The organism is Pandoraea pneumonica, assembly GCF_049918595.1.
Taxonomy (GTDB): Bacteria; Pseudomonadota; Gammaproteobacteria; order Burkholderiales; family Burkholderiaceae; genus Pandoraea; species Pandoraea pneumonica_A.
The window spans coordinates 115,187-230,529 of sequence record NZ_JBNCRZ010000002.1 but is presented as its reverse complement, the minus strand read 5'-3'; the positions used below and the strand labels follow the sequence as shown (position 1 = coordinate 230,529).

At 62.9% G+C, this 115,343-nt stretch carries 96 protein-coding genes and 1 pseudogene (1 of these 97 cut by a window edge); 39 read left to right on the top strand and 58 right to left on the bottom strand.

The window, feature by feature from the left end; translation table 11 throughout:
- Positions 1–59: the 3' end of an alpha/beta hydrolase gene (locus ACPWR9_RS07570; RefSeq protein ID WP_426297597.1), read on the top strand. 727 nt of this gene lie to the left of the window's left edge; only the last 59 of its 786 coding nucleotides appear in the window; its start codon lies beyond the left edge, outside the window; it ends in the stop codon at positions 57–59.
- A gap of 26 nt (positions 60–85) precedes the next feature.
- Here the strand turns inward: ACPWR9_RS07570 and ACPWR9_RS07565 are convergent, their stop codons facing one another.
- Positions 86–1,411 (bottom strand): MFS transporter, encoded by a 1,326-nt coding sequence (locus tag ACPWR9_RS07565; protein ID WP_426297599.1) that lies wholly within the window; start codon positions 1,409–1,411, stop codon positions 86–88.
- A gap of 24 nt (positions 1,412–1,435) precedes the next feature.
- Positions 1,436–2,839, bottom strand: coding sequence for a dipeptidase (locus tag ACPWR9_RS07560; protein ID WP_426297601.1), 1,404 nt, complete (start codon positions 2,837–2,839; stop codon positions 1,436–1,438).
- A gap of 170 nt (positions 2,840–3,009) precedes the next feature.
- Here ACPWR9_RS07560 and ACPWR9_RS07555 point away from each other — a divergent pair, with 170 nt between their 5' ends.
- Positions 3,010–3,936: a LysR family transcriptional regulator gene (locus ACPWR9_RS07555; RefSeq protein ID WP_426297603.1), complete on the top strand. Its 927-nt coding sequence runs from the start codon at positions 3,010–3,012 to the stop codon at positions 3,934–3,936.
- Between the two features lie 18 nt (positions 3,937–3,954).
- Here the strand turns inward: ACPWR9_RS07555 and ACPWR9_RS07550 are convergent, their stop codons facing one another.
- The 6 genes from ACPWR9_RS07550 to ACPWR9_RS07525 form a co-directional block, all read right to left on the bottom strand.
- The gene (locus ACPWR9_RS07550; RefSeq protein WP_426297605.1) at positions 3,955–5,346 is read right to left on the bottom strand and encodes an FAD-binding oxidoreductase; all 1,392 of its coding nucleotides are present in this window, start codon (positions 5,344–5,346) and stop codon (positions 3,955–3,957) included.
- A gap of 128 nt (positions 5,347–5,474) precedes the next feature.
- Positions 5,475–5,687 carry a DUF1059 domain-containing protein gene (locus ACPWR9_RS07545; protein ID WP_150681237.1) on the bottom strand — a complete coding sequence of 71 codons (213 nt, stop codon included), beginning with the start codon at positions 5,685–5,687 and terminating at the stop codon, positions 5,475–5,477.
- Positions 5,688–5,854: 167 nt separating this feature from the next.
- On the bottom strand, positions 5,855–7,258 hold the full coding sequence (locus tag ACPWR9_RS07540) for a CsgG/HfaB family protein (protein ID WP_426297607.1): 1,404 nt from the start codon (positions 7,256–7,258) through the stop codon (positions 5,855–5,857).
- Between the two features lie 24 nt (positions 7,259–7,282).
- Positions 7,283–7,933 carry a hypothetical protein gene (locus ACPWR9_RS07535; RefSeq protein ID WP_426297609.1) on the bottom strand — a complete coding sequence of 217 codons (651 nt, stop codon included), beginning with the start codon at positions 7,931–7,933 and terminating at the stop codon, positions 7,283–7,285.
- A 39-nt stretch (positions 7,934–7,972) separates the two neighbouring features.
- The gene (locus ACPWR9_RS07530; protein WP_426297611.1) at positions 7,973–9,112 is read right to left on the bottom strand and encodes a hypothetical protein; all 1,140 of its coding nucleotides are present in this window, start codon (positions 9,110–9,112) and stop codon (positions 7,973–7,975) included.
- A complete protein-coding gene (locus ACPWR9_RS07525; RefSeq protein ID WP_426297613.1) occupies positions 9,103–10,065 on the bottom strand; it encodes a hypothetical protein in 963 nt (320 codons plus the stop codon). Before ACPWR9_RS07525 ends, ACPWR9_RS07530 begins: the two co-directional genes overlap by 10 nt.
- 421 nt (positions 10,066–10,486) lie before the next feature.
- On the opposite strand from ACPWR9_RS07525, the gene ACPWR9_RS07520 reads away from it, so the two are divergent.
- Together ACPWR9_RS07520 and acnB are read left to right on the top strand one after the other, a co-directional pair.
- Positions 10,487–11,965, top strand: a complete 1,479-nt coding sequence (locus ACPWR9_RS07520) for an MORN repeat-containing protein (RefSeq protein WP_426297615.1) — start codon at positions 10,487–10,489, stop codon at positions 11,963–11,965.
- Between the two features lie 215 nt (positions 11,966–12,180).
- Positions 12,181–14,766, top strand: coding sequence for a bifunctional aconitate hydratase 2/2-methylisocitrate dehydratase (acnB, locus tag ACPWR9_RS07515; RefSeq protein ID WP_426297616.1), 2,586 nt, complete (start codon positions 12,181–12,183; stop codon positions 14,764–14,766).
- Positions 14,767–14,908: 142 nt separating this feature from the next.
- Here the strand turns inward: acnB and ACPWR9_RS07510 are convergent, their stop codons facing one another.
- The 7 genes from ACPWR9_RS07510 to ACPWR9_RS07480 all read right to left on the bottom strand — a co-directional run bounded on the left by ACPWR9_RS07510 (position 14,909) and on the right by ACPWR9_RS07480 (position 22,343).
- A complete protein-coding gene (locus ACPWR9_RS07510) occupies positions 14,909–15,811 on the bottom strand; it encodes a glutamate/aspartate ABC transporter substrate-binding protein (protein WP_426297619.1) in 903 nt (300 codons plus the stop codon).
- Between the two features lie 83 nt (positions 15,812–15,894).
- Positions 15,895–17,097 carry an aminotransferase class I/II-fold pyridoxal phosphate-dependent enzyme gene (locus ACPWR9_RS07505; RefSeq protein WP_426297621.1) on the bottom strand — a complete coding sequence of 401 codons (1,203 nt, stop codon included), beginning with the start codon at positions 17,095–17,097 and terminating at the stop codon, positions 15,895–15,897.
- Positions 17,098–17,136: 39 nt separating this feature from the next.
- A complete protein-coding gene (locus ACPWR9_RS07500; protein WP_426297623.1) occupies positions 17,137–17,817 on the bottom strand; it encodes an RraA family protein in 681 nt (226 codons plus the stop codon).
- Between the two features lie 30 nt (positions 17,818–17,847).
- Positions 17,848–18,351: an alpha-IPM isomerase gene (locus ACPWR9_RS07495; protein ID WP_426297625.1), complete on the bottom strand. Its 504-nt coding sequence runs from the start codon at positions 18,349–18,351 to the stop codon at positions 17,848–17,850.
- The gene (locus ACPWR9_RS07490; protein ID WP_426297627.1) at positions 18,348–19,640 is read right to left on the bottom strand and encodes a 3-isopropylmalate dehydratase large subunit; all 1,293 of its coding nucleotides are present in this window, start codon (positions 19,638–19,640) and stop codon (positions 18,348–18,350) included. The genes ACPWR9_RS07495 and ACPWR9_RS07490 overlap by 4 nt, the downstream gene beginning before the upstream one ends.
- Before the next feature lie 150 nt (positions 19,641–19,790).
- On the bottom strand, positions 19,791–20,714 hold the full coding sequence (locus ACPWR9_RS07485; protein WP_426297629.1) for a LysR family transcriptional regulator: 924 nt from the start codon (positions 20,712–20,714) through the stop codon (positions 19,791–19,793).
- 75 nt (positions 20,715–20,789) lie between these two features.
- Positions 20,790–22,343, bottom strand: a complete 1,554-nt coding sequence (locus ACPWR9_RS07480; RefSeq protein ID WP_426297631.1) for an MFS transporter — start codon at positions 22,341–22,343, stop codon at positions 20,790–20,792.
- 156 nt (positions 22,344–22,499) lie between these two features.
- Here ACPWR9_RS07480 and ACPWR9_RS07475 point away from each other — a divergent pair, with 156 nt between their 5' ends.
- Complete coding sequence (locus ACPWR9_RS07475; protein ID WP_426297633.1) at positions 22,500–23,405, top strand: LysR family transcriptional regulator; 906 nt, start codon at positions 22,500–22,502, stop codon at positions 23,403–23,405.
- 147 nt (positions 23,406–23,552) lie between these two features.
- The gene (locus ACPWR9_RS07470) at positions 23,553–24,194 is read left to right on the top strand and encodes an HD domain-containing protein (RefSeq protein WP_426297635.1); all 642 of its coding nucleotides are present in this window, start codon (positions 23,553–23,555) and stop codon (positions 24,192–24,194) included.
- 16 nt (positions 24,195–24,210) lie between these two features.
- Here ACPWR9_RS07470 and ACPWR9_RS07465 read toward each other — a convergent pair whose 3' ends face one another.
- Entirely contained in the window at positions 24,211–25,059 is an 849-nt protein-coding gene (locus ACPWR9_RS07465) for a LysR substrate-binding domain-containing protein (RefSeq protein ID WP_426297637.1), read from the bottom strand.
- A 104-nt stretch (positions 25,060–25,163) separates the two neighbouring features.
- Here ACPWR9_RS07465 and ACPWR9_RS07460 point away from each other — a divergent pair, with 104 nt between their 5' ends.
- Positions 25,164–25,805 (top strand): LysE family translocator, encoded by a 642-nt coding sequence (locus ACPWR9_RS07460; protein ID WP_426297639.1) that lies wholly within the window; start codon positions 25,164–25,166, stop codon positions 25,803–25,805.
- 31 nt (positions 25,806–25,836) lie between these two features.
- Here the strand turns inward: ACPWR9_RS07460 and aqpZ are convergent, their stop codons facing one another.
- Positions 25,837–26,529, bottom strand: a complete 693-nt coding sequence (gene aqpZ, locus ACPWR9_RS07455; protein WP_426297641.1) for an aquaporin Z — start codon at positions 26,527–26,529, stop codon at positions 25,837–25,839.
- A 175-nt stretch (positions 26,530–26,704) separates the two neighbouring features.
- Here aqpZ and ACPWR9_RS07450 point away from each other — a divergent pair, with 175 nt between their 5' ends.
- Entirely contained in the window at positions 26,705–27,541 is an 837-nt protein-coding gene (locus ACPWR9_RS07450) for an AraC family transcriptional regulator (RefSeq protein WP_426297643.1), read from the top strand.
- Between the two features lie 36 nt (positions 27,542–27,577).
- Here ACPWR9_RS07450 and mnmH read toward each other — a convergent pair whose 3' ends face one another.
- From mnmH to ACPWR9_RS07430, 4 genes are all read right to left on the bottom strand, one after another.
- Entirely contained in the window at positions 27,578–28,687 is a 1,110-nt protein-coding gene (gene mnmH / locus ACPWR9_RS07445; RefSeq protein ID WP_426298017.1) for a tRNA 2-selenouridine(34) synthase MnmH, read from the bottom strand.
- A 117-nt stretch (positions 28,688–28,804) separates the two neighbouring features.
- Complete coding sequence (locus ACPWR9_RS07440; protein ID WP_426297645.1) at positions 28,805–29,464, bottom strand: hypothetical protein; 660 nt, start codon at positions 29,462–29,464, stop codon at positions 28,805–28,807.
- Between the two features lie 44 nt (positions 29,465–29,508).
- The gene (locus ACPWR9_RS07435; RefSeq protein ID WP_426297647.1) at positions 29,509–31,002 is read right to left on the bottom strand and encodes a glycosyltransferase family 2 protein; all 1,494 of its coding nucleotides are present in this window, start codon (positions 31,000–31,002) and stop codon (positions 29,509–29,511) included.
- A 20-nt stretch (positions 31,003–31,022) separates the two neighbouring features.
- Positions 31,023–31,565 (bottom strand): cytochrome b, encoded by a 543-nt coding sequence (locus ACPWR9_RS07430; RefSeq protein ID WP_426298019.1) that lies wholly within the window; start codon positions 31,563–31,565, stop codon positions 31,023–31,025.
- A 494-nt stretch (positions 31,566–32,059) separates the two neighbouring features.
- Here ACPWR9_RS07430 and ACPWR9_RS07425 point away from each other — a divergent pair, with 494 nt between their 5' ends.
- Together ACPWR9_RS07425 and ACPWR9_RS07420 are read left to right on the top strand one after the other, a co-directional pair.
- Positions 32,060–32,878, top strand: a complete 819-nt coding sequence (locus ACPWR9_RS07425) for an isocitrate lyase/PEP mutase family protein (RefSeq protein WP_426297649.1) — start codon at positions 32,060–32,062, stop codon at positions 32,876–32,878.
- A gap of 126 nt (positions 32,879–33,004) precedes the next feature.
- The gene (locus ACPWR9_RS07420; RefSeq protein ID WP_426297651.1) at positions 33,005–33,838 is read left to right on the top strand and encodes a class II aldolase/adducin family protein; all 834 of its coding nucleotides are present in this window, start codon (positions 33,005–33,007) and stop codon (positions 33,836–33,838) included.
- Here ACPWR9_RS07420 and ACPWR9_RS07415 read toward each other — a convergent pair.
- The 3 genes from ACPWR9_RS07415 to ACPWR9_RS07405 form a co-directional block, all read right to left on the bottom strand.
- Positions 33,793–34,725: a LysR substrate-binding domain-containing protein gene (locus ACPWR9_RS07415; protein ID WP_426297653.1), complete on the bottom strand. Its 933-nt coding sequence runs from the start codon at positions 34,723–34,725 to the stop codon at positions 33,793–33,795. The two genes, ACPWR9_RS07420 and ACPWR9_RS07415, sit on opposite strands and share 46 nt — an antisense overlap.
- A 130-nt stretch (positions 34,726–34,855) precedes the next feature.
- Positions 34,856–36,244, bottom strand: a complete 1,389-nt coding sequence (locus ACPWR9_RS07410; RefSeq protein WP_426297655.1) for an MFS transporter — start codon at positions 36,242–36,244, stop codon at positions 34,856–34,858.
- 364 nt (positions 36,245–36,608) lie between these two features.
- Positions 36,609–37,544, bottom strand: a complete 936-nt coding sequence (locus ACPWR9_RS07405) for a hypothetical protein (RefSeq protein WP_426297657.1) — start codon at positions 37,542–37,544, stop codon at positions 36,609–36,611.
- Between the two features lie 242 nt (positions 37,545–37,786).
- Here ACPWR9_RS07405 and ACPWR9_RS07400 point away from each other — a divergent pair, with 242 nt between their 5' ends.
- The 6 genes from ACPWR9_RS07400 (at position 37,787) to ACPWR9_RS07375 (ending at position 43,901) form a co-directional block, all read left to right on the top strand.
- Positions 37,787–39,631: a CPBP family intramembrane glutamic endopeptidase gene (locus ACPWR9_RS07400; protein WP_426297659.1), complete on the top strand. Its 1,845-nt coding sequence runs from the start codon at positions 37,787–37,789 to the stop codon at positions 39,629–39,631.
- 106 nt (positions 39,632–39,737) lie between these two features.
- A complete protein-coding gene (locus tag ACPWR9_RS07395; protein WP_426297661.1) occupies positions 39,738–40,409 on the top strand; it encodes a DUF1345 domain-containing protein in 672 nt (223 codons plus the stop codon).
- A gap of 243 nt (positions 40,410–40,652) precedes the next feature.
- Positions 40,653–42,026, top strand: a complete 1,374-nt coding sequence (locus ACPWR9_RS07390; RefSeq protein WP_426297663.1) for a cytochrome ubiquinol oxidase subunit I — start codon at positions 40,653–40,655, stop codon at positions 42,024–42,026.
- Between the two features lie 67 nt (positions 42,027–42,093).
- Complete coding sequence (gene cydB / locus ACPWR9_RS07385) at positions 42,094–43,092, top strand: cytochrome d ubiquinol oxidase subunit II (protein ID WP_426297665.1); 999 nt, start codon at positions 42,094–42,096, stop codon at positions 43,090–43,092.
- A complete protein-coding gene (locus ACPWR9_RS07380) occupies positions 43,076–43,279 on the top strand; it encodes a hypothetical protein (protein ID WP_426297667.1) in 204 nt (67 codons plus the stop codon). Before cydB ends, ACPWR9_RS07380 begins: the two co-directional genes overlap by 17 nt.
- Positions 43,280–43,292: 13 nt before the next feature.
- Positions 43,293–43,901 (top strand): YbhB/YbcL family Raf kinase inhibitor-like protein, encoded by a 609-nt coding sequence (locus ACPWR9_RS07375; protein WP_426297669.1) that lies wholly within the window; start codon positions 43,293–43,295, stop codon positions 43,899–43,901.
- 89 nt (positions 43,902–43,990) lie between these two features.
- On the opposite strand, the gene folE is transcribed toward ACPWR9_RS07375, so the two are convergent.
- Positions 43,991–44,557, bottom strand: a complete 567-nt coding sequence (folE, locus tag ACPWR9_RS07370; RefSeq protein ID WP_150681259.1) for a GTP cyclohydrolase I FolE — start codon at positions 44,555–44,557, stop codon at positions 43,991–43,993.
- Positions 44,558–44,763: 206 nt separating this feature from the next.
- Here folE and ACPWR9_RS07365 point away from each other — a divergent pair, with 206 nt between their 5' ends.
- From ACPWR9_RS07365 to ACPWR9_RS07350, 4 genes are read left to right on the top strand one after another with little or no spacing between them, the layout of a single operon-like run.
- Positions 44,764–45,720, top strand: a complete 957-nt coding sequence (locus ACPWR9_RS07365) for an HlyD family secretion protein (RefSeq protein WP_426297670.1) — start codon at positions 44,764–44,766, stop codon at positions 45,718–45,720.
- Complete coding sequence (locus ACPWR9_RS07360) at positions 45,717–46,685, top strand: ABC transporter ATP-binding protein (RefSeq protein WP_426297672.1); 969 nt, start codon at positions 45,717–45,719, stop codon at positions 46,683–46,685. Before ACPWR9_RS07365 ends, ACPWR9_RS07360 begins: the two co-directional genes overlap by 4 nt.
- Entirely contained in the window at positions 46,682–47,824 is a 1,143-nt protein-coding gene (locus ACPWR9_RS07355) for an ABC transporter permease (protein WP_426297674.1), read from the top strand. The genes ACPWR9_RS07360 and ACPWR9_RS07355 overlap by 4 nt, the downstream gene beginning before the upstream one ends.
- Before the next feature lie 7 nt (positions 47,825–47,831).
- On the top strand, positions 47,832–49,319 hold the full coding sequence (locus tag ACPWR9_RS07350; protein WP_426297676.1) for an efflux transporter outer membrane subunit: 1,488 nt from the start codon (positions 47,832–47,834) through the stop codon (positions 49,317–49,319).
- 97 nt (positions 49,320–49,416) lie between these two features.
- Here ACPWR9_RS07350 and ACPWR9_RS07345 read toward each other — a convergent pair whose 3' ends face one another.
- Positions 49,417–50,328 carry a LysR family transcriptional regulator gene (locus tag ACPWR9_RS07345; RefSeq protein WP_426297678.1) on the bottom strand — a complete coding sequence of 304 codons (912 nt, stop codon included), beginning with the start codon at positions 50,326–50,328 and terminating at the stop codon, positions 49,417–49,419.
- A gap of 181 nt (positions 50,329–50,509) precedes the next feature.
- On the opposite strand from ACPWR9_RS07345, the gene ACPWR9_RS07340 reads away from it, so the two are divergent.
- The gene (locus ACPWR9_RS07340; RefSeq protein ID WP_426297680.1) at positions 50,510–50,929 is read left to right on the top strand and encodes a VOC family protein; all 420 of its coding nucleotides are present in this window, start codon (positions 50,510–50,512) and stop codon (positions 50,927–50,929) included.
- Between the two features lie 58 nt (positions 50,930–50,987).
- Positions 50,988–51,692, top strand: coding sequence for a fumarylacetoacetate hydrolase family protein (locus tag ACPWR9_RS07335; protein ID WP_426297682.1), 705 nt, complete (start codon positions 50,988–50,990; stop codon positions 51,690–51,692).
- A gap of 824 nt (positions 51,693–52,516) precedes the next feature.
- Here the strand turns inward: ACPWR9_RS07335 and glpK are convergent.
- The 4 genes from glpK to ACPWR9_RS07315 form a co-directional block, all read right to left on the bottom strand.
- The gene (glpK, locus tag ACPWR9_RS07330; protein ID WP_426297684.1) at positions 52,517–54,016 is read right to left on the bottom strand and encodes a glycerol kinase GlpK; all 1,500 of its coding nucleotides are present in this window, start codon (positions 54,014–54,016) and stop codon (positions 52,517–52,519) included.
- A gap of 111 nt (positions 54,017–54,127) precedes the next feature.
- A complete protein-coding gene (glpD, locus tag ACPWR9_RS07325; protein ID WP_426297685.1) occupies positions 54,128–55,684 on the bottom strand; it encodes a glycerol-3-phosphate dehydrogenase in 1,557 nt (518 codons plus the stop codon).
- Positions 55,685–55,858: 174 nt separating this feature from the next.
- Complete coding sequence (locus ACPWR9_RS07320) at positions 55,859–56,683, bottom strand: DeoR/GlpR family DNA-binding transcription regulator (protein WP_426297687.1); 825 nt, start codon at positions 56,681–56,683, stop codon at positions 55,859–55,861.
- A gap of 168 nt (positions 56,684–56,851) precedes the next feature.
- A complete protein-coding gene (locus ACPWR9_RS07315; RefSeq protein WP_426297689.1) occupies positions 56,852–57,382 on the bottom strand; it encodes a hypothetical protein in 531 nt (176 codons plus the stop codon).
- A gap of 387 nt (positions 57,383–57,769) precedes the next feature.
- On the opposite strand from ACPWR9_RS07315, the gene ACPWR9_RS07310 reads away from it, so the two are divergent.
- Positions 57,770–58,921, top strand: coding sequence for a glycerate kinase (locus tag ACPWR9_RS07310; RefSeq protein WP_426297691.1), 1,152 nt, complete (start codon positions 57,770–57,772; stop codon positions 58,919–58,921).
- Between the two features lie 33 nt (positions 58,922–58,954).
- Here the strand turns inward: ACPWR9_RS07310 and ACPWR9_RS07305 are convergent, their stop codons facing one another.
- The 6 genes from ACPWR9_RS07305 to prpB form a co-directional block, all read right to left on the bottom strand.
- On the bottom strand, positions 58,955–59,341 hold the full coding sequence (locus ACPWR9_RS07305; protein ID WP_426297693.1) for a VOC family protein: 387 nt from the start codon (positions 59,339–59,341) through the stop codon (positions 58,955–58,957).
- Between the two features lie 16 nt (positions 59,342–59,357).
- Positions 59,358–60,806: a bifunctional 2-methylcitrate dehydratase/aconitate hydratase gene (locus ACPWR9_RS07300; protein ID WP_426297695.1), complete on the bottom strand. Its 1,449-nt coding sequence runs from the start codon at positions 60,804–60,806 to the stop codon at positions 59,358–59,360.
- A gap of 144 nt (positions 60,807–60,950) precedes the next feature.
- Positions 60,951–62,144, bottom strand: coding sequence for a 2-methylaconitate cis-trans isomerase PrpF (prpF, locus tag ACPWR9_RS07295; protein WP_426297697.1), 1,194 nt, complete (start codon positions 62,142–62,144; stop codon positions 60,951–60,953).
- Positions 62,145–62,172: 28 nt separating this feature from the next.
- Complete coding sequence (gene acnD / locus ACPWR9_RS07290; RefSeq protein WP_426297699.1) at positions 62,173–64,788, bottom strand: Fe/S-dependent 2-methylisocitrate dehydratase AcnD; 2,616 nt, start codon at positions 64,786–64,788, stop codon at positions 62,173–62,175.
- A 126-nt stretch (positions 64,789–64,914) separates the two neighbouring features.
- Positions 64,915–66,066 (bottom strand): bifunctional 2-methylcitrate synthase/citrate synthase, encoded by a 1,152-nt coding sequence (gene prpC / locus ACPWR9_RS07285; protein ID WP_426297701.1) that lies wholly within the window; start codon positions 66,064–66,066, stop codon positions 64,915–64,917.
- Positions 66,067–66,092: 26 nt separating this feature from the next.
- The gene (gene prpB / locus ACPWR9_RS07280; RefSeq protein ID WP_150681277.1) at positions 66,093–66,983 is read right to left on the bottom strand and encodes a methylisocitrate lyase; all 891 of its coding nucleotides are present in this window, start codon (positions 66,981–66,983) and stop codon (positions 66,093–66,095) included.
- Between the two features lie 337 nt (positions 66,984–67,320).
- On the opposite strand from prpB, the gene prpR reads away from it, so the two are divergent.
- On the top strand, positions 67,321–69,414 hold the full coding sequence (gene prpR, locus ACPWR9_RS07275) for a propionate catabolism operon regulatory protein PrpR (protein ID WP_426297703.1): 2,094 nt from the start codon (positions 67,321–67,323) through the stop codon (positions 69,412–69,414).
- An 18-nt stretch (positions 69,415–69,432) separates the two neighbouring features.
- On the opposite strand, the gene ACPWR9_RS07270 is transcribed toward prpR, so the two are convergent.
- From ACPWR9_RS07270 to ACPWR9_RS07255, 4 genes are all read right to left on the bottom strand, one after another.
- Positions 69,433–69,597, bottom strand: a complete 165-nt coding sequence (locus ACPWR9_RS07270; protein ID WP_426297705.1) for a hypothetical protein — start codon at positions 69,595–69,597, stop codon at positions 69,433–69,435.
- A 183-nt stretch (positions 69,598–69,780) separates the two neighbouring features.
- Positions 69,781–70,584: a MetQ/NlpA family ABC transporter substrate-binding protein gene (locus ACPWR9_RS07265; protein WP_426297707.1), complete on the bottom strand. Its 804-nt coding sequence runs from the start codon at positions 70,582–70,584 to the stop codon at positions 69,781–69,783.
- A gap of 476 nt (positions 70,585–71,060) precedes the next feature.
- Complete coding sequence (locus ACPWR9_RS07260; protein ID WP_426297709.1) at positions 71,061–71,939, bottom strand: hypothetical protein; 879 nt, start codon at positions 71,937–71,939, stop codon at positions 71,061–71,063.
- 433 nt (positions 71,940–72,372) lie between these two features.
- Positions 72,373–73,320, bottom strand: coding sequence for a GlxA family transcriptional regulator (locus tag ACPWR9_RS07255; protein WP_426297711.1), 948 nt, complete (start codon positions 73,318–73,320; stop codon positions 72,373–72,375).
- Positions 73,321–73,543: 223 nt separating this feature from the next.
- Here ACPWR9_RS07255 and ACPWR9_RS07250 point away from each other — a divergent pair, with 223 nt between their 5' ends.
- Positions 73,544–74,389, top strand: coding sequence for an SDR family NAD(P)-dependent oxidoreductase (locus tag ACPWR9_RS07250; protein ID WP_426297713.1), 846 nt, complete (start codon positions 73,544–73,546; stop codon positions 74,387–74,389).
- On the opposite strand, the gene ACPWR9_RS07245 is transcribed toward ACPWR9_RS07250, so the two are convergent.
- Positions 74,386–75,342, bottom strand: coding sequence for a LysR family transcriptional regulator (locus ACPWR9_RS07245; protein WP_426297715.1), 957 nt, complete (start codon positions 75,340–75,342; stop codon positions 74,386–74,388). The two genes, ACPWR9_RS07250 and ACPWR9_RS07245, sit on opposite strands and share 4 nt — an antisense overlap.
- 278 nt (positions 75,343–75,620) lie before the next feature.
- On the opposite strand from ACPWR9_RS07245, the gene ACPWR9_RS07240 reads away from it, so the two are divergent.
- From ACPWR9_RS07240 to ACPWR9_RS07225, 4 genes are read left to right on the top strand one after another with little or no spacing between them, the layout of a single operon-like run.
- Positions 75,621–76,931 (top strand): MFS transporter, encoded by a 1,311-nt coding sequence (locus ACPWR9_RS07240; protein ID WP_426297717.1) that lies wholly within the window; start codon positions 75,621–75,623, stop codon positions 76,929–76,931.
- Positions 76,928–77,707: an SDR family NAD(P)-dependent oxidoreductase gene (locus ACPWR9_RS07235; protein WP_426297719.1), complete on the top strand. Its 780-nt coding sequence runs from the start codon at positions 76,928–76,930 to the stop codon at positions 77,705–77,707. The genes ACPWR9_RS07240 and ACPWR9_RS07235 overlap by 4 nt, the downstream gene beginning before the upstream one ends.
- A 42-nt stretch (positions 77,708–77,749) precedes the next feature.
- The gene (gene ilvD, locus ACPWR9_RS07230) at positions 77,750–79,489 is read left to right on the top strand and encodes a dihydroxy-acid dehydratase (protein WP_426297721.1); all 1,740 of its coding nucleotides are present in this window, start codon (positions 77,750–77,752) and stop codon (positions 79,487–79,489) included.
- 3 nt (positions 79,490–79,492) lie between these two features.
- Positions 79,493–80,392 carry an NAD(P)-dependent oxidoreductase gene (locus ACPWR9_RS07225; protein ID WP_426297723.1) on the top strand — a complete coding sequence of 300 codons (900 nt, stop codon included), beginning with the start codon at positions 79,493–79,495 and terminating at the stop codon, positions 80,390–80,392.
- Positions 80,393–80,500: 108 nt separating this feature from the next.
- On the opposite strand, the gene ACPWR9_RS07220 is transcribed toward ACPWR9_RS07225, so the two are convergent.
- From ACPWR9_RS07220 to ACPWR9_RS07210, 3 genes are all read right to left on the bottom strand, one after another.
- Positions 80,501–82,105, bottom strand: a complete 1,605-nt coding sequence (locus tag ACPWR9_RS07220) for an ABC transporter substrate-binding protein (protein ID WP_426298021.1) — start codon at positions 82,103–82,105, stop codon at positions 80,501–80,503.
- 163 nt (positions 82,106–82,268) lie between these two features.
- Entirely contained in the window at positions 82,269–83,123 is an 855-nt protein-coding gene (locus ACPWR9_RS07215; RefSeq protein ID WP_426297725.1) for a hypothetical protein, read from the bottom strand.
- Between the two features lie 231 nt (positions 83,124–83,354).
- Entirely contained in the window at positions 83,355–84,248 is an 894-nt protein-coding gene (locus ACPWR9_RS07210) for an IclR family transcriptional regulator (protein ID WP_426297727.1), read from the bottom strand.
- A 291-nt stretch (positions 84,249–84,539) separates the two neighbouring features.
- Between ACPWR9_RS07210 and ACPWR9_RS07205 the strand changes: the two genes are divergently transcribed.
- Positions 84,540–86,903: a cytochrome P450/oxidoreductase gene (locus ACPWR9_RS07205; RefSeq protein ID WP_426297729.1), complete on the top strand. Its 2,364-nt coding sequence runs from the start codon at positions 84,540–84,542 to the stop codon at positions 86,901–86,903.
- Positions 86,904–86,961: 58 nt separating this feature from the next.
- Here ACPWR9_RS07205 and ACPWR9_RS07200 read toward each other — a convergent pair whose 3' ends face one another.
- Together ACPWR9_RS07200 and ACPWR9_RS07195 are read right to left on the bottom strand one after the other, a co-directional pair.
- Positions 86,962–87,396, bottom strand: a complete 435-nt coding sequence (locus ACPWR9_RS07200; RefSeq protein ID WP_426297731.1) for a hypothetical protein — start codon at positions 87,394–87,396, stop codon at positions 86,962–86,964.
- Positions 87,397–87,509: 113 nt separating this feature from the next.
- The gene (locus ACPWR9_RS07195; RefSeq protein ID WP_426297733.1) at positions 87,510–88,040 is read right to left on the bottom strand and encodes a GbsR/MarR family transcriptional regulator; all 531 of its coding nucleotides are present in this window, start codon (positions 88,038–88,040) and stop codon (positions 87,510–87,512) included.
- A 131-nt stretch (positions 88,041–88,171) separates the two neighbouring features.
- Between ACPWR9_RS07195 and ACPWR9_RS07190 the strand changes: the two genes are divergently transcribed.
- Complete coding sequence (locus ACPWR9_RS07190) at positions 88,172–88,603, top strand: thiol-disulfide oxidoreductase DCC family protein (RefSeq protein ID WP_426297735.1); 432 nt, start codon at positions 88,172–88,174, stop codon at positions 88,601–88,603.
- Between the two features lie 12 nt (positions 88,604–88,615).
- Here ACPWR9_RS07190 and ACPWR9_RS07185 read toward each other — a convergent pair whose 3' ends face one another.
- The 3 genes from ACPWR9_RS07185 to ACPWR9_RS07175 form a co-directional block, all read right to left on the bottom strand.
- The gene (locus tag ACPWR9_RS07185; protein WP_426297737.1) at positions 88,616–89,830 is read right to left on the bottom strand and encodes a multidrug effflux MFS transporter; all 1,215 of its coding nucleotides are present in this window, start codon (positions 89,828–89,830) and stop codon (positions 88,616–88,618) included.
- A gap of 139 nt (positions 89,831–89,969) precedes the next feature.
- On the bottom strand, positions 89,970–91,325 hold the full coding sequence (locus tag ACPWR9_RS07180; RefSeq protein WP_426297739.1) for an MFS transporter: 1,356 nt from the start codon (positions 91,323–91,325) through the stop codon (positions 89,970–89,972).
- Between the two features lie 231 nt (positions 91,326–91,556).
- Complete coding sequence (locus ACPWR9_RS07175; protein ID WP_426298023.1) at positions 91,557–92,159, bottom strand: cysteine dioxygenase; 603 nt, start codon at positions 92,157–92,159, stop codon at positions 91,557–91,559.
- A gap of 358 nt (positions 92,160–92,517) precedes the next feature.
- On the opposite strand from ACPWR9_RS07175, the gene ACPWR9_RS07170 reads away from it, so the two are divergent.
- Positions 92,518–93,195 carry a hypothetical protein gene (locus tag ACPWR9_RS07170; RefSeq protein ID WP_426297741.1) on the top strand — a complete coding sequence of 226 codons (678 nt, stop codon included), beginning with the start codon at positions 92,518–92,520 and terminating at the stop codon, positions 93,193–93,195.
- Between the two features lie 16 nt (positions 93,196–93,211).
- Here the strand turns inward: ACPWR9_RS07170 and ACPWR9_RS07165 are convergent, their stop codons facing one another.
- Positions 93,212–93,478 carry a hypothetical protein gene (locus tag ACPWR9_RS07165; RefSeq protein ID WP_426297743.1) on the bottom strand — a complete coding sequence of 89 codons (267 nt, stop codon included), beginning with the start codon at positions 93,476–93,478 and terminating at the stop codon, positions 93,212–93,214.
- 338 nt (positions 93,479–93,816) lie between these two features.
- Positions 93,817–95,403, bottom strand: a complete 1,587-nt coding sequence (locus ACPWR9_RS07160) for an EAL domain-containing protein (protein ID WP_426297745.1) — start codon at positions 95,401–95,403, stop codon at positions 93,817–93,819.
- Positions 95,404–95,672: 269 nt separating this feature from the next.
- On the opposite strand from ACPWR9_RS07160, the gene ACPWR9_RS07155 reads away from it, so the two are divergent.
- Entirely contained in the window at positions 95,673–96,146 is a 474-nt protein-coding gene (locus ACPWR9_RS07155; RefSeq protein WP_426297747.1) for a hypothetical protein, read from the top strand.
- 30 nt (positions 96,147–96,176) lie between these two features.
- Here ACPWR9_RS07155 and ACPWR9_RS07150 read toward each other — a convergent pair whose 3' ends face one another.
- Complete coding sequence (locus tag ACPWR9_RS07150; RefSeq protein ID WP_426297749.1) at positions 96,177–97,091, bottom strand: LysR substrate-binding domain-containing protein; 915 nt, start codon at positions 97,089–97,091, stop codon at positions 96,177–96,179.
- A gap of 232 nt (positions 97,092–97,323) precedes the next feature.
- Here ACPWR9_RS07150 and ACPWR9_RS07145 point away from each other — a divergent pair, with 232 nt between their 5' ends.
- Entirely contained in the window at positions 97,324–98,820 is a 1,497-nt protein-coding gene (locus ACPWR9_RS07145) for an acetyl-CoA hydrolase/transferase family protein (protein WP_426297751.1), read from the top strand.
- Between the two features lie 182 nt (positions 98,821–99,002).
- Here ACPWR9_RS07145 and ACPWR9_RS07140 read toward each other — a convergent pair whose 3' ends face one another.
- The 3 genes from ACPWR9_RS07140 to ACPWR9_RS07130 form a co-directional block, all read right to left on the bottom strand.
- Positions 99,003–100,598, bottom strand: a complete 1,596-nt coding sequence (locus ACPWR9_RS07140; protein ID WP_426297753.1) for a methyl-accepting chemotaxis protein — start codon at positions 100,596–100,598, stop codon at positions 99,003–99,005.
- A gap of 241 nt (positions 100,599–100,839) precedes the next feature.
- Positions 100,840–101,196, bottom strand: coding sequence for a GFA family protein (locus ACPWR9_RS07135; RefSeq protein WP_426297755.1), 357 nt, complete (start codon positions 101,194–101,196; stop codon positions 100,840–100,842).
- Positions 101,197–101,336: 140 nt separating this feature from the next.
- Positions 101,337–103,217, bottom strand: coding sequence for a methyl-accepting chemotaxis protein (locus ACPWR9_RS07130; RefSeq protein ID WP_426297757.1), 1,881 nt, complete (start codon positions 103,215–103,217; stop codon positions 101,337–101,339).
- A 372-nt stretch (positions 103,218–103,589) separates the two neighbouring features.
- Here ACPWR9_RS07130 and ACPWR9_RS07125 point away from each other — a divergent pair, with 372 nt between their 5' ends.
- Positions 103,590–104,405 (top strand): hypothetical protein, encoded by an 816-nt coding sequence (locus ACPWR9_RS07125; RefSeq protein ID WP_426297759.1) that lies wholly within the window; start codon positions 103,590–103,592, stop codon positions 104,403–104,405.
- 122 nt (positions 104,406–104,527) lie between these two features.
- On the top strand, positions 104,528–104,860 hold the full coding sequence (locus ACPWR9_RS07120; protein ID WP_426297761.1) for a hypothetical protein: 333 nt from the start codon (positions 104,528–104,530) through the stop codon (positions 104,858–104,860).
- A gap of 60 nt (positions 104,861–104,920) precedes the next feature.
- Here ACPWR9_RS07120 and ACPWR9_RS07115 read toward each other — a convergent pair whose 3' ends face one another.
- Positions 104,921–110,881, bottom strand: a complete 5,961-nt coding sequence (locus tag ACPWR9_RS07115; protein WP_426298025.1) for an IPT/TIG domain-containing protein — start codon at positions 110,879–110,881, stop codon at positions 104,921–104,923.
- 99 nt (positions 110,882–110,980) lie between these two features.
- A pseudogene (locus ACPWR9_RS07110) lies at positions 110,981–111,889 on the bottom strand (IPT/TIG domain-containing protein); the annotation flags it as partial.
- A gap of 710 nt (positions 111,890–112,599) precedes the next feature.
- Between ACPWR9_RS07110 and ACPWR9_RS07105 the strand changes: the two are divergent.
- Genes ACPWR9_RS07105 through ACPWR9_RS07095 form a run of 3 tightly spaced genes read left to right on the top strand, consistent with a single transcriptional unit; the run spans position 112,600 to position 114,231 of the window.
- On the top strand, positions 112,600–113,151 hold the full coding sequence (locus tag ACPWR9_RS07105) for a phage tail protein (RefSeq protein WP_426297763.1): 552 nt from the start codon (positions 112,600–112,602) through the stop codon (positions 113,149–113,151).
- A gap of 9 nt (positions 113,152–113,160) precedes the next feature.
- Entirely contained in the window at positions 113,161–113,697 is a 537-nt protein-coding gene (locus ACPWR9_RS07100; RefSeq protein ID WP_426297765.1) for a phage tail protein, read from the top strand.
- A gap of 12 nt (positions 113,698–113,709) precedes the next feature.
- Positions 113,710–114,231, top strand: a complete 522-nt coding sequence (locus tag ACPWR9_RS07095; protein ID WP_426297767.1) for a phage tail protein — start codon at positions 113,710–113,712, stop codon at positions 114,229–114,231.
- Between the two features lie 93 nt (positions 114,232–114,324).
- Here ACPWR9_RS07095 and ACPWR9_RS07090 read toward each other — a convergent pair whose 3' ends face one another.
- Positions 114,325–115,209 carry a LysR family transcriptional regulator gene (locus tag ACPWR9_RS07090; protein WP_426297769.1) on the bottom strand — a complete coding sequence of 295 codons (885 nt, stop codon included), beginning with the start codon at positions 115,207–115,209 and terminating at the stop codon, positions 114,325–114,327.
- Between the last annotated feature and the right edge of the window lie 134 nt (positions 115,210–115,343).

The window sequence follows — 115,343 nt, the reverse complement described above, 5'->3', positions numbered from 1 at the left end:
ACGTCGAGCCACAAACCGTCCACTTGATCGCCGACTGGATTCGCAACCCCAACAACTGACCAGCCACTGCGGGGCACCGCACGATTCACGCCGCATAGCCCCCAAGTTTTCCGTTCCCCTCCATCTCGGGCGCGGGCCGAATCATTAGCAGCGAGAACGTCGAGAGAATCAGACAAAGCGTCGTGGCCACCGCTGGCGACGATCGATCGCCTGTGACGTGAATCAGCCAAACCGCAACCAGTTGCGTCAGCCCGCCGAAGATAGCGACACCGAAGCTATACACCGCCCCGGTAGCCGTGGCGCGCATCGAGCGGGGAAACAGTTCGGGAATCAGCGTGACGGACGGCGCGCCCTGAAGGGTGTACACGAAGCTCAGTCCGACGATGATCACGAACAGCCGGAAGACGCTCGGCCCGCTGCTGAGCCACATGTACGCCGGATACAAAATCCCGATCAGCACCAGACGCGAGAGCAAGATCGGCTTCATGCGGCCGTAGGCATCGGCAATCTTCCCCGCAATCGGCGACACCACAGCCAGTATCAAGCCCGATGCCATCGCACAGGCATACGACGCCGACTCGTCGAGTTTCAACTCTCGAATGGCGTACGTCGGCAAGAAAAAGATCAGCATGTACGCCGTCACGACGCCGCCCATGACCAGCAAAATCCCGGCAAAGAGATTGCGCCGCTGCGTGCGCAACAAGTCGCCCAGCGGCGAATGCTCGGGCGTGGCTTCACCGTCCGAGGACTGCGGCTCCATCGCTCCCAACTGACGACGAATGACGATGCCCGCGGGCAGAATCAACGCGCCCAGCAGGAACGGTACGCGCCAGCCCCACGAGTACAACGCTTCGGGCGAGAGAAAGTGCGAGAGCGCCGCCGCCATCGCCGCACCGGCGCAGATCCCCATGCCTTGGCTCGCTAGCTGCCAACTCGTATAAAAGGCGCGCGCCCCTTTCGGTGCATGTTCAAGCATCACGGTCGTGGCAGGCCCAACTTCGCCGCCTGCCGAAAACCCTTGGATCAAACGGGCCATGACCATGATGACCGGCGCAGCAATACCGATATCGGCGTAGGTCGGTGCCAGCCCTGCCATGCAAACGCCCAGCGCCATGAGCGAGAGCGTGAGCGTCATCGCAGCGCGCCGTCCAGCCCGATCCGCATAGATGCCGATGACGATGCCACCAATCGGCCGCATCACGAAGCCCACGCCGAACGTGGCCACCGCCGACATCAGTTGCCCGTCGGCGCTCAGCGGTGAAAAGAACAGATGGCCGATCACGATCGAAAAGAATCCGAATACCGTGAAATCGAAAAACTCCATCGCGTTGCCGATCGTCGTCGCGACCAGCAGCCGTGTGCGCGTGACGCGCGCCGGCGGGTGCGCCTCCAACTTCAGTGCATCTCTCATGTGCGTCTCCTGACGTTCTTCTCGTTATCGTGCAATTTCGGCATGGAAGGCCGGGATCTCGTAGCGGCCCAGTTCGTCGAGCAGAAGCGACCAGCCGCGAAGCCCTTCGCCGATCGACCGGATGTGGAAAAATTCATTCGGCGCATGCACGTCTTCGTCGGGCAAGTTGTAGCCGAACATGAGCGTTTCGATCCCCAGCATCTCTTTGAAAATCGCCGTGATCGGCACACTCGCGCCGAGGCGCACCTGAATCGGCTCGCGCCCCGTCTCGTTGCGCAGCACCGTCTGTGTGGCCCGCACCAGCGGATGCCACGACGGCAACGACGACGCAGGCGCGCCGTTATGCTGATGGAGTATTTCGAGCGTCACGCCCTCAGGACATTGGCGATGCAGGTGCTGCACGATGTGCGCAAGGACGTCCTTCGACTGCTGCCCCTCGACCAGCCGCACCGTAAGCTTCGCCGTCGCGACATTCGGAATGATCGTCTTGCCGCCCTGTCCGAGGTAGCCACCCCACATCCCGTTGACGTCGAGCGCGGGACGCAGCGTGACCTGCTCCCGAAGCGAGAAGCCCGGCTCGCCATGATGGCTGGCAGCCACATCGGCAATGAACGCATCGGCATCGAAGGGAAATGCCGCGGTGTCCGATCGTTGAAGCGGCGTCAACGCCTTGGCGTCAGCGTAAAAGCCCTCGACGGCAACGGCACCATCGCGATCGTGAAGTGAGCTCACCAGTCTCGCCATCTCGTGCAGCGCGTTGCGCACGCAGCCGCCATAGCGGCCAGAGTGCAAGTCTTTCGCCGCCGTCTGAATACGAAACTCCAATTGCCCGTTACCGCGCGCACCGGTGTTGATGGTCGGAACCACGGCACTCGCGCGGCCACCGTCGGCGGATAGCACGGCGTCCACGCTGAGTAGTTCGCGATGTCGCGTAATGATTTCCGCGAGCGTCGGGCTTCCCGTTTCTTCCTCGCCTTCAAGGAAAACCTTCACGTTGACCGGACAGCCACCGGCCACTGCCAGAAATGCGGCGACGACTTCCAGCGCGATGCTCGTGGGCCCTTTCACATCGGACGCCCCGCGCGCGAACAAGCAACCGTCGCGCTCGGTCGGCTCGAACGGCGGGCTTTTCCAAAGTTCGATGGGATCTTCGGGCTGCACGTCGTAGTGCCCGTAGATGAGTACCGTCGGCTTGCCGGGTGCGCCGAGCCATTCGCCATAAACGGCGGGCTCGCCGCCGCCATCCAATTCACGAATGTTTGCGAGGCCCATGTCGTTCAGACGCGCGGCGAGATATTGCCGCGCCTGCGCCATATGCGCAGCGAAAGCGGGATCGGGGCTCACGCTGGGGATGCGCAAGTAGGTCTTCAGACGCGACAGAATCGCATCGTGTTCGGCTTCAAGGAATGCCAGTACGCGTTGGACCACGGGTGTCTCCATCGATGAATGATCGGCTTCGCAGGCCGCTTTGTGATGAGTCATCTTAGAAACCCAAAAACCATGTGTCCAATGCATTATTTTTGTAATTTTGATTACATTTTCTGATGCTAATTTGAGAGAATGACGCGACACATCCAGCCCTTGCACAGGAATTGGCGATGAACCTGCATCACCTTGAGCACTTTCTGGCGCTGGTCGAGACGGGCTCCTTCAGCAGAGCGTCGGAGGCTCTCCATCTCACGCAGCCCGCCTTGAGCCGAAGCATCCAGATGCTTGAGCAGGAGCTCGGCGTACGGTTGATCGACCGCATTGGGAAGCGAAACGAACTCACGCCATTTGGCGTACTCGTGGCCGAGCGCGCGCGCAAGATCGTGTCGGACTCGGTCGATCTGAAACACACCGCGCAGTTGCTGATGCGAGGCGATGGCGGAACGGTTCGTCTTGGGTTGGGGTCAGCGCCAAATGCGATGTTCGCTGGGCCGTTGCTGTCGTACATGCTGCGCGAATATCCGCACGTGGGCATTCACCTGTCGACGGGCAGCCCGGAAGCGCAGCTCGCCGCGCTACGCGATCGCACGTTCGACGCCTTGCTCGTGCATTCACGTGCTATCGCGCCGCAGGAGGACCTGCACGTTCAGTTACTCGGGAGTGTGCAATCGGGTTTCTTGTGTCGGCGCGGTCATCCGTTAGCGAAACGCCGCAAGGTCGAGTTTGCGGACCTGGTGCAATACCCCGTCGTCGGGACGATGCTCAGCGACGAGATCACGCGCGAACTGGTGAAGCGTTTCGGAGCCGATGCGCATCCGACGCGTTTGCTTCGCGCGTCGTCTGACTCGGTGGCCGCGCTCATCGAAACGGCACTCGCGACCGACGCCCTCTTCTTCGGCGCCATCGCGACGGCGCGCGCGTGGCTGAATAGCGGCGATATCTCGGTCGTGCGCCTCGATCTGCCAGAGGCGGCCAGCGCGCAGTACGCGTTCATCACATTGGAAGGACGCACGCAGTCGCCCGTGCTCGAGACGGTTCGCCAGTTCTGCTTCGACCTCGCGCTGGGCGAGTCGAAGCAGAACACTGTTTCGCGATAGCGTGCACTACGTCGAGCGCTACGCGCCAGTAGGCTTGATGTTCTGGTTGTGGTGGAACAGGTTATGCGGGTCATACCGGGTTTTCGCCGCAACCAGACGCTCGTAGTTCGGGCCATAGGCTGCGCCGACCCGCTCAGCTTCGTCCTGGGTGAGGAAATTGACGTAAGCACTCCCCAGTGCAAAGGGCGTGGCCGCGTCGAAGAACGCCCGTGCCCACGCGATGCAGCGCGCATCGTCGCCCGGGTCGTCCCAGCGCCCGTGCACGTTCATGACATATTGGGTACTCCGGCTCGGATAAGCCGTGGCCTCCTCCGAATAACGGCTGGCTTGCCCTCCAATCTGTCCGAAGAAGATTTCGCATTGCGGCGACGGTAGCCTGCCAATCGCGTCGATCAATACGTCTAGCAGTCCGTCCGGCAAGTCGGCCAGATTGTGCGACTTCCAGTAATTGCGCGCACCAGGGGTCAACAGCGGATCGAACGCCTGCTGCCACATGGCGTACGGCATCGGGCCGAGGTGCTCGCCGTACGGGGTACCGAAGTGACGCACCGCCTCCAGCGCAGCCGGGCCGTCTTCAACGGCACCCGTGTAACAGCTCGCAAACGCGACCATCGGTTTGCCGTGGACCGCCTCCGGCAGAAACGGCAACGGCGGCGCAAGGCGTAACACGGCCCATACGGAAAGCTCGTCTGGCATATCGCGCGCGGCGACGCGATAGCGTTGGAGCGCATCTTTCGCCTGCGCCAACGGCAACACCACCAGCCCGCCGTACACTTCGGGACCGACACGGTGCAGCGCAAACTCGAACATCGTGACAACGCCGAAATTGCCACCGCCGCCGCGAATCGCCCAGAAGAGGTCCTCATGCGCATCGGCAGCGGTGTGCACCAGTTCCCCGTCGGCAGTCACGACATCTGCCGACACGAGATTATCGACCGTCATTCCGTATTTCCGGGTCAACCAACCGAACCCGCCGCCGAGCGTCAAACCCGACACGCCAGTGGTCGAGTTGATACCGAGCGGTGTCGCGAGGCCGAACGCCTGTGCCTCGTGGTCGAAATCGCGCAGCGTGGCAGCCGGTTCGACAAAGGCTCGACGCGCTGCCGGATCGACGCGCACGGACTTCATTGGCGACAAGTCGATCATCAGCCCGTCGTCGCACGCCGCCGTGCCGGCGATGTTGTGCGCGCCGCCGCGCACGGCGAGCGCAAGATTGTTGTCGCGTGCGAAATTCACGGCGCAGCGAACGTCAGCGACGCCCGCGCACCGCACGATCACGGCCGGATGGCGGTCGATCATCGCATTCCAAAGACGTCGTGACGAATCGAAATCGGGATCGCCGGGCAGCAACACCCGGCCTCTGATGGACGCGCTTAGCGCGCCGATGGCTTCGGTGGAAAACTTAGCCATAAGACACCTCATGCTGTGTGGCCCAGGCCTGAGGCAATTGCAGGGAGACTCGATAAATCTCTAAGGCTTTGCCCGCTCCAAAAGGGGGGCGACTGTGGGTGTCGTCTTGGGTGACTGTGGGACGCGATTTATCCCCGAGGCGGTGCTTCGACGGGTGGGGTGCCGTCGTGGAAAAGTGTCTTCAATTGTGATCGCAACTCCGGCGAATCAGTGTGCTTGTGAACCGTGATCGCATGCTGCACGGCAGCCTCCAGCAGTTCACCTTCAGAATCGGCACACAGGGCGACCGAGCAGTTCGTTTCACTCGGGAATTCCCGGCAATCGATGTATTTTCGGGCCATGACGCTCTCCTCCTTCCTGCGAACAAAGTCGCCTAAAAAGTATAGGTCGCAGGTGCCTGATCTGGCGTCCGAATCCTCGCGACTCACATAACGGTCGCCCAATTCGAAAAAAAAGCCCACATGCGAACATGTGGGCCCCTCTTCCAACCGCACGACAACCTACCGCTTTACCACTTGTCGTCTTGGGCCGGTGCTGGCTGTGCTTGCGCTTGCGTCGCCTGGGCAGTCTTCTTCACTGCCTTAGTCGCGGGCGCGGTTGTGGCCGCAGCGTCCTGCGGAGCAGCCTGTGACGGCCCTCTCGCCAGTTCGCCCCGCACTTGCAACCCGGCCACAGGCAGGTTATCCAGACTGCCGCGCACGTTATCCAGATGCCCGTACGAGAGATTCTGCGTCACGCGCTCGACCACCAGCTCGCAACACGGATTCTCCGAGCGTCCGAGACTCTGCCCCGTCTGCGGGTCCTTGAACTCGTTGCCCATCGTCACGACGGCGTAGCGCGCGCCCTCACGCAGCGCTTGCCCACCCTGACTCACCACCACGTTGGTGCCGTCGCGCGCCACAACCGTAATCGGGAACGTCGATTGCAGAATCGCGCTAACAATCGCTTTCCCGGCCTGATCCGTCATCTCTGCGAGAATTCGGCGGCCGTCGACACCGGTACTGAGCGTCGTCGGTGCCGTCGTCGGCATTGCGGCACTCAACGTGCTCGACGAGGAAACCTGACGAGTCGCGACATTCACCAGTTTCTGCGACAGCGCCCAACCGCCCGAGTAGCTCACGAGCTGCCGGTCGCTGGTGCGCAGTTGGCGCGCGTAGCGGCTGTAGGCGAACGAATTGACGTGCGCACTCCAGACGAGATCGGCACTCGCTGCCTGCGATAGTTTGGCGAGTTCGGCACCCGGCGCCTGACCGGACGCGATCATGTCCAGCTCGCGCTCCAACTCCGGACTCATCTCGCGATCAAGCACGGCAAAGCGGCCTGTCTGCACCAACGCATCGCTCACGCGCTGGCGCAGCGCTTCGGCCACGTCGCGCGACGGCACGGTGATATCGCCCATCGGCAACGTCGGCTGATCGAACAAGACGGGACCGACCACGACCTTGAGCTTCTGCATGTCGGCCGACGGTTTGAACTTGGCGACATCGGCCTCGATGGTCGCCTTGAAGTGCTTGGTCAGCACGCCCGGCTCTTCGAGACTCACGACGCGCAAGTGCTGGATCACGCCGCCCGAGCGCTGCTGCACAACCTCGGCAAACGCGTTGCCGCGCAACGATGCGGAATCCTGATCCAGACTGACATCGAGCCCGAACTTGGCTGCCACACTCTCCGACTGCATCACGGCGCCGTTGACCTGAAGCAGCGCCAGCTTCATGGCTTCGCGCATCGCTTCGCCAGCGGTATTGCCGAAACCGACGGCCGTCGTCTTCTCGGTCTCGAGCTTGCCGACATCGGGCACCGGCGCCGCAGCGCTGGGCGCCGAGGCCGGGGCTTGCACAGACTCCGCCGGCTTCTCGCTACAGCCGGCGACAAAAAAGAGGGCCACAAGGGCCCCCGTGAGCGATTTACGCATCCTGAGTGTCCTGGTGGCCGTGTCTTACAGCGCTGCCAGTGCCTTGGTGGCATCGGCCGGCACTTCGATGCCGTTGTTACGGGCGAAGTCGACTGCGTTCTTCAGTGCCTTGCCCGCTTCCGTCACCGAACCCGGGAAGTTCGACACCACATAGGCGGCGCCGCCCAGCGACGTCAGCGCCATCGGCGATGCGCTCTTCATGCCGTTGCCCATGGCCGTCACGTCGTTGCGCATGCCCGTGTAGTGGACCATGCCCAGCGCCAGGTGACCCAAACCTTGTGCAAACGTCTTCTTGCTCTCGGCATCCAGCACCGGCTTTTCCTTGAGCTTGGCGGCAATCGCACCGCTCGTATCGCCCACCGCATTGACGGCCTTCGAAGCCGCGTCCTTGTCATCGGTCGAACCCGACGACAGTTGCTGTGCGACGGCGGCAGCTTGTTCAGCTTGCGTCTTCAGGCCCAGCGCTTCACCCATCTTGGCGTTGGCGTTGAGCACATCGACGTTGGCGGCAACGTAGTTGCGCACCAGCGTGGTTTGCTGACCGCCCAGGTCAGCCGCGCCTTCGCTCGACGACTTGCCGCCCAGCAGATTGCCCAGACCACCGAGTTGGGCAAACGAGGCGCCCGAAGCACCGACCAGAACCGCCGCAACTGCACACGCGATAACTTTCTTCATGATGTTGTTTTCTACGAGTTGAATGGATGAACTTCGCGATTAACGCAAATTGAGATTGGTGATCTGGCTGGTCAACTCGCGCGCAGCGTTGTTGGCGGCCAGACGCAGCGCGTTGTTGCGCGCTTCGGCTTCTGTCGGACCGGTGCCCGCGTACTGCACAGGCCCCACCGATGCGATGGTGTCGGGAATGGTTTGCCCGATATCGAGCAGCTTGGCGTTGACCGTCACGGCCACACGCATCAAGCCAGAATTCGGATCGCGGTCGGCCAGGCCGACGTCCAGCGTGCCGAGGGCGATATAGGCCATGTGCGCGACGCGCATGCCGGAGACCATCGACGCCAGCGTGGCAGGCTTCAGGTCCATGCCGGTCTGGTAATCGTTCTCGACGTTGGCAACCTTGAATTGACCACCCGTGTACGGCTCGATCAGGGCCGCTTCGTTGACCTTGAACCCTGCCTTCGCGAAGGTCGACGTGAACACCTGCGACAGGTTCGCGCTCGGGATCAGGCGGAACGTCGAGTCAGTCGCGCGACGGGTCTTGCTGCCTCCAGTCTCGACCGACACCGAACGCTGCATCGATCCCGACATCTGCGCGCTCGTCGACGCGCTGGTGCCGATCTGTCCACCACGGATGCTCTCGCCCTCGACGCCCTTCTCCGAGTAGTTCGATTGCGCCTTCACATCGACCTTGCCGTCGACACGCTTATAGACGCGGTCGTCGTACTCGCGCGACGTCGACACCTCGCGCGAGACGAAGATGAACGCCAGCGGCGAGCGCCCAGCCGCACCGCCCTTGGCCACGGCCGAGTTCGCCTTCACGGCATTGCGCAGATTCGCCACGTTGAGCGACAACCGCACGGCCACCGTGTATTGCTTCTTGTCGGAATTCTCTTCCTCGGCCAGGATCGTCGAGTCGAGAATGTAGCGATCCGGGTCGGCGAGAATCTTTTGGCGAATCGCGTCGAAGTTCTCCGACTCGGCTTCGCCCGCGTCGGCGTAGTAGAACTCCACCGCTTTGAGTTGCGCCGCGGACAACGCGCGCGCCTTGTCGTCACGGGAAATCGACCAGCCCTCATAGGTCACGGTCGCCTTGCCGCGCGCCTGTTGCACCTGTGCGAGTGCGCTTGTGGCGAACACCATCGCCGCCAGCAAAAGAAACAGCTTCTTCATTACTTGCATAGCTTCATCAGCCCTGTCGTCTTATCAATCTGAGACGTAATGTCCGACGCCGAAGCGGCAGACTTCACCCAAGCATCGTCTTTACCTGCGATGGTTTCCGCGAGCTTTACGAACAACCCGTTGATCGAGTCGTAGTAAGCCGGAAAATCGTCCACCCACGTTTGCGAGGCCGGCACCGGCTTGACCTCGCCGTTCTTGAGCGACGTATTCAAATACGTCGCGCCAGTCAGCGGTTCGCGAATGCTGATGTCCGCGTAAGAGCCGTAGATGTACGCCGTACCCACCGCGTTCTCGCTGTACTTGATCTTCTTGAAATTCTTGAGCGTGACGTCGATTTCGTAATCGGGCTTGGGCAGCGTTAGGTTGTACACCGTGCCGTCCATCACCTGCATCGACATGACGTTGCCGATGGCGTGGCCCTTCGAGTAAGGAATGACCGGCACGCCGACGCGCGTGGAAATCGCCTCACTGACCATGTCGGCCGCCCAAGTCTGGACACTCGTCGATGTCGTCTTCAGGTAGTCGGGCAGCATGGCAGCGGCTTCCGGCGTCACGTCGACATGGACGACCTGCAAATAGCGCGGGGCCTGATCCGGCAGCTTCGCGTCGCCAATCGCCGATGCAAAACGCCCATACAACCCCGGCTTGCCATTGGCGCCGTCGTAGACGAGACGCACACGGTCGAGAATTTCGGCTTGCGTAGGCTCGTGATCGAGATTGTCGACATAGCCGAAGCTGACCGGATAGGAGCGCAAGACCGTCATCGACTTGAAATCGAAGAACAGGGCTTGGCCACGCAGCATCACGAAGAGCTTGCGCACGGCACCGAAGCGTTCAACGGAAACGGTTTCGGAATTCAGGACGAGCGAGACCACAATTGCCTGATCGCGGCCTTTGAGTTGCTCGATCGGTTCGGTCGTGAGTTTGAAATTTTGTGCCGGATGTTGATTCACGGCAGCGAGAAGTCGCTTGTAGGGCGAATCTCCGGCGGCTTTCAGCCCGTTTTCGTAAGCACGCGAAAAAGGAAATCGTTTAGCAATACTAGCGGCTTCACCACCATATGCCGCACCCGCAAAGGTCACTGTTTTATCAGTGATTTGTGCTGTCGCACACCCCGAAAATGCAATCGCAAATGCAAATGCAAGACGGAAAAACAATCCGCCCACCTTCATATTCTTCGACTCCCCCGTGTGCACCCACAACAATGGGCGCGAGCCGCCGAATACTGTCCGACTATCGTTTTTCAGTCAATCACTTTCGATATGAAATTCCCATTTAATGGGGAATATAAAAATAGATGGTAGTACTCACTATCTGAAAAATTCATTTCACGGAACCGTCTCATGACGTTTAGCGCTGTCAAATAAAAGTCGCGTGAACCGCGTGGTTCAATTGAGACGTTGCATGCAAAAACTATTCAAAATGACAGGTTGCATTGTCGACGTCTTTCGAGGTGGGTCTGAACGTCAATTCCCGCGTGTCGGTGCACCGAGTGCCTACGGCAAATCTCACATGAAAGGCGTACTCCATGTGGAGTATGTAATGCGCCGGAGTGCGGGAGTACGATCCGCAAAGGGAATCGATGCGGGCGAAACGACCACGCGTCGGGAGGTCATTCAAATGAAAATATCTACCGTCACCCGTAGTTGTGGCGCCGCAATTGGCCTGCTAATGCTGCTTCTCTGTCATTCGGCCGCAGCGGCCGACGGCGCCTGGATCAACGACGCCAAGGGTTGCCGCTTCTGGTCTAGCGACCCTCCCATGCCCGCCATCACATGGACGGCCACCTGGACCGGCGCCTGCAAAAGCGGCTTCGGCGACGGCGACGGCACGTTGGTATGGTTCCGCAACGGCGTATTCGACCAGCAGTTCGACGGAGTGCTGACGCAAGGCAAGCGCTCCGGCACCGGCACCTACCGATGGGCGAACGGCAACCGTTACGAAGGCGTCTTCGTCGACGATGCGCGTACGGGCAAAGGGAAATTCTTCTTCAACTTCGGGGTGCGCTACGAGGGGGATTTCGTCGCAGGCAAGATGACTGGCCAAGGCATCATGTATTTCACGAACGGCGATCGCTACGAGGGAGGCCTCGTTGATGGGGCGTATTCCGGGCACGGGACAATCTATCACGCTAACGGCAGCAACTACTCGGGCAACTTCCTGCGAGGCGGCATCGATTCGAACGGCGGTGTGTTGACCGCTGCCGACGGCACCCGCCGATTCATCCCCTCTTACACCCCGCCACGGCCCGCGCCCGCCGTCGCCCCGCCACCCGATACCAGTGCCAATGTGGCACCCGACAATGGCCCGTCCGTCTTATCGACCGTGTTGGGCGCATTGGCGCAGGGTGTCACCCAAGGCGCAGCCATGCGCCCCGCCGCCCCTGCGCGAGTCGCGGCGCCCGCGCTCCCGGCGGCAAGCAATCTGGCGCTTGCCGCCGCACGGCCAGCGCCGGCCCCGGCGCCCAGACCCGTCGTCGCCCCCGTTGCTGTGCCCGTGGCCACGACGCCGCCCGCCATCCGCAACCATCCCGAAAACGATGCCATCAGTTGCATTCACACGCGACGAGGCAATCAGGGCAACTTCGGTTATGGCATGGAGATGGTCAACGACTGCGGATACACCGTCGAAATCGCGTGGTGCGCCATGATCAACGGCAACACCAGCAGTTGCGCACGCGGCTTCGACTCGATGAATACTCTCGGCCCGGGTCAGGCGTGGCCGGTCGATGCGCTGGCAGGTAAAGAAGTCGTCGAGGTGAAGTTCGGCGCCTGCAAAGGGCCAAACGGATTGCAGGAGGTCAACATCAACAATCCGAAAATGACCATCTCCTGCGGCCCCTACCCCAACTGAGTCGGCGCAGCCCGCTGAAAACCCTCTGAACCAGCGCCTGGCCCGCCACCTCGCGGGCTCGCGTTGTTTTTTAGCTCGCATCAACTCTTATATAAGACATAAGACATTTGACCTTATGAGTCGTGGGGACTAAAATCGCGGACAAAGTACTGCCCGGAACACCCTTGGAGGCTCGCAAGGTCTCCCCCCGAAACTCAATACCAGCAGGTCCCCAAATGCTTGAAAACTTTCGTGCTCACGTGGCCGAACGCGCCGCACTCGGTATTCCCCCCCTGCCGCTGTCGGCGCAACAGACCGCCGAACTGGTGGAACTGCTGACGAACCCGCCCGCAGGCGAAGAACAGACGCTGGTCGACCTGATCACGCACCGTGTGCCCGCCGGCGTGGACGAAGCCGCCCGCGTGAAGGCCGGTTTCCTAGCCGCCGTGGCCAAGGGCCAGACCGCCTGCTCGCTGATCTCGCGCGCTCGTGCCACCGAACTGCTCGGCACGATGCTCGGCGGCTATAACATCGCCCCGCTCATCGAATTGCTCGCCGACGCCGAAGTGGGCACCGTCGCCGCCGATGCGCTCAAGAAAACCCTGCTGATGTTCGATCAGTTCCATGACGTCAAGGAACTCGCCGACAAGGGCAACGCCAACGCCCGCGCCGTGCTGCAAAGCTGGGCCGACGCCGAATGGTTCACGAGCCGTCCGGAAGTGCCGGAAAGCCTGACGATCACCGTGTTCAAGGTCACCGGCGAAACCAACACCGACGATCTGTCGCCGGCCCCGGATGCCACCACGCGCCCGGATATCCCGATGCACGCCCTCGCGATGCTCAAGAACGCTCGCCCCGGCATCACCCCGGAAGAAGACGGCAAGCGCGGCCCGATCAAGTTCATCGAATCGCTGAAGGAAAAGGGCCATCTGGTCGCCTACGTGGGCGATGTGGTCGGTACGGGTTCGTCGCGTAAGTCGGCCACCAACTCGGTGCTGTGGTTCACGGGCGAAGACATCCCGTTCGTGCCGAACAAGCGTTTCGGCGGCGTGTGTCTGGGCAGCAAGATCGCCCCGATCTTCTACAACACGATGGAAGACGCCGGCGCCCTGCCGATCGAACTCGACGTGTCGCAAATGGAAATGGGCGACGTGGTCGAACTGCGCCCGTACGACGGCAAGGCGCTGAAGAACGGCGAAGTGATCGCCGAATTCCAGGTCAAGTCCGACGTGCTGTTCGACGAAGTGCGCGCCGGTGGCCGTATTCCCCTGATCATCGGCCGTGGCCTGACCGCCAAGGCACGTGAAGCGCTGGGCCTGGCCCCGTCGACGCTATTCCGCCTGCCGCAGCAGCCGGTCAACAGCGGCCGCGGCTTCTCGCTGGCACAGAAGATGGTGGGCCGTGCTTGCGGTCTGCCGGAAGGTCAAGGCGTGCGCCCGGGTACGTACTGCGAACCGAAGATGACCTCGGTCGGCTCGCAAGACACCACGGGCCCGATGACGCGCGACGAACTGAAGGATCTGGCCTGCCTGGGCTTCTCGGCCGACCTCGTCATGCAGTCGTTCTGCCACACCGCCGCTTATCCGAAGCCGGTCGACGTGAAGACGCACCACACGCTGCCGAACTTCATCAGCAACCGTGGCGGTATCTCGCTGCGTCCGGGCGACGGCGTGATCCACTCGTGGCTCAACCGCATGCTGCTGCCCGACACCGTCGGCACGGGCGGTGACTCGCACACGCGCTTCCCGATCGGCATCAGCTTCCCGGCAGGTTCGGGCCTGGTCGCCTTCGCGGCAGCTACCGGCACGATGCCGCTGGACATGCCGGAATCGGTGCTGGTCCGCTTCAAGGGCAAGATGCAGCCGGGCGTGACGCTGCGCGATCTGGTCAACGCCATTCCGCTGTACGCCATCAAGCAAGGCATGCTGACGGTCGCCAAGCAAGGCAAGAAGAACATCTTCTCGGGCCGCATTCTCGAAATCGAAGGCCTGCCCGATCTGAAGGTCGAGCAAGCGTTCGAACTGTCGGACGCGTCGGCCGAGCGCTCGGCTGCCGGTTGCACGGTGCACCTGAACAAGGACCCGATCATCGAGTACATCAACAGCAATATCACGCTGCTGAAGTGGATGATCGCCGAGGGTTACCAAGACCCGCGCAGCCTGCAACGCCGTATCGCAGGCATGGAGCAATGGCTGGCCGACCCGCAACTGCTGTCGCCGGATGCCGATGCGGAATACGCCGCCGTGATCGAGATCGATCTGGCCGACATCCATGAGCCGATCGTGGCTTGCCCGAACGACCCGGATGACGTGAAGACGCTGTCCGACGTTGCTGGCGCCAAGATCGACGAAGTGTTTATCGGCTCGTGCATGACCAACATCGGTCACTTCCGCGCCGCGTCGAAGTTGCTCGAAGGCAAGCGCGACATCCCGGTCAAGCTGTGGGTGGCCCCGCCGACCAAGATGGACCAGAAGCAACTGACCGAAGAAGGCCACTACGGCGTGTTCGGTACGGCCGGTGCCCGCACCGAAATGCCGGGCTGCTCGCTGTGCATGGGTAACCAGGCACAAGTGCGCGAAGGTGCTACGGTCATGTCGACGTCGACCCGTAACTTCCCGAACCGTCTGGGCAAGAACACGAACGTGTATCTGGGCTCGGCGGAACTGGCCGCCATCTGCTCGCGTCTGGGCAAGATTCCGAGCAAGGAAGAGTACATGGCCGACATGGGCGTGCTCACCGCCAACAGCGACAAGATCTATCAGTACATGAACTTCGATCAGATCGCCGACTTCAAGGAAGTTGCCGACACCGTCAAGGCGTAAGCCCACGGTCGGGTTACGGCAAATCGGTTCCGCCCGATTTTTGCCGTAACGTCGCAAAAAAAGCGCCCCGAGTGAAATACTCGGGGCGCTTTTTTATTGATGCTGCGATTACGTGGAAAAGCTGCGTTTTAGCGACGCACGCTCAGTCGTCCAACGACACATCGTTCGGCGCATCGAACACCGACTTCAGCTTCTGACTCAGCGGCAGATTCAGGTTGATGTTTTGCGGCGGAATCGGCGACATGAACCACTTCTGGTACAGCTTGTACGCCTCGCCACTCGTCTGAAGGCGCGCAATCGTCTTGTCGACGACGGCTTTAAGCGCCGGATCGTTCTTCGGCAGCATGCATGCGATGGCTTCGAATGTCTGCGGCTCGCCGGTGATGATGTACTCGTCCGACTTGGCGGCCTTCGCCTTCTCGGCCGACAACACGTCCGAGTCCATAAAGAACGCTGCGGCACGTCCCTGCTGCACCATCATGAAACCCTGCGCGTGGTCGGTGGCCGCCACGATCATCACGTTCAACTTTGCGTCAGCAACTTTCTTGCGCAGATAGCGCTCGGACGTCGTGCCCGCCGTCACGGCAATCGTCTTGCCTTCGATATCGCTGAACGACTTGATGCCCGACGTGCGCTTCGTCAACAAACGCGTTTCCGTAATCGAGATCGTGTTCGAGAACTCGACTTGCTTGCGGCGCTCTGCGTTGTTCGTGGTACCGCCGCATTCGAAGTTGATCGTGCCGCTTTGCACCAGCGGAATGCGATTCTGCGCAGTAATCGGCATCATGCGCACTTGCAAACCGGGCGCGTCGATCTCTTTCTTGATCGCCTCGACAATCTGCAACGCGATCTCTTGCGAGTAGCCGATCACGTTCTGTCCGTTGTCGTAATACGAATACGGCACCGACGACTCCCGGTTACCCAGCACGATGACGTTGTTCTCCTTGATCTTCTTCAAAGACCCGGTAAGCGGCGTGGCAGCCTGGGTATTCGCCACACCGCTCATCAGCGCCAACAACACAACCCCGTAGCTCATGTACTTCATCTTGTCGTCTCCACCCGCCTTCGAAAGCGGTCGTTTATGGTGATGCAGAAGGGAATGCCAAGGTGCGTCGCAACGCGCGAGCGTCAGGTCAGCGCGGCACACGCGCGTGCAATTCGCGAGCACGCTTCGCGCAGGTTTTCCATCGAGGTCGCGAACGACAACCGGAACGCCGGCGAGATACCGAACGCCTCGCCCTGAATCACCGCCACGTCCTGCGTATCGAGCAGATAGAGGATGAAGTCGGTGTCGTTCTGGATGACCTTCCCTTCCGGCGTGGTCTTGCCGATCACACCGGCGCACGACGGGTAGGCGTAAAACGCGCCGACCGGCTTCGCGCAGTGCAACCCTTCGACCGCATTGAGTTGCTCCACCACCAGATCGCGACGTGCCGTGTATTGCGCCTTCCAGTCCACGAGGAAGTCTCGCGGGCCAGTGAGCGCCGCCAAAGCACCTGCCTGACTGATCGCCGACGGGCTGCTGGTGCTTTGCGACTGGAGCTTGGCAATCGCCTTGATCAGATCGCGCGGACCGCCCGCGAAACCGATGCGCCACCCGGTCATGGCGTAGGCCTTCGAAACGCCATTCACCGTGAGCGTGCGCTCTTGCAGATGCGGATTGACTTGCGCGAACGTGAAGAACTCGGCGCCGTCGTAGATCAGGTATTCGTAGATGTCATCCGTGAGCACCATCACGTTCGGATACTTCGTCACCACGTCGCCCAATGCTTTCAACTCGTCGCGGGTGTACGTCGCACCGGTCGGGTTGCAGGGCGAGTTGAGAATCACCCATTTGGTACGCGGCGTAATGGCGGCTTCGAGTTGTGCGGGTGTCAGCTTGTAGCCGTCTTCGGCGCGGCAATCGACGATCACCGGCGTGCCGCCGTTGAGCAGCGTCATATCGGGATACGACACCCAGTAAGGCGCCGCGATGATGACTTCGTCGCCGTCGTCGACCGTGCTGGTGAGGGCGTTGAAGATGATCTGCTTGCCGCCATTGGCGACCGTCACCTGATCGATGCCGTAATCGAGGCCGTTCTCGAGGCGGAATTTCTCGCAGATGGCCCGCTTGAGCTCCGGCGTGCCATCGACGACCGTGTAGCGTGTCTTGCCCGCCTTCATGGCGGTGTAGGCCGCCTCGACGATGTGCGCGGGGGTATCGAAGTCAGGCTCGCCTGCGGTGAGTCCGATGATGTTCCTGCCTTGCGCGCGCAGTGCTTTGACGCGGCCCGTTGCCATGGAACTGGGCGACGGCTTGATTCGGCCCATACGGGCAGCCAGCAAACTCATGATGTTTCGATTCCGTAGTCGTGGGGGATGTGAGACAGGTCAGGCAATCACGCCGAGCTTGCGCAAACGCTCGTCGATCCATTCGCGCTTGTCTTTGCCAGCGCGAATCGCCGTCTTGCGCTGCTCCTCACGGGCAGCCTGCTCGCGTGCTTTGCCGAGGACGTACGTCCATTGATCGGGCGGCACCGCGACCACGCCGTCTTCATCGCCGACGATCAAGTCGCCCGCATTGATGACGAGTCCGCCAATCGTGACCGGCACGTTGACTTCGCCCGGCCCTTCCTTGAACGGTCCGCGGTGCGTGTTGCCGCGTGCGTAGCAAGGGAAATCGGCCGCGCGAAACGCCCCGATGTCGCGCACGGCGCCGTCGATGACGAAACCGGCAATACCCCGCACTTCGGCGTGAATCTGCATCAATTCGCCAATCAGGGCTTGCGTCACATCGCCGCTCGCATCGACCACGATCACGTCGCCGGGCGCTGCCATGTCCATCGCCTTGTGAATCATCATGTTGTCGCCGGGGCGAACCTTCACGGTGATGGCGCGGCCCACGAGACGCTTGCCTGCGTGATACGGACGCAACCCTTGCACGCCGCAAATGCGCTGCATGCTGTCGCTGATGTGCGAGGTCACGATGTTGGCGTAGGCGTCGAGAATGTCGGCAGGGATCGGGGCTGGCATCGGCAGCACGCGGAACCCCGCTTGGTTGTGTTCGTTCATGGTGTCCTCATCGAAAAAATTGGGCATCGCTCAGAGCGTGCGGTGTTCGCGCAGATACGGCACCAGCCCGCCGGCGTTCAGAATTTGGAGAATTTCCGGCGCAATGGGTGCGCCTTGCAACGGCGTCGTCTCGTCGTTGATCCAGACCTCTGTCTGGTCTCCGAAGACCACGCGAACCGTGTCGCCTTCGCGAATTTGCGACGTATCGCACTCAACCGGATACAGCCCGTTATTGATCGCGTTGCGGAAATAGGTGCGCGCAAACGTCTGCGCCAGCACCACGCGAACGCCCGCACCGACGACAGCGGTGACCGCGACCTCCATCGCCGAACCGCAGCCGAAGTTCTTGCCTGCGACGATCAGATCGCCCACGCGAACGCTCTGGGCAAAGTCGGGGTGTGTGGTCTCGAAGAGGTACTGACGCAGCACCTGTGGGTCGAGTGAGTCGCGCTTGCGGCGCGACGAGATGATGTAGTCGGTATTGACGTCGTCGCCAAAGCAGCGCGCGCGTCCTTCGATGGTCTGTGCGTTCATGAACGATGGCCCAAGCCCAATTGCCCCAATTGCGAGGGCGCTACGAGATAGCCGGCCACGGCGCTGGCGGCGCAGACCTGCGGCGAGGCGAGATAAATGTTGGCGCTCGCGTTACCCATGCGCCCTTTGAAGTTTCGATTGGCGGTGGACACCACGTTGACCCCGTCGCCGGGAATGGCACCGCCCGTGCCGCAACACGACCCGCAGCCTGGCGTGACGACAATCGCGCCGAACGCGAGGAAGTCGGCCAGCTCACCGCCACGCACGAGGTCTTCCATGATTTCGCGCGACGCTGGCGTCACCACCAGTTGCACGCCGGGGGCGGGGCCGCCGTAAGTGCGCAATACGGCAAGCGCCTCTTGAAAGTCTTTCACGCGCCCGCCAGTGCACGTGCCGAGGTACGCCATGTGAATCGGCGTGTGCTCAAGTTCGGAGACCGTGACGACGTTGTCGACCTGATGCGGGCGGGCGACGTTGGGCTCGACCGTGGCAAGATCGAGCGTGATGCGCCGGGTGTATTGGGCGTCGTCGTCAGGCGAAAGCGCTTCGTCTTCGGCCGCGCCTTGCAGTGGGCGCTTTGCGAGGTAGTCACGCACCGTCTGGTCCACCGGGAACAGCGCATTCTTCGCGCCCATCTCGATCACCATGTTGGCGATCACGAGACGATCGTCGAAGTCGAGCGTGGCAATGCCGTCACCGTGGAACTCGAGCGTTTGATAGGCGGCACCGTCGGCACCGAGGATTCGTGCGAGGGCAAGGGCAATGTCCTTGCCACCGACACCGGTGCACAGACGGCCAACCAATTCGACGCGAATGCTCGCGGGCACCTTGAGCCAGACCTTGCCGGTCATCATGACCGCGGCCAGATCGGAGGAGCCAATGCCGGTGGCGAAACATCCGGCCGCGCCGTACATCACCGAATGGCTGTCGGCGCCCACGAGCAAACGGCCCGGGCGCGCATAGCCCTGCTCCACCATGAGCTGGTGGCCGATACCGGCGCCTACGTCGAAGACTTTGACGTCGTGTGCCGACGCGAACTTGCGAATGCGCGCCTGCAACAGTGCCGATTTGGGCGACGGTGCCGGGGCATAGTGATCGAAAGCAAAGACGAGTTGCTCGGGATGCAGCGGCGCGGTGCCGCCCATGGCGTCGAAGTAGTCGAGTGCCATCGGCACCGACGCGTCGGTCCCTAGCGCGAAGTCGACCGTACAAATGGCAATCTCGCCTGCACGTACGACCCTGCCCGCTTTACGGGACAGCAATTTCTCGGAAAGCGTCTGCCCTGCCATTACCCCAACTCCTTGAAGCCATATTGACCGGATGCGATGGGTGCACCCTTGGCGAACAAGTATGGGGACGACGCCTTTTTGAAACTAGCGAATAAAAGGCCTCATTGAGTCGGAAAAAATTTCATGCTTCGCGCGGCTAGCAGTTTGACGTCAGGCCGAGGGACCGCTCGCCGAAGGGACGTACTGCGGCTTGCGAAAGTCGCATAGGCGTTGCGCCAGCGCGGCGATATCGGCACTGAACTCCACCGGGCCATCGTTGCGATAGACGGCGTAGTAGCGCACGGTTGGCAGCGGCTCGTCGACCGGCACACGGTTGAGCAGGCCCTGTTGCACCAGATCGTCGAAGTAGAGGTCGGGCAGATAGCTCACGCCGAAACCCGCGACGGTCAAGGCACTGAGGGCGTTGAGGCTGTTACCGGCATACATCCGGCGAATGGAGAGCCCTTTGGCTTGAAACCAGCGGTCGAACACCGTGTCCACGCCCGAGGTGTCGATCTGCATCAGGATCGGATGCTTTGCGATTTCGGTGAGCGACAGCGGCTTCGACGTATCGGTCAGCGACGGGCTGCACATCCATTGCAGCGCCATTGTGTCGAGCGGCACGGCGGTAAATCCGGGGCCAGTCGCCGTGAGCGGGATGATCGCCAGATCGATATCGGAGCGTTGCAGCTTGGTGGTGAGCGCGGTACTCAAATCGATTTCGGGCTCGATGGAGACGTGCGGATACTTGACCCGCATCTCCTGCACGAGCTTCGGCAGCCACGTCAGGCCGATCAATTCCGTCACGCCGATGCGATAGCGGCGCACCACATCGACTGGCTTGCCCATGCGTTCTAGCAAGCGGTCGCGCAGTTGCAGAATCTCCTCGCCGTACTCAAGCACCTCGCGCCCTTTTGCCGTGAGCTGCATCGTCCGGCCGCTGCGGTCGAACATCGCGGCGCCGAGGAATTCCTCGACTTCCGTAATGCGCTTCGATACGGCCGATTGCGTCGTGTGCAGTCGCTCGGCAGCGGCAGCGTGCGTGCCGAGCTTGTTGGCCCAGTACAAGGCTTCGATTTGCTTGAAGGTGATCATGATGCTCCATCGGCGGGGTACCGCGCGGCTCAGTGCGCGCAATACGATACCCCAACACCTTCATCGATCACACGTTCACGTATTCACCGACTCCTGCACCGGGCGCGGCGATCGCGTGTCGGACCCAAACGCCACCGCACTCAACGCCGCCATCGCCCACGCGCCGATCACGCCGTACCACATCACGACGCCGAAGCCGTGCACCAGCGCCGCATGCACGATGGCACCGTTCGGATCGGCTGCGGCCAACGCCGCGTTGCCCTGCGCGAGTTGATCGAGATTGCCTGCGGCGACCTTCTCCGCAAGCCAGCGCAGCGACAGCGCGTCGCTTGAAGCGGGCAACGCACGGGTGAGATAGGCGCTCACCCCTTCAAGCAACACGAAGCCCATCACCGCGATGTTGATCGCCAGACTGATCAATCGTGCACTCATGTCGATACCCGACGCCATACCGGCGCGATTCGACGACACCGCCCCTGTCGCGGTGTTCGTCACCGGCGTGTTGGTCATTCCCAGTCCCGCCCCGCACAACACGCAGCCCGGCAGCACCGTGAGCCAACTGGCATGTGCCATATCGATACCGAAGCGCATCAACAAGAAACCGAGCCCGATCGTGAACATCCCCAGCGGAATCACGCGGTGGGCGCCAATGCGCAGCGCAAGACGTTCGGCAAATGGCGGCACGACAAGCGTCGGCACGGTGTAGGCCAGTAGCGATAAACCGGTGTTCACGCTGCTGTAGCCAAGCGCGCCTTGGAAGTAGATCGGCAGATAAACAATGAACGGCCAGTAGCTGAAGTTCATCCCCATCGAGCCGAACATCGCCCCGGAAAATGCACGAATGCGGAAGACCGAGAAGTCGAACATCGGCCGGGGATTGCGTTTCTCGACGATGAGAAACGCAATGAAGCTCAATGCCGTTGCCGCGATGATGCTCAAGCCCGTGGCGCTGCCAAAACCAAAATCCGGCCCCTGCGTGATGTAGTAGACGAGGCCGAACGTCGAGAGCGACAACGTGACGATGCCCGGCACATCCAGATGTTCCGCGTGCGGATCGCGCGATTCCTGCACCCCCGCAAAGACGAGGCCGAGCGCCACCATTGCAATCACCACGTGGATGAGAAAGACCCACTGCCAACTCGACACTGCGACGATCATGCCGCCGATGATCGGGCCGAAGCCCAGCCCGCTGCCGAAGACTATCCCCCAAGCGCCGAACGCCCGGCTGCGTTCGCGCCCCTCCCGAAACTGGTGCGACAACACCGCCACCATGCAAATCAACATCGCGCCGCCGCCAACACCTTGCAGAAACCGGCTGACAATCAGCACCGACGCGCTTTGCGCCAACCCGCAGATGAGCGAGGTCACCGCGAACACCACAATGCTGGCCACATAAACACGCCGGCGCCCGAACCGGTCGGCCAGCGTGCCTGTGGCCATCAGCACGGTGGTGCATGCCAGCGTGTAGGCATTCATGATCCATTGCAGAGCCTTGAAATCCGCGTGCAACACGCTCTCAAGGGTGGGGAGTACCGTCGGCACGCTGGATATCTCTAAACCGAACATCAGCGATGTCAGGCATATCGCAGCGAGCGCAAGGTTGTTTTTGGAGGTTAGAGAGGCAGTCATGGGTATCGCGGGAAAAAGTGTTGGTCCGTGGGCGCCATTCGCGACCGGAGCAAAACAACGTAGGCCCAACAGTCGCGTCTTGGCTGTACTATATCGGGAACCGAATTCCCCATTGCTGACAGTTTTTCCCATAAATAGCGACCACAGGGACCGAATATGTCAATCAATCTCGATGGTGTCGCCGTCTTCGTGCAAGTGGTCGAGGCAGGTAGCTTCACGCTTGCCGCCGAACGACTGAACCTTACGCGCTCGGCCATCGGCAAAGTGATTACGCGGCTTGAAGATCGATTGGGGGCACGCCTGCTCAACCGCACCACACGAAGCCAAACCCTCACCGAAGCCGGTCAGGCTTATTACGACCGATGTGTGCGCGCGCTAGCTGAGCTGGAAGCGGGCGAAGCCGAGTTGGACAGTGGACACGGCGAGCCCCGCGGGCGTTTGCGAGTGAGCGCGCCCATTGCCTTCGGTCATCACTGTGTGGCGCCGGTGCTGTTCGATCTCGCCCGCCAGCACCCTGAGCTTCAGATCGACATCTCGTTCACCGACAGAGCGGTCGATCTCGTGGAAGAGAACATCGATCTGGCCGTGCGCATCGGCGAACTGCGCGACAGCACGAGCCTTGCCGCGCGGCGTCTAGGCATTCAGGACGTGAGCATCGGTGGCTCACCGGCCTACTTAGCGAAGCACGGCAGCCCTCACGATATCGACGACTTCGCCGGTCATGCGGGCGTGATGTATTCCCGGGCGGGCGTGGTGAGCACGTGGCGCATGTACGACGCGCAGGGCGTGGAGCGCGAGTTGCAGATCAAGCCGCAACTGAGTCTGGACGACGTGCAGGCGATTGCCGGTGCAGGGGTGGCCGGTCTGGGGCTCGTACAACTGCCCTGCTGGCTGATGGCGCGATATGTCGCCACCGGTGAACTGGTGGCGTTACGGGAGCGTTGCGGTGTGCGGCCACTGGCGATCCATGCCGTTTGGCCGAAAACGCCCTATATGCCGCTGAAAACGCGTTGTGCAATCGATGCGCTCGTGGCCAACCTTCCGAAGATCGATCTCGACTGATGTCGCATAGATTCGCTGTCACCCGCTCGACGCGCTGGCCGACATGAACACGCATCTGGCGGAAATGGGCACCGCAAGCCGGTAGCGATGCGGGGCTTCGCTGTCCAGAATGGAACTGTCCGACTCGTTCCCTTCTGGAGGTTGCTTATGTCTGCCAGCATTGCCGGTATCGCCGTTCCCGATAGTCAGTTCGCTCGTGAAATCACCGAGCTTGTGCGTGACACGGCGTCGCCTTTGCTATTTCACCACTCAAGCCGGGTGTTCTATTTCGCCGCGCTTGCGGGACAGCATCGCGGGCTGAAATTCGACCCCGAACTGCTCTACTGCGGCTGCATGTTTCACGACATGGGGCTCACGCATCAGCACAGCAGCGCATGCGAACGATTCGAAGTCGACGGCGCTAACGCCGCCAGCGACTTTCTCAAGAGCAAGGGGATTTCGCAGCAAGATATCGACCTCGTGTGGACTGCGATTGCGCTGCACACGACACCCGGCATTCCCCAACACATGCATCCGCTGATCGCGCTGGTCACGGCGGGCGTAGAAATGGACGTGTTAGGCCTGACGTATCCCGAGTACAGCGATGTCGAACGCGAAGCTGTCGTGCACGCGCATCCGCGCACGGCGCATTTCAAGGAAGACATCATTCAAGCGTTTTTCGACGGCATCAAGCACAAGCCGGAAACCACGTTCGGCAACGTCAAAGCCGATGTGCTGGCCGACAAAGATCCGCATTTCCATCGCGGTAATTTCTGTAGCGTGATTCGCAATTCCGCGTGGGTCGGTTGACGGTCGAGACGGTCGATCAGGCACGTAGCTCCGTGAGAATCTGCTCCGCCAGAAAGTCGCAAGGCGGTCGGTTCGATGCTGCGCTACGTGCCAGCACCACCTCGAGATCGCCTAGCGGCGGCAGTCCATCGTTCTGCGACAACTGAACAAGATGGGCGGGTGCGCTGCACTTCGCCAGCGGTGCGACGGCTAGCCCGGCCTCCACCATGCTGATGAGCCCGAGCAAGCTCGGGCTTTCGTACGACATGCGGTACTTGATGCCCTCGCGCTGGAGCGCTGCCAGAGCGGCCGCCCGTGACGTGCTGCCAGGTGCGAACAGTGCCAACGGCAGCGGCCGTTCCTTCCAAACGGGGCGCGTGGGCGGGCCGACCCAGACCGATGGCTCGAAGCGGATGAATTCGCTCGGCAGTCCCTTGACCTTGGTCAGGCAGGCAAGGTCCAGCGTGTTGTCCTTGAGCAAGGGAGCGAGTGCACTGCTGGCCAGCCCGATCACCCGAATTTCCACGCGCGGATGCGCCAGCGCGAACTTCCTAAGCACCTGCGGCAGCAACGACGACGCATAGTCGTCCGGCACGCCAATGGTCACCCGACCCTTGACCTCGGGACGCACGATCGACGCCCACGCTTCGCTGCGCATCTCGAGCATGCGCCGTCCATAGTCCACGAGCCGCTCGCCTTCTGCCGTCACGGTCACGCGCCGCGTGTTGCGGATGAAAAGCGGCTTCCCTAGATCGTCTTCCAGTGCCTTGATCTGCATGCTGAGCGCAGACGGCGAACGATGCACCGTCTCCGCGCCTCGAGCAAACGATCCCGCCTCGGCAACCGCCACGACCATTTCGAGCACATCGAGATCGAGCTTTTTCATGACATTCAGAAAACCTGATGAATTGGCTCAGATTATATTACTTTACTGACGTCACTCGCACTTCGATACTGAGGCCAATCACAGCCTTTTTGTCGAGCACGGCTATGCAAGTGACTGCCTCGTTTTACGCGTTTCTCACGATTTGTGCGCTACTGGCCATCACGCCGGGGCCGAATATGATTTATGTGATGTCGCGCTCGATCGCTCAGGGCCGAGCGGCGGGTCTCGTGTCGTTGGCGGGGGTGATGATCGGCTACCTCTTTTACATGCTGAGTGCCGCGTTCGGCATTACGGCGCTGTTCATGAACGTGCCGCACGGGATGCAGGCGCTAAGTGTGGCCGGTGCCACCTACCTGCTCTATCTGGCATGGCAAGCGGTTAAACCGGGGGGCCGTTCGCCGTTCGAAGCCCGTGAGCTTTCGTACGAACCACCCCGGCGCCTTTTCATGATGGGCGCGACGACGAGCCTGCTGAACCCGAAGCTCGCCATGATCTTCCTGACGCTAGTGCCGCAATTCGTCCGCGATCAGGGCGGCAATCTGCTGAAGACGTCGCTCGTCATGGGATCGATCGTGATTCTGGCGTTTGCGCTCGTCAACGGCACCGTGGCGATTGGCGCAGGCAGCACAGCCCGATTTCTCGCTCAGCGCCCCGCCCTGCTGACGCTGCAACGATGGTTCATGGGTGTCGTGCTGGCAGCATTGGCCGCGCGCATGTTGATCGATACGTTCTTAACCAGCGCTTAACGTCCACGCCCGGTGGCTTGACGCAACGAACTCAGTCGGCGGTGCGCAAGCCACGCGAAACCGCGCCGCCAACGATCCCGCCAAGCAACGGCATCAGCCAGAACATCCACAACTGCTCTATCGCCCAGCCGCCCTGAAAAATGGCGACCGCCGTGCTGCGAGCGGGATTCACCGATGTGTTCGTCACAGGAATCGAGATCAGGTGAATCAGCGTAAGCGCCAACCCGATCGCGATCGGGGCAACCGTTGCCAATGACGGCCGAGACACGACGCCGTTAATGATCACCACGAAGAGCGCCGTGAGTATCAGCTCGATCACCAAACACGCAGCCAGCGCATACCCGCCGGGCGAATGAGATCCATAGCCATTCGATGCGAAGCCAGACGCCGCCGCGTCGAATCCGGGCAACCCGCTCGCGATGATGAACAACGCGCCTGCCGCGACGACCCCGCCAATGACCTGGGCAAGCACATAAGGCGCAATACGATTCGCAGGAAACAAGCCGCCCGCCCACTGTCCGAGCGTCACCGCCGGGTTGAAATGCCCGCCAGAAATATGACCGACGGCGTACGCCATGGTCAGCACGCTAAGTCCGAACGCCAGCGCCACGCCGACAAAACCAATGCCCAAATGCGGAAATGCCGCCGCGAGTACGGCACTGCCACAGCCCCCCAATACCAGCCAGAAAGTCCCAACACCCTCTGCCAACATACGTCGCAACATACCGCCTCCCAATCCCTAACGGGTACGCAAAGAGCGGCGATGCTAAGGCAACGCGGGGCGCGTCACCGCGATCCGGCGAAAAACCGTGAAAAAACTCAGGAATTGACGCGTGCTGCCGAAAAAACCGCAAAATCGGCAAACCGCCCGTGGATACATTGCTCGTCAAGGAGCGCATATGAAGAAACCCGAGACCCGCGTCCGGTACGCCCAACGCATGGAGCCCGTGCTGCATTGGCTGGCCAGTCATCCCGACACCGCCCCCGATCTCTATCAACTGGCGGACTTGGCCTGCTTGTCGCCGTACCACTTTCACCGCATCTATCGCGCCTTGATGGGCGAGACGGTGAACGGCACCGTGCAACGTATCCGGATGCACCGCGCAGCTGTCGCGCTGGCGGGGTCGGAGGATTCTGTGCGTGTTGTGGCGTCGCGCGCCGGCTACACCTCGGACGCGGCGTTCAACCGGGCTTTCGGTACGTTTTTCGGCATGCCGCCGGGACGCTACCGCGAGGCTCGCTCCGGACCCCTCGCCCCTAAGGAGCTAAGCATGTATCCCATCAGCATTGAATCGTTTCCCGGCACGACGCTCGCCGTGCTCAAGCACCAAGGCGACTATCAGGAGATCGGCCCAGTTTTCGTGCGCGCGTTCATGCTCGCCGGTGCACTCGGACTGGCCCGCCCGGAAGCGACCGGTTTCGGTGTGTATTTCGACGACCCGGAACAAGTCCCCACCGACCAGTTGCGCTCGCTTGCGGGCATGTCGGTGGCCCCCGACGCCGACATCGGCCGCGACCTCGAGCGCTTCGAAATTCCTGCCGGGCGCTGCGCGATTCTGACCTATACCGGGCCCTACAACGAGATCAGCAAGCCCTACTGCTGGCTCTTCTCCGAATGGCTGCCGAGTAGTGGTCTGGAACCGGCGGACTTCCCGGTGTTCGAGCAGTATCTCAACGACCCGCGCACGACGCCTGCGGCCGAATTGCAGACACGCATTTGCCTGCCGGTGAAGTGAGTCCGTCGCGAAGCGTGAGGGAATCCTCGCCAGGGACTAACGTCTGTCGTTAGTCCCGGCAGTGGCGAGGTGATCGGCGCTGTGTGTGCCGCTCACCAGCTCGCCGCCCACCAGCGAGAGCAATGCCTGCGCCTGGTCGCGCAGGTTTTCCGCCAGCGGCTCGAAGGCAAACGGCATCGCGGGCGGCGGACCGTTCAGCATCTTGCGCGAACTGCGCGAATACGCCGGATCGTAGTGCTTCGTCACGAGGGCTTCGAACAGTTCCCGGCGATGTTGTGCATCGAGTAAGTCGAGCCACTCCCCCACCACCGCATGGCCGTGCAGCGGCACCAGCTTGAGCAACTGTGCGCGGAAATAAGCCGGTTGGGAAAAGAGGTGGCCATAGTCCTCAAGCAGAAGATCCACACGCATTTCGTGCGGCGTGCGGACTTCGACACAGGTCGTGCCGCGCAAGGACGTCATCAGCGACTCCGGCAACGAAATCAACCCGATGCGACGGCTCTCCGCCTCGACAAACACCGGGCGCTGCGGGTCGAACCCTCGCAATGTGCCCACCAACTCGGTGTCGAACGACTTTTGCGACGGCTGCGGTGCATCCGGCATCGCCCCAAGCAACGACCCGCGATGCATCGCCAACCGCTCAAGGTCCAACGTTTGTGCGCCAACATCCGCGAGCGCGTGCAACAAGCGTGTCTTGCCAGTGCCCGTGTGACCCGCTAACACCACGTACTTCAACGTCGGCGGCAACGTTTCGAGCGACGTCACGACATCGCGTCGGTACGACTTGTAGCCGCCGTCGAGTTGTCGCGCGCGCCAGCCGATCAGGTTCATCCAGACAGTCATCGAGCCCGAGCGCTTGCCGCCGCGCCAGCAGTACACGAGCGGGCGCCAGTTGCGAGGCCGGTCGGCGAAGGTGGTTTCCAGATGCGCGGCAATGTTGCGCGCGACCATGGCCGCGCCCACGCGCGTGGCTTCGAACGGCGACACCTGCTTGTACATCGTGCCGACGATCGCGCGTTCTTCATTGCTCAGGACCGGCGCATTGATCGCCCCGGGCATGTGGTCTTCCGCAAACTCCAATGGCGTGCGTACGTCGATGATTTCGTCGAAATCACCAACTTTTTCGAGGGGAACGAGGAGATTGATCAAGGAGGCGGAACCCGGCCGCAATGCAGTAGAAGAGAAGAATTGGGCGAATTATGGCACGCGCGCTATCCCGCTTCCCGGTGCCTGCCCCAATCCGCCCCGCCGCCCTATGCCACCTTATTCTGCCCGGCTCGGCTCCGCAGTCCCGGCCACGAACTTCCCGCATTGGGTGCCGTACGGGGTACGCGACGTCGCCTGTGTGTACTGGCTAGTCAACCCGGCGCGCACCTTCGCCGCGCGGTCGATGACGCGCGTGGCCGCTTCGGCGTCGCCCATGCCACCCAGCGCCAAGGCGTAATCGTCGAGCAATTCCGCATAAGCAAACGGTGCATGGCGCACCGCCTGTGTCCGGTCGAGCGAGCCTAGTGCCCGCGAAAAGTCCTTCGCCGATTGTGCAAACTGACGCTGCGCAAGCGCCAGTCGGCCGAGTTCAACGAGCGCCGGATACCGATATTGCCCGGTGAGAATATCGAGGTCGTAAGCCAGACTCAGCTCGCGCTCGGCTTCGGTGTAGTAGCACGTCACCCCCAGCGCACGGCCGTAGTCGTAATGCATGGCGGCGCGCTGCGAAGCTGGCCAGCCCGACTGATCGGCGACCAGCACCGCCTGCCCGAAGTTACGCCGCGCGCCGTCCCAGTCGCCACGCACTTCGGCAGCGCCGCCGAGCGCCGCGTAATCGGGGCCCGCAGGCCTTGGCACCGATGTGCTGCACCCGGCAAGGCTCAGCACGCCGCCAAGGGCACTCAACATCGCCAGCCACGTCAAGGGTCGCATCATCGGGTCGGGGCGCCGTCAGCAAACGATAGGGACACAAAGGAGCATCAACTGTCTCGCGGCACCGATGCCCCCGGCTTTTCCGAGAGAATACCGCGTCGCACCTGAATTCCCCAATGCTGCCGCCCCGTCAGGAAATGCCCCCAGCCCAGCGCCGCCCCGGCATGTCGCATCAACTGGAACGAGAACGGCTCCAGCACGGCCGCGACGAACGCCAGACCAAGGCTCGTGCCGGTGCGGTGCCCGGTCCAGCGCCGGTACGCATGGACAGACCACAAATGGAAACCCAGATCGATGACGATCTTGCCTAAGATGATGCCCGACACGGGCAGCACCACCCCGTAATGCCCTTCGCAGACGAACGTGACGAGCAGCGCAAACGCGGTGAGTCCGTAGATCGGTTGCAGCGTATCGAACGCCTTGACCGGCAGCATCAGTCGGCCGAGATTCCCATAGCGGCCATTGCCCACCATGTCGCGATACCAATACTGCGTTTGCAGGAAGCCTGCGAACCAGCGGCGACGCTGACGCAGAAAACTCGTGAACGTGCCGGGCGCGTCGGTCAGCGCCTGCGCCCCGCCGATCACACGCACGTCCCAGCCCAGCGAGTGCGTCACGGAATAGCGGCGCAGACGGTGAATGAGTTCGTAGTCTTCGACCAGGCACGCCGGATCGAAACCGCCCACGGCAACGACGGCGTCGCGACGAAAGCAGGCGAACGCGCCGGAGATCAGCAGCAGCCCGTCGGCACGCATCCACGCGAAGCGCGAGATGAAGTTGCGGATGTACTCGTACGTTTGAAAGAACTGCAATACGCGCGCGCTCAGCGTATTGCCGCACACGGGTGTGAGCACCCCCGTGGCCGCGACGAGATTCGGGCGGTGCACAAATGCGTCGTGCATCGCCGCACATGCGCCAGCATCGAGCAGCGTATCGGCATCGACCGTCATCACGATGTCCGTATCGACACCCACTAGCGCCGCATTGAGCGCGCGTGCCTTACCGCCATGCGGCACGCGTAGCCAGCGCAGGTTCGGATGTGTACTGCTTGGCGCGCTAAGACCGCCCTCGCCCGGATCGGTCAAGCCGTAGCGCTCGACCAGCAGCGCCGCCGTACCGTCGCGCGAGCCGTCGTCGGCAATCACGATCAGGTCGGGCACGCGTTGCTGCGTCATGAGCGCTTGCAACGTGACCGGCAACGCCGCCGCTTCGTTGTGAGCGGCGACAACAACGCCCATCGTGAGTGCGGTCGAACGCGCAGTTGCCGAGCCTGCGGCCATGGCAGCAGTGTCTTCCGGATCGGGCCGCATCAACCGCCATGCCTTCCAAAACACGAAAGCCAGCAGCAAGGTGTCGTACACCACATAGGCCACGCCAGTGCCCCACGCAAAGACACCTTTGAGGATGAAGGCTTGGGCGAACAGTAGGCACCAAAGCACCGCCACCACGCCATGCACGAGCCAACTGGCTAGCGGCGTCGCGGGCAGCGTGAAGCGCGGCGAATGCTGTTCGCGCGCCGCATCGAGCCGAATCGTGTTCATGCGTTTTGTGCTTTCCGCGCTCATGGCAGCATCCGGTTCAGCACCGAGTGACGATCGATCCATTGATGTTTGAGCGCACCGCCGATATGCAGCGCGAGCAGCCCATACAGTGCATAGGCGCAGTAGGTATGCACGTTACCGAGTACGTCATGCCAATAGTCTTTGCTCGCGTCGCTCATCGCCATCAGAAAGCCCATGCGCGGAAACGGAAACACCCCGAAGAGCACGAGCGGATGTGTCGACGCGGCCACCCATGCCGAATCGTGCGCCCAACCCGAGAGCGGCAACGCGAAGATCAACACGTAGAGCAGCCAGTGCACGAGATGCGCGCTTGCCCGCTCCCATGACGCAAAGACATGCGACAGCGCTGGCGGCTTGTGCGTTACGCGCCAGAGAATGCGCAAAATGGCCAGACCCAGCACGGTAATGCCGATGGACTTGTGAAGATCGATCCAGAAGCGCACGTCGATCTTCTCGAGCGTGGCGTCGGAGAGCAACGCGATGGTTTGGCCGATAGCGACGTTACCGAGCATCAAGAGCGCAACGGCCCAGTGCAACAGCATGGCGACACGCGTGTATTTGGCGTCTTCGTAAAGCGCAACAGCGCGTGTCTGACGAGACGAGGAAGAAGCGGACGATGGGGGCAGTGAATTCACGACAGGCATCCTGAAAAACTGGGGGAGATGATTGCATAACGCCCGTTGAAGCGCGCTTATTCCCGCGTTGCCGCAAAAAACTTTCCGCCCAATGTAGCCACTGATTCCATGGGCATGTCGAAGTTTCGCCCGAACAGAAATATCGCGCTCGGCAGGCCTGAAAATGAGCGAAATCTGGAAAAACCGACTACGAGCCGCGCATGCGCATCGGCAGATAAAACCAGCACACCGAAATGCCGTGAAAGCGAAGATCGTGAAGACGATCGCCCGCCGCTTGCGAGCATGCGGCAAAACCGCGATGATCGTGCATCCAGACGTGCGCACGAGACGCGCCACCCACTCGCCACCGGCCACCGGCGCGAGGTCTCAAGTGCCGCCGCTATCCGCCCGAGGAGACTGCCATGCCACGCAGCACCGCCGAAAAACGCGCCGCCTTTCGTGAACTGCACCTTGCCGGTTGCTTTGTGATCCCCAACCCGTGGGATGCCGGTAGTGCCCGCTATCTCGAACACGCTGGCTTTCAGGCCATTGCCTCCACCAGCTCAGGCTTCGCGTGGTCGACAGGCCACCCCGACAACGCCGTGACACGCGAGACCGTACTCGCCCACCTGAAAACGCTCGTCGCGGCCACCGACCTGCCGGTCAACGCCGACTTCGAAAGCGGCTTCGGACGCACGCCCGAGGAAGTCGCCGAGAGCGTCAAACTTGCCGTCGCCACCGGCGTTGCCGGGTTGTCGATCGAAGACTCGACCGGCGACATCAACACACCGCTCTTCCCCATCGAGGAAGCGTTCAAACGCATGAAAGCCGCCCGCCGCGCCATCGATGAAACGGGCGGCGACACTTTGCTAGTCGGCCGTGCAGAGAACTTCTTCGCAGGCGTGCCCGATCTTGATGACGCCATCGCACGGTTAAAGGCCTACGCCGAAGCCGGTGCCGACTGCCTCTACGCGCCGGGCATCCAGACACCGGAACAGATCCGAGCCGTGGTCACGGCGGTCGCCCCGAAACCTGTCAACGTGCTGATCGGCAACAACTCCCCATTCACGCTGGAAGACATGCGCAACCTCGGCGTGCGCCGCGTGAGCGTGGGCGGCGCGCTGGCCCGCACCGCATGGGGCAACTTCATGAGCGCCGCCGACGCCCTCGCCGAAGGCCGGTTCGATGGCTTCAATGGCGCGGCGAGCGGCGCGACACTCAACGGCTTGTTCGGTGGGTAAGACCGTGCATACCCCATGACTTTTCGTCGATAGACGCGCGGCAAGCGCCTTCGGACAATGTTCGGCAAGCCGGCGTACCGTGGGTGTTCACGGCGCGACCGGCATCCCTACCCCACGGAGTGCCGAATGAATTTGCCGCAGCCTTCGCAGCGCGAGACCGTCGCCGCGCCAGCCACCGACGCCTTTGCCATCCCCACGCCACTCGGCGCGTCTCTGCCTAAACCTCGTGTGTTCGACAACGTTGCCGACGAGCGCGCCGATCGCAAATTGCGCTTGGCCGTGGCGTTTCGCATCTTCGCGCGCTTCGGGCTTGCCGAGGGAATCGCCGGACATATCACCGTGCGCGACCCCGAGTTTCATGACCGCTTCTGGGTCAATCGCTACGCACAGCACTTTTCATCGATCCATCCTGAAGACCTCATGCTCGTGGACGAAGCCGGCCGCTTGCATGAAGGTGAAGGCCCAGTGAATGCCGCGGCCATGGCGATTCACGCGGGCATTCACGCCACGCTGCCCCACGTCGAGGCCGCAGCCCACACGCACACCACGCACGGACGCGCATTCTCGGCACGCACTCGCCCGCTTGCGCCGATCAATCAGGAAGCGTGTTTGTTCTACGACGACCACGTGCTCTTTCGTGGCGACGTGCTCGTGCTGGGCACCGACGAAGGGCGACGCATTGCCGAGACAATGGGACATAAGCGCGCCGCCGTTTTGCTCAACCACGGACTGCTCACCGTCGGCTCGTCGGTCGATGCCGCCGCCTATCGCTTTCTTGCGATGGAACGTTGCGCGCAAGTGCAATTGATCGCGGAAGCGGCCGGGCCGCTGGAAGTGCTACCCGAATCTGAAGCCCGCGAGGTGCATCGTCTACTCGGCTCGGACTACGTCGCATGGCTCGGCTTCCAAGGGCTCTACGAACAGGTGCTGCGCGAAAGCCCCGATCTCGCCGCGCGATAGTCGTCGACTGCGTGGCGCAGCCACACGTCGAACTGCTGCAACGGTGCCCAGTCACGCCGTTGCGCGGGATACGAGAAGTAGATGGTCTGCGGATTGGCGAGCGTGTGCGGATGCGCCTGTACCAGCGTGCCGCTGGCCAGTTCGCGCTCGATCAGCACACGCGGCAGCAACGCCACCCCAAGACCCGCCACCGCTGCGTTGATCGCCATGATGAACATGTCGTAGCGTTGCGCACTGCGCTGGGGCTTTAGCTGCGCAGCGTCTTGCGAGGCCAGCCAGTCGTCCCATGCACGCGGCAAGTCGCGCACACAAATCCACGACAACGCCGCCAACTGATCGAGCGGGAGCGACGACTGCCCATCGAGCAATCGGGGCGCAGCCACCAGTACGAGCGTGTCGTCGGTAATGAGTGCCGTGCCGGGCATGCCGGGCCACAAGCGTGTGCTGAAGTAGATGGTCGCGTCGAACGCAGAGTCGTCGAAGAACACCGGCTGGTCGCGCCCGATGATGTGCAGGCGCACATCGCGTGTGTTCGCATAAAAGTCGTCGAGCCGGGGAATCAGCCACTGCGCGGCAAATGTGACACCCACGGCGATTTCCAATTCGGTTTCTCGCCCCTGCTGCACGACATCGAGCGTATCGCGGCGAATCTGATCGAGGTGCACGCGAATGCGCTTTGCATACTCGGCCCCGGCGGGGGTGAGCACGAGCCGTTGCTTCACGCGCTCGAACAACGCCACACCTAAGTGACCTTCCAACTCGTTCACACGCTTGCACACGGCGCCATGCGTGAGCGCGAGTTCCTGCGCGGCCTGCGCAAAGTTCTGATGACGGGCGCTGGCCTCGAAAGCCTGCAACGCCGAGAGGCTGGGCACACCCAGACGCATGATGTCTCCTGCGGGATTCCATTCGTGCCCGACAGTCTATTCGATGCGTCACGCGCGCCGTACTGCAAAAACAAACCGACCCGCCGCGCGCATGCGCTGGCGGGCCGGGCCGAAGTGAATATCGCCGAACTTACTCGACGTGCGCGACAGCGCCTGGCAGCACCGCGCCGCCCGCCACTTCCTTGGGCAGCGCCCACGACATCCAATGCGTGCGCAGCACGACCACCAGCACGAAGGCCAACCCCGCCAGCGCGCCAAACGTGGCAAAGCCCATCTGATAGCTGCCGGTCGACTCTTTCGCCATACCCATGATCACCGGCAGATAGAACCCACCGATGCCGCCAGCCGCGCCGATGATGCCCGACATCAGGCCTGTCTTGCCCTGCCAGCGTTGCGGCACCAGTTGGAACGTCGCCCCGTTACCCAGCCCGAAGCACAGATACATGATGACGAGCAGCGCGATACCGGCACCTTGCGGCGGCATCCATGCAGCGAACACGAAGTCGCAGATCGAGATGGCGGCAAGCAGCATGACGAGTGCACGTACTCCGGAAATCTTGTCAGCCACCAACCCGCCGATCGGACGCACCAGTGCACCGAGGAACGCGAGCATCGCCATGAACAGCCCCGCCTCGATGCGTTGCATGCCGTACAGCGAGATCAGCAGCGTGCTCACGTACGACGACATCCCGACGAACCCGCCGAACGTAATGCTGTAGACCAGCATGATGACCCACGTATCGCGCTCGCCCAGCACGCCGCGATAGTGACGCGGCAACACCGCAATCGCGAGCAACGCACCGAGCACCGGCAGCAGCAATACGCCCGCCTTACCTTCACCGAACGCCCCGGCATGGACGCACAGCGCGAGGGCCACGAGGCCGAACACGGTGATGAAGAAACTCGTGAAGGCACGCGGCGCGCTGCCCGACTTCACGCCCTGATCTTTCGCCCAGAACACGAGCGCGAGGGCGGCGAGCGCGAGCAACGGCAGCGCAGCACCGGCAGCACGTGCCCAGCCGAATTGTTCGGCAAGCCCCGGGAACATGAAGCCATCAAGCACGGCGCCGATATTGCCTGCGGCGGCCAGCCCCAACACGAGACCCTGCACCTTCGGCGGATAGTTGCTACCGGCCATCGGCAACGCTACGGCGAAGCTCGCGCCGCCAATGCCGAGGAACACGCCCAACACGAGCAGCAGCGTGTACGACGGTGTGCTTGGCATGAGCAACAACACCACCGACGGAATCGCCGAGAGCGTGAGGCCCATCAACGCGATCTTGCGGCCATCGAACGCCTGATAAAGATTACCCAGCGTCACGCGCAGAATCGCAGCACCGAGCACCGGTACGGCGACGAGAAAGCCGGTCTGCGCCGGTGTCATCGCAATGTCTTTGCCGATGAACGGGGCCAGCGGGCCGAGCATCACCCATACGGTGAAGCCTGTGTCGAAGTAGAGAAAACACGCAACCAGCGCGCGCCAGTTGCCACTTTTCAACGATTGCGTGAGCGTGCTCATGGGAACCCTCGTGTTCGTATGCCAAAAAAAATGGCGTCCCGAAGCCATATGCCTGCGAGCAGGCCTATTGCCTCGGGACGCCGTTGCCCCGAAAGCCTCGCTCTCGCGAGACCGTTCATGCGGTGCAGAAAATTCGCTTGTCACGACTCGGCCGCCATTGGCCTTATGCAAGGATTAGCAAGTGGCGTGCCAAGGAGCGACAACGGGTCGCGCAACTTCACTGGCGAGGCCCGTGGGCATTGGTTTCCGAGTCAACTAAGGGGATAAAAAGATATCGGTAGACGCCGCTTCGCGCACCCAGGCGCTCCGCTCGGCATGACGCCGCAACGGGCACAATGCCGCATCGCGATGCGGCGGCGCACCATTAACGTGCGTCGGCCGGATAGTCGAGGGCGATACGGGGGCAATCGTCCAGCGCCATGCGAGTGGCGGCAAACGGGCGAGGACCTTCTGGCGACTCCATCACGAGTGTTGAATAGTCGTAGCCGGGCGCACGACCATGGGGAGGCACCGTGCGCGTGTACACCGCGCTTCTGACTTGCGGCGACGACCAAAGGTCGCGCTCGTAGTAGCTATCGCTCCCGGGGTCGGAATACCAGCGCACGTGGTCTGGCGGTTGCTGGAGGGTGTTCTGTATCGAGCGCTCCACGTCGCGACGTCGATACTTGGCGACGTGTACGGCGACACCGACGATGTGCCCATCACGTAGGGCGACGCAAACCGGCTGAACGGGGTTAATGACACCAAATCGCGCGAGATCCAGGCGATCCACGGCGACGTTCTCGTCGGCACCTAACGGGGTGGCAATACGCTCGCTGCTCAGATGGCGAAAGCAAGCCGGGCCGTCTGGCCCCGAATAGCTACGCTGAAGTGCCCCCGACGTGCTGGGGCATTCGGGCACATCGAGACGAGCGCCCAACCGGTAGTCGGCTAGCTCCGGGCCCTCTGTGTCCAAGTGAAGCAACGAGACCGCGAGGGGTGGCGTAGCGGCGGTTCGCGGCCGGGGTGCGAAGCTGACGATCAGCACGACAATCAGAACAGCGGCCAGCATCGTCCCCACGAGCAGAACCAGTGTGCGTCCCCAGTTCTCTCGAAACATTCTGGCCAGCATCGACGCGGCAATGGCAAACTTGCCGATCACAGCCATGGCTTGGAGAACGGGCATATCCTTGCTCAAGATCAGCAGCATCGCGAGGCCAATCGCGATCACCATGACCGTGCCGTAGTACACGTAATCCGACACCCCGTTCTCATGCCGCCGCTGCCACCAAGTCAGCAAGGCTTCCCGCTTTTCGCTCATCGTGATCGACCTCGTTTTTATCAACGATCTTGTCGGCCCATCCCCTCGCCTGACGTCAGGCCGTCAGGTGCCGCTTATCATGCGCCGCGCCATAGGTAGCGACAAGCGACCCGCGGTCGCGATTGTCGAGGACTTCCTCCAAGCGGGGCATTACAGTTCAGGGCAGCATCGGTCGTTATGCCAATCAGGCCGACAGTTCACCCACGACGACTGGCAACAACAACACTCAGAGGAAATCTCGCGTGCATCGCTTGTTTCGCCGCCTCCTTTGCCTGACGCTGGCCATGCTCGGCGTCGCGTCGCTTACTCCCCTCGCTCTCCCCAATCCCGTCTTCGCTGCGCCAACCTTGGCGGCTTCGGCCAATCCGCTGCCGAGTCAGGAAGCCATGACGCGGCAGGTCGACGACGCCTCGCTCGCGAAGTATCGCGAGATCATCGCCACGCTTGTCGCATCGGCGCGCGCCCACCCACAAGACTCGGCCCTCGCGATGGCACGCTGTCAGTTCATTCAGAACTACGCGTGGTCGGAGGACTCGCACTGGGCCGAGCAAGCGCAAGCCGACCTGAAGGCGTGCCAGCAAGATCTGAGAGACAAATTCGGCGATATGCCGGAAGTGGCGCTTTACCTGCTGCAAGGCGTCTACGGCAAAGTGGCCGTCGAGCAAGGCACGGCACTGCTGCCCAGCGCCGCACAATGGGCGCCGCAAGATCGCGCACGCCTGCACGCTGCGCTCGCCAACGCCTACGAAGCCGTTCAGGACAAACGCAACGCGGGCTTGCAGGCCGTCGAAGCCGCCAAGCTGTCGCCGGAAACACCGGTGCTACTCATCGCCGTGCGGTATCTCGCCACGACCGGCGCCAAGACGCAGGCCAAGCGTTTGTTGATGGACGCGCCGGTACCGAAGGTGGCGTGGCTCGCCAACGGACGAATCAACACCGCCCATGACGTGCTGCCGGGCACGACGGCGCGCGATCTGCTGGTGCGTATGCAACAGGCCGGTCTCAACGTCGATCCCTACACGCGCGCGCGCGCCTATCTTCAAGCTGGCGACGTCGCCAGTGCCCAACGTGCGCTGTCCGACATCAAACCCGGCGGCACAGAGTCGGCACAGCTTCGTGCGCTGCGCATCTCCGTCGGACTCGCTGCTGGCGACGGTAAGGCGGCTGCGGCAGCCATGCAGTCCTCGCTTCAGCACGACACCAACAACCGCTGGCCACTCGCGCAGTCGTACGCCGTCCTGCTATCGATAGACCCGGGTGCCGCCATGCGTACGGCGTTCGCGCCGCTGATGTTGACTCTGCTGAGCATCGCGCTTGCCATCGTGTTGATACCGGGTCTTCTGATGTTCCCGGCCCACTATGTCGGCACGGTACGCGCGCGCAAGGGCCGTCCGCTTGCAGCAATCTTCGAGGGCATCGGCCTGCGCCATGCCTGGTATGGACTGGCCGTATTCAGCCTGACCACGTGGGCCGTGACCTCGCTCGTCGTCGGACAGTTCATCCACGCGAGCACCGGCATCGACATGCCGCGCCTGTCACCGAAACTCGCCGTCGCCCACTTCGTGACGCTCGGCATCATCATGCTCGCGCTGGCGCATACCGCCTGGCGCTTAGGCTGGCGTCAATGGCTAGGCTCGGGGCCATGGAAGGTGCGCTGGTTCGTTTGGCCCGCCGTGCTGCTGGTCATCGCCTTGCTCAGCGCGTGGGCAAAGTCACGCTATACGCTGCCGACTTCCCCGTCGCCACTGTGGAACGAGTTCGTCGTACGCGGTGCCCAGCAGTTGGGCGGGACGGGGCTGGCGTTGCTGCTGATCGCAGTGGCCGTGCCCATCGTCGAAGAGTTCGTCTTCCGTGGCTGCCTGCTCGGTGGTCTGAGTCGGCACATGAGCTTCGCTGCCGCCAACATTTGGCAAGCGCTCATTTTCGCGTCCGTGCACTTCGACGCGACGCATTTCGTGTTCTTCGTGCTATTCGGCCTCACCACCGGATGGCTCGCCAAAAAGACCCACGGACTCGGCGCATCCATCGCCATGCACGCCCTCAACAACACGATATTCGTCATGCTGACGCTCTCGCGTGTGCAGTGAAGGCGTCGGAAATGTGAGGGGACACTGCCGGGTGCGCCGCAGACGGCAGCGTCGGCGATAATCTGAGCACTTGCGGCCCGCCCGGGCCGCCGTCCGGACATCGCTCATGAACGCCAAGCTTTTCCCGCATCTGGTCCGCTTCCATCCGCGACTGCTCATCGCCATCGTTGTCGGCGTGCTCGCGGGCGGCTTCGTACAACTCTTCGTGAAGGGTGAATTCAGCACCATCACGCGGATACTGATCGGCTGGAACGCAGGCGCGTGGTCGTATCTGGCGATGATCTGGTGGATGATGGTCACCGCGCCGAAGCGCAGCATCGAGCGCTTCGCCGAGCAGGAAGACCAGAGCGCCGCCGTCGTGCTCACCGTGGTCAGCCTGTCGGCCATTGCAAGCGTGGCCGCCATCATCCACATTCTCGCGAGCGCCAAGGCCGGGGCATCGCATCACGCGTCGGAACACGTGATCTTCGCCGCCACCACGCTCATCGGTGGGTGGTTCCTCGTACCGACGATTTACACGCTGCACTACGCGCGCCTGTACTTCACCGATACCGAATCGCCCTACGCGCTGGTGTGGCCGGATCGCGACTGCGATCCGGACTATTGGGACTTCCTGTACTTCTCGTTCACTATCGCCGTCGCCTCGCAAACGGCCGACGTCGGCCTGTCGTCACGCCGCATGCGGCGCGCCACGCTCGCGCAGGCCATCCTCTCGTTCTTCTTCAATCTGGCCGTGCTGGGCCTGTCGATCAATATCGGCGCGAGCTTGCTTAGCTAACGCTGGCGTCCGCCCCCTGCCCCCGTGTGACATGGCGTCGCACGGGACGAAGACATAAATCCCTTATAAAACATACAACTAGCGCCTCCTTCCGTGGGTCGCTATGGCGCGTCATTGCGCCACATGCGACGACTTGTCACGCGTGTTGCAACGCAGCAAGCTCTACTATGTACGCAAACACATGACGAAAAACCGTCAATAAATACGTACAAGACAGGGTTATTTACCTACATAGAGCGCATCATGACAGTCGTTCCCGAAGCTCTCGACCTCGCGCGCATCCAATTCGCGTTCACGGTCTCATTCCATATCGTGTTTCCCGCCGTCTCCATCGGGCTGGCCAGCTTTATCGCGGTGCTCGAAGGGCTCTGGCTCAAGACACGCCAGCCGCATTACCTCGACCTGTGCAAGTTCTGGTCGAAGGCCTTCGCCGTGTGTTTCGGCATGGGCGTGGTCTCCGGCGTCGTCATGGCCTATCAGTTCGGCACTAACTGGTCGGGCTTCTCCAGCTTCGCCGGTGCCGTCACCGGGCCGCTGCTGACTTATGAAGTCATGACCGCCTTCTTCCTCGAAGCGGGCTTCCTCGGCATCATGCTGTTCGGATGGAACCGCGTGAGCCCGCGCGCGCACTTCGGCGCAACGCTGTGTGTGGCGATCGGCACACTCATCTCGACGTTCTGGATTCTCGCCTCGAACAGTTGGATGCAGACGCCGCAGGGCTACGAGATTGTCGACGGGCGCGTGGTCGTGCTGTCTTGGTGGGACGTGATCTTCAATCCGTCATTCCCGTACCGTCTGGCGCACATGAGCATTGCCGCGTTCGTGGTGGCCGCGCTGGTCGTCGCTGGCACCGGCGCGTGGCATCTGCTGCGCGGGCGTCGCGACCCGGCAGTGAAGACCATGTTCTCGATGGCCATGTGGCTGCTGCTGATCTTCGCGCCGCTGCAAGCGTTCGTGGGCGACCTGCACGGCCTGAACACGCGTGAGCATCAACCCGCGAAGCTCGCCGCAATGGAGGGGCTATGGGAAACGAAGTCCGGCGGCACGCCACTCAACCTCTTCGGCTGGCCCGACATGGACGCCGAGACCACCCGCTATGCGCTCGAAGTGCCGCATCTGGGCAGTCTCATCCTCACGCATAGCTGGGACGGCGAAGTTCGCGGTCTGAAGGAATTCCCGAAGGACGAACGCCCCAACGTGCCGCTGGTGTTCTGGAGTTTTCGCGTGATGGTCGGCCTCGGCCTCGCAATGATCGGCGCCGCCCTCGCCGCCGTGTGGCTGCGCCGCCGAGGCACGCTTTTCACGTCGCGTGGGTTTGCCCGCGCCATGTTGTGGCTCTCGCCCACGGGGTTCATCGCGCTGCTCGCAGGCTGGGTCACCACCGAAGCGGGACGCCAGCCGTGGGTGGTCTACGGCGTAATGCGCACAGCCAACGCGCTCTCACCCGTGAGCGCGCAGCAGGTGCAGGTGTCGCTGCTGATTCTGGTGATCGCCTACTTCCTCGTGTTCGGTACCGGCATCTATTACCTGCTGAAAATTCTGCGCGGCGGACCGGAGTCGACGAGCGCCGATAGCCCGCACGGCCCGCATCCCAAGACGCCGCTCGCTATCGCTTGATGACGCACGCCGCCTAAACGCCGCCTAAACGCCTCCTAAACGCTTCCTCGGCACATCGAGAACTCTCATGGATCTGACCTTAGCCTGGGCCGCCATCATTGCGCTCGGCCTGTTTCTCTACGTCGTGCTCGACGGTTTCGACCTCGGCATCGGCATTCTCTTCCCGTTCTTCCCTGACGCCCGCGAGCGCGACGTCATGATGCACTCCGTCGCCCCCGTGTGGGACGGCAACGAGACATGGCTCGTGCTGGGCGGCGCGGGCCTGCTCGCCGCGTTCCCGATGGTGTATTCGGTGCTGCTCTCCGCGTTGTATCTGCCGCTCGTCTTCATGCTCGTGTGTCTGATTTTTCGCGGCGTGGCGTTCGAGATTCGCGGCAAATCGCGTCGCACACGCCAATGGTGGGACCTCGCCTTTATCGGCGGCTCGGCAGGTGCAACGTTTTTCCAAGGCGTGGCCCTCGGCGCGTATCTGTCCGGCATTCCCGTCGAGAACGGCCAGTTCTCGGGCGACGCCTTCGCATGGCTGACCGCGTTCAATCTGTTCACCGGACTTGGCCTGCTCATCACGTACGCGTTGCTGGGTGCCTGCTGGCTCATCGGCAAGACGCAGGACGATTTGCAGCGGCGTCTGCGCACGCTCGCTTGGCCGCTCACGCTTGCGCTGGTCGCCACGATGGTCATCGTCTCGCTCTGGACGCCGCTGCGCCTGCCGCTCGTCGCTGAGCGCTGGTTCGACGGCGAATGGTTCTGGCGCATGCTGCCGGTGCCGTTCCTCGTGGCGGGGGCCACGTTCGTGATGCGTCGTGTCCTGCAACGCGCACACGATGCCACACCGTTCTGGCTCGCGATCGGCCTCGTGTTCCTCGGCTACAGCGGGCTGCTCATCAGCGCGTATCCGTATGCAATTCTGCCGGGCGTCACGTTGTGGGAAGCGGCCGCTCCGGCCTCGAGTCTGTCGTTCACGCTGTGGGGCGCAGCGTTCATCATCCCGGTCATCCTCGCCTACACGATGCTGGCTTACTGGGTCTTTCGCGGCAAGGTGGCACACGATGCGCACTATCACTGATCTCACCCGGCCCGCCGTGCGCCGCGAGCGCGAACACTCGGCGATGTCCCACCAAGCCGTGGACGGCCCGGCGTGGCGGCAAGCGCTCGTGCGCTGGGGATGGTTCATCGCGCTCTGGTGCGCGGGTGTGGCGGGCACTGCACTGCTTGCACTACCATTCAAGCTCATCATTGCTTCCGCCAAATGAGGAGGGAAAGCCCATGAATTCGATGTTCGAAGTCTCCCGACGGTCCACGCGTCAAACGACGGCATTGCGCCGCCGTACCACTGCTGTGGCCTTTGCCGTAACGTTGGGTGCGGTGGCGGGCGGCGCGAGTCTCGCGCAGGCTGCCGAAGGGATGAGCGTGTCGTCGAGCGCCTTTGCCGATAACGCCATGCTGCCTGCGGCCCACGCCGGGCTGGGCGAATGCGGGGGCCAGAATGTCAGTCCGCCCGTCGAGTGGAAGAACCTGCCGCAGGGCACGCACAGCGTCGTCGTGACGATGAAAGACCCGGATGGCGCCAAGGGCGGCGGCGTGGTGCACTGGCTGGCCTACAACATCCCCGCGACGATGAACGGACTCGCCGCTGGTGCGGGCAACGAAACGAGCGCACAGGTTACCGTCGGTAAGAACATTAGCGGTGCGCAGGCGTATCGCGGTGCCTGCCCCCCTGTGGGCGACTCGCCGCACCACTACATCATCAGCGTGACGGCCACCGATCTCGAACCGGGCCGCCTCCCACCGGGGCTCGATGCCAATGGTCTGACAGCCGCGCTCGCAGGCCATACGCTCAACGGCTCGACCATCGTGGCGCGCTACGCACGCTAGGCGAGCGCATCGAAACCGCATGAAAAAAGCGCCGATCCGGTCACCCGGTCGGCGCTTCTTGTTTCGGCGTCGCTTGGCTTCGCCGCGCTTTACTTTTCGCGCGCTAGTGCGAGAAATTCCGTACGCAACGCAAGGTTCGGCTGCAATTCGCCGAGCATCGACGACGTCACCGTCTCCTCGCCCGCCGTGCGAATACCTCGGCTTTCCATGCACATGTGACGGCAAGACACCACCACACCCACGGCCTTCGGTTGCAGATGCGTCATGAGCGCGTCGGCAATTTGCACCGTCAAACGCTCCTGCACTTGCAGGCGGCGTGCGAAGCAATCGACCAGACGCGTGAGCTTCGAGAGACCGACGATCTTGCCGTTCGGCAGATAGCCAATCGTCGCCTTGCCGAAGAACGGCGCGAGGTGATGTTCGCAATGGCTATAGACAGGGATGCCGCGCACGACGATCAGTTCGTTGTATTGCTCTGCGCCGTCTTCGAAGACCTTGAGCACTTCGGCCGGATCTTGCCCGTAGCCAGCCGTCCATTGCTTCCACGCCTTGCTCACGCGGGCGGGCGTTTCGTGCAGACCGGGGCGGTCCGGGTCTTCGCCGAGATGTTTGAGGAATCGCTTCCAGTCGTTTTCGTCGAACGTGTCGTGAGACATAAAAATCAAGCTCCTTGCATGAGGTCCGGTGCGCTGCGCCCTGACGGCACGCGCCCCGTGCGCTACCGGATATGTGCGCACAATAGCAGAGACTCCCCGCACGCGCATCGTCGGCCCCAATTGCCCGAATTGCCGCCACAGGCGCTTTTGCGCTAAGGTGGCAGCGGACCCCACGCACGAGACGCGTCATGCCGGGAGATACCCCCATGAGCACCAACGTGATGACCGTTGCCGCACTGGCCGCCCTGCTGACCCTTACCGGGTGCGGCGACAACGGCAACAAGCCATGGCAGGGCTATGCCGAAGGGGAGTTCGTCAATGTCGCCTCCTCGCAAGCCGGTACCTTGCAGAAACTCTCGGTCTCGCGCGGGCAACAGGTCAAGCCCGGCGACGCCCTCTTCGATCTCGAATCCACCTACGAATTGGCCGCACAGGCCCACGCGCGTGAAACGCTCGCCAGCGCCGAAGCCCAGTTGCGCGACCTCGATACCGGCAAGCGGCCGCCCGAAATTGCGGTCTCGCAGGCCCAACTCACTCAAGCCATTGCCACCCGCGACAAAGCCGTCGCGCAGTTCGATCGCGATCAGGCGCAATACGCCGCCGGGGGTATCTCGCGCGAACAACTCGATGCGAGCCGCGCCGACGCCCGCAGCAGCGTGGCCCACGTGCAAGAGTTGCAAAGCAGTCTGGCTGTCGCGCGCTTGCCGGGTCGCGAAGCGCAACGTCAGGCACAAGCAGCGCAAGTCGATGTCGCGCGGGCTTCCCTCGCACAGGCCGATTGGCAACTCACGCAGAAGCATCCGGTGGCCGTCTCTGCCGGGCGTGTGTACGACACCATGTATCGCGTGGGCGAATGGGTGAACGCGGGTAGTCCGGTCGTGCGACTGCTGCCGCCGCAGAACATCAAAGTGCGCTTCTTCGTGCCGGAATCGGCGTTAGGCAGCTTGCAGGCCGGTCAGACCGTGCACATCGCTTGCGACGGTTGCGGCACGGGTGTCGATGCGCGCATCACCTATGTCGCAAGCGAAGCGGAATACACCCCGCCGGTGATCTACAGCAACGATACGCGCGACAAGCTGGTGTACATGATCGAGGCCCATCCGGCACCGGCCGATGCCATCAAACTCAATCCGGGGCAGCCGGTGCAAGTGAGCCGCCCATGAGCGCCGCCACGGCACCGCAGGCCCCCGCGAGAGATGACGCGCTTGCCATCGACGTGAATGGTCTGAACAAACACTTCGGCGATAAACACGTCGTGAAAGACGTCTCACTGCAAGTGCGGCGCGGCGAGATCTTCGGCTTTCTCGGCCCGAACGGCAGCGGCAAAACCACCTGCATTCGGATGATGTGCGGGCTGCTCACGCCCGACTCGGGCAGCGGCACCTGTCTGGGCTACGACATCGTGAAAGAAAGCGCACAGATCAAGCGCGAAGTCGGTTACATGACGCAGCGCTTTTCCTATTGGGAAGACCTCACGATTCGCGAGAATCTCGATTTCGTAGCACGCGTGTACGGCATGCCGAACCGTCGTGAGGCCGTCGACCGGTCCATTGAAAGTCTGGGATTAAAGGGGCGCGCGAATCAACTGACCGGCTCGCTCTCCGGCGGCTGGAAGCAACGCCTGGCGCTGGCCGCATGCATGCTGCACGAACCGCGCGTGCTGCTGCTCGACGAACCGACCGCAGGCGTCGATCCGACCGCCCGGCGCGACTTCTGGGAAGAACTGCACGAGCTGGCGGCGAAAGGCATATCCGTGCTCGTGAGCACGCACTACATGGACGAGGCCGAGCGCTGCCACAAGCTCGCCTACATCTCGTACGGCGAGTTGCTTGCGCAAGGCACAGCGGCCGAGGTGATCGAGAGCCAGCATCTGTCCACGTGGACCGTGCACGGCGACAACCTTGTCGACTTGGCGCGCGAACTTCGCGAACAGCCCGGCGTGGCGCAAACGGTGGCGTTCGGCAGCGCGCTGCACGTAAGCGGACAAGACGCCGCAGCGTTGGAGAAAACACTCCGCGCGCAAGCCGACGCCAAGGGGCTTACCGTCACCCCCATCGATACCAGCCTTGAAGACGTGTTCATCTACCTGATGGGCCACGCGAAAGACAACTTCGGAGACGACGCATGAACGCGCGGTTCGGGTTCTCGCTGTCGCGCTGGTGGAGCATCGTGTGCAAGGAGTTTTTGCAGTTGCGACGCGACCGGGTGACGTTCGCCATGATTGTCGGTGTGCCGCTCGTGCAACTCACGCTCTTCGGTTTCGCGATCAATACCGATCCGAAACACATGCCCACCGCCGCGCTGATTCACGACAACAGTGAGTTCACGCGCAGCTTCGTGGCCGCGATGGAGCACTCCGAATACTTCCGCTTCACCGAGACGCTCGACAGCGAAGCAGCCGGGCGCACAGCGCTCGCGCAGGGCCGCGTGCAATTCGTGCTGAACATTCCGACCGACTTCACGAAGCGCTTGCTGCGCGGCGAGCGCCCTGCCCTGCTCGTCGAAGCCGATGCGACCGACCCGATGGCGATGGCCTCCGCGCTGGGGGCTTTGCCTGCCATTGCACAATCGGTCGCTCAAAAGGACCTGACCGGCGCACTCGCGCCGCTCGCGGGCAATCAAAGTGCTTTCGATGTGCAGGTGCACCGGCTCTATAACGCAGAAGGCATCACGCAATACAACATCATCCCCGGGCTCATGGGCGTGATTCTGACCATGACGCTCGCGATGATGACCGGCCTCGCCATCGTGCGCGAACGTGAACGCGGCACCATGGAAAACCTGCTCGCGACACCGGTGCTGCCCATCGAAGTGATGCTGGGCAAGATCGTCCCTTACATCGCCATCGGCTTGATTCAGGCCACCATCATCTTGGTCGCGGCAAGGTTCGTGTTTCATGTGCCGTTCGTGGGTAGCGTGATTGCGATCTATTTGTCAGCGCTCGTGTTCATCGCGGCGAATCTGACGGTGGGCATCACCGTCTCGTCGTTCGCGCAAAACCAGTTGCAGGCGATGCAGCTCACCGTGTTCTACTTCCTGCCCAACATGCTGCTCTCCGGCTTCATGTTTCCGTTTCGCGGCATGCCCGAGTGGGCACAGGCCATCGGGAACGTGCTGCCGCTCACGTATTTCAACCGGCTCATTCGCGGCATTCTGCTCAAGGGCAACGGCTGGGGCGACGCGTGGCATGACCTCTGGCCGTTGCTGGTCTTCTCCGCCGTGCTGATGACCGTCGCGGTGAAGTTCTACAAACGAACGCTCGACTGAGGCGGCCATGCGTGTCATCCCCACCGGACTGCGCAAGACCTTGAGCGCCACCGTCATGGCAGCAGGGGCGTGTCTGCTGAACGCCTGCGCGGTCGGTCCGGACTTCACGACGCCGCCGTCGCCCGAGACGGCCCAATACACCACCGGCGACGCGCCGCTAGCCACCGCCAGCGCACCGGGTTTGCAGGGTGAGACCCAGACCTTTGCATCCGACGATAACCTGCCGCTCGACTGGTGGACTCGCTTCGGCTCCCCCACGCTCGATGCGCTTGTCGCGCAGGCCTTTGCGGACAGCCCGACGTTGAAGCAGGCCCAGGCGAAGTTGCGCCAAGCGCAGGAGGACTACCGCGCACAGGCTGGTGCTCGGCTGCTGCCGTCGGCGGACCTCAAGCTTTCCGGGACACGCGAACAAGTCGATCTGCAATCGTTCGGCATCACCAGCGTGCCCAACCCGGGGCCGTTCACGCTGTACAACGCCAGCATCGATATCTCGTACACGTTGGACGTGTTCGGCGGCAACCGTCGTGCGCTCGAAGGGCTGGCCGCACAAGTCGATTACCAGCGCTATGAACTCGAAGCCGCACGGCTCACGTTGGCGGGCAACGTGGTCACCGCCGCGCTGCGGCAAGCGACATTGCGCGCGCAGCGCTCTGCACTCGAAGGGATGGTCAGCGCGCAACGGGCGCAACTCGACATCACGCGAGCACGGCAGCGCGCCGGTGGCGTGGCGACGCTCGACGTGGAGAATCAGGCCGCCCTCGTAGCGCAGTCGGAAGCCCAGTTGCCGCCGCTTCGTTTGCAAATCGCTCAATACGATCACCAATTGGCGCGCTGGCTTGGCAAGGCACCGGGGGCATTCACGTCGCCGGCGATCGATCTTGCCTCGTTGCAACTGCCGCAGCGCGTGCCGGTGTCGCTGCCCTCGACACTGGCGCAGCGCCGCCCCGACATTCGGGCTTCCGAAGCGATGCTGCATAAGGCGAGCGCGGATGTCGGCGTCGCTACGGCGAACCTGTATCCACAGTTCACGCTGTCGGGCAGCTTCGGCACGCAGCGCATGCGCACCGCCGATCTCGGCGACGGGATCAACATCTGGAATATCGGCATGAACCTGTTGCAGCCGATTTTTCGGGGCGGGGAATTGAGAGCGCAACGGCGCTCGGCGGTGGCCGCCTACGATGCAGCGCTCGCGTCGTATCAGGACACCGTGCTGCTCGGCCTCGCGCAAGTCGCCGACGCCATGCGCGCGCTCGAAGCCGACGCCAATACGCTCACGGCAAGGGCCAACGCCGCCGCGCGCACCGAGGCGGCCTACCGCATTGCAAGCGACCGGTATCGCGTGGGCGGCATCAGTCACCTGTCGTTGCTCGATGCCCAGCGGCAGGCGCTCGATGCCACGCGGGCGCAGTTGGAAACTCAAGGGGCGCGGCTCGTAGATACGGCAGCCCTTTGGCAAGCGCTGGGCGGTGGCACGCCCGAACCGGACGCCAAGTAGCGCCAGGTTGGCCGGGTTGGCCGGGTTGGCCGGGTTGGCCGGGTTGGCCGGGTTGACCGGGTTGACCGGGTTAGTCGGGTTAGTCGGGCGAGTCGGGCTAGTCGCGCGACTTCGCCTCGTCGGCCAGACACTTCATCAGCGCGGCCACCGGCTCGCGTTTGAGCGCCGACTGACGCGCCAGCACACCCAGTTCGCGCGTGAGCGGCACGCCACTGAGCGGCAAGACCTGCACACCGGCAGCCCCAGCCTTTCCAGTCGCGATGCCATCCACCGGCAGCCCGATCAACGTCGCGGGCACCATCGCCCACCCTAGTCGCGCGCGCACCATGCGCAGGATGACCTCCGGTTCGTCCAATTCCACGCCCTCGCGCACCCACAACCGGTGGCGGCGCAGGTAACGCTCGACCAGATCGCCCCCGTACGAGCGCCTGTTGTAGCGCACAAACGGCAGCGCAGCCGCCCAGTCGGCGACCGTCCCTCGCGTGCCTTTCGGGGCGATGGCGACATACGGTTCGTGCATCAGCGTGACCCACTTCATATCGGCGGGTACCCCGATGCGCGGGCGGATCATGACCGCTAAGTCCAGTTCGCGCGCATCGATCTGCGCGAGCAACTGCACCGACATGCCGGGCACGATGTTCAGATGCGGCATCGATGCCGGGGCCGCCGACCAGCGCTGAATTGCGCCGGGCAGCAGCCCCAGTTGCACGGTGAGAATCGCCCCAATATGGATCGGCGCCAGCGCCGCCTGCGCGCCATGCGCACCAGCCTCGCCGCGCATCGACTGATACGCCGACACCACGCCTTGCGCCTGCGCGAGCAGCCGTCGCCCGTCGTCGGAGAGCGACACCGCGCGGCCGGTGCGCTCGAAGAGCTGCACGCCAAGATCGTCTTCCAGACGCTGGATCTGCGCACTGACGGCGGACTGCGTCAAACCGAGACGGGCCCCTGCGGCCGAGAACGAGGCGGTTTCGGCTGCCGTGACAAAGGTTTTGAGGTATCGGATCATCTATCGAATATTTTTGTGCTGAGTCGTCGAATTATTCGTTTCTTATTATTTTTATCGATGGATAGAATTTAGCGCAAATAGGCCGACGCCGTTCGGCAGGCCAATTTCGACGCATGGCGCGGCATTTTCTGCTCCGCGCCGACGCAGCGCCGTTCAACCCCACATTGCACCGGAGACCTCCATGGCCACGCCCCTGTTCCACCTCGCTTTCCCCGTCGACAACCTCGAAGCCGCCCGCCGCTTCTACGGCGGCGTGATGGGCTGCCCCGAAGGCCGTAGCTCGGATCATTGGATCGACTTCGATTTCTTCGGCCATCAACTCGTCGCCCACCTCTCGCCCGAAGAAGCCGGCAAGCGCATCACGAACCCTGTCGATGGCGATGAAGTTCCTGTCCCGCATTTCGGCGTTATCCTTGACATGCCCGCGTGGCACGTGCTTGCCGATCGCCTGCGCGCCGCTGGCACCCGCTTCGTGATCGAGCCGCATGTGCGCTTTGCCGGACAGGTGGGCGAACAAGCCACACTGTTCTTCTACGACCCGGCTGGCAACGCGCTGGAGTTCAAAGCGTTTGCCGACATGTCGCAGGTGTTTGCCAAGTAACGTTGCCGGGTACCGTTTCCAGAGTTTTCCAAGCTTCACTAACGCCACGAGTTTTCTCATGAGCCAATTCGTCATTTCGCCGGCGCCGCAGGCGTCGGTCGCAGTTGCCGGCAGCGATGCCCGCTTCCCCGTGCGCCGCGTGTTCTGCGTGGGCCGTAACTACGCCGCGCATGCGCGTGAGATGGGCAGCAACCCGGATCGCGAACCACCGTTCTTCTTCATGAAGCCCGCTGACGCCGTCGTGGCTGCCGAGGGCACGCTGCCCTACCCGCCGCTCACCAGCGAGCTGCATCACGAGATCGAACTGGTCGTGGCCATTGGTGCCGACGGCGAGAACGTGGACGCTTCGCAAGCACTGTCGCTCGTCTGGGGCTATGGCGTGGGCGTCGATCTGACGCGCCGCGATCTGCAACAGCAGGCGAAAGACACGCGTCGTCCGTGGGACTGGGGCAAGGCGTTCGATGCGTCGGCACCGTGCGGCCCGCTGCACGCCGTGGCGGAAGTCGGACATCCGAAGGATGGCCGCGTTTGGCTCGACGTGAACGGCGAGAACCGTCAAGTCGGCGATCTGAATGAGCTGATCTGGTCGGTGCCCGATCTCATCGCCGAAATCTCGCGCAGCGTGAAGCTGGTTGCAGGCGATTTGATCTTCACCGGCACGCCGGCAGGGGTCGGTCCGCTCGAACCGGGCGACAAGGTCACCGCAGGCGTGGCCGGTGTGGGCGAGATCGCCTTCACGGTCGGCAAGAAACCGGCAGCCTAATTCTCAACGACGATCGTCTGAGATACGCGCAGGGACGCTGGCACCCGTCAGCGTTCCCTGCGTCGGGTCCGATGCAGGACGCTCGCTCGGATTGCCGCCCAAGGATATCCACAGCAACTGTTGATAACCCTTTGCATAACTACCTATGCGACGGCGCAGACGCCCGCCAGCATTAGGTGTCAAGTGCCTTGCCTAATTTGCCGTCACCTGAACCCATGAAAGTGACGCGCCTCCCCGGCTTTCATTCCTGAAACGTTTTTCATCGGACACCTCGAAACACCCTGTTTCGCCCGATGAACTTCTCATTAAATTCAATGGGTTGCAGCGTATGGCACGCTTCTCGCGTCGTTTAGGGGGCAAGCCGTCCGCCTCCGGAGAAGTCTCTTCGCCAGGGCATATCGCTTCGGGAACATCGCCATGCACGCCACATGGCCCCGGCACGCCCGACGCCGAGCTCTCGCCGGGAGCGCCCCGGAGGCGGGCGGATTGCACCTAGATTGCACCTGGGAAGTGGAACCGATGGGTCGCGTCATGCGACGGCAACTGTCAGGGAGGGGATCATGCAAATGCGCCGCACCGGGCCTTGCGCCCTGAGTCCCTGCACCCGGTCGCTCGCGCCAGCGAGCCCGGCCAAGTCAGCGCGTCATCACCCACGCGAGCGATGCGCCAGTTGGCGGCACCGCCGCCACGAAGCTGCGGGAGATCGCCGCCAGGTCGCCCCCGGGCGGGCAATGCGCTAGCGCCCGCAGCGCATTCCGGGCACGCGCTCCCGGGGGCGTGCCCTAGGCGACTTAGGGCGAAGTGTCCGGCCCTCGCTAGGCCATTCAGCCTTCCTCAGCCCACACCTTCGCGGCACGTACCGCGCGCTGCCAACCCTTCACGGCACGAGTCACATCGTCTTCGGAAAGCTTGCGCGAGAAGCGTCGCTGCAACTGCCATTGACGTTGCAGCGTGTCGATGTCCGGCCAGAAACCCACGGCAAGACCCGCGAGATAGGCGGCACCGGCGGCCGTCGTCTCGATGACGTGCGGGCGCACGACATCCGCGCCCAGCAAATCGGCCTGCCACTGCATCAACAGATCGTTGGCCGCTGCGCCACCGTCAACGCGCAACTCCGAGACATGCATCCCGGCGTCGGCTTCCATCGCGCGCAACACGTCGAGCGTCTGGAACGCAATGCTGTCGAGCGCGGCACGTGCGACGTGCGCTGCCGTCGTCCCGCGTGTCGCGCCGAATAGCGTGCCACGCGCATGCGGCTGCCAGTGCGGGGCGCCCAGGCCCGCGAAGGCGGGCACGAGCACCACACCATCGGCATCGGGCACGCTCGTCGCCAACGCCTCAACGTCGCGCGAATGGCGAATGATCCCTAGCCCGTCGCGCAGCCATTGCACCACCGCGCCGCCGATGAAGATGCTGCCTTCGAGCGCGTAGTCCACTCGGTCGCCGATTTTCCAGGCCACCGTTGTGAGCAAGTTGTGGCTCGACGCCTGCGGCTTGTCGCCGGTGTTCATCACCATGAAGCAGCCGGTGCCGTAGGTGTTCTTCACCATGCCCGGGCGCAAGCACATCTGCCCGAACAACGCCGCCTGCTGATCGCCCGCAATACCTGCGATCGGCACCGGCTTCGAGAGCAGCGACGCCGTGGTATGGCCGTAGACCTCGCTCGACGAACGCACCTCGGGCAACATCTGACGCGGCACGCCGAGCAGTGCGAGCAACTCGTCGTCCCATTCGAGCCGGTGAATGTTGAAGAGCATCGTGCGCGACGCATTCGACACGTCGGTCACGTGCAGCTTGCCGCCGGTCAGATGCCAGACGAGCCAGCTATCGACGGTGCCGAATGCGAGATGCCCCGCCTCGGCAGCTTCGCGTGCGCCTGCGACGTTATCGAGAATCCATCGAATCTTGCTGCCGGAGAAATAAGCATCGATGCGCAGCCCGGTGCGGCTGGCCACCAGGTCTTGCGCGCCGTCGGCACGCAGGCGCTCGCAGAAGTCGGCCGTGCGGCGATCCTGCCAGACGATGGCGTTGTACACCGGCTCGCCCGTGCGACGATCCCAGACGATGGTCGTCTCGCGTTGGTTGGTAATGCCGATGGCCGCGATGTCTACACCGCCGACGCCCGCGTGCGTGAGCGCTTCGGCCGTCACGCCTGCCTGCGTCGACCAGATTTCCCGCGGGTCGTGCTCGACCCAGCCCGGATGCGGATAGATCTGACGAAATTCCTTTTGCGCGGTCGACACGACACGCCCATCACGATCGAACAACAATGCACGCGAACTGGTCGTGCCCTGATCGAACGCGAGGATGTAGGGTCCTGACATGTAGGTCGTCTCCTGAATACAGTCCGCCGGGCGGCGGATAGCTGGCTTGCCGCCCGCGCAATCACACGTATGACGTGCGCCGCAGGGGCAAACCTATCGTTATCTTCGAACTCAGCGTGCGGCGAATGCAGGCGCTTGTTCCGACTGGCGTTCGAACCAGCGCGCGACGCTCGCTTCGCCGTCGCGGCCGACATGCAGACCCAGCTTCGTACGGCGCCAGAGCACGTCTTGCGCGGTGCGTGCCCACTCGTACTGCACAAGGTAGCGCAACTCGGCCTCGAAAAGGTCGCCGCAAATGCGCTCGCCCAAATCGTCGAGCGAATGTGCGTCGGCCAGCAGCACGTGCGTGCGGGTGCCGTAAGTGCGCGCATAGCGGTAGGCCAGTGCGTCCGGTAGCCACGGCACCTGCGCGCGCAGCGACACCTCGAAGGCGCCCGCGTCCGGCTGGGGCATATCGCCGCCCGGCAACGCTGCGCCTGCCGTCCAGTCACCTTGCTTGAAACCGAGCGGCCCGTGCAGTCGGGCGAGCGCCTCTTCCGCGAGACGGCGATACGTCGTGATCTTGCCGCCGAACACCGACAACAGCGGCGCACGTGTGGCCGGTGCGTCGAGTTCAAGCGTGTAGTCGCGCGTAACGGCCGACGGGTTCGCCACTTCTTCTTCGAGCAGCGGACGCACTCCCGCGTAAGTCCACACGACATCCGTGGGCACGATGGGCTTGGTGAAATAGTCGCTGGCCGATTTGCACAGGTACGCGATCTCGTCGTCGTTGATCGCCACCTGAGCCGGATCGCCGTGATACTCGATATCGGTCGTGCCGATCAACGTGAAATCGCGCTCGTAGGGAATCGCGAAGATGATGCGCTTGTCGGGGTTCTGGAAGATGTAAGCGTGATCGTGATCGAACAGCTTGCGCGTGACGATGTGGCTGCCCTTCACCATGCGCACCGAGTGCGTCGCCGGCTGACGCAACACGTCGCCCAGCAAATGACCCACCCACGGTCCGGCCGCATTGACGATGGCACGCGCACGCACCTGCTGCGTTTGTCCCGACTCGGTCGACAGCAACTCCGCCGTCCACATGTGCTCGCCACGCTCGGCCCCGACGAGGCGCGTTCGCGTGAGAATCGTCGCCCCGCGCTCGGCCGCATCTTGCGCGTTGAGCACTACCAGCCGTGCGTCCTGCACCCACCCATCCGAATAGACAAAGCCGCGCTGAATGTCGCGGCGTAGCGGCGCACCGGCCGCATGCTGACGCAGGTCGATGCCACGCGAGCCCGGCAAGATTTCACGCCGCGCCAAATGATCGTAGAGGAACAACCCGGCGCGGATCAGCCATGCCGGGCGCAAGTTCGGCATGTGCGGCATGACGAAACGCAACGGCCACATGATGTGCGGCGCGGCGCGCAACAACACTTCACGTTCCTGCAACGCTTTGCGCACCAGCCCGAACTCGTAGTACTCGAGATAACGCAAGCCGCCGTGAATGAGTTTGGTGCTGGCCGATGACGTGTGCGAGGCCAGATCGTCCTGCTCGACGAGCATCACGCGCAAGCCACGTCCGGCAGCGTCGCGTGCGATACCCGCGCCGTTGATGCCGCCACCCACGACCAGCAAGTCGTAAGGGGCTAGCGTTGGGTCCGTTGGCGTTTGGGCGGATGGTTGCACGTCTTCACTCCCGGGTGATTGGCGTCAAATCGACAAATAAGGCGAAAATGTTCGTTTTCGAATATTGATTTTCGAATTTTAACAGATGTCGTTATCAAAGGTTCGAAATCGCACATTTCAACGGGGGATTGTTGGATTTCGCGCATCGTGGCCGCCGCTCAGTGCCCACTGCCCTCAATCGGCGACGTGGATTTGCGTGCCAGCGTCGGCGATCACCTGCGCCATCGCTGGCGGCACGGCACGGTCGGTGAATAGCGCATCGATTTGCGACAGATGGCCGAGCCGCACCAGCGCAGGGCGCCCGAACTTGCTGTGATCGGCGGCAAGAAACACCGTGCGCGAGTGCGCGATGATGGCTTCGGCCACGCGCACTTCCCGGTAATCGAAGTCACGCAGTGTGCCGTCGGCATCGATCGCCGAAATGCCGATGATGCCGAAATCGACTTTGAATTGACGAATGAAGTCGAGCGTCGCCTCGCCCGTCACGCCTTGATCGCGGGCCCGCACCACGCCACCGGCAATGATGACTTCGGCATCGGGATAGCCGCTCATCATGGCCGCGACGTGCAGGTTGTTGGTAATCACACGCAACCCGCGATGCCGCGACAACGCGCGTGCCACGGCTTCTGTGGTCGTCCCTAGATTGATGAAAAGCGACGCATGATCGGGAATCTGTTCGGCAAGGCGCGCGGCGATGCGGTGCTTCTCGTCGGCGAGCTGTGACTGACGGGCATCGTAGGCGTCGTTCTCGGCGCCGCCCGGCAAGCCCACGCCGCCGTGGTAGCGGCGCACCCATTTGAGTTCGGCCAGAAAGTTGATATCGCGCCGGATCGTCTGCGGCGTGACGTCGAAGCGCACGGCCAGTTCGTCGACGGTGAGAAAGCCGTCACGACGCACGGCATCGAAGAGCGCCTGCTGACGCGGGTTCAGCGACGCTTGTCCGGCGTCCTGCGCCACGGCAACAACATCGGGAACATCGACGGATTCGGTAGGAGACATCGGCACGCGCGAAGAAAAAGCCCTCGTGCGCCCGGGGCGGACGCACGTTTGCCGCCATCATACCGCGCCGTACTGTGACACCACAGTGACGGACGCATGACGTCTGGGCACTGTGGTGGAACTGACTAGTTGGTCGGAGGTGCGGTCAAACGCGCGGCCACGAGCGGATCAGAGGCACTGCCGTACAGCGTCGGCGAGCGACTGCGAGGCGGTCGAACCAAGATAAAGCGAGCCTTCGCTGCCCGGTTTGTGCGGTGCAAGATCGAGAATAGCGAGCACGCCGTCGTCCTTCGACGAGAGTTGCAGCGTCTGACCCGTGCCAGCTTTCGCGCGATCGAGACGTGCGTAAGGCAGTTGCTTTTTCCAGAGCTTGGCGGTGCAGGCACTCACGCGGGTGAGGGTCTTCTTCGACGAACCTTGCCAGACGGCACCGTTGTTTCTGGCATCGGCGACGGTGTCGCGATAGGCCGGCAACGTCTCGACTTTTACATTTTCCGGTGCAACGTCGGCGACGCTGCCAATGGGCGGATCGTTCGGTGACGGCACCGGCGCCGTCTGCGCGCAGGCGGCGAGCAGTGCCGACGCGACCAACATGGCGCATGCCGTCAAGGGTGACGAGATGCCTTGTTCTGACGCGCGCACTTCGCGACGAGGCGCGACGGGCGTCACGCCGGAATTGGTTTCAGTGCCCCACTTCATGCCCCGCTCCACGCTGGCCGTGCCATCGCACACGTAGCGCCGGCAATGCACAACAGGCAAGGCCGCAGGCGGGCGTGGCGACAGCTTTGTATCTGGTCTCGGCGCCGAGGGCCTACGCGCACGTGACGCTTTGCATCCGTGCCGGGCCGTGGCTTGCGCCGTTTATGGTCGTTGATCGTTCTCTGGACTACCCGGAACGCGTGCGTGCACGTCCGGAATCTTCGGCAATGCGACGTATTGTGCGGCACACCGCCGGTTGGCGCTCATCTTACTCGTGTTATTCATAGCATGGCAATTCGCGCAATGCGCGCTGACCCGAATCGCGTATATTGCTGGTTTCTGTCACAAAGTGACTCCGTCCAACCTATTCCAACCATTCCGATTGCCATGTCCAGCAATGCGCAAGCCCCGATCATCGTCATCGCCCCCGATTCGTTCAAAGGTTCGCTGAGCGCGCCCGAAGTTGCGCACGCGATTGCCGCCGGTATTGCCCGCGTGCTACCGCAGGCCGAAATCCGGATGCGTCCGATGGCGGATGGCGGCGAAGGCACGCTCGAAGCGCTGCTCTCGGCGGGCGGGCGTCGCGTGCCGTTGTCGGTGCGTGGGGCGGGTCAGGCGTCGGTGACCGCCGAATACGGCGTGATGCCCGACGGCACCGGCGTGCTGGAGAGCGCAAACGTCGTGAGCATTACCGACCCGGTCGGCATGCAAACGCCGGTTGCTGAGCGCACCACGGTCGGTCTGGGCGAAGTGCTGCGGGCGCTGCTCGATACCGGCGCGCGCCGCGTGCTGATCGGTTTGGGCGGCAGCAGCACGAACGATGGCGGTGCCGGTCTGCTGGTGGGGCTGGGTGCACGCCTGCTCGATGAAGCCGGTGAAGTCGTGCCGCCGGTGCCGGCCGCGCTGCATCGTGTGGCGTCCATCGATTTGAACGGACTCGACGGTCGTCTGAAGGACTGCGAATTGATCGCGATGTCCGACGTGAACAATCCGCTCAATGGCGCACAAGGCGCGACCGCCATTTTCGGGCCGCAGAAAGGCGTGAGCGAATCGCAGGTCGAACCGCTCGACCGCGCGATTGCGCACTTCGCCGGGCATGCGCATCGCGCATTCAACGCCAACGAGGCAGCGAGCCGTGCGGGTGCGGGCGCCGCAGGCGGTTTGGGCTTCGCACTGCATCTGCTGGGCGCGCAATTCCGCTCGGGTGCTGAAGTGGTTGCTGAGCGCGTGGGCCTGCCGCAAGCCGTGGAAGGTGCCGATTGGCTGATTACCGGCGAAGGCCGCAGCGATGGTCAGACGCTCTCGGGCAAGACGCCGATGATCGCCGCGCAAGTCGCGATCAAGGCAGGCGCAACGGCGTCGTTGCTCTCAGGTGCGATCGATCGCAGCGCGTTGGAAAGTCTCTCGCGTGTGTTCTCGGGTTGCTTCTCGCTGACTTTCGGCCCGACCACGCTGGAGAAGGCGATTGCCGACGCCGCCGGTCTGCTGACCGATAGCGCCGAGCAGATGGCTCGCCTGCGCTACACGCACAAGGGCTGAGCCCAGCGCCAGCGATCCGGCGCGCGCCTGCGATCAGTCAGGCGCGTAGCAGACCGCCTCGATGTTGTGACCGTCCGGGTCAATCACAAAGGCGGCGTAGTAGTTGGGGCCATAGCGCTCACGCAAGCCGGGGCCACCGTTATCGGTGCCACCGGCAGCAATGGCCGCGCGATGGAAGGCCTCGACGATGCGACGCTCGGGCACACGAAACGCCACATGCAATATGGGGCGATTGGGTGTACCGCGGCTGATCCAGAAATCGGGGTGGCCGTTTTCGCCAAACCCCGCGATGTCGGTGTTCCCCGTCACTTCCGCTGACTTCTCTGCAATCAACGAATACCCGATGGCCGCCAGGGCATCGCGATAGAACGCTCGGCTCTTCGCGAAATCGGAAACCGTCACTTCCATGTGATCGATCATTCGTTAGCTCCGCGTCTCACACCACCAAATCCACAAACTTATGCACGGGCATCGCTTCGAGCCGCTGTTGATCGAGTGCGACGTCGAGAATCGATGCCTGTGCGCGCGCCGCGAATCGGCGCGCGAGATTCGTTTTGAATTTTTCCACCAGCAACGGAATGCCCTCGTCACGGCGTCGCTTGTGGCCAATGGGATATTCGACGAGCACTTCATCGAGCACCGTGCCGTCGTTTAGTGTGACCGTCAGGCCGTTCGCAATCGAACGCTGCTCCGGATCGTGATAGTCACGCGTGAATTGCGGATCTTCCTCGCACACGATCTTCGCGCGCAAGGCGTCGATGCGTGGGTCGGCCGCCACCGCATCTTCATAGTCGTTCGCGGTCAGACGCCCGAACAACAGTGGCACCGCCACCATGTACTGAATGCAGTGATCGCGGTCTGCCGGGTTCGCCAATGGCCCCTGCTTGTCGATGATGCGAATCGCTGCCGCGTGCGTGCGAATTTTCACCGACTTGATGTCTTGCGCACTGCGCCCTGCGTCCTGCAATTGCCGGTGCAACGTCATCGCCGCTTCCGCCGCGGTCTGCGCGTGAAACTCCGCCGGGAACGAGATTTTGAATAGCACGTTCTCCATCACGTACGACCCATAGGGCCGTTGAAACGCGAACGGCTTGCCTTTGAACAAGACGTCGTAGAAGCCCCACGTCTTGGCCGTCAGCACCGACGGGTAACCCATCTCACCCGTACGTGCCATCAACGCGAGCCGCACCGCGCGGCTAGTGGCGTCCCCCGCCGCCCACGACTTACGGCTGCCGGTGTTCGGCGCATGCCGGTACGTGCGCAGACTTTGCCCGTCGACGAACGCCAGCGAGACCGCATTGATCAGCTCATCGCGCGTGAGGCCGAGCATCTCGCCGACCACTGCCGTCGACGCCACTTTCACCAACACCACGTGATCGAGCCCGACTTGATTGAAGGAATTCTCAAGCGCCAAGCAGCCCTGAATCTCGTGCGCTTTGATCATCGCCGCCAGCACATGGCGCATGGTCAGTGGATTGCCGCCTTCCGCCACGGCCGAGCGCGAGAGCCAATCGGCCGTCATGAGAATGCCGCCGAGATTGTCCGAGGGGTGGCCCCATTCGGCAGCCAGCCACGTGTCGTTGAAGTCGAGCCACCGGATCATCGCGCCCAGACTGAATGCCGCCTGCACGGGGTCGAGTTGATAAGGCGTGCCGGGCACCTTCGCGCCGTTCGGCACCACCGTGCCGGGCACAATCGGCCCTAGCAGCTTGGTGCACGCCGGGTACGACAGCGCTTCGAAGCCGCAGCCGAGCGTGTCGATCAGGCAATTGCGCGCAGTGTCGAAGGCGAGATCGCTGCGGATCTCGTAGGTGAGGACGTAATCGACAATGTCGGTGAGTACCTTGTCGGGCGCGGGACGCACATTCGAAATGCCAGCGGACATCGCTTGCCTCCTGTGACGTTTGACGAAAACCGCCCGGCATTGAAACGTCCGCGACGCTTTTCCGTGAGCCCCAATGATAAGCGGCTGGCAAGCGCGATGCTTGCCAGCCGCTTAAGTCCTGCCTGCGATCAATCGCCGTGAGCGTTAAAACGCGTCGCCCGGAATCCGAACCCAACCTTCCATCAGCACGCGTGCACTGCGGCTCATGATCGCCTTGGTGACCGTCCATTCGCCGTCGACCTGCCCGGCTTCGGCGCCCACGCGCAGCGTGCCGGACGGATGCCCGAACCGCACCGCATTGCGCTCGCCGCCACCCGCAGCCAGGTTGACCAGCGTGCCCGGAATCGACGCCGCCGCGCCGATGCACACGGCAGCTGTGCCCATCATCGCGTGGTGCAGCTTGCCCATCGACAACGCGCGCACTAGCAGGTCGACATCGGCCGCCTTCACGGCCTTGCCGCTCGACGCCGTGTAATCGGCTGGCTTTGCGACAAACGCCACCTTCGGCGTGTGCTGACGCTTGGCGGCTTCCGACACGTCCTTGATCAGCCCCATGCGAATCGCCCCGTGCGCACGAATCGTCTCGAACATGGCGAGCGCTTTCGGGTCGCTGTTGATGGCGTCCTGCAACTCGGTGCCCCGGTAGCCGAGGTCCTCGGCATTGAGGAAGATCGTCGGAATGCCCGCGTTGATCATCGTCGCCTTGAACGTGCCGACACCCGGCACTTCGAGGTCATCGATGAGATTCCCGGTCGGGAACATGGCACCGCCGCCGTCACCCTCTTCTTCCGCGGCCGGGTCGAGAAATTCGAGTTGCACTTCGGCGGCCGGGAACGTCACGCCGTCGAGTTCGAAGTCGCCCGTCTCCTGCACCGCACCGGCCGTCATCGGCACGTGCGCCACGATCGTTTTGCCGATGTTGGCTTGCCAGATGCGCACGACTGCCACGCCATCGTTCGGCACGCGCGCCGCATCGATCAGCCCGGCGCTGATGGCAAACGGGCCAACGGCGGCCGACAAATTGCCGCAGTTGCCGCTCCAGTCGACGAACTGCTGATCGATCGACACCTGCCCGAACAGGTAGTCCACATCGTGACCGGGACGCTCGCTCTTCGCGATAATCACCGTCTTGCTGGTGCTCGACGTGGCGCCGCCCATGCCGTCGATCTGCTTGCCATACGGATCGGGGCTGCCGATCACACGCATGAGCAACGCGTCGCGCGCGGCACCCGGCACTTGTGCGGCGGCGGGCAGGTCTTGCAGGCGAAAGAACACGCCCTTGCTGGTACCGCCACGCATATACGTGGCGGGAATGCGAATTTGCGGCTGATGCGCCATTACGCTTCTCCTCGGTGCTTCGCTTGATTCAGGCCGAAGCGCCTGCTTGCGACGATTCCAGAAAGTCTTGCGCGAAACGTTGCAGCACCCCGCCCGCTTCGTAAATCGAAACTTCTTCTGCGGTGTCCAGACGGCAAGTCACCGGCACTTCGATGCGCTCGTCACGGCCGTTCCGATGGCGATGAATCACCAGCGTGAGATCGGCGCGCGGCGTGCGCTCGCCAATCACGTCGAACGTCTCGGTGCCGTCGATGCCCAGCGTTTTGCGGTCCGTGCCCGGCTTGAACTCCAGCGGCAATACGCCCATGCCGACCAGATTGGTACGGTGAATGCGCTCGAAGCCCTCGGCCACAATCGCCTCCGTGCCCGCCAGACGCACGCCCTTGGCCGCCCAGTCGCGCGACGAACCCTGACCGTAGTCGGCCCCGGCGATCACGATCAGCGGCTGCTTGCGCGCCATGTACGTCTCGATGGCTTCCCACATCCGCGTGACCTTGCCTTCCGGTTCGATGCGCGCGAGCGAGCCTGCCTTCACTTGGCCGTCGACCACCACCATCTCGTTCTTCAACGTCGGGTTGGCGAACGTCGCACGCTGCGCAGTCAGGTGATCGCCACGGTGCGTTGCATACGAGTTGAAGTCTTCTTCGGGCAAGCCCATCTTCGCCAGATACTCGCCCGCGGCGCTGTCGGCCATGATGGCATTCGACGGCGAGAGGTGATCGGTGGTGATGTTGTCGCCCAGCACGGCCAACGCGCGCATGCCCTTGAGCGAACGCTCACCGGCGAGTGCCCCTTCCCAATACGGCGGACGGCGGATGTACGTGCTCATCTCGCGCCAGTCGTACAGCGGATCGGCGCGCTCGCCGTTATCGACCGTCGCGGCAAACATCGGCTCGTACACGCGGCGGAATTGCTCCGGCTTCACGCTCTGCGCGATGATCGCGTCGATTTCTTCGTCGCTCGGCCACAAGTCGGCGAGCTTCACCGGCTTGCCATTGCCATCGACACCCAGCACATCCTTCTCGATATCGAAGCGGATCGTACCCGCGATGGCGTAAGCCACCACGAGCGACGGCGAGGCCAGGAACGCCTGCTTCGCATACGGGTGAATCCGGCCATCGAAGTTGCGGTTGCCCGAGAGCACCGCCGTGGCGTACAGATCGCGATCGATGATCTCTTGCTGAATCACCGGATCGAGTGCACCCGACATGCCGTTGCACGACGTGCACGCGTACGCCACCACGCCGAAGCCGAGTTGTTCCAGCTCGGGCAGCAGCCCTGCCGCTTCCAGATACAACGTGACGGCCTTCGAGCCGGGGGCGAGCGAGCTCTTGACCCACGGCTTGCGCGCGAGTCCCGCGCGGTTGGCGTTACGCGCGAACAAGCCCGCCGCAATCATGTTGCGCGGGTTGTTGGTGTTCGTGCAGCTCGTGATAGCGGCAATGATGACGGCGCCATCGGGCATCAGGCCCGGCTCGTTCTCCACCTTGCCGCTGATACCGCGCTCGGCCAGTTCGCTCGTCGGCACGCGCTTGTGCGGGTTCGACGGCCCAGCGATGTTACGCACCACGCTCGACAAATCGAACGTGAGCACGCGCTCGTATTGCGCGCCCGCCAGCGTGTCGGCCCACAGGCCGGTTTGCTTGGCATACGTCTCGACCAGATCGACGAGCGCGTCGTCGCGGCCGGTGAGCTTCAGATACTTGATGGTTTGCGCATCGATGTAGAACATCGCCGCGGTCGCACCGAACTCGGGGGCCATGTTCGAAATCGTGGCGCGATCGCCCAGCGTCAGATTCGCGGCACCTTCGCCGTAGAACTCCAGATACGCCGACACCACTTTCGACTTGCGCAGGAACTCGGTCAGCGCCAGCACGATGTCGGTGGCAGTGATACCCGGCTGCGGCTTGCCCGTCAGTTCGACACCGACGATATCGGGCAGACGCATCCACGACGCCCGCCCCAGCATGACGCTCTCGGCTTCAAGGCCGCCCACGCCGATGGCGATCACGCCCAGCGCATCGACCATCGGGGTGTGCGAGTCGGTGCCCACGAGCGTGTCGGGATACGCGACGCCGTTCGTCACTTGAACCACGGGGCTCATGCGCTCCAGATTGATCTGGTGCAGGATGCCGTTGCCCGGCGGAATCACATCGACGTTCTTGAACGCTTTCTTCGTCCAGTTGATGAAGTCGAAACGGTCTTCGTTGCGACGGTCTTCAATGGCGCGGTTCTTCGCGAAGGCGTCCGGATCGAAGCCGCCACACTCCACGGCCAGCGAGTGATCGACCACGAGTTGCGTCGGCACGACCGGGTTGACCAGCGCGGGGTCGCCGCCTTGCGCCGCAATGGCGTCGCGCAGACCGGCGAGATCGACCAGCGCCGTCTGCCCGAGAATGTCGTGACACACCACGCGCGCGGGGAACCACGGGAAATCGAGATCGCGGCGTCGCTCGATCAACTGTTTGAGCGAATCGGTGAGCGCCGCCGGATCGCAGCGGCGCACCAGATTCTCGGCGAGCACGCGCGAGGTATAAGGCAGCGTGTCGTACGCCCCCGGGGCAATGGCCTCGACGGCAGCGCGGGCGTCGAAGTAGTCGAGCGACGTCCCAGGCAGGGATTTACGGTATTCGGTGTTCATCATGTGAGGACGATATCGGCCCGGCGTAGACCATGCAGGCAATGAAGGCAGCCAATGTCGCGGGGCAGCTGCGGCGATCCTGCCGCGGCCGCCCCGCGTTGCGCTTACGGTGCTGACGCGAAACAGCGCTTAGCGCTTTTCGATCGGCACGAACTTCTGATCTTCCGGACCGGTGTAGTTGGCGCTCGGACGAATGATCTTGTTATCGATACGCTGCTCGATGATGTGAGCGCTCCAGCCCGACGTACGTGCAATCACGAAGAGCGGCGTGAACATCGCGGTGGGCACGCCCATCATGTGATAGCTCACGGCGCTGAACCAGTCGAGATTCGGGAACATCTTCTTGACGTCCCACATCACCGTCTCGAGACGCTCGGCAATGTCGTACATCTTCGTGTTCTGCTGGTCTCTCGACAGCTCGTGCGCCACTTCCTTGATGACCTTGTTACGCGGGTCGCTCACGGTGTAGACCGGGTGACCGAAACCGATGATCACTTCCTTGTTTTCCACGCGGGCACGGATGTCGGCTTCCGCTTCGTCGGGCGAGTCGTAGCGCTTTTGAATTTCGAACGCCACTTCGTTCGCGCCGCCGTGCTTCGGGCCACGCAGCGCGCCGATCGCGCCGGTGATGGCCGAATGCATGTCCGAGCCCGTACCGGCGATCACACGCGCGGTAAACGTCGACGCGTTGAACTCGTGCTCGGCGTACAGAATCAGCGAGGTGTGCATCGCGCGCACCCACAGATCCGACGGCTTCTCTCCATGCAGCAGATGCAGGAAGTGGCCGCCGATGCTGTCGTCGTCGGTCTCGACGTCGATACGCACGCCGTTGTGGCTGAAGTGATACCAGTACAGCAGCATCGAGCCGAAGCTGGCCATCAGGCGGTCGGCGATATCGCGTGCGCCCGGAATGTTGTGATCGTCCTTCTCCGGCAGCACGGTGCCGAGCACCGACACGCCGGTGCGCATCACGTCCATCGGATGGGCGGCGGCCGGCACGGTTTCCAGCGCATCTTTCACTGCTGCGGGCAGCCCGCGCAGCGACTTCAGCTTGGCCTTGTAGCCCTTAAGTTCAGCCACCGTCGGCAGCTTGCCGTAGACCAGCAGGTAGGCGATCTCTTCGAATTCCGAGGTCTGGGCCAGATCCAGAATGTCGTAGCCGCGATAGTGCAGGTCGTTACCCGAACGGCCCACCGTACACAGCGCGGTGTTGCCAGCGGTCACGCCCGACAGGGCCACGGACTTCTTGGGCTTGAAACCGGTTGCAGTCGTCTCGCTCATGCTTTTCCTCCAGATCAGGGATTCAGTTATTTCTGTTGAGCGAACAGAGCGTCGAGCTTCTGTTCGTAAGCGTGGTAGCCGATGCTCTCATAGAGCTCGGCGCGCGTTTGCATCGTGTCGAGCACGGCCTTTTGCGTGCCGTCGCGACGAATCGTGTGATAGACGTTCTCCGCCGCTTTGTTCATCGCGCGGAAGGCCGAGAGCGGGTACAGCACGAGGCCGACCTGTGCGCTCTTGAGTTCTTCGACGGTGAATAGCGGCGTGGAACCGAATTCGGTGATGTTCGCGAGCACCGGCACCTTCACGGCGTCGGAGAACTGGCGGTACATCGGCAGCTCGGTCATGGCTTCCGGGAAGATCATGTCGGCACCGGCTTCGACGCACGCGCAAGCGCGGTCGATGGCGGCTTGCAGACCTTCGACGGCGAGTGCATCGGTGCGCGCCATGATGACGAAGTTTTCATCCGTGCGGGCATCGACGGCGGCCTTGATACGGTCGACCATTTCCTGCTGGGTCACGATGGCCTTGCCGGGCCGGTGGCCGCAACGCTTGGCACCGACCTGATCTTCGATGTGCATGGCGCCCGCACCGAACTTGATAAGCGATTGCACGGTGCGCGCGATGTTGAACGCCGACGGGCCGAAGCCGGTGTCGACGTCGACGAGCAGCGGCAGATCGCACACGTCGGTGATACGGCGCACGTCGGTGAGCACGTCGTCGAGCGTGGAGATGCCCAGATCGGGCAAGCCGAGCGAGCCAGCAGCCACGCCCCCACCCGACAGATAGATCGCCTTGAAGCCAGCGGCTTTCGCCAGCAAGGCGTGATTGGCGTTGATTGCGCCGACAACCTGCAACGGTTGCTCGGTCTTGACGGCCTCGCGGAAGGCGGCGCCGGCCGAACGAATGGTATGCGTCACTTGAATCCCTCGGTCGTGTCGCGCCTGATCGCTTTGGACACCGGCATCGGTGATCCGCAAGGCAGGCGCAGGTTGGTATGTGGGTGTAGAGATAGCAATGGCCGTGCCAGCGTGGCGCGGTGCGTCGTTCACGTTGCGTCGGTCGACGCCGAGAGCCCGCTAACGCATTCATTTATCAGCGGAAATTTGGCGCGCTTGTGACGTTTACGTCAAGTGCCGTGAGTTTCCGTCTCGGCGCCGAATCGTCAAAATGTCGCATTACGTTTCATTTTGAAACGTTAAACGAAACATTTGAGACGGCATGCTACGATACCGCGACACCGTATCGAGTCCAATCATGCCCGCCTCATCGTCCAGCACCACCCTGCCTATCGCCCTCTCCCGCTCAGGTATTGCGCTACCCGCCACGGCGGTTCGCAAGCCGGTGATCTGGGCCGTCGGCATCAGCAAGCTCGGCGAGTTGTACCGCGACATCGTCCCCGATTACGCAGCGCAGGCGGATGTCGAAATCATCGACAAGGGGTATGAAGCGGTGATCGAAGCGCTTGAGCGGCTGCCCGCCGGGAGTGTCGATGGCATCGTTGCCGCTGGCTCGAATGGCGCATTTCTGCGCGAGCGCGTGGCGTTGCCCGTGGTACTCGTCAAAGTCACCGGCTTCGATGTGATGCATGCACTGGCACGCGCACGCCGAGCGTTACCGTCGACCTCGCCCGCTTCGCGTATCGCCCTAGTGTCGTACGCGCGGCCTGCCCCGGAATTCGAGCGCTTCAAGAGCGCGTTCGGCCTCGACGTTTCGCAACATGCCTACTTCGATGCGCATGACGCCGACGATCTGGTACACCGCCTGCGCGACGAAGGCACGGAAGTCATCGTCGGCCCGGGTCTCGTGACCGAACTGGCCGAGCGCGCCGGAATGACGGGCGTATTTCTCTACTCACAGGACTCCGTGCGCGCCGCGTTCGATACGGCGCTGGAAGTCGCGCGCTTTGGGCGGATCGAAGCGCAACGACGTGAGCGCCTCGATACCGTGTTGCGCCATCTGCGCGAAGGCGTGGCAGCGGTCGATCTGAACGGACGCGTCGAAGCGATGAACGCCTCAATGGCCGGGATGCTCGGCGTGACCGTGGCCGATGTCGTCGGCCGCCCGCTCGATTCGATCGCCCCCGGACTCGATATCTCCCGAACGCTGGAAAGCGCGAGCGCCGAGTTGGAAGCCATCGTCACCATGGCGGGCAAAACGTGGGTGGTCAACCGCATCCCGCTGCTCGATCAGGGCACGCTCACGGGCGCGTTGCTCACGTGCCAGGACTCACAGGCGTTCGCACGGGTGGACCGCTCGCTGCGCTCGCGGCATCGCCCTCGCCATCTGGTCGCACGCTACCGCCTGGACGATCTGATTGGCGACTCGGCCGCGATGACGCAAGTGCGCGCGCTCGCACGACGCTACGCGCAAACCGACTCGACGGTGCTCGTGCACGGTGAGAGCGGCACCGGCAAGGAGCTCCTGGCGCAAGGCATTCATAACGCCAGCCGACGACGCGACTACCCGTTCGTCGCCATCAACTGCGCGGCGTTTCCCGAGACGTTGCTTGAGAGCGAGTTGTTCGGTTATGAGGACGGCGCGTTCTCCGGTGCGCGACGTGGCGGCAAAGCGGGGTTGTTCGAAACCGCCCACAACGGCACGATTTTTCTCGATGAAATCGGCGAGATGCCGATGCCATTGCAGACGCGTTTGCTGCGCGTCTTGCAGGAACGGGAAGTCCTGCGCTTGGGCGCTAACGAACCGATTCCTTGCGACGTCCGAGTCATTGCTGCGACCCACCGGGACTTGCGTCAGCAAGTGGCCGCCGGGGTGTTTCGCGAAGATTTGTATTACCGACTGAACATCCTGCGCATGGTGCTGCCGCCGCTGCGCGAGCGCATGGAAGACTTGCCGCGACTTACACCGCTGTTTCTAGAACGGGCGCTCGCGAGAGCGGGTGCGCGCATGAGCGTCGATGCGCTGCAAGCGTCACTGCTGCCGCTGCTCGCGATGTATCGCTGGCCGGGCAATGTGCGCGAATTGGAGAATTTGTTGGAGCGCATCGCGGTGGTGTGTGCCGACGTGGTCAACGCACGGGAAATCAGCCGGGCGAGATTGATCGAAATTGCGCCCGAGTTGGGCTGCTCGCCGGGAACGGTGGCACCCGATGTTGCAAAAACGAACGATGGCCGGGAAACAGGGGCTGAGAACCATCAGCGGAACGAAAGCGCTGGGGCGCCGGGGACAGCATTAAACGGCCGCGCCCGCCGCGCCGCCGCCGAACTTGCGCGCATTCGCACGACGCTCGCCGCCTGCCGTGGAGACCGCATGGCGGCGTGCGAAGCCCTCGGAATAAGCCGCTCGACGCTATGGCGCAAGCTGCGCGACGCGGGCGACATCGACCACTGACCTAGGGCAGTTCGGGCCCTAATGCTGGTGACGGATACGCTCCCACATGTCGTGCCAGTCGAGGCGCTTGTGCTCGGGGCTGGCCTCGTCGTGGTGCGTCACCCAGAAATGATCCACGAGCATACCGATCGCGAACCCCACCAGCAGTGCTACCAGCATCATCGAGACATTGATCATGGACATGGCAACCTCCTGTCGATCGGAATGTCGATTTCATTCTAGTCAAGGCAATGCACGGCCGCGATCTCATTTATTTGACCCGCGCCCATAAAAAAACGGGCTCAGTTCAGCACTGAGCCCGCGTTTCTTTCATGTTCACCGGACGCGCATTTCACGCAGCGCACGCCCGTTAATCCCTCAAGCCACTTACCAAGTCGCGATCAGCGCGCCCTTGAATTGCGTCTTGATGAACTCCTTCACTTCGTCCGAGTGGTACGCGTCGACCAGTTGCTTGACCCACGGCGCATTCAAGTCTTTCGTGCGCACAGCGATCAGGTTGGCGTACGGGCCCTTCAGGTCTTCGATGGCGATCGCGTCACGTTGCGGCACCAGACCGGCTTGCGCGGCGAAGTTCGTGTTGATCGATGCGGCATCCAGGTCCGGCAAAGCGCGCGGCAGTTGGGCAGCTTCGAGTTCGACGATCTTCAGCTTCTTCGGGTTTTCGGCGATGTCCAGCGGCGTGGCGTTCTTGCCATCCAGACCAGCGCGCAGCTTGATCAGGCCTTCCTTCTGGAGCAGCAGCAACGCGCGGTTACCGTTCGACGGGTCATTCTGAATACCGACCTTCGCGCCGTTCGGCAGGTCCTTCAACGACTTGAACTTCTTCGAGTAGAAGCCCAGCGGCGAGACGTACGTCAGACCGGCGCTCGCGATCTTGTAACCGCGGTCCTTGATCTGGCTGTCCAGGAACGGCTTGTGCTGGAAGCCGTTCGCGTCGAGGTCACCGGCGTCGAGTGCGGCGTTCGGCTGAGCGTAGTCGCTGAATTCGATGATCTTGATCTCGAGGCCACGTTGATGGGCCACCTTCTTCACGACTTCGAAGATCTGCGCATCCGAACCGGCCATCGTGCCGACCTTGAGCGGCTTGTCAGCGGTTTGCGCCGAAGCGCCGAGCGAGGCCAGCGCAAACGTTGCGCCGATGAATGCGTTGATCAGTTGACGGGACAGCATGTTCGATTTCTCCTTCAATGCTTGTTTGACTTATTGGAACCTGTTGGGTCGCAAGGGTCGTCTGCGCGGTGTGACGGCTGCGAGGTGCCGTCCATTGCCAGCGCGCGGTTCGCGGCCAGCCCGCAGCGACCCAGACCCCGGATGCTGCCATAGATAGGGGTTAACGCGAAATACATTATCGGCATTTCGATATCCCCCAGACAGTTTCGATAGCCCACGCAAATGGCATTAGCCGTGCGCGCGGGCATAAAAAAACGCCCCTTCGGATCACCGAAGGGGCGCTTCGCCGGGAGAACAGCCTGATCACGGGCCGGGGGGGGGTGGCACGGCTGACGGCAGCGCCGCCAGCCGGTCGCGTCAGGAACCGACGAACAACCTGCGAGACTCGTTCACGCTATCGATCTGCACCATCCGATGCGGGGCCAGATCCCGCACGCGCTGTGCCGAGCGCGTGCGGGCCAGCCACCGCCACTGGCTCAGGGGCACGGCTCTTCGCCGTTCTGGCCATTCATCGAACATCCACCACCTGCGCCGACATTGCCCGGGCCACCAAACGCGGAGAGCCCGCCGCCGCCCGCCGCACCACCCAAGCCGCGCCCGCCAGGACCGGAAACCCCGCCGCCGCCACTTGAGCTAGCCGCACCAATGCCGCCGCTGGAACTGCCACCGCTTGAGCCGCCACTAGAGCCGCCGATACCTGAGCTGCTGCCGCCGGAGCTGCTGCCACCCAAACCGGAACTGCTGCCGCCCGAGCTGCTGCCGCCCAAACCGGAACTGCTACCGCCCGAGCTGCTGCCGCCCAGACCGGAACTGCTACCGGAACCGCTACTGCCCGAGCTGCTGCCGGAGCCGCTGCTGCCCGAACTGCTCCCCGATCCACTACTACCGGAGCTGCTACCCGAGCCGCTACTACCAGAACTGCTACCGGAACCGCTGCTGCCCGAGCTACTTCCTGAGCTGCTACTGCCCGAGCTACTGCCCGAACTGCTGCTGCCGGAACTGCTCCCAGAGCTGCTGCTGCCCGAGCTACTGCCGGAGCTGCTGCTACCGGAACTACTGCCAGAGCTGCTACTGCCGGAGCTGCTGCCGTGGCTTCCGCACCCGCAGCCGATACCGACGCCAACACCGACACCTACGCCAGTGCCCGCCCCATTGCCGGTGCCCGAGCCACCGAACCCACCGAGTCCGGCGAAGCCGCCGCTACCGATGCCGCCAACGCCGCCACCGAAGCCGATACCACCACCCCCACCACGCCCACCGCCACCACCACCGGCAGCCTGGGTTGCATTGATCGCCACACCGCAGAGCATTAACGCTGCTGCTGTCCCAATTAATGTCGCCTTGAACCGGTTCATGGTCCCCTCCCCGCGCACGCGCACGACTCACTTCGGAACACACCGGACCCCGCCAAAAGGTCCGGCATTACGGCGTGAGCGCATCGTCGAAAAACGCGGGCAATAGTGGGCCGCCCCGAGCACGCATGCACAGGAACCCCTTGCCAACTGTCTGCGGAAATCCGGGTTGGCGCTTCGCCATACACGATTCATGTACGCGAATTCCGTGCCAGCGCACTCAACCCATTGATTTATAAGGAACTAATAATTCGATTTGCGAGACATCGAGGGTCGGGGTGCGGAAAATGTATCGTTCATGAAACGCTTACAACCGACGCCACGCCCAATTCGACGGGTTTTGCGGCCATGTTTTTGCATGAAGTCCGCATGAACACTGCATTAGCGCCGCATGACGGCCAGATGGCGCCGCCTCGCAGCAAGCGATACGTCAGACTCAAGCCCGCACGCGTTCCCTGGCTTCACGCAACAACGCCTGTGGCGGCTTGCCAAGCGTGCGCACGAAGGCGCGGCGCATGCGTTCTTCGTCACCGAAGCCGGTCACATCGGCCACCCGCGCAATCGACGCTTCGCCGTCTTCCAGCAATGCCTGGGCAGCTTCAAGCCGAAGCTTCTCGATAGCCTTAGCGGGCGTGAGCCCAGTTTGCAACGTAAATTCACGACTGAAATGGCGCGGACTCCAATGCACATGTGCCGCCAGTTGCTCCACCGAGAGCGGCTCGCGCAAATGCTCACGGGCATAGGCGAGCGCGGTGCGCACACGGTCGGAGTTCGGCTCTAAGGTCGATAGCGTCGAGAACTGCGACTGCCCGCCCGTACGACGGTAATGCACGACCAGTTGACGCGATGCCTCGCGCGCGACGTCACCGCCAAAATCCGCCTCGACCAACGCCAGCGCCAGATCGACACCCGCCGTCATACCCGCAGACGTCCAGACCTCGCCGTCATTGATGAAAATGCGGTCCTCTTCGACGATCACCTCGGGGTACGTCTGCTGCAACGCATGCGCCTGCCCCCAATGCGTCGTCGCGCGGCGGCCATCGAGCAACCCGGTTTCCGCCAGCACGACCGCGCCGGAGCAAATGCTCGCCATACGGCGCATACGCGGTGCGATACGTCGCAACGCCGTGACGAGTTCAGGCGCCGTCGGCATCACGACGGTCGCGCCCGCCACCAGCAGCGTGTCGAAGCGCCGCCGCCCGATGGCTTCGGTCGCCACCGAAATGCCTGCCGAATCGCGCACCAGCCCGCCAGCCACCGACACGATGCTCACGTCGTACAGCGGCTCGGCCCGCCCGATACTCGCAATTTCGAAGACCGACATCGCGGCGAGCGAAATCATCTGGAAACCCGGATACACCACCAACCCGATACGTAACGCCATGGCTGAAAAGGCGCCGGACGTGCGCCGGCAACGGAAATTGCGATGCTTTCGATTCTAGTCGGCGCAGCGAATCGGCGCCGGACAAGAATGTCCTGAAAAGTGGTTTTCGTGTCATTTGAGACAAACGTGATCGCGTCCACACTGAAGGCATTGATCCGGACCCTCAACGTACCGAATCAACGCACTCATCTGATTGCCTTCTCATTTACACAGGAAATTCGCCATGTCATCCACTTCGACTCAAGCCACCGTTCAAACGACGTCGCACACGTCAGGCACCGCATTGATTACCGGCGCCTCGTCGGGGATCGGTGCGATCTACGCCGACCGGCTCGCGCGTCGCGGTCACGATCTGATTCTCGTTGCCCGTAGCACCGATCGCTTACAAGCCGTCGCGCAACGCATTCGTACCGAGACCGGCCGACGCGTCGACATCGTCACAGCCGATCTCGGCACCCATGAAGGACAGGCGCAAGTCGAAGCCCGTCTGCGTGAAGACGCCCGTATCGATACGCTCGTCAACAACGCTGGCTTCGGGGCTGTGGCACCGCTGCTCCAAGCCGACGTCGAGCAAATGAACGCCATGATCGACCTCAACGTCACCGCGCTGACCCGTCTGACCTATGCCGCCGTGCCGGGCTTCGTCGCACGCGGGCACGGCACGATCATCAACATTTCGTCGATCGTGGCGATTGCGCCGGAATTGCTTAACGGGGTCTACGGCGCGAGCAAGGCGTTCGTGCTGACGCTGTCGCAATCGTTGCATCACGAACTTGCCGATAAGGGCGTGCGCGTGCAAGCCGTCCTGCCGGGCGCGACGGTCACCGAGTTCTGGGATGTGGCGGGCAAGCCGCATGGCGAATTGCCGCAGGAATGGCTGATGTCGTCACAAGACATGGTCGACGCCGCACTCGCCGGGCTGGACCAAGGTGAAATCGTCACCATCCCGCCGTTGCAAGACGGCGAACAGTGGGACGCCCATGAAGCCTCGCGCCAAAAACTCTCGCAGCAATTGGGTCATGGCACGCCGGGGGCACGGTATGGTGTGAAAATCGCTGCGGCCGCTTAAGCCGCCTCGATCAGCTCCGCCGACGACTCTCGCAGGCAAGCTGCGAAGAGTTGTGCGGCGGGTGTCGTGGTGTCTTCGCGCCAGTAAAGGATGGCTTCGCCCAAGGGGGCCAACGGGGGCAGCGGCAATACCCGCATGCTGCCCCGTTGCACATAGCGCCGGGCGAGCGAGAGCGGCAGGATCGACACAAAGTCTCCACCGCGCAATAACGACAGATTCAGCGCCAGCGAACTCGACTCGATGGCCGGATGCTGCAACGTCACACCGTGCTCGCCCAGAATCTCCACCATCGTCGCAAACGCCGGTGAGCCGCGCATTGGCGTAATCCAGCGCACGTCATGCAGGTCGTCCCAGCTCACGGAAGTATCGGGGCCACCCAAAGCGTGACGCGCGCCGACGACAAACACAAACGGCTCGTGATGCAGCGACTCATGGCGCATCACCGGCAGGTGTCCGGTCACGCGATTGCGTCCCAGCGCAAGATCGAGATTGCCCTCGTCCATCATCTTGAGCAGCCGGTCGAGGGTGGCTTCGACGAAGGAAAACGACGCCGTGGGCGCGCGACGCGTGAACAATTCCACCGCGTGGGCGATCAGCGGCTGCGGAATCGTCACCACCGCACCGAAGCGCACATGACCGGCCGTGCCTGCCGTGAGCGCACTCACGTCACGGCGCGCGAGTTCGATCTGCCGCAGAATTTCCGTGCCGCGCTCCACCAGCACACGTCCGATCCCCGTCAGTTCCACCGCATTTCCGACGCGCTGCACGACGGGCGCACCTAGCGCCTCTTCCACTTCCGCAATCTGTTTGGAGATCGCTGGCTGCGTGACGTGAAACGCCGCCGCGACCCTTGTCACCTGTCGCAACTCGCCCAGCGCAACCAGAATGCGCAAGTGGCCAAGCTTCAAACCACTGCGAAAGAAGCGTTCGATGGTGTTGTCGGTCGTTGCCATGCCACATGCCTCGCAAGATTGGTGAGCGCCGACATCATAACCAAACGGTAATGCCGCAGGGTGAAAGTGTGATTTGCGGCAACGCCGCTGCTGACATTACCCTTTGACCGAGCAGCGTTGTCGTATCTGGCGTTCGATGGAATTTAGGGAAGAAAAGCCATTCTCCGGTGCCTCCCGGCGCCTCGATAAGCCCCTACCCCGCATAACCGAACACCCTCGCACTGCGCTGCCGAATAATTCGACGTGCCCTACGGCACGCATCCACGGAGACAACATCCATGAGCACGTCCCTCACCGGCGGCGCGAGCGCGGCCGTCGACCCGCTGCAACGCGACGCGTTGTATCGCAAGCTGACGTTACACATCATCCCGTTCCTTTTCCTCTCGTTCATCGTGGCCTATATCGACCGCGTGAACGTGAGCTTCGCGAAGCTGCAAATGCTCGCCGACCTGTCGCTGTCGGAAACGGTCTATGGCGCGGGCGCGGGGGTGTTCTTCCTCGGGTATTTCATTTTTGAAGTGCCGAGCAACCTGATCATGCATCGGGTCGGCGCACGTATGTGGATCGCCCGCATCATGGTTACGTGGTCGATCATCTCGTGCCTGACGATGTTCACGCAGGGGCCGGTGTCCTTCTATGTACTGCGCTTCCTGCTCGGCGTGGCCGAAGCGGGCTTCTTCCCCGGCATCGTGCTCTATCTGTCGAAGTGGTTCCCGTCGAGCAAGCGCTCGCAGATCATTGCGCTGTTCATGGTGGCGATTCCGGTGTCGGGTGCCATTGGCGGCCCGCTCTCGGGATGGATCATGCAGCAGTTCGGCGGCATGCACGATCTGGCCGGCTGGCAGTGGCTGTTTCTGATCGAAGGCCTCGCCTCGCTCGTGGTTGGCATCGCGGCGTTCTTCGTGCTGCAAGACCGCATCGAAACCGTGAAGTGGCTGTCGGCCGACGAGAAACGCCTGCTCGCGGCCGACCTCGCCGCCGACGATCGCACGCGCGCGCATCACAGTGTGAAGCAAGTGTTCGGTAGCGGCAAAGTCTGGATGCTCGGCTTGCTGTACTTCTGCATCGCCATGGGCAACTACGGGCTGGTGTTCTGGCTGCCGACGATGATTCGCGCGGCTGGCGTCGCTAACGTCGGCAATATCGGCCTGCTCTCTGCCGTGCCGTCGCTCATCAGTGCGGTCGCGATGATTCTGATCGCCCGCCATGCCGACCGACGCAACGAACGCCGCATTCACGTGGCCGTGTGCTGCCTGCTCGGCGCTGCGGGCATGCTCGCCTCGGTGCTGCTGGCGCAACATCTGTGGTGGTCGATGGCCGCGCTCGTCGTCGCCGCGATTGGTATCAACTCGATTGCGCCCGTGTTCTGGGGCATTCCCACGGCAATGATGGGTGGCGCAGGCGCTGCGGCGGCCATCGCGCTCATCAATTCGACCGGCAATCTCGCGGGCTTCGTCAGCCCCTACGTCATCGGTTTTCTCAAAGACAGTACCGGCCAGTTGCTGCCGGGCATGATCGTGCTGGCGTGTGCGCTGGTGGCCGGTGCCATCCTCGTGCTGACGCTGAAGCCACAACGGAGTCACGCATGAGTTTTCCCGTATGTCTCGTCACCGGTGGCGCCACCGGCATCGGTGCCGCCACCGCCCTGCGCTTCGCGCGTGACGGCTGGGCCGTGGCGATCAACAACTTCGACGACAGCACCCGCGCCGATGCCGAGCGCGTGGCCGCGCAATGCCGTGAAGCGGGCGCACAAACGCTCGTTGTCGACGCCGATGTCGGCGACGACAATGCGTGCCGCCGGATGGTGGAACAGGTTGCCGCACAGTGGGCGCGTCTCGACGCGCTCATCAACAGCGCGGGCACGACGCGCGTGATCCCGCATAGCGATCTCGAGGCCATCGACGCCAACGAGTTCGAGCGGATCTATCGCGTGAATCTCATCGGCATGTTTCAGATGACACGTGCGGCCACGCCGCTGTTGCGTGAGAGCGCCAATGCTGATCGCTCGGCATCCGTCATCAACATTTCGTCGCTCGCCTCCCTCAATGGCACCGGCTCGTCGATTGCATATGCGGCATCGAAAGGCGCGGTCAATTCGCTCACGCTGTCGCTCGCCCGCAACCTCGCACCGCTGGTGCGCGTGAACGCGATCGCACCGGGCATGGTCGACGACGGCCTGCTGCGCCGCGTGCTGGGCGACGAGGCCTACGGGCGCGTGGTCGACGGCATGCGCGAGAACGCGCCGCTCAAACGCGTTTCGCAGCCCGCAGAAATTGCCGAACTGGCGTGGTTCCTCGCCGCACACGCCCCGGCGATGACCGGGCAAGTGCTCGCCATCGAGAACGGGCTGCTGCTCAACACCTAACGCCGCACGAGCGCCGCCCCTACAGAACAACAGGACTCCCCCATGACTGATCTGCACAAACACCGCTCGCGCACGGTCACCGAAGGCATTACGCGCACGCCACACCGCGCCTTTCTGCGCGCCACCGGTCTCGACGACGAAGCCATCGACAAACCGTTCGTCGCCATCGTCGACACCTTCGGCGAGAACACGCCCTGCTCGATGTCGCTCGGCCAGATTTCCGACAACGTGCGTCTGGGTGTCGCCGCTGGCGGCGGTGTGCCGATTCGCGGCTCTGCGATCTCGGTCTCCGACGGCACCTCGATGAACCACTCGGGCATGCGCTTCTCGCTGGTCTCGCGCGAGACCATTGCGGACAGCGTGGAATTGTTCGTGCGTGCCCATTGCTACGACGCCCTCGTCGGCGTGGCAGGCTGCGACAAGACATTGCCGGGCATTCTGATGGGCATGGTACGAGTCAACGTTCCCGGCGTCTTCCTTTTCGGCGGCGCGATGCTGCCGGGCGTCGCGCCCGATGGCTCACAGGCGACGATTCTTACCGCTATTGAAGCCGTAGGTGCGGCGCAGCGCGGCGACATGTCGCTCGATACCTTGCGAGGCATCGAGAAGCGCTGCACGCCGACGGCGGGGTCGTGCCCGGGGCAATTCACTGCGAACACGATGGCGATGGTCGCCGAAGTGCTTGGGCTTGCCCCGCTCGGCTCGGCCATGGTGCCTGCCGTCTATAGCGAACGCATTGCCATTGCCCGCCGTGCAGGCGAGAACGTGATGCGCGCGCTGCGCAACGGCGGTCCGCTACCGCGCGATCTGGTGACCCGCAAGAGTCTCGAGAACGCCTGTGCCGCCGTCGCGGCGACGGGCGGCTCGACCAACGCCATGCTGCATATCCCGGCCATTGCGCATGAAGCCGGGATTCAATTCACGCTCGACGACGTTTCCGAAGTGCTGGCGCGCACGCCGCTCATCGGCGATATGCAACCGGGTGGCCGATATCTCGCCGTCGATTTGCATCACGTGGGCGGCGTGCCTGCGGTGCTCAACGCGCTGCTCGCAGGCGGCCATATCCATGGCGACACGCTCACGCAAAGCGGCGAGACGCTGGCAGACGCTTTGCGCGCGTTCCCCGGCCCCGACGGCCGTGTGGTCATGCCGCATACCGAACCGCTCTCGCCGAACGCCGGGCTGGTCGTGCTGCGCGGCAATCTCGCCCCCGACGGCGCGGCACTGAAGACCGCCGGGCTCAAGCAGTTGGTGTTCTCGGGCACCGCACGTGTGTTCGAAACAGAAGAAGACTGCATGGCCGTGGTGGCAGCGGGCACGTACCGCGAAGGCGACGTGCTGGTCATTCGTAACGAAGGGCCGAAGGGTGGCCCGGGCATGCGCGAGATGCTGAGCGTGACGGCGGCCATCTACGGGCAAGGCATGGGCGAAAAGGTGGCGCTGCTCACCGACGGCCGCTTCTCGGGTGCCACGCGCGGCATGTGCATCGGCTATGTCGGCCCGGAAGCGGCGGCAGGTGGCCCGATCCGTTTGCTGCGCGACGGCGACCGCATCCACATCGACGCGATCAAGGGTAAGCTCGACGTCGAACTCTCCGATGACGAACTGGCCGCCCGCGCCGCCACCACCAAGCCGTTTGTACGCGGGCGCCTTGGGGGCGTGCTCGAAAAATACGAAGCGCTGGTGCGCCCCGCCAAACTGGGCGCTGTCACGCATTCAGGCGCAGTGGATTGGCCTTACGAAGCGTCGATCGGGGAGACGCCAACCAACGCCAAGGACTAACGTATGGAATCGAAATCCCCCCTCCGAGTCGGGTTTTGCGGCATCGGCCGCATGGGTGAACCGATGGTGCAGCGGCTGCTCGCCGCCGGGCACCACGCAGCGATCTGGAATCGCTCGGCATCGAAGCTCGCGCCGCTGACCAGCGCAGGTGCACATGCCTGCGATACGCCGCAGGCGCTCGGTGAGCGTGTCGATATCGCCCTGCTGTGTCTCGGCGACGGGTACGCGGTCGAAGACGTGGTGTTCGGCGAGCACGGCCTCGTGCACGCCGCGAAGCCGCCGCGCTATCTCGTCGATCACTCGACGCTGTCGCCCGCGCTCACGCGCTCGCTGGCAGCACGCTGGACGCAAGCCACGGGGAACGCCTGGATCGACGCGCCCGTCTCCGGTGGCACGGGTGGTGCTGAAGCGGGCACGTTGGCGATCATGGCTGGCGGCGCGGCAGATGCCATCGAAGCCGTGACGCCGGTGTTGCGCGCGTTCTCGGCGCGCGTCACGCGCATGGGCGACGTGGGTGCAGGACAAACCACCAAGCTCGCCAATCAGGCCATTGTTGCGACGACATTGGCCGGGCTGGCGGAGGCGTTCGTGCTGGCCAAGCGCAGTGGCATCGATACCGGCGCGGTGCCGTCGGCGCTGTTCGGCGGCTGGGCCGACTCGGTGCTGATGCAAACCTTGTGGCCGCGCATGGTCACGCCGCCCGATCATGCGACGGGTACGGTGCGGGTGATGCTCAAAGACTTGAATGCGATTGCCGAATTGGCAGAGACGAGCGCGACGGTGCAACGGGTGCTGCCCGAAGTCCGCCGACTGCTGCAAGACGCCGCCGATCGTGGCATGGCCGACGCCGATCTGTCGCAAATCTTCCGCATCGGTGAAGAAGAGAGTCAGGGCGCCAAGTAATGTGCGCGTCGTAGTGAGCGCTGCCTGAAATGACTTGCGCCGCGCCGATTCGAAGGAATTCGAACCGGCGCGGCGCAAGGGTGGGCCAGCATAGCTGGCTATGGCAAATTACTTCGCCTCGACCGTCGCGAAATATTGACGGCCAAACGGGCTGACTTGATACCCCGTGACGCCTGCCCGCGTGATGACCGCGGCGTTCGGATGCGCCAGCGGAATCCACAGCGCATCGTCCTTGATCAGCTTCTGTGCGGCCTGATACTTGGCCGTACGTGCCGCAATATCAGGCGTGCGCTTGCCGTCGGCGATCAGCTTATCCAGATTGCTGTCGCAAAAGCGTGCGAAGTTCGTGCCCGACGTCACTGCGGCGCAGCTGAATTGCGGCGTCAGGAAGTTGTCCGGGTCGCCGTTATCGCCCGACCAGCCCATGAACAGCAAGTCGTGTTCGCCCGCTTTGCCGCGACGAATCAGCTCACCCCACTCCACCGTACGAATCTGCGCACGCACACCGATCTTTGCCAGATCGGCCTGCAACATTTCCGCGCCGACCTTCGGATTCGGGTTCAGCAGACTGCCGGCCGGACGCGTCCAGATCGTTGTGTCGAAACCGTTGGGGAAACCCGCTTCGGCGAGCAACTGCTTCGCCTTCTCGATGTTGTGCGGATAGTCGGCGACGTTCTTGGCGTAGCTCCACGTGTTCGGCGGATAGACATTCACGGCGGGTGTCGCCGTGCCTTCGAACACCTGCTTGACGTAGCTCGGCTTATCAAACGCCATGTTCAGCGCCTGACGCACGCGCTTGTCGTCGAGCGGCTTGTGCTGCGTGTTGATGGCGACGAACGCCGTCATGAACGCCGGCGTTTCCACCACCTTCAACGCCTTGTCGCTACGCGCGGCTTGCACATCGAGCGGCTTGGGCGACAGCGCAATCTGGCACTCGCCGACCTTGACCTTCTGCGCACGCACGGCGGCGTCCGGCACGATGGTGTAGATCAACTGGTCCGACGCCGGTTTGCCCGCAAAGTACGTCTTGTTCGCATCGAAACGCACGATGCTGTCTTTCTGATAGCTGCGGAAAACGAATGGCCCCGTGCCGATCGGACGCGCATTGAGGTCATCCGTCTTGTTGCTCGCGATCAGCTTATCGGCGTACTCGGCCGAATAGATCGACGCAAAGCCCATCGACAACATCGACAGGAACGTGGCGTCCGGCTCGGAGAGCGTGAAGCGCACCGTGTTGGCATCGACCTTCTGCACCGACTTGATCAGCTTCGGCAGCGAGAGCGACTGCGCGTGCGGGAAGCCCGACGGCGTGAGCTTGTGCCACGGGGCGTCCGGGTTGAGCATGCGATCGAACGTGAAGACCACGTCATCGGCGTTGAACGCGCGGGTCGGCTTGAAATCGGCGTTGCTATGGAAGCTGACGTTCGGGCGCAGCGTGAAGGTGTAGGTGAGGCCATCGGGGCTCACCTCCCACTTGGTGGCGAGGCTCGGCACGACCTTGGCCTGTGCGGCATCGAATTCGACGAGACGGTTGAACACCGTGTCGGCGGAAGCGTTGGTCGTCGTGAGCGAGTTGTATCGCACCACGTCGAAGCCTTCAGGGCTGGCTTCGGTACAGACGGTCAGGGCTTTGGCGTGCGCAGCAAGCGGAATCAGCGGCAGGGAAAGAACCGTTAGGACAGCAGCGAGAGTGGGACGAAAGCGACGGCGCATGAGCTTCTTCTCCAGGAAGTCGATGACGGGATGGCACAGCAACGGGGCAGAATAGCGCAAATTCCCGGCGTCTGCCGACGCTGGCATCGCCAGCCTCCGATGCCTTTTCGTCTTGTCCTAGGCGTCAGCTGTTGTGCTCGCGCAAACCGCGCCCCGCCAACCCTCAGTTCTGCCAACCAAAACCACGCATGCGGTGCACGATGGTGTCGCGTGCGGCGACCACAGTCAGACGCGAGCCGACGGAGATGTCGTAGAGATACCGTGTGCGGCCTGCGTACGGCACGCTCACGTAGGGGTGCGCGAGCAGCGGCACGTTAGCCCCGGCGGCGAGCGAGTCGCCCTCGCCTGCCAGCCGCGCCAGACACATACGGTGCGCAGCGTCGCGAGACACCGCGAACGGATCTTGCGCGGCGGATGGCTCGCCGTCTTCGGCAACTTCTGCCGCAACGCCAACGGGCGCGTGCGCCGCGAGGGCCAGCGGTCCGTGTCCAAGCGCGACGAATAGCCACAGGCCCGCGTGCGCCATATCGATCCACACCTTGCCGTGCGGGCTGTCGCATTCGAAGGCGGAGACGCCGGGGGTTGCAGCGGGTACGGGCGCGTCGCCGGGGGCGCAACGGAACCAGCGGCCGAAGATCCAGCGCAGCGCGATGCGCTCCGACATGAAGCGGTGCCGCATTTGCGTGCGTGGCAGACGGCGCGCGAGGGCGTGCTCAGTGGGCGAAAGCCAGGTGGCGCCGTCGTCCGCACCGCCGACTGCGGCGCCGGTAGCCCCGAACGGACGGCCCGCGAGCAGGAAACGCCAGAGCCAGAGTTCGTCGGCGTCACATTGCGGCGATTGCCTATTGGCAGGCCCCAGGCTCCCGTCGATTGCGTCGCTGCTGGCGAGTGCACGGTGGCGCGCGCCGCCGGAAACCTTGCGCGCGCCCTGCCCGAACTGACCGAGCGGAACGTAGGTTAGCGCGGGCGAAGGGATCGAGAGCACACGCGGCGTGAGATCGACGGTACGTTTCAACATGAGCATTTGCGACCTCCGCAGGCGAGGTCTCCGATGCGCGCAAAACACGGCGTCATCGTCGGCCATTCATTTGTTAATGAGAATCATTATCAAATGATAGCACGCGCGTCCCCGCGATGCGGGTCACATCCCAGTCAAAAGTCATAGGAAACGGCGCAGATTCGCCTCCCCCGGGGTCTGGCCCGAAGGATGGCGTCTCTGAGAAGGCGCGAATCTGGTGCGAAGGGGTGCTTAGGCGCTGGCGGGCAGCGGCGGACGGTACCCGAGTGCGTGACTGGCAGAGAGCGCTTCGCGGCGAACCGCTTCCCCGATCGGGCTGTCGAGGCGGGCGTCGAAACCGCCGGTAGCACCGAGCGCAGTGATGACGCCGACCAGCCGGCCGTCGTAGTTGAATACCGGGGCGGCGAGTGCGCTAATGCCGGTCAGGTTGGTATCGCGAACGCTGGCACCTTGGGCATCGCGCACCGACTGGCGCAGCACGCCGATGGGATCGGTGGCATCGAGCTGCGCCCGGTGCTCCGGCGTGGCATTGGCGAGTTCGGCCTCGGCCATCGCCAGCACTTGCGGGTCGTCGAGCAAGCCAAGGAACACGCGGCCCGCCGCCGACCAAAGCACCGACATGACCGAGCCGATGCGCACATTGATCGTCACCGGCAGCCCGGGCTCTTCGAAACGCACGATGGTCGGCCCCTTGTTCCCCATCACCGCGATGAAGCACGTGACTTCGAACGCCTCGCGCAAGCGCACCAGTGCTGGCTCCGCCGCGCGGACGGGGTCGGCTTGACGCATCGCCGCGACGCCAATGAGCATCGCTTCGAGACCAAGGTGGTAATGCTGGGAATCCGTGTCCTGTGCGACGAGTCCCTCTTCCACCAGACTCATCAGATATCGGTGCACCTTGGCCGGACTTTGCTGCACGAACTGCGCCAGTACCGTGAGGCTTGCGCGGCCGCCCAAGCGAGCTAGCCCCTTGAGCACCACCATGCCGGTCTCGGCCGATTGCACACGCTGACGCCGGCCGCGCTCGCGCGGGGTGTCGCCGTCGGCGTCCGAGGAAGCGGAAGCACTGGAGAGCGAGGCCGCGCTACGCGGTCGGCCTGCGGTGGGTCGTTTGTTTGTCGTCATCGGCGAGATTTTAAGATGCAATGCCATGTCGTCCGACGTCATGAGACGTAGAGGTTAACCCCAGTCTACGAAATTACGCAATGCGTATTATATTTACGCTTAACAGATTTAGAGAATGCGAACGTCCACCTGCCGACGTACTGACATGCCGGCACGGCGGGAACGATATCGCATCGAGCTGAGGAGACGTCCCCGCATCGCGCCGGTGCTCCTCTACACTTGTTTGATTGCGTGTGACGCTGCGACGATTCATCGCGGCGACCACACCGGATCCAGAGAGAGCGTGAACGGATGAGCCAAACCCCCTCCCCAACTTCAGCCACTTCACCTGCGAGCGGCGGTTGCCCGTTCCATCAAGCACCGGCAGCGGCCACTGTGGCCCCGAATGGCTGCCCGGTCAGCGCACGCGCCGCGGACTTCGATCCGTTTGAAGACGGCTACCAGCAAGATCCGCCCGAGTACGTGCGCTGGGCCCGTGAGCAGGAACCCGTGTTCTACAGCCCGAAGCTCGGCTATTGGGTCGTCACCCGCTACGACGATATCAAGGCGATCTTCCGCGACAACCTGACGTTCAGCCCGTCCATTGCGCTCGAGAAGATCACCCCGACGGGCCCCGAAGCGAATGCCGTGCTCGCGTCCTACGGGTTCGCACTCAATCGCACGCTCGTGAACGAAGACGAACCCGCGCACATGCCGCGCCGTCGCGTACTCATGGAGCCGTTCACGCCCGAACATTTGAAGCACCATGAGCCGCTCGTGCGCGAGCTGGCGCGCGAATACGTCGACCGCTTTATCAACGACGGACGCGCCGACCTTGTCGACCAGATGCTGTGGGAAGTGCCGCTCACCGTCGCCCTGCACTTCCTCGGCGTGCCCGAAGAAGATATGGACAAGCTGCGCGAGTACTCCATTGCGCACACGGTCAACACGTGGGGGCGTCCGAAGCCTGAAGAACAAGTCGCCGTGGCGCACGCCGTGGGCAACTTCTGGCAACTCGCCGGGAAGATTCTCGACAAGATGCGCCAGCAGCCGGACGGCCCGGGCTGGATGCAATACGGTATTCGCAAGCAGAAGGACTACCCGGAAGTCGTCACTGACTCCTACCTGCATTCGATGATGATGGCGGGGATCGTCGCGGCGCACGAAACCACCGCGAACGCCACCGCCAACGCGATGAAGCTGCTGTTGCAGCACCCGGACGTCTGGCGCGAGATCTGCGAAGACCCGTCGTTGATTCCCAATGCCGTCGAAGAATGTCTGCGCCACAACGGCTCGGTAGCCGCGTGGCGCCGTCTGGCGACTAAGGATGTGACCATCGGCGGTATCGATATTGCCGCTGGCTCGAAGCTGCTGATCGTGACGTCGTCCGCCAATCACGACGAAGCGCACTTCGCCGACGCCGACCTGTTCGACATTCGCCGCGAAAACGCCAGCGATCAGTTGACCTTCGGCTACGGCTCGCATCAGTGCATGGGCAAGAACCTCGCGCGCATGGAGATGCAAATCTTCCTCGAAGAATTCACGCGCCGCCTGCCGCACATGAAGTTGGCCGAGCAGCAGTTCTCGTACGTGCCGAATACGTCGTTCCGTGGCCCCGAACACGTGTGGGTCGAGTGGGATCCGGCGATGAACCCGGAACGCGCCGATCCTGCGGTGCTGACAACCCAGTCGCCGGTGCGCATCGGCGAGCCGTCGGGCCATAGCGTGACGCGCCCTGTCGTGGTCGAGTCGATCACACCGGTGGCCGAAGGCATCGTGAAGTTGCGCCTGGTCGCGCCCGATGGCCGCGCCCTGCCGCGCTGGGCGCCTGGCTCGCACATCGATATCGAATGCGGCGACACGGGCCTTTCGCGTCAATACTCGCTGTGCGGCGACCCGGCCGACAGCGGCGCGCTGGAGATTGCCGTGCTGCATGAGCCAGACGGCCGTGGCGGCTCGAACTGGGTTCACACCGAACTGAAAACCGGCGACCGTCTGCGCATTCGCGGCCCACGCAACCACTTCCGTCTCGACGAAACCACGCCGCGCGCCGTCTTTGTCGCAGGCGGTATCGGCGTGACACCGGTGGCGGCCATGGCACGCCGTGCCAAAACACTGGGCATCGATTACGAAATTCACTACAGCGGGCGTAGCCGCCGCACGATGGCGCTGCTCGACGAGCTTCAGGCGCTGCACGGTGAGCGCCTGCATCTGTGGGTGAAGGACGAAGGCCAGCGCGCTGATTACGCACAACTGCTCGCCACGCCGCGTGCCGACACGCAGGTGTATGCCTGCGGCCCGGTGCGCATGCTCGACGGCCTGGCCGCATGTTGCGCGCATTGGCCGGAAGACACGCTGCGCGTCGAACACTTCCAGTCGCAACTGGGCACGCTCGATCCTGAGAAAGAGCATGCGTTCGAAGTCACGCTGAAAGACTCGGGCATTACGGTATTGGTGCCAGCCGATCAGACGCTGCTCACGGCGCTACGTGCGGCCAATATCGATGTGCAGAGCGACTGCGAAGAAGGCCTGTGCGGCTCATGCGAAGTGCAGGTGCTGGAAGGCGACGTCGATCACCGCGACGTGGTGCTCACCCGTACCGAGCGCGACGCCAACACAAAGATGATGTCGTGCTGCTCGCGCGCTTGCGGGAAGAAGCTGGTGCTGGCGCTGTAATGAAAAAACGCTGGCGGTTTTCCGCCAGCGTGCTGCGTTTCAGTGGTGCCCGGCCACCTCATGGCTGGGCACGTTGCGACATCGGCACCGGCACCGCGTTTTCGACCGAGGGCGCCTTCGGCAACGCCTTGGGCGCGTCTTTCGGCGGGTTGGCGACCGGCTTCGGCACGAACCGGCGCACCACCGAGGCGATGATCCACACGCCCACCAGCAAGCCAATGACCGTAAAGAAGCTCGCGCGACGCATCACGGAGACCGAGCATTCCACGGCCTCCGCCGTGCAAGTGCGCATTGGTGCGGTCAGCAAGACCAATACGAGCGGCAGCGCCATCAACATCACCATGCAAATGCGCACCCAGAAGTCGGCCCGGTCACGTGTGCCGCACAAATCCGTGAGCATCTTGCCCAGCACCGGCCCGAGATAGCGCGTCACCAACAGCCCGCTCGCCACGGGAATCAGCAGATATAAGGCGAAAAAGAGTAGCGATTGCATCTCACACCTCCTACAGTAATTTCTGTATAAACAGAAATATTATTCGAAAAAAATGCGGACGATCCACGGGTCAATCCACGGGTACTTCGTCCGCAGCTTCTCTACCCACTGCTTTACGACTTCTTGCGCCGCACTGTGCGGCTGATCTTCGCGCCCATGCCCAGCGTTTTCATCAACGTTTCGGGCTTGAGTCGCAGCATTTCATCCGACCACGTCGTGAGCGTTTCCAGAAAGTCCAGCGTATCGCGCATGCGCTGCTCGGTCTCGCGGCTTTCTGCCGACATCTCGGGGCTCATCAGGGTGTCGCGCAACATCGTCATCGTCGGGTCGATCTCGCGCTGACGCCGCCCTTCCACGATCAGCTTGAACAACTCCCAGATGTCGGTCGACGTTTCGAAATGCTCGCGGCGGTCGCCCAACACATGCACCGTGCGCACGAGACGCCACGACTGTAGCTCCTTGAGGCTCGTGCTCACGTTCGAGCGCGCCACCTGAAGCGTGTCGGTGATTTCGTCCGCCGGTACGGGCCGTCCCGCCAGATAAAGCAGCGCATGAATTTGCGCGACCGTCCGGTTGACGCCCCAGCGCGAGCCCATCTCGCCCCAGTGGAGGATGAATCGTTCAGTGATCGGTGTGAGTTCCATGTGTGCAAATCTAGTCATTACGGAAATTTCTGTCAAGACAGAAATTTCATCTTGACGACGGTGCGCGTCCGACCTAATTTCGTTAATGACAGAAATTAATGAAACCGACCAATCCGCTGGGAGCGTTTGCCATGAGCACCGCCGCACTGACCTTGTACGTCGACGGCAATTGTCCGATCTGCATGATGGAAGTTCGACAGTTGCGCGCCAGAGACGCGGACGAAAAACTGGCGTTCGTCGACATTGCCCTGCCCTCGTTCGACCCTGCCCCGCTTGGGGTGAGTCTCGCCGCGCTCAACGCGCAGATGCATGCATGGACGGCCGAGGGCGAGTGTCTGATCGGGATCGATGCCCTGATCGCGGCCTATACGTTGACCGGGCGAGGCTGGCTGGTGGCACCGCTGCGCGTGCCCGCGCTACGCCCGGCAGCGCGCGTGCTCTACCGCACATTCGCGCGCAATCGCCTTCGCGTATCTCGCTGGCTGCGGGTGCGTGCGGCGCCCGATTGTGTCGACGGCGCCTGTGCCACGAAAACCTATGGCGACCCGCGCAGCAAGCCCTAAACGTGTTGTGGTTCAGCCCGCCGCACGCTTCGTCGGCAGCATCGTCAACATCGACACCAGCGCCAGCAGCGCGAACCCGCACATGACAGTCGCCAGCGGTCGCGGCGAGCCATCGTTGAGCACGCCGAGCAGTGCGCCCGCGGCAAACCCGAAGCCGTATTGCACACTGCCGACCAGCGCCGCCGCCGCGCCTGCGCGGGTCGGGTGATTCGCCATCGCCCCGGCCACTGAATTCGCAGTGATGATGCCGCGCAGCGACATGAACAGGAACAGCAGCGCCACCATCAACGGCAGAATGGCGATGCCCAGCCAAGCCGTCGCGAACAGCACCGACGTGACCACCGCACAGCCGATGATGCCCATGCGCATCAGACGATATGAGCCGATCTGTCCGACGCGGCGCGAGTTGAACATCGTCATCGAGGCCATGCCGACGATATTGATCCCGAACAGCACGCCGAAGAACTGCGGCGACACATGGAAGTACTCCATGTACACGAGCGGCGTGCCCGTGATGTACGTGAACGACGCGCCGAACACCGCACCGCCCGCGACCATATAGCCGACGAATTGCTTGTCGCGCAGCAAATGCCAATACGACATCACGATGGCACGCGGGCCACCTACCGTGCGCGCATGCACCGCGCCCGTCTCCGGCAGACGCCACAACGCGAGCATGGCCACCACACCGAACGCTGCGAGAATGCCGAAGATCACGCGCCACGTCGTGAAACGCAGCAGTTGACCACCGAGCAACGGCGCGACAATCGGCGCCACGCTCATCACCAGCAACATGATCGAGAACGCGCGCGCACTGTTACGTGCGCCATAGACATCGCGCACGATCGCTTGCGCAATGACCGGCATGGCGCAGCCGCCGAGCGCTTGCACGAAGCGCCACATCATCATGTGATCGATGGTGTCCGAGAACGCGCACCCGACGCTGCCGAAGATATAGAGCGCGATACCCGCCGCCATCGGCCAGCGCCGCCCGAAACGGTCTGCCAGCGGGCCCCACAGCAGTTGCCCGAACGCGAACCCCAGAAAGAAGTACGACAGCGTGAGTTGTGCCGCCGCGGCACTCGCCCCCAACTCGTGGCGCATGGTCACCAGCCCCGGCAAATACATGTCCGTGGACGCGGGCGCAATCATCATGAACAGGCCAAGAATGCCCAGCAATACACGCTCGGTCGGCAAGGCAGGAGAGAGTTCGGACGTCTGTGTCATTTGTCGTTTTAATTATCGAATGCTGAAGATGCCGTGCGAAAAGCACAACGCCCGCCATCATACCGCTGGCGGGCGTCGGACCTCACTGCCATGCGCTTAACTGCGGGCGCATGGGCGAGTCGAGAAAACAATCACAACATCAGTTCGCGGTCGCGGCGCGCAGGTTGCCGCCGTCGCCACGTTGCATGCGAGCAATTGCCAGCACACCGATGAGCGAGATACCTGCGGGCACGGCGGCCGCCAGGAACAGCGACGACGACGACCATTGCAGATGCATCAGCGCGCCGCCCAGCACCGGGCCCAGCACCGAGCCGATACGGCCGATGCCGAGGCTCCAGCCGATGCCCGTCGAGCGCAGCGACGTCGGGTAGTACGTCGCGGCCAGCGCGTTGAGCGCCGGTTGACCGCCGATGATCGAAAAGCCTGCAAAGAAGATCGCCGCGAACACCGCCACCATCGACACCATCACCGCCGGGTTGCCGATCGCCGCCGTTGCGGCAATGGCGATCAGGAACGTGACGGCCAGCACACTCGTGAAGCCCAGACGGTCGATCACGCGGCCCAGCAACAGTGTGCCGATCACGCCGCCCGTCCACAGCGCAGTGCCCGCCATCACGGCCACTTGCGTCGAATAACCGGCGTCGCGAATCACCGTCGGCAACCAGTTCGACAGGAAGTACATATCGAGCAGGTTGGCGAAGTTGATCACCCAAAGCAGCAGCGTCATACGCGCACGGCCATCCTTGAACAACTCGATGAACGGCACGCCCTTGGCCTTTTGCTCGTCAAGCACGAAGCGAGCGTCGGCAGGCAGATTCGCCGCCGGTGCCACGCGCTGCAATTGCTTGCGGATGCGCGCGGTGTCGCTCTTCTTGAACATCAGGAACTGAATCGACTCGGGCAACGACGCCCACATCAGGAAGCCGAGCACCAGCGGAATCGCGCCGCCAATGAAGAAGACCGCACGCCACCCCAGACTCGGGATAATCGCCGCCGTAATCAGGCCGCCGACCACGCCGCCCAGCGTAAAGCCGCACGACACCATCATCATCAGCGAGACACGGATGCGACGCGGGCTGTATTCGCCAGCGAGCGCCATCGCGTTGGGCATGATGCAACCCAGACCGAGGCCCGCAGCAAAGCGCCACACGACGAGTTCGGTAATCGAATTGGCAAAGCCGGTCACGATCATGCACACAGCGAAAAACAGCGTCGCGCCAATCAGCACCGGACGGCGGCCCAGCTTATCGGCCAACGCCGAGAACGTGAGCGAGCCCACCAACATACCGAACAAGCCTGCACCAAACACCGGCGAGAGCGTTTCCTTCGCAATGCCCCACTCGCGAATCACCACCGGGGCGACGTAGCCCATCGCCTGCACATCGAAACCGTCGACGACCAGACACATCGCGCACAGCGCAATCACCCACCACTGGTAGCCGCCCAGACGGCTCTCGTCGATCAATGCGCCGACATTCACTTCTGCTGCTTTCATCCTGTCTCCAAACGTTCTTGTTACTGCGTCCCGGTCTATGCGCCAGACGGAATTACGCTTTGCGGAAGTTTATATCGCCGAACGTAATTCGATGCTTGGTGTTAACACTTAGATTCCCATCACGAATGGCAATAGGCATCACCGGCCAAAAGTGGCCGGTGACAGGAAGAAATGCGGGGAAGAAAACCGGAGGGAAACGCTGAAACGACGCGGGAAAGCTGAGGAAGGTGTTTAGCCGTCAACGAGGTTGGGCGCGCCAGGATTGGCGTAACCCGAGACGAAGTGACGGCGTGTGCCGTCTGGCAGATATACGGAGCGCCCCACCTGACCGATGTCGGCACCATAAACGTGGATGCTGATCGACACACGGTCGTCGAAGGCATTGCGCACCTGATGGATATCGCCGAGCGAGGGAGAGACGGCTTCGACGCTGCCAGGTAACAAGCGAATCGGGTCGCCCGCAGTAACGAGTTGTCCGTCGTCGGTGCGGGCAAACGGCAGTGAGTCTTCAGCGCCGCGCAGCATACCGATCAGCCCCCAGACGGTGTGATCGTGTACGGGCGTGGACTGCCCCGGGCCCCACACAAAGCTCACCACGCTGAAGCGGGCCTGCGGGTCCACATAAAGCCGGTATTGCGTGTAACGCGCCGGGTCGGGCTGCGCGTACGCCTCGGGCAACCACGTGTCGTCGGCCACCAGCGCCGCCAACGCCGCGCGGCCCTCGGTCACGATCGTGGCTTCGTCGGGGGCGCGATCGAGCAACGCTCCCATCGTGGTAACGAAAGTCCGCAGCGGTGAGTCAGGGTGTGCGTCCACTTTGTGGTTTTTCTCCATATGCATCGAAGGAAGTCGCCCTGTCGACGCACCTCAGAGGTATATCAGGCGGCGAATTGGGCGATTTCCATCCAAAAAAGCGACGAAATGTCGCAGTTGTGGTTTTTCTACATATTTTTTCGTCGCAGGTTTACCCGTTCAGGGATTTCCCTGATATAGTTGCACCTGTCTCCTCCACCTCCTCCTGGTGGATTTCACGGCCAGCAACGCGCTGGCCGTTTTTTTTGCCTGTCGATTTCGCATCGGTGCAACTCGCACTGCGCGCGAACCGCACGGCTAACGGATCGTAATGCAAACGCGGTCCGATATCGTGGCGCACGCCCATGGCGCTGCGATTTCCTGCGTTACACTCCTCGCCATGAAAATCGCTCCGCTCGCTACCCTGCTCTGTGTCTTGCCGCTCGCCGGTTGCTACGTCGTGCAATATCCGGGCGGTGCGCTGACTTTCTCGCAAGATCCCAATGCGCCGCAAGCGTTGCGTGCAGCGCCCGGCTCGCCCGGCGCTACTGGCGATGTTTCGACCGCGCCCGTGCCGACGCCGACCATTTCGGCAGCCCCCGTGCAGGCACCTCCTGCACCCAGTGCCAGCATGCCGCCTCCGCCGCCGGGCATTAGCGCGCGACCCGCGTATCCGAACGGATCGCCGGTGCCGCCGGACTATCGACCTGGCAATGGCGCAACGCCGCCTGTCTATCCGAATGGTTCGCCAGTGCCGCCTGATTACCGGCCTTCGCAGCAGAGCGCGCCGGTGTACCCGAACGGTTCGCCGGTGCCACCCGATTATGTGCCGCCGCAATCGCAGCAAATGCCGCCGGGCGGCCCGGTATACGCCACCTATCCGGCGTATTCGGCGTACCCGGCATATGCCGCCTATCCGACGTACGCGACCTACCCCACTTACGCGCCTTATCCAGCGTATGCGGCTTACCCGGGCTTCGCCCCGTCGCCATGGCTCAGCAACGTATCGCTCTCGTTTTCATGGGGACGCGGTTGGGGCGGCGGCTGGGGTGGGCACTGTTGCCGACGCTGGCGCTAGGCGCGCCAGCTAACCCTCAATGGGTGACTTGATGCTCTCGAGCGACGCGATCTTCGATGCGTCGCTCGATGCGTTTACGGATTTGTTCGGCGGCCAGCGACGCATCGTCGGCCTCGATGCTCGAATACTCGCATCGCCCGATGTAATGCCCATCTGAGTAAGCATCGACGGCGCCATCGAAGCGGTCGTCGGCGCGCGGCGTGACCGCGCCCTCAAGGTCGAACGGCACGCCCGGGGCCGTGTCGCTCACGTAATGCCAAGAAAAACGAAATGATTTATCCATATGTCCCCCATCTGCAATCGACAGCTATGGCAAGGCGAGACCAATGCTGTTTTTTGATGAATCCTAACATGTTCATAAAACACGGCGCAGTAGCGGAAAAAAAAGCGGCCCGCCAAATCGGCGAGCCGGATAGTCCGTGGAGGTCGGGGGCACATCAGGACCACGGTCACTCCAATCTAGCGCCGAATGCTTGTCGTTATTCTCGGTAATTCGCCGGATATAACGAAAATAACCGTTTCGAATTCTTGCAAACGATTTCTCTCACTGCACGTGTGCACCGATCAAAGTGTCGACAATAAATCGTATACGGTTTGTCGTAAATTCACGCTCACGCAGATTTAAGTGACAGGCAGTGCATCGTCTTCCATGACTTTTACCAGCATTTCCGCCGACGGCAATTCATCGGCCGGCACGGCTTTGCCGAAAAGCCAGCCCTGTCCCACCGCCTCCGGGCAATGCGAGAGCATGTAATCGGCCTGCAAGCGCGTTTCCACCCCTTCCACGATCACCCCCACATTCAGCAGCGCCGCCATTTTGCATATCTGATCGACGATCGCACTGCCCACGGCATCGGCGCCAATCGCCTGCGTGAACATCCGGTCGATCTTCAAGGTATCGACGTGCAGTGTCGACAAATAGGCCAGATTCGAGAAACCGGTGCCGAAATCGTCGATATGAATCTGATAGCCGTCCACTCGCAAGCGGTCTAGCGCATCGCCAAGCCGTTTCATGCTGTCGGTCGAACGCTCGGTAATTTCAAGGGCAATTTGCGTGCGCGGCACACGCAATGACGCTGCAATGTGATTCAGAAACGTATGAAATGACTTGTCGACAACATCTTCGGCGGCGAGATTAATGCTGATGTGAAATTCGGGGTCCGCGAGCGCACGCCCATGCATATCGATCAGCGCGCGCCGTGCCACCTGACGCGTCACCAGTCCGATCACCCCTTGGCGCTCGGCGATCGGGATAAACATCTCGGGCGAGATTGGCCGGCCGGCACTGTCGCTCAGGCGGGCGAGCGCCTCCACACCGACCATCTTGCGATCGCGCAGGCGAACCAGCGGCTGATACACCACGTTGATGCCCCCGTTTTCTGCCGCATGCTGGGTCACCCAGTCGACAGACATCCGATAGCGTTTGCGCGAGCGCCACGACATGCCCACCGAGCCACCCAGTGCAGCCCCGATGGCGAAGGCCAGTGCCAGACCAATCGGGTTGCGCAACACGCTCGACGAGGTGTAGACCGCCGACGCGCACACATCCACCACATCGGAGCAGGTGGAATAACGGCGTAACGGCCCGATGTCGAACCAACGCGACGTGACACCTAACTCGATCTTGCGCTGATCGTCGAACATCCCTGCGCGCCAGAACTGAAACCGCTTGTCGTTCGTCGACGCGATGGAGGCGAAGCCCGGGTCAGGCGTGGCGAGGCGAGGCGGCAAGACCGGTGAGCTGAACACCACGATATCGCCCCACCCCGTGGCATCGACCTGCACGCCTGGCGTCACCACCCCGGTGATCGTGTGCCAGAGCTTCACGCCGTTGAGTGTTTCGTGAACCGGTTCCGGCAAGACGGGGGCGGGATCGATCTTGCCGAGCATGGCCGAGCACAGCAACTTGCCATCATGCACGCGCCCGATGTCATGGAAATACGGGCTGCGCATCGCCACGCGTCGCAGGTCGAGAATGTCGGCATCGGTACAGGGGACTTCGACGTTCTGGGGGGCTTGAAACAGGGCGTTGCGGCGCGCGAGCGACGCGTCGTTCATGTAGCCCATGATGTCGCGCACGAACGCACGCAGACGAAAATCGTCGACACGGGTCTGCACCACCTGTGCCGCGATCAAGATGACGATCATGCCGACGACCGCCCCGACAAGCACGGGCAGCCAACGGGTCAGCCTTTGAAGAGTCTGCATGTCGTGGGTGTGTCCCCAGAGCGCCCCGGATCCCAACGGGCATGGCCGCAGTGTAGCGTACCTGCCCGGACGCAACGCGAGCGTCGCCTATATCCATCGGATTGCCACACGATGGCCGGTGACCAGAGCCGCCAGGGGCTTCTCTGCCCCCTCCAGACGCCCCGGCGCGGCCCGCCACACGGGGCTCGGCAGGTGCAATGCAGTGGGACGAAATGGGGTCGGCTCAGGTGTAACGTGCAGCTTTCCATCACACCGTTCCCGAGCTCGCTATGGCACTCAAATTTCGCAATCCGGCGAGCGGGGACATCATGGAAATTTCGCAATTGTCGTGCATCGCGGCCTTCTTCCTGGGCCCGCTCTATTTGCTGGCCTACGGCTTCACTTGGCATGCTCTCGTCTGGCTCGCCCTCGCCCTCGGCCCGGCGCTCGTTTGGCACGAATCGGCGCTCGTTGTGTCGCTGCCTTTCACCTGCTTGCTCTATTCGCTGATGATCCATCCGCTGCTGGTGAATCAGCTGCGCGCACAGGGTTGGTTGCCAACCGGTGGGGATGGGCTGCCGAGCCGGAGTCAACGCGACTATGGCGACTATGCCGACGGCGGCAAGTCGAGCAGCACAGGCCGGTCGCTCAACGGCATGGTGCTCGCGCCCACACGACTCTCGCCCACGACATTGGCCGTAGGTCCGGTTTCGATCGGTTCCCCTAGCGCGCACGCGGCCAACGAAACGCCGGTCAACGAGTAAGTCCCCGTCGCACTGCGTCGCTAGCGCCAATCAGTCGATGGGTGCGAGGTCGTCACTGCTGCGCCCGCCCGCCGGGCGCATCGCAATGAAGCGATCCAGCGCCGCCGAGCCATGCGCAGCGCGGTACGCCAGACTAATCGGCGCGCGCGGCACGTCGCCATCGATCGGCCAGAAGCCCATGCCGGGCGTGCGAATCTGACTCACCGACGCAGGCACCAGCGACACACCAAAGCCCGCCGCCACCATCGGCACGATGGAAGTAATCTGCGGCGCCTCCTGCCCTAGCTTCGGCCGGAACCCCGCCGCCTCGCACGCCGCCACTGTGCGGTCGTACAGCGCCGGACTGATCTCGCGCGGCAGCAAAATGAACTCGTCCTGCGCGAGCGCCGCCAGCGGCACGCGCTCACGCGCGCACATCGGATGCCCCAGCGGCAGCACCAGCACCATCGCTTCATCGACCACCGGCACGCTCACGATGCCCGGCGGCGCATCGACGGGCGTGCGCACGAACGCGGCATCGACCTCCTCGTTCACCAGCGCCGCCAGCAGACTCGCCGTATTGCTCTGCTGCGGATGAAGCTGCACATCGGGATGCCGCGCGCGGAAATCGCGAATCCACGCTGGAATGGTCGGCTCGAAGTACGTCGCCCCGGCGAAACCGATGCGGATGTGTCCGGCATCGCCGCGCGAGATCTGCTGCATCTGCCGCTTCACGCGCTCGACGCGCTCCAGAATATGGCGTGCCTCCGGCAGGAACGCCTCGCCCAGCTCGGTGAGCACCACGTCGCGTGGCAAGCGCACGAAAAGCGGTCCACCCAGTTCCTCTTCCAACTGCCGAATCTGAAGGCTGAGCGGCGGCTGCTGAATACCGACGCGCGCCGCCGCCCTCGTGAAATGCCGCTCTTCGGCCACTGCAATGAAATATTGCAAATGCCGCAATTCCATATCCGCTCCCGCGTCAGGCTTGCCCGGTATAGGGGCGAGCCACCAATACATAAAAAGTATTCAACAAGCACTTTCAATATATTGGAAATGTAGCCGATGGGTCAATACACTTCGAGTCAAGCGTGACCGGTGTACCCACGACCGTCGCGGCAAAGCGATCGGATGGCCAGATTTCGCCTGATACGGCGGGGTCGCGACCGGCGATCGAATAAGAGAGACGAGGAGCATCACGATGTATGAAGACCGCATCCGCCTGGCGTCGCTACGCGACCGGGTGATGAGCGCCGACGAAGCCGCCCGGCTGGTTGGCGACGGCATGGTGGTCGGCATGAGCGGGTTCACCCGCGCCGGCGACGCCAAGGACATGCCCATTGCGCTTGCCAAGCGCGCCAAGTCGCACCCGATGAAGCTCACGCTCATCACCGGCGCGTCGCTCGGACACGATTCCGACAAGACGCTAACCGAAGCGGGTGTGCTCGCCAAACGTTTGCCCTTCCAAGTCGACACCACACTGCGCAGCGCGATCAATCGCGGCGAAGTCATGTTTGTCGATCAGCATTTGTCGGAAACGGTCGAATTCCTGCGCACCGGTCAGTTCGGCAAGCTCGACGTTGCCGTGATCGAAGCGGTGGCCATTACCGAAGACGGCGGCCTCGTGCCGAGCTCGTCGGTCGGCAACTCCGCAAGCTTTGCGATTCTCGCCGACAAGGTCATCGTCGAAATCAACCTCGCGCAGCCGCTCGCGTTCGAGGGCATGCACGATATCTGGATTCCGGGGCAACGCCCACACCGCGCACCGCTGCCGATCGTGGACGTGCGCGATCGCGTCGGCACGAACGTCGTGAAGATCGCGCCCGAGAAGATCGCCGCGATCGTCATTACCGACACGCCCGACAGCGCCTCGAACGCCCTGCCCGCCGATGCCGATACGCAGCGCATCGCCGGTCACCTCATCGAATTCTTCCAGCACGAAGTCTCGCGCGGCCGCCTGCCTCGCACGCTGCCCGCGATTCAGTCGGGCATCGGCACCATTGCGAACGCCGTGCTCACGGGCTTTATCGACTCGCCGTTCGAGCATCTGACGATGTACTCGGAAGTGCTGCAAGACTCGACGTTCGAACTGATGGATGCGGGCAAGATGGACTTCGCGTCGGGCTCGTCGATCACCGTCTCGCAGGCCGTGCAGGACCGCGTCTTCGGCAATCTTGCGCACTATCGCGACAAGCTCGTGTTGCGTCCGCAGGAAGTGAGCAACCATCCGGAAGTCATTCGCCGACTGGGGCTCATTGCGCTGAACACCGCACTTGAGGCCGACATCTACGGCAACGTGAACTCCACGCACGTCGGCGGCACGCACATGATGAATGGCATCGGCGGTTCGGGAGACTTTGCACGCAATGCGCGCATGGCGATCTTCGCGACGAAGTCGGTGGCCAAGGACGGCAAGATTTCCAGCATCGTGCCGATGGTGCCGCACGTCGACCATAACGAGCACGACGTGGACATCATCGTGACCGAACAAGGGCTGGCCGACCTGCGCACGCTGGCCCCGCGCGAGCGCGTGAATCTCGTCATCGACCGTTGCGCGCATCCGTCCTACCGCGACGTGCTGCGCGATTACTACCGCGATGCCCAGCGATATGGCGGTCACACGCCGCACGCGCTGGAACGCGCCTTCGAGATGCACATCAACCTGCGCGATCGCGGGTCGATGCTCGCTGCGCGGTAATTCCATCGCAGCAGAAAGAACATGGGACGCATGCGGTCCCGTGGGCCGGACGCTGGTGAGAGTGTCCTGGCATTCGCGGCTCGCCAGCCTTACGCCGGCGGGCCGCTTTTTATTGGCCGGTGAGTGCCCAGTGATTGCCCGGCGATTGCCTGACGAGTGCCCGACAATTGCCCGGGCACCGATCACGCCGACAAGCGGTGCGGCTGCCCCGATTGGTTGGCTGCGCCGTCCAGCTTGAAGATCGACACCAGTTCGCGCAGGCCGCTCGACTGAGCAGCCATCGACTGCGCGGCGGCGGACGCTTCTTCCACCAGCGCAGCGTTCTGCTGCGTCACGGTATCCATCTGCATCACGGCCTGATTCACCTGCTCGATACCTGTGCGCTGTTCCGTCGATGCGGCGGCAATCTCAGCCATCAGATCGGTCACACGCTTCACCGCTTGCACCACCTCATCCATCGTGGTGCCAGCTTCCGAGACGAGCTTCGCGCCTTCGTTCACCTGACGCGTCGACGCGTCGATCAATTCCTTGATCTCCTTCGCGGCGTTGGCACTGCGCTGCGCCAGCGTGCGAACTTCACCGGCGACCACCGCAAAGCCGCGGCCCTGCTCACCGGCGCGCGCCGCTTCCACGGCGGCATTCAGCGCGAGGATGTTGGTCTGGAACGCGATCCCTTCGATCACGCTGGTGATGTCGCCCACACGCGACGATCCCTCGGAAATTTCTCGCATCGTCTCGACGACCTGCCGCACCACTGCACCGCCTCGCTGGGCGATTTGCGACGCATTCGATGCCAGCACGTTGCCCTGTTCGGCATTGTCGGCGTTCTGCTTGACCGTGGTCGTGAGCTCTTCCATGCTCGCGGCCGTCTCTTCGAGCGACGCCGCCTGTTGCTCGGTGCGCGACGACAAGTCGGTATTGCCCGCAGCGATCTGCGCCGATCCCGTGGCAATGCTCTCGCTGGTGTTGCGCACTTGGCCGACCACCTGCGCCAGCTTGCCGTTCATGTCCCGCAGCGAGCCGAGCAACTTCGCCAGTTCGTCTTGCCCATGCACGTCGATGCGCGAGCTCAAGTCACCGCGGGCCACCGTTTCGGCGATATCCACGCAACGACCGATCGGCACCGTGATCGAGCGGGTGATCAGCAACGCGATGAAGATATTCACGCCCAGCGCCAACACGATCAGGACGATCGTGGCGACGAATGCTGCGTGGTAGTTGGCGGCGGCGGCTTCGGCGGCCGACACCGAGCCTGCACGGTTGACGGCAACGTGCTCCGTCAGCTTTTGGCTGAGGACGGCGAAGGTTTGCACCTCATCGGTCATGGCAAGCGTGCGCGCCTGCACTTGCGCGCTGTCGTCGCCCTTGGCCAGTTCGGCGATGCGATTGTCGACGGCCAGATAGGCGGCCCATGCCTCGCGCACCGCCTCGTAAGCCCGGCGGTCTTCATTGGAGGCGACGAGACTGCCGTAAGCGGTCAGCGTCTTGTTCATCAGGTCGATGGACGCCGTGCGCTTGTTCACTTCGTCGAGACGCGTTTGCTCCACCGTGGTCAACAGCGAGGCGAGCGTGGCGCGGCGCGCGGCGTTCGCGGCAACCTGCGCGGTGCCGAGTGTCTGCACACTGGGCAGCCAGTTATCGGCGAGATCGCGCGTACCGCCATAAATGCGCGAAGCCTGAAACACCGCCATGCCGCCCACGATACACAGCAGCACCAGCGTCACAGCAAACCCGAGGGTCAGGCGCGTGCCGATTTTGAGACTACCCAAGAACTTCATGCCAACTCCAGAATGCGACAAAACACGAACAATCGCATGGCATAACGGAAGTTCATTTGAGAATCTTGAGCCAATAATCCCTCGATTCTCACGCAATGACTTTCACAATCTTTCTGCCAATAAAAAAACGGCGCAATGGATGCGCCGTTTTGTTTTTCTGGTTTTGCATGGCAAACCGAAATTTAGAGACATCAATAATATCCGTTTAAATATACGGCTTCATCTATTCTCCGCAATGCCGCTATCGGCTGGCACCGTCGAACGGCGTGGGGTGCACGGCGTCGAGATCGATGCCATCGAGGCAGCGCACGTTGACCGCCGCCATTTTCGTACCGTCGGGCATCTCGCCAAAAGCAAACGCTTCGACACCGCATTTTGCGCAGAACTGGTGATGAATCATATGCTTGTTGAAAAGATATTCCCGATTCGAATCGGCACCCGCTGTCTGCGTTAATTCACCTAATGGCGTGAACGTGAGAATCAGCCCGCGCTTGCTGCAAATAGAACAATTGCACGCAATTGATTTGGACAAATCAAGATTCGCAGTAAAGCGCAATTCACCGCAATGACAGCCGCCCTGGTAGTGCTGAGTTGCCATGTCGTGTCTCCTGAATTCGAATTGAAAAAGCCCGCCCGCCGGAGGCTGTCCTATTGTGCGACAGAATCCAGCGGGCGGGCGATGCAATTGCAGCCTTCAGTGCGCGGCCGCTTTAGGCGCGGCTTGCCAGCGAGTTTGGCTTATGCGGCAAGTGCCGGTTCATCACGATGCGAACCCGCCCCCGTGCGCGTGTTCATGACCGTCACGCCGTGACGGCTGTGCTCGCGCAGTTGGAACAACGCCACCGTGTCGGCAAGATTACGGGCCTGTTCGCTCAGCATGGCCGACGCGGCGGCCGATTCCTCAACCAGTGCGGCGTTCTGCTGCGTCGACTGGTCCATTTCCGCCACGCTGCGATCGATCTGACTGATGCCGGTGCTTTGCTCGGTCATCGCGCTGTGAATTTCGCCGATGAGACGACGCACACGCCCGATACCATCGACGATCTCGCCCATCGTGTTGCCCGCGGCCTGCACGCGCTGCGTGCCGCTCTTGACGTTTTGCACCGAGGCTTCGATCAGCGTCTTGATTTCCTGCGCGGCAGCGGCACTGCGTTGCGCCAGCGTGCGCACTTCGCCTGCGACGACCGCAAAGCCGCGGCCCTGCTCGCCCGCCCGCGCGGCTTCCACCGCAGCGTTGAGCGCCAGAATGTTCGTCTGGAACGCAATCCCGTCGATCACGCTGATGATTTCGGTGATGCGCTCGGACGACTGCGCAATTTCGCTCATCGTGGTGACGGCGCCTGTGACGACGTCGCCACCGCGGGCGGCCGCTTCGCTGGCGTCGTTCGCCAGACGCGTGGCGTGTTCGGCGGCTTCGGCGGTCTGCTTCACGCTCGCGGTCAACTCGGTGAGCGCGGCGGACGTCTCCTGCAACGTCCCTGCCGACGACTCGGTGCGGTGCGACAAATCGCGGTTGCCCATCTCGATTTCGCTAGTGGCCGACGTCATGCCGTGCACGCCAGAACGCACATCGAGCATGACCGTGCTGATCTTGTCGACGAACGCGTTGAACGAGCGCGAGATCTGCGCCACTTCGTCGTTGCCGACGACATCCAGACGGCGCGTCAGATCGCCACCGCCCGAGCCGATGGTGTCCATCGCGTCGCGCACTTGCGACAAGCGGCGGAACGCCTGCGACGTGAAGAAGCTGGCGATACCGATCGCGCACAACGTGAGCACGATCAGTGTGATGACCGTGGCGCTGAGCACCTGCGAAAGGCCTGCGGTGGCTTCGGCCTTATCGAGTGCGACCACGAAGAGCCAGTCGGTGCCCGGCACCGGCTGCACCTTGAGCAGCTTGGCGTCGCCGCCGAGTTGCACTTCCATCGGGTCTTTCGCACGCTCAAGACTCGCGAGCGCATCCGGGGTGAGCGTTTGAGCGAGATCGCTCGATTGCTTGAGCATCAGCTTCTCGTCGGGGTGCGCAATCACGAGGCCGTCACGCGACACGACGAAAGCGAGGCTCGACGGCGTGGGATGCACAGCCTTCACCACGTCCTGCACGGCATCGAGGGGCACGGCACCGCTCACGGCACCCAGCGTCTGGCCGTCGCGCAGAATCGGCGCGGCGAACGACACGTACAGCTTGCCCGACGCAATGTCCGCGTACGGCTTGACGACGGTCAGCTTGCCTGCGGCGGTGGCGCCCTTGTACCACGGGCGCGCGGTCGGGTCGTAATCGGGCGGCGTGGGGCCGCTCGAGAAGTAGGACTTGTCGCTCCAGCCGATGCTCGAAATCGGGAAGCCGTTGGTCGCACCGAGCAACTTGGTGAGCGCGACGCCCTGCTCGCCCTTTTCGACGGCGGCGGCCGTGCCGACTACCGACTGCCCTTTGGCGGCGGCCCAGCGCTCGACGGCGAGGGTGTTGCCGCGCGCGACGGCGTCGAGCGTGTTGGAAATGGTCGACATCATGCTGCTGCGCACGATGAGGTAGGTGGTAATGCCGGAGAGAATCAGCGCCCCGATGACGGTGGCACATGCGATCAGAATGATGCGTGTTCTAAGCGAAGATACTGTCATGCTGTCTGGACTGGCAGGCCTGTGGCTGGAGGAGAGAAACAAGAACCGGCGCCCCAGGCCACCGGCTCCACGCAGTGGATGATTCCACCTCATGACTTACGGCCACCGAACGCGAAACTTTAGGTGTTAACCCGAAACGACCGCCGAAAGGTGCAACCGCATCGTTACGGATAGCGAAACGTCAGGCATGCGAAACAGGCGAGTATCTGAGTGGCCAGTTGCCACGTCCTGTAAGGACTGACAGGATGACAACGCCTGTCACTGTGTTGAAGATGGTTCGCTGGCATAATCGTGCGCGCCTTCGCGGCCACCTCTCGCATGGGTTCGCCGGGCATGGATTGCAACGTCAATACACCACGCTTCTCGATAACAATGAAAACGCAAACGTACGTGGAAGGGGGACGGTGGGTCACCGATCACATCGGGCCGATCAACGCCGTCATGACAATTTCCACCGCCATTCTGATTCCGGTACTCGACTTCATCCGGCCCTTCTTCCCGTATATCAACTACGTGGCCGGGTGTGCGGTACTGGTGTTCTTCGTGTTGCTCGCTATGCGCCTGTTCGGCGGGCGGCGTCGTATTCACGGCAGCCTGGTCGTCTGTGCAGGCCTGTGCGCGGGCGCGTTCAGTTTTGGCGCGATTGCGAGCAGCAAACACGCCGAGCAAGGCGGCGTGGGAGCCGCCAACTTGCAGTGGGTGGCCAACGTGCAGAAGCTGCTGGTCGACATCAAGAACGGCAAGAGCGACGACCCGCGCGTCGAGCTCAACAACATCGGCATGAAGTGGGACCCGTACGAATTCGCCAAGGCGAGCCGGATGGGGGATTTGCGCGCCGTCGAACTGTTCCTGCGCGGCGGCATGCCGGTCACCATGCCCGGCACCGGGATGGATGTGAGCCTGCCCTATCTCGTGGTGAAGGACGACTACCCGAACGCGCCCGAACAACTGGCGTTGTTCAAGAAGTACGGCGTCGACCTGAATGAGCCGAGTCTGATCTCACGCCGCCACCCGGGCGCGCCGGATACGCCGCCCAATCTGTACGCGGTCGCGAAGGACGCGAAGAACGAAAAGGCGGCCGGGGCGCTGATCTCGCTGGGCGTTGCCACCGACAGTTACCCGGGCTGGCACGCCGGTGCGGAAGAGCGCCGCAAACGCGGTGGCGTGCCTGCCGCCTGGTTGCAATAGCCCCCGTAGCCCCTTGAATCGAGGGGCTTGAGCGCCCTCCGGAACGATGCGAGCGACGCCCATGTGGCGGTGCTATGCTGGCGAAGCATCCCTTCGCAAAACATCGTTCATCGGGGGTACTCATGACTGAAAATGACGTACTGGCCATGGAACAGCGGGCCACCGAACTCGTACACGCGCAGGTGTTGGGCATGCTGCTCGCCCACGTCAATCATCTCGATGGGCAACCGGACGCCTCGTTCGGCGCCATCAAACGTGGCGTGATCGGCGAGATCGCGAAACAACTTGCGATGCAAGCGCGCACCACCCGTTGCGATACCGACAGCCGCGCGCTTCTCAACGCTGCCGTGCTACGCGCCGCCGACGCCGTCTTCGACACGGCCGACGTGCACAACGCCGCTTTCTTTCGCCGCTTGCGCGAGCGCAAAGTTGCCGACGAACCAGCATTGGACTAAACGAAAAGGCCAGCCCCGTGGGCTGGCCTTTTGCGCTTCTACGCCATCACACTCACCGCATCAGAACGGCGCGGAGAGGGTCAGTCGCACACCCTGCTGCAAGCCACCCATGCCGGTCGTCACGCTGTAATCCAGCCCGAAGATCAGCACGCCCGTGCGCAGCTTCGAACCGAACCCGACTTGCACGCGATCGCTGCCGTACGGGCTGCCCGGCACGAAGTACACCGGCCCGCTCCCCGCAATGTCGGCATATGCCAGACCGGCCATGCTCTGGCCATTGAAGTCGTGCTGCAACTCCACCCGGATATACGGCGAGATCGTCCCGATCGGCGTGGCCTTGGCGAAGCCCGCGCGCACACCGAGGGTTCCCGACAACGTATTCACGTTCTGCTTGAAGTACGTGAGTGCATTTAGCCCGGCGCCGGTTTCGCTGTACTGATCCAACGTGGAGCGCGACGCCGTCAAGCGCCCGTACGGCGAGAACAACCAGTCGTCGTTACGGAACTCGTAACCCGCCGACAGCGAACCGAAGAACTGCTGACCGGTGCGCTTGCCGCTCGCGAAGTCGTTCGAATCGATGACCCAGCGGCGCGAGCTGAAGTTCAGCGTGCCGAAGCCCGCCACTGCGTCGACGAACAACGTCGGAATCGGACGGAAGCTTGCATACAGCGCGCCGCTGTAGCTATCGCCCGTGCTTCGCGTGCCCGAGCTGCCGATGTCCGTCGAATCGTGCCCGTAGCCCAAGCCCGCCCCCAACGACAACTGGTCGGACAGGCGGTAATCCGCGCCGAGCGTGACACCGCCCGTCGTGAATTTGAAGCCCGAGCGCTGCGCTGCCGAATTGGCCGCCATGTTGGCGAAACCGAAGTCCACCGTCCCCGCCGTCCAGTAAGCGAAGCGCTGATCGTCGTTGGCGCCCTCACCCGGCAAGTCGGGCGCATTGGCATCGCCTGTACTCACGCCGCTGCCCCCCTTGTTCGCCGGGTCGCGCACGTCGAGGCTCTTCGCTTTGCTCATCGCTGTCGGGCTGACTTCGCCCCGCAGACACGCATCGCGCTCGGAGATACCCACAACGTCCTGACAGCGCGACACATTGCGATCGCGATCCGGTGACGGCAGCACCACATTCAGCCCGTTGCTCGACGGGGCGCGCCCCTTGCCGTGCAGCATTTCAAGGCGCTGGTTGTAGTTGCCGATCTGGGTGGTCGCAAATCGCCGCGCCGCTTCGACCTGCGCACCGATCAGGCCGGAAACATCCGGATCGGTCGACGGATCTTTACGGGCCGCCACGCTCACTTGCAGCGTGCCGGGCACCGATGTCGCGTTCTCGTTGGACAGTGTGTACGTAATCACCGCCATGCCTGCGAAGGCCGCCGCCGGCACAAAGCGCACGCTGTACTGCGTGGTGGGCGCTGCGACCGCCGCTCGCATCAGACGCACACCCGCCGCCGCAGCCGGCGCCGGGGCAGTGACCGACACGATGGTCGCCGTCCCCGCATTTGCCGGTGACACCGACAAGATGTTGGCGCCGGTAAACGGTCCGCCGCTCGCGGCGGTCGTAATGTCGATGGTCGCCGTGCCGTTCGCGTCCACATTCGCTTGCAGGCCCGGCGCCGTGATCGGCACCGCCTCCACCGTCACCGACACCGGAATCGGTGCCGACGTGCCGACGGCATTCGTGAGCGCGTACGTGAACGTGACCACGCCGTTGGTGTTGCCTGCGGGCGTGTACACGATGTCTTCACCATTCACGACTGCCGTGCCGCTTGCAGGCGGCGTCACGATAGCCACCCGCGTGAACGGACCGCCTACCGCATTCGCCGTCGCGTGAATCGTGAGCGGCGAGTTCGCCAGCACCTTGGTCTGAATCGCCGGCGCCGAGGCCACCTGACTCGAGATGTTGAACGTGTAGTTCTTCGACACGGTCATCGGCGTGCCCGGCCCGGTGCTGGCGTCGGTGGCCGTCACCGTGAACGTGCTGGTGCCGGTGGCACTCGGCGTGCCGGTGAGTGCGCCCGATGCCGCATCGAGTGCAAGACCCGCGGGCAACGCGCCGCTCGTCACGGTGAACCGGTAAGGCGCGGTGCCGCCCGATGCCGTCATCGTTTGGCTGTAGACCTGCCCTGCCACCGGTGTGGGCAGCGTCGTCGGCGCAAGCGTCAACGCAGCCGCGCCCACGGTAAGCGTCAACGTCTTGGTCGTGGAAAACGGTGCGCCAGTGCCCGTCGTGCTGTCGGTCATTTTGATCGCCAGGCTGAACGGGCCCGTTTGCGTCGGCGTACCGCTGATCGTCCCGTTCGCAAACGTCAGTCCGGCAGGCAGCGCACTGGTCGTCGAGTACGTGTACGGCGAAACACCGCCGCTGCCCGTTAGTGCCTGCGAATAGGCGACGCCTACGGTTGCGTTCGGCAGCGCGGCCGTATCGATCGATAACACCGGCGCTGTGATCTGCACGGTGAACGATTGCGTCCCCGCCAGATTGTTCGCGTCTTTGGCCTGCACCACGAACGTGAAGCTGCCCACCGCCGTCGGCTTACCCGTGAGGGCGCCCGTCGCCGGGTCGAACGCCAGACCGGTCGGCACCGCACCGGACGTGATCGAGAACACATACGGCGCCACACCACCGGTCACCTGAATCGACTGGTTGTAGCCAGCGGTGCCTGCGACCGAACCGGGCAGCGTCGTCGTCACGAAATTGATCGACGGCGGCGCGTTGTAGGTGAACTGATTGCCCGCGCCCGTCGCGCTGGTGCCGCCGGGCGTGGTGACGGTGACGTTGGTCGCGCCAACACTGCCCGCCGGAGACGTCGCGGTAATTTGCGTCGGACTCACGACGGTCACTGTGCTCGCGTTATTCGTGCCGAATTTGACTGCCGTCGCCCCAGTGAACCCCGTCCCGGTGATTGTCACAGCGGTGCCGCCCGTGGTCAGCCCGTTATTCGGCGTGACACTTGTCACCGTCGGTGTGCCCGCGTAGGTGAATTGATCGGCCGAGACAGTGGCACTCGTGCCGCCAAGGGTCGTCACGCGCACGTCGACCGCGCCTGTCCCTGCGGGCGAGGTCGCGGTGATCTGCGTGGTGCTATTCACCGTGAAGCCGGTTGCCGCCGTACCGCCGAACGACACAGCGGTCACATTGCTGAAGCCTGTGCCCGTAATCACGACGGAAGTCCCGCCCGCCGTTGGGCCGGTTGTCGGCGAAATGGCACTCACAGCAGGCACGGCGTAGTACGTAAAACCATTGGCCAGCGGGCGACTCCCCCCGGGCGTCGTGACAACGACGTCGACTGCGCCCGCCGTTCCCGCAGGCGTCGTGGCCGTCAACGATGTCGCACTACTGACGGTAACGCCCGTCGCCGCGACGCCGCCGAAAGTCACTGTCGTCGACCCGACAACGAAGTTCGCGCCGGTGAGCGTTACCGTCGTACCGCCGGAGGCCGGTCCACCGCTCGGTGTCGCCAATGTCAACAGCGGCCCGGCGACGTAGGTGTACTTGTCAGCTGCCGCAATCGCGCTCGTGCCGCCTGGCGTCGTCACGCGCACATCGACGATCCCGGCGCTGCCCACCGGTGTGGTCGCCGTGATCTGGGTGTCGCTATCGACATTGAAAGCCGTTGCGACCGCGGCGCCGAACGACACCGCGTTCGTGCCCGTAAACCCGGTACCCGAAATCTTCAGGATCGTCCCGCCACCGAGCGGCCCTGCGGTGACGGAAAGCCCGGTCACCGCGGGTGGGCCGACGTAGGTGAATTTACTGGCACTGCCCGACGCGCTGACGCCGCCCGGCGTCGTAACGTTCACGTCGACCGTGCCGGCGCCGGCGGGTGAGACCGCCGTAATTTGTGTGTCGCTGATGAAGTTGACCGCTGTCCCCGCCACACCGCCGAAGGTGACCGCCGTGACACCGGTGAATCCGCTGCCGGTGATCGTCACCGTTGTGCCGCCCGCCGATGGGCCGCCAGTGGCCGAGAGCCCGGTGACGACAGGGGGCGCAATGAAGGTGTAGCGAACGCTCGGATTCGGCGGGCTCGTCCCGCCCGGCGTCATCACGGTCACATCAGCCGTGCTGCCCGCGGTGCCACTGGGTGCTTTCACCGTAAGCTGCGTGTCGCTGACGACGTTCAGATTCGTCCCAAATCCTGTGGCGAACATCACGGCGGTCGCATTGGTGAATCCGGTCCCGCTGATCGTCACCGTGGTGCCACCGGCAGCCGGGCCACTCGCCGGCGCTATCGTCGTCGTGGCCGGTACCGCCGCGTAAGTGAACTTGGCGTTGAGGTTGGTCGCGCTGGTGCCGCCTCCCGGCACCGTGACGGTGACGTCTACCGTACCGGCACCGGTCTTGCTGGGCGCGGTCACCGTGATCTGAGAATCGCTATTGACGGTTGGTGTTACCGTCGTCGCGCCGAAGCTCACCGACGAGGCACCGGTGAAACCGCTACCCAGGATCGTCACGGTGGCGCCGCCAGCGAGTGGCCCTGTCGTCGGGGAAAGCGAAGTCACGACAGGGACGGCGGTGTAAGTGAAACTGCCGGATTGCGTGGCGGTTCCGCCGGGCGCATTGACAGTGATCGTTGCCGGACCGGGTGTCCCCGCTGGCGCCGTGACGGTCATCGAGGTCTGAGTCACGACAGAGGGGGTGACGAACGCGCCGCCAAACGACACTGTCGTACTGCCCGAGACAAAATTCGTGCCGGAGATCACCACAGCTGTGCCACCGGTCGCAGGTGCCGAATTGGGGAAGACCCCCGCTATCGTCGGCGTCGGGTAATACGTGAACTTGCTCGACGCACTGGTTGCGCTCGTTCCGTTTGGCGTCGTCACGACGACATCGACGGTGCCCGAAGGCCCACTGGGCGAATACACCGTAAGCTGCGTGTCACTGTCGATATTGAAGCTCGACGCTGGCGATCCGCCGAACGTCACACCGACGGTGCCGGTAAATCCGGTCCCCGTAATGATGGTCTTCGTGTTGCCCGTCATCCCCCCAGACGTCACCGAGAGGCCGGTCACCACCGGGACCGGCTTATAGGTGAACTGGTCGCTCGCGTTGGTCGCACTGGTGCCGCCCGTTGTCGTCACGGTCACATCGACCGTGCCCGTGCCAGGGGGTGAGCGAACCGCTAGCTGATTGGAGCTATTGAACACGACGTTCGTCGCCGAAACCCCGCCGAATTTCACCGTTGACGCGCTGGTGAAACCGCTGCCGGAGATCACCACGGCGTCGCTCCCTGCGGCCAAGCCCGAAGTTGGCGAAACGCCCGTTACGGTGGGCACGGCTCGGTAATTGAACTGATCGGCGCTGCTGGTCGGACTCGTCCCCCCAATCGTCGTGACCGTCACGTCGACGAGGCCAGCGCTTGAGCCAGCCGGCGCTGTCGCGGTAATTTGCCCGTCGCTATTGACCGTGAAGGATGTCGCGTTGACCGTGCCGAACTTCACCGCACTCGCGGTCTTGAGGCCGCTCCCGTTAATCGTCACAGACGTGCCGCCAGCGAGCGGGCCTTCCGTCGTCCCGAGCGATGTAATACTCGGGACGCCCACGAACGTGAATTGATCGTTGGCACTGGTCGCGCTGGTGCCATTCGTGTTGGTCACCGTCACGTCGACGGTACTCGCAGCCCCGAAGGGCGATGTGGCGACCATCGTCGTGTCGTTGAGGGCAGTGACACCCGTCGCCTGTGTCGCCCCGAACTTAACCGTCGGCGCCCCGCCGGTGCTAAAGCCCGTGCCACGGATCGTGACAGTCGTTCCGACGCCGGCCTGCCCTACGTTTGGCGCCACTGAAGTTACGGTCGGCGCCGCCAGATAGGTGTATTGATCGCTCGCGTTGATGGCGCTGATTCCGGCGCTGTTCGTCACTTTGACGTCGATGGTGCCAGTACCGCCGGGTACGCTCGGCACCGTAATCGTGGTGTCGTTCACGATCGTATAGGGCAACGCGGCGTTCGGACCGAAGGTCACCGAGGTGGCATTGGTAAAGCCGGTTCCGGTGATCGTCGCCGCTCCGCCACCACTCATGGCACCCGACGACGGTGATACACCCGTCACTGTCGGGGCGTACGTGAACCTATCGTTCGGGGCATTGACTGCGCTGGTGCCTGCACTCGTGGTGACGGTGACATCGACTGGCGCCGTCCCAGCAGGGGATGTCGCAGTGATCGTCGTATTGCTCACCACCACGACATTTGTCGCGGGGGTCGCGCCGAAGTTAACCCCCGTTGCGCCGGTGAAATTTGTCCCGGTGATTGTCACGCTCGTACCACCGGCGTTTGAACCGCCCGTCGGAAAAAGTGAGGTGACCGTTGGCAGCGGTGCGATGAAGGTGAAGCCGTTCGTCAGCGTCGCCGAGCCGCCCCCGCCGCCGCCGGTACCCGACGTATTGACGACAACGTTCACTGTTCCGCCGACATGCGCTGGGGTGGTCGCCGTGATCGTCGTCGGGTTATTCACAACGACGCTTGGTGACAGCGTCCCCCCGAACGACACGGTCGCGCCGGAAACGAAGTTCGTACCGGTAAGCGTGACCGGCTCACCACCGGTCGTCGACCCGCTGTTCGTCGACAAACGGGCGAGCGTTGGCACGCCCGCCGGGATTTTGACGGCGATGTACACCGGCGTGTCGTCGTTTCTGTACAGCTTGTACGTCCACGAGGTCTCTACCGTGTTAGCGGTTGGCGTGAAGACCAGAATGTCGTACGGAAAGGTACCCAGGTCGACGGCAAACGACGAACTATCGTTGGGGTCGTAGAGCGTACCAACGTTCTGACCAGGTGATGTGTACAAACCGTCGTTCGTAGGATCGCACGCGCTGTTTTGTGGCAGTTGGTAGCGATAGGATCCGCTGGAGAGCTGCCCTGCCGTCGGCGTCCACGTCACGCAAGGTGTTTGCGCCCAAGCCGACGACGACACCGTGAACAACACCAACAGGGTCAGCAGCGCACGCAGCCAATGAAACCAGGTGACAGGCGCGAGGGGTGAGCGCCGACGGCGTGCGGACTCGATAGAGCGTTGGAGACTAGGCAGCATGGCGAACCGGGAGAGATGCAAATGACTTGGCTGGAGACGACCGCGTGCACGGGGCACGACGCTCACGCGAGTCACGCAAACGCATGACAAGCGAGCACGCACGCGAACGCCGCGAGCTAGCCCGTAGGCTCGGCTCGCGGCGTTCGCTGACTCAGATCAATCGGAAATAATTTGTCGCGTGTCTAAAGAAGACAGGCCGGGCAATTCACTCGTATTGCCACCGACAGATAGGCGCGATGCCCATCGTATGAATACCGACTCGCCCCGTTGGTATTGCGTTTTCATTTGACTTCCCCCGAAATCCTTGCCCATTCGTCGACAAAGACCAATTTGTAATTTTGCTGGCGCGTTCCGGGCATTTCCGAAACATCGCTTCCGGTGCATTTTCCCCATGCATTCCGGCATATATCGGTGCACGTCTAACGCGAACTGACGGACACCTGACTAATTTCTGCGCAAGGGTAGGCACCATTGCCTTCCGCGTCAAGCCCGATTCTCGGTAAACCGAAGTTACCGCAACGAGCCAAGGGTATTCACCAATATTTAGATGTCTCTTTTGTTAATAAGCGAACAATTTCAAACAATCGTTTTACCCATCGAAATTTAATACGGGTAACGAAATTTATTTGAATTGAAATATGGTGGTGGCAAAATGCGCGCCTATAAGAATTCAAAGATCGTGGCGTCGCCACTTAACCAGGAAGAAACGGATGGACTCCTATCTCGGGGAAATACGTTTGTGCGCTTTTCCGGTCATACCCAGGGGCTGGCTACCGTGTGACGGGCGCCTGCTCAACGTCAATATCAATCAGGTGCTGTTCGCGTTGCTCGGCACGCAATACGGTGGCGATGGCCGAAGCACCTTCGGGCTGCCCGACCTACGCGGGCGCGTCGCGATGCATCGGCTGCCTGGGACATACAACCAAGGCGCGCCCGGGGGTACCGAAACGGTGGCGCTCAATGCGCAGCAGGTGCCCGCACACACGCATGAATTTCGTGCAACGACGAACGATGCGACGCAGCCGATCGCTGGCGCCGGCAAAGACCGTTTGCTTGCCAAGAGTGTGATCGCGCCGTCGGGCGGACCGGCCGGCAATGGCACCGCGCTCTATGGTCCGGTAACGGCGCAGACGTTGACGGCGGAATCGCCCGAAGCGAGCAGCGCGACGAGCGACGCCACCGCTCACAACAACATGCAGTCCTCGCTGGTCCTGAACTACATCATTTGCGTTCAGGGCGGCCTTTACCCGCCACGCCCCTAGGAGCCGGACATGGAAGCCTACATTGGTGAAATTCGCATGTTCGCTGGCAACTACGCCCCGCAGGGGTGGAAGTTTTGCAACGGGGAACTCCTCAACATCGCCTCCGATTACGAAGTGCTGTTCTCGCTGATCGGCACGACGTACGGCGGCGATGGCAGAACCAACTTTCGACTGCCCGACCTGCGACTGCGGGTGCCGATCGGCATGGGACAAGTGCCGGGATCCGGGCAGCGGCTGCTGGGTCAGCAGATCGGCAGCGACACGGTCACGCTCCAGCCTTCGGACATGCCGGGCCACTCGCATACGATCAACGCCTCGACGGAAGACGCCACGACGCCCACGCCCGGCCCGGATGTGACGCTGGCGAAAACCAGTGCGGTGTTTTATGACTCGGGGGCACGTTCCGCGCCCACCAAGTCGGCACTGGCGGCGCCCGCCATTGCACCCGCCGGTAATGTTCAGCCTACCGCGCACCCCAACCTCATGCCCACGGCGTCGATGAACTACATCATCTGCGTCAACGGCCTCTACCCATCGCAAGGCTGACCAGAGAGCTCCATGGACGATTACTTCATTGGTGAAATTCGGCTCTACGCCTTCAACTATGCGCCGATCGACTGGGTCACTTGCGACGGCACGATCCTTCAGATTCGCGCCTTCCCCGAGCTCTATGCGGTGATTGGCACGACGTACGGCGGGGACGGCCGGACGACGTTTGCGGTGCCGGATCTGCGCGGTTTGGTATCGCGGGGAACCACGGATGCGGCCCAGATGGGCAAGGTGGAGGGGAGCCCGACAGTGACGCTCCAAGAGCAGCACATGCCGCTGCACACGCATTCGGCATTCGCCAACTCCACGCGCCCGGCGGGTGAGTCGGCTGGCGACAAGTTGCCCGCCCGGTTTGTTGTCACCGGCAACAACGTCTATCGCGAGAGCACGTCGGATCTGTCGCTCGTATCGCTCTCGCCGTGGACGGTAGGCCCCGCCTGCACCAGCGGTGCGCACAACAACATGCAACCGTATCTGCCGTTGGCTTTCTGTATCGCGATTAAAAACGGCTGGTTCCCGCCGCGTCCCTAACGCGCGCGTCAAGGTCGTCGTTGTTTTAGAACCGGCACATCCGCTATTCGTTGGCGGTGTGCCGGTTTTTTATTTGATGTCAGGCGTAAGGTGTCAGGCCGCCTGCGCGATGAGCCAGTCGAAGACTTCCGACACGAACACCGAGCGCGGCTCGCCCGCCACGCGCGACACCCACCACGTGCGCCCTTCGATGCGGGGATAGTCGGGAAGAATGCGCAAGCGATCCTGCTTCACGCTTTCATCGGCCAGCAATCGTGAAATGCATGCGATGCCCTGCCCGCGCAACGCGGCATCGAGCAACAGTCGTTCGTCGTCATAGATCGCCCGTTTGCGAAACGGGTCCAGTGCATCACGAAACAGCGCCGCCGTTTCGTCGCGCGTAAAGCTCTCTTCGAGACAAATCAGCGAGGCATGCGCGGGATGCAGCTCGCGAGGTACGCCTTCCAGCCGTGCCGCCAATGTTGGCTCGGCGGCAATGACCCACTCGTCTTTCAGGAATGGCACTTCCAAGAGCCCCGTCTGCGACAAGGGCCGGTCGCTGATGACGATGTCGATGTCAGTCTCGTCGATAAACCTGGCGGCATCGTCGGTCGAGAGCATCGGGCACAGTGCGGGGTTGCGTGCCTGAAGTTGCTCGATGCGAGGGCTTACCCAACCGTGCAGCAACGTTGCCGGGCCCGCGATGGCGACGAGGCCCGGGTCAAGATACGTGGCGATGCGCCCGAGACCGTTTTGCAGCGTGTCCACCGAGCGCTGCACACTTCGTTGGAGCACCTCACCTGCGACCGTCAGCTCCACTCCCCGCCCGACGCGGCGAAACAACGGCTGGCCGATTTCCGACTCCAGTTGCTGCACCTGATGGCTAATCGCCGATTGCGAGATATGCAACTCGTCGGCCGCGCGGGAGAAATTGCCGTGACGGGCCGCCGCCTCGAAACCCATGAGCAATTTGAGAGAGGGAATCCGTTGCCGACGCATCGTTAGTCACCAAGATATGAGAAAACTTGATTAATCATAGCAATAAACGTCGCTTTTCATTATCGATTGGATACCCCAAACTGCGTCAACTGCCCGATTGGCCGACGCACCGGCAATCTCCCGATGGCGTAATC

Excerpts from the sequence above, each read along its gene's own strand:
- ACPWR9_RS07565 (WP_426297599.1), bottom strand. The coding sequence starts at position 1,411 with ATGAGAGATGCACTGAAGTTGGAGGCGCACCCGCCGGCGCGCGTCACG.
- ACPWR9_RS07555 (WP_426297603.1), top strand. The coding sequence starts at position 3,010 with ATGAACCTGCATCACCTTGAGCACTTTCTGGCGCTGGTCGAGACGGGC.
- ACPWR9_RS07550 (WP_426297605.1), bottom strand. The coding sequence starts at position 5,346 with ATGGCTAAGTTTTCCACCGAAGCCATCGGCGCGCTAAGCGCGTCCATC.
- ACPWR9_RS07545 (WP_150681237.1), bottom strand. The coding sequence starts at position 5,687 with ATGGCCCGAAAATACATCGATTGCCGGGAATTCCCGAGTGAAACGAAC.
- ACPWR9_RS07540 (WP_426297607.1), bottom strand. The coding sequence starts at position 7,258 with ATGCGTAAATCGCTCACGGGGGCCCTTGTGGCCCTCTTTTTTGTCGCC.
- ACPWR9_RS07535 (WP_426297609.1), bottom strand. The coding sequence starts at position 7,933 with ATGAAGAAAGTTATCGCGTGTGCAGTTGCGGCGGTTCTGGTCGGTGCT.
- ACPWR9_RS07530 (WP_426297611.1), bottom strand. The coding sequence starts at position 9,112 with ATGCAAGTAATGAAGAAGCTGTTTCTTTTGCTGGCGGCGATGGTGTTC.
- acnB (WP_426297616.1), top strand. The coding sequence starts at position 12,181 with ATGCTTGAAAACTTTCGTGCTCACGTGGCCGAACGCGCCGCACTCGGT.
- ACPWR9_RS07510 (WP_426297619.1), bottom strand. The coding sequence starts at position 15,811 with ATGAAGTACATGAGCTACGGGGTTGTGTTGTTGGCGCTGATGAGCGGT.
- ACPWR9_RS07505 (WP_426297621.1), bottom strand. The coding sequence starts at position 17,097 with ATGAGTTTGCTGGCTGCCCGTATGGGCCGAATCAAGCCGTCGCCCAGT.
- ACPWR9_RS07500 (WP_426297623.1), bottom strand. The coding sequence starts at position 17,817 with ATGAACGAACACAACCAAGCGGGGTTCCGCGTGCTGCCGATGCCAGCC.
- ACPWR9_RS07495 (WP_426297625.1), bottom strand. The coding sequence starts at position 18,351 with ATGAACGCACAGACCATCGAAGGACGCGCGCGCTGCTTTGGCGACGAC.
- ACPWR9_RS07490 (WP_426297627.1), bottom strand. The coding sequence starts at position 19,640 with ATGGCAGGGCAGACGCTTTCCGAGAAATTGCTGTCCCGTAAAGCGGGC.
- ACPWR9_RS07485 (WP_426297629.1), bottom strand. The coding sequence starts at position 20,714 with ATGATCACCTTCAAGCAAATCGAAGCCTTGTACTGGGCCAACAAGCTC.
- ACPWR9_RS07480 (WP_426297631.1), bottom strand. The coding sequence starts at position 22,343 with ATGACTGCCTCTCTAACCTCCAAAAACAACCTTGCGCTCGCTGCGATA.
- ACPWR9_RS07475 (WP_426297633.1), top strand. The coding sequence starts at position 22,500 with ATGTCAATCAATCTCGATGGTGTCGCCGTCTTCGTGCAAGTGGTCGAG.
- ACPWR9_RS07470 (WP_426297635.1), top strand. The coding sequence starts at position 23,553 with ATGTCTGCCAGCATTGCCGGTATCGCCGTTCCCGATAGTCAGTTCGCT.
- ACPWR9_RS07465 (WP_426297637.1), bottom strand. The coding sequence starts at position 25,059 with ATGAAAAAGCTCGATCTCGATGTGCTCGAAATGGTCGTGGCGGTTGCC.
- ACPWR9_RS07460 (WP_426297639.1), top strand. The coding sequence starts at position 25,164 with ATGCAAGTGACTGCCTCGTTTTACGCGTTTCTCACGATTTGTGCGCTA.
- aqpZ (WP_426297641.1), bottom strand. The coding sequence starts at position 26,529 with ATGTTGCGACGTATGTTGGCAGAGGGTGTTGGGACTTTCTGGCTGGTA.
- ACPWR9_RS07450 (WP_426297643.1), top strand. The coding sequence starts at position 26,705 with ATGAAGAAACCCGAGACCCGCGTCCGGTACGCCCAACGCATGGAGCCC.
- ACPWR9_RS07440 (WP_426297645.1), bottom strand. The coding sequence starts at position 29,464 with ATGATGCGACCCTTGACGTGGCTGGCGATGTTGAGTGCCCTTGGCGGC.
- ACPWR9_RS07435 (WP_426297647.1), bottom strand. The coding sequence starts at position 31,002 with ATGAACACGATTCGGCTCGATGCGGCGCGCGAACAGCATTCGCCGCGC.
- ACPWR9_RS07430 (WP_426298019.1), bottom strand. The coding sequence starts at position 31,565 with ATGCTGTTGCACTGGGCCGTTGCGCTCTTGATGCTCGGTAACGTCGCT.
- ACPWR9_RS07425 (WP_426297649.1), top strand. The coding sequence starts at position 32,060 with ATGCCACGCAGCACCGCCGAAAAACGCGCCGCCTTTCGTGAACTGCAC.
- ACPWR9_RS07420 (WP_426297651.1), top strand. The coding sequence starts at position 33,005 with ATGAATTTGCCGCAGCCTTCGCAGCGCGAGACCGTCGCCGCGCCAGCC.
- ACPWR9_RS07415 (WP_426297653.1), bottom strand. The coding sequence starts at position 34,725 with ATGCGTCTGGGTGTGCCCAGCCTCTCGGCGTTGCAGGCTTTCGAGGCC.
- ACPWR9_RS07410 (WP_426297655.1), bottom strand. The coding sequence starts at position 36,244 with ATGAGCACGCTCACGCAATCGTTGAAAAGTGGCAACTGGCGCGCGCTG.
- ACPWR9_RS07405 (WP_426297657.1), bottom strand. The coding sequence starts at position 37,544 with ATGAGCGAAAAGCGGGAAGCCTTGCTGACTTGGTGGCAGCGGCGGCAT.
- ACPWR9_RS07395 (WP_426297661.1), top strand. The coding sequence starts at position 39,738 with ATGAACGCCAAGCTTTTCCCGCATCTGGTCCGCTTCCATCCGCGACTG.
- ACPWR9_RS07390 (WP_426297663.1), top strand. The coding sequence starts at position 40,653 with ATGACAGTCGTTCCCGAAGCTCTCGACCTCGCGCGCATCCAATTCGCG.
- cydB (WP_426297665.1), top strand. The coding sequence starts at position 42,094 with ATGGATCTGACCTTAGCCTGGGCCGCCATCATTGCGCTCGGCCTGTTT.
- ACPWR9_RS07380 (WP_426297667.1), top strand. The coding sequence starts at position 43,076 with ATGCGCACTATCACTGATCTCACCCGGCCCGCCGTGCGCCGCGAGCGC.
- ACPWR9_RS07375 (WP_426297669.1), top strand. The coding sequence starts at position 43,293 with ATGAATTCGATGTTCGAAGTCTCCCGACGGTCCACGCGTCAAACGACG.
- folE (WP_150681259.1), bottom strand. The coding sequence starts at position 44,557 with ATGTCTCACGACACGTTCGACGAAAACGACTGGAAGCGATTCCTCAAA.
- ACPWR9_RS07365 (WP_426297670.1), top strand. The coding sequence starts at position 44,764 with ATGAGCACCAACGTGATGACCGTTGCCGCACTGGCCGCCCTGCTGACC.
- ACPWR9_RS07360 (WP_426297672.1), top strand. The coding sequence starts at position 45,717 with ATGAGCGCCGCCACGGCACCGCAGGCCCCCGCGAGAGATGACGCGCTT.
- ACPWR9_RS07355 (WP_426297674.1), top strand. The coding sequence starts at position 46,682 with ATGAACGCGCGGTTCGGGTTCTCGCTGTCGCGCTGGTGGAGCATCGTG.
- ACPWR9_RS07350 (WP_426297676.1), top strand. The coding sequence starts at position 47,832 with ATGCGTGTCATCCCCACCGGACTGCGCAAGACCTTGAGCGCCACCGTC.
- ACPWR9_RS07345 (WP_426297678.1), bottom strand. The coding sequence starts at position 50,328 with ATGATCCGATACCTCAAAACCTTTGTCACGGCAGCCGAAACCGCCTCG.
- ACPWR9_RS07340 (WP_426297680.1), top strand. The coding sequence starts at position 50,510 with ATGGCCACGCCCCTGTTCCACCTCGCTTTCCCCGTCGACAACCTCGAA.
- ACPWR9_RS07335 (WP_426297682.1), top strand. The coding sequence starts at position 50,988 with ATGAGCCAATTCGTCATTTCGCCGGCGCCGCAGGCGTCGGTCGCAGTT.
- glpK (WP_426297684.1), bottom strand. The coding sequence starts at position 54,016 with ATGTCAGGACCCTACATCCTCGCGTTCGATCAGGGCACGACCAGTTCG.
- ACPWR9_RS07320 (WP_426297687.1), bottom strand. The coding sequence starts at position 56,683 with ATGTCTCCTACCGAATCCGTCGATGTTCCCGATGTTGTTGCCGTGGCG.
- ACPWR9_RS07315 (WP_426297689.1), bottom strand. The coding sequence starts at position 57,382 with ATGAAGTGGGGCACTGAAACCAATTCCGGCGTGACGCCCGTCGCGCCT.
- ACPWR9_RS07310 (WP_426297691.1), top strand. The coding sequence starts at position 57,770 with ATGTCCAGCAATGCGCAAGCCCCGATCATCGTCATCGCCCCCGATTCG.
- ACPWR9_RS07305 (WP_426297693.1), bottom strand. The coding sequence starts at position 59,341 with ATGATCGATCACATGGAAGTGACGGTTTCCGATTTCGCGAAGAGCCGA.
- ACPWR9_RS07300 (WP_426297695.1), bottom strand. The coding sequence starts at position 60,806 with ATGTCCGCTGGCATTTCGAATGTGCGTCCCGCGCCCGACAAGGTACTC.
- prpF (WP_426297697.1), bottom strand. The coding sequence starts at position 62,144 with ATGGCGCATCAGCCGCAAATTCGCATTCCCGCCACGTATATGCGTGGC.
- acnD (WP_426297699.1), bottom strand. The coding sequence starts at position 64,788 with ATGATGAACACCGAATACCGTAAATCCCTGCCTGGGACGTCGCTCGAC.
- prpC (WP_426297701.1), bottom strand. The coding sequence starts at position 66,066 with ATGAGCGAGACGACTGCAACCGGTTTCAAGCCCAAGAAGTCCGTGGCC.
- prpR (WP_426297703.1), top strand. The coding sequence starts at position 67,321 with ATGCCCGCCTCATCGTCCAGCACCACCCTGCCTATCGCCCTCTCCCGC.
- ACPWR9_RS07270 (WP_426297705.1), bottom strand. The coding sequence starts at position 69,597 with ATGTCCATGATCAATGTCTCGATGATGCTGGTAGCACTGCTGGTGGGG.
- ACPWR9_RS07265 (WP_426297707.1), bottom strand. The coding sequence starts at position 70,584 with ATGCTGTCCCGTCAACTGATCAACGCATTCATCGGCGCAACGTTTGCG.
- ACPWR9_RS07260 (WP_426297709.1), bottom strand. The coding sequence starts at position 71,939 with ATGAACCGGTTCAAGGCGACATTAATTGGGACAGCAGCAGCGTTAATG.
- ACPWR9_RS07255 (WP_426297711.1), bottom strand. The coding sequence starts at position 73,320 with ATGGCGTTACGTATCGGGTTGGTGGTGTATCCGGGTTTCCAGATGATT.
- ACPWR9_RS07250 (WP_426297713.1), top strand. The coding sequence starts at position 73,544 with ATGTCATCCACTTCGACTCAAGCCACCGTTCAAACGACGTCGCACACG.
- ACPWR9_RS07245 (WP_426297715.1), bottom strand. The coding sequence starts at position 75,342 with ATGGCAACGACCGACAACACCATCGAACGCTTCTTTCGCAGTGGTTTG.
- ACPWR9_RS07240 (WP_426297717.1), top strand. The coding sequence starts at position 75,621 with ATGAGCACGTCCCTCACCGGCGGCGCGAGCGCGGCCGTCGACCCGCTG.
- ACPWR9_RS07235 (WP_426297719.1), top strand. The coding sequence starts at position 76,928 with ATGAGTTTTCCCGTATGTCTCGTCACCGGTGGCGCCACCGGCATCGGT.
- ilvD (WP_426297721.1), top strand. The coding sequence starts at position 77,750 with ATGACTGATCTGCACAAACACCGCTCGCGCACGGTCACCGAAGGCATT.
- ACPWR9_RS07225 (WP_426297723.1), top strand. The coding sequence starts at position 79,493 with ATGGAATCGAAATCCCCCCTCCGAGTCGGGTTTTGCGGCATCGGCCGC.
- ACPWR9_RS07220 (WP_426298021.1), bottom strand. The coding sequence starts at position 82,105 with ATGCGCCGTCGCTTTCGTCCCACTCTCGCTGCTGTCCTAACGGTTCTT.
- ACPWR9_RS07215 (WP_426297725.1), bottom strand. The coding sequence starts at position 83,123 with ATGTTGAAACGTACCGTCGATCTCACGCCGCGTGTGCTCTCGATCCCT.
- ACPWR9_RS07210 (WP_426297727.1), bottom strand. The coding sequence starts at position 84,248 with ATGACGACAAACAAACGACCCACCGCAGGCCGACCGCGTAGCGCGGCC.
- ACPWR9_RS07205 (WP_426297729.1), top strand. The coding sequence starts at position 84,540 with ATGAGCCAAACCCCCTCCCCAACTTCAGCCACTTCACCTGCGAGCGGC.
- ACPWR9_RS07200 (WP_426297731.1), bottom strand. The coding sequence starts at position 87,396 with ATGCAATCGCTACTCTTTTTCGCCTTATATCTGCTGATTCCCGTGGCG.
- ACPWR9_RS07195 (WP_426297733.1), bottom strand. The coding sequence starts at position 88,040 with ATGGAACTCACACCGATCACTGAACGATTCATCCTCCACTGGGGCGAG.
- ACPWR9_RS07190 (WP_426297735.1), top strand. The coding sequence starts at position 88,172 with ATGAGCACCGCCGCACTGACCTTGTACGTCGACGGCAATTGTCCGATC.
- ACPWR9_RS07185 (WP_426297737.1), bottom strand. The coding sequence starts at position 89,830 with ATGACACAGACGTCCGAACTCTCTCCTGCCTTGCCGACCGAGCGTGTA.
- ACPWR9_RS07180 (WP_426297739.1), bottom strand. The coding sequence starts at position 91,325 with ATGAAAGCAGCAGAAGTGAATGTCGGCGCATTGATCGACGAGAGCCGT.
- ACPWR9_RS07175 (WP_426298023.1), bottom strand. The coding sequence starts at position 92,159 with ATGGAGAAAAACCACAAAGTGGACGCACACCCTGACTCACCGCTGCGG.
- ACPWR9_RS07170 (WP_426297741.1), top strand. The coding sequence starts at position 92,518 with ATGAAAATCGCTCCGCTCGCTACCCTGCTCTGTGTCTTGCCGCTCGCC.
- ACPWR9_RS07165 (WP_426297743.1), bottom strand. The coding sequence starts at position 93,478 with ATGGATAAATCATTTCGTTTTTCTTGGCATTACGTGAGCGACACGGCC.
- ACPWR9_RS07160 (WP_426297745.1), bottom strand. The coding sequence starts at position 95,403 with ATGCAGACTCTTCAAAGGCTGACCCGTTGGCTGCCCGTGCTTGTCGGG.
- ACPWR9_RS07155 (WP_426297747.1), top strand. The coding sequence starts at position 95,673 with ATGGCACTCAAATTTCGCAATCCGGCGAGCGGGGACATCATGGAAATT.
- ACPWR9_RS07150 (WP_426297749.1), bottom strand. The coding sequence starts at position 97,091 with ATGGAATTGCGGCATTTGCAATATTTCATTGCAGTGGCCGAAGAGCGG.
- ACPWR9_RS07145 (WP_426297751.1), top strand. The coding sequence starts at position 97,324 with ATGTATGAAGACCGCATCCGCCTGGCGTCGCTACGCGACCGGGTGATG.
- ACPWR9_RS07140 (WP_426297753.1), bottom strand. The coding sequence starts at position 100,598 with ATGAAGTTCTTGGGTAGTCTCAAAATCGGCACGCGCCTGACCCTCGGG.
- ACPWR9_RS07135 (WP_426297755.1), bottom strand. The coding sequence starts at position 101,196 with ATGGCAACTCAGCACTACCAGGGCGGCTGTCATTGCGGTGAATTGCGC.
- ACPWR9_RS07130 (WP_426297757.1), bottom strand. The coding sequence starts at position 103,217 with ATGACAGTATCTTCGCTTAGAACACGCATCATTCTGATCGCATGTGCC.
- ACPWR9_RS07125 (WP_426297759.1), top strand. The coding sequence starts at position 103,590 with ATGAAAACGCAAACGTACGTGGAAGGGGGACGGTGGGTCACCGATCAC.
- ACPWR9_RS07120 (WP_426297761.1), top strand. The coding sequence starts at position 104,528 with ATGACTGAAAATGACGTACTGGCCATGGAACAGCGGGCCACCGAACTC.
- ACPWR9_RS07115 (WP_426298025.1), bottom strand. The coding sequence starts at position 110,881 with ATGAGTGGTGGCGGAGCGGCGACGATCACCGGAACCGGCTTTACCAAT.
- ACPWR9_RS07105 (WP_426297763.1), top strand. The coding sequence starts at position 112,600 with ATGGACTCCTATCTCGGGGAAATACGTTTGTGCGCTTTTCCGGTCATA.
- ACPWR9_RS07100 (WP_426297765.1), top strand. The coding sequence starts at position 113,161 with ATGGAAGCCTACATTGGTGAAATTCGCATGTTCGCTGGCAACTACGCC.
- ACPWR9_RS07095 (WP_426297767.1), top strand. The coding sequence starts at position 113,710 with ATGGACGATTACTTCATTGGTGAAATTCGGCTCTACGCCTTCAACTAT.
- ACPWR9_RS07090 (WP_426297769.1), bottom strand. The coding sequence starts at position 115,209 with ATGCGTCGGCAACGGATTCCCTCTCTCAAATTGCTCATGGGTTTCGAG.